Raw genomic sequence first — 111,980 nt, 5'->3', positions numbered from 1 at the left:
GGTGCCTGGCACGCGTCGCTTGTGGGCCACCGCCACCAGTGGCATCGACCTTCCAGCGAGGCTGTTTGCAGACCTTTTCAGGGGCTTTGGATTGGTGTGGACTAAACTCCAGACAAATCAACTACTTACAGCGTATCGCTAGTGAAACACATTATAGGGGCAGCTTCCGGCAAGGCAAAACGCCCGGCAAAAGCGCCATTTCGCCCCATTCCTGCAACTGCTCCGCCTGTGATCCACACGCCGCCAGTACCCGCAAACCCTGAATCAGCCGCCACCGTGCCGCAAGCAACCCTGGTCACGGTTGATGAGGACTACGCCGGCCAGCGGCTCGACAATTTCCTGATCCGCCAGCTTAAGGGCGTTCCCAAGACCCATGTTTACCGCATCATCCGCAGCGGCGAAGTACGGGTCAACAAGGGCAGGGCGCATGCCGACACCCGCGTGGAAGCCGGCGACATCGTGCGATTGCCGCCGGTGCGAACTTCCGAGCGCGCCGAGCAAAAAGCACAGGCCATGCAAAGCGTGATGCTAGAGGTGGCGCGCCACGGCGCCAGCTCCACCGTCGGCGGCTACGCGCCTGCCGCCGAATTTCCGATCCTGTTCGAGGACGACTTCCTGCTGGCCATCGACAAGCCGGCCGGCGTGGCCGTGCATGGCGGCAGCGGCGTGAGCTTTGGCATCATCGAGCAACTGCGCATGGCCCGGCCCGAGGCTGATTTTCTGGAACTGGTGCACCGGCTGGATCGCGAAACCAGCGGCATCTTGCTGATCGCCAAGCGCCGTATGGCGTTAAAGCTGCTGCAGGAGCAGTTCCGCGAGCGCGAGACCGACAAGGTTTACCTGGCGCTGGTCAGCGGCAACTGGCCCGCCAGGCTGCGCGTGATTGACAAGGCGCTGCACAAGTACCTGCTGCCCAATGGCGAGCGGCGCGTGAAAATCGTCGCCAACGACCATCCCGACGCCATGCGCTCCGTCACGCTGGTCAAGGTGAAGGCCGAAATTGCTGCCAATCCGCTGGCGCCCGGCATCCCGTTCAGCCTGCTCGAAGTCACCATCAAGACCGGGCGCACGCACCAGATCCGTGTCCACCTGGCCGGCGAAGGGCATCCGATTGCCGGCGACGACAAGTACGGCGATTTCGAGCTGAACAAGGCGCTGCAGAAAAGCAGCGCCAGTTCGCCTTCGCTGAAGCGCATGTTCCTGCACGCCTGGAGCCTGAAGTTCAACCACCCCAAGACCCGCAAGGCGGTCCAGCTGCACGCGGCCTTGCCGGCCGAACTGCAGCAGTTCATGCCCTTGCGTACCGCCGAGCCTTCCGCTGAAACCGGCAATTCCTGAGAAGTTGCGGGGCAGGCCACACACCGGTCATGCCGCGCAGCGACAATCCAGACCATGCACACTCGAAATTTTGACCTGATTGCCTTCGACTGGGACGGCACACTGTTCGACTCCACCCAGATCATCGTGCGCTGCATCCAGGCCGCCGTTTGCGATGTGGGCGGCAGGCAGCCGACCCAGCAAGCCGCCGCCTATGTCATCGGCCTGGGCTTGATGCAGGCGCTGGCCCATGCCGCGCCCGATGTGCCGCCCGAGAAATACCCGGAACTCGGCGCGCGCTACCGCCACCATTACGCCACCCATTTCAATGACCTGAGTCTGTTTGACGGTGTCTTGCCGCTGCTTGACGCGCTCAAGGCGCGTGGCCATTTGCTGGCGGTGGCGACCGGCAAGTCACGGCGCGGGCTTGACGATGCGCTGAAAAGCGTTGAACTCAGGGGCGTTTTTGACGGTTCGCGGACCGCCGACGAGACGGCCGGCAAGCCCGACCCGCTGATGCTGCAGGAGCTGATGGCGCAGTTCGACCTGCCGGCCAGCAGGATATTAATGATTGGCGACACCACGCACGACCTGCAGATGGCGCTGAACGCCGGCTGCGCCAGCGTTGGCGTGAGCTACGGCGCGCATGAACCGGCCACCTTCACCGTTTTGAATCCACTGCATGTCGCGCATTCCGTGCAGGACCTGCACCAGTGGCTGCTGGCCAACGGCTGAGGCGGCCTGAGCTCATGGACGCGTTGCTGCCGCTTTGCAAAAGCCGCGAGCTGGCAGACGGCGGCCTGGCCGTTGCGTTCGACGTGGTCTATGCCGGCCAGACCTGCCGCGCCTTCGCCGTGCGTTTCGAGGGTATGCCGCAGGCCTACCTGAACCGCTGCACGCATGTGGCGATGGAACTGGACTGGCAGCCGGGCCGGGTGTTTGACGACAGCGGCCAGTGGCTGCTGTGCGCCAGCCACGGCGCGGCCTACCGACCCGATACCGGGGAGTGCGCCGGCGGTCCATGTCGCGGAGGGCTGGTCAAGATCATGCTTTCCGAGCGTGACGGGGTCGTCTATTGGCATGCAGCCTACAACCTCAAGCCCTTGGTGTTTTGAATACTTCTCTAAACTAGCCCCATGAACGATACCAACCGACCCGGTAACTCCGACCCCTCTTTCGATCCGTCCCGGGAGCCGGGATTTTCGCCAGACCAGCCTAAATTTCCTGCCCCACAGTCCAAAGAGGGCGCCGAATTGGCGGGAAAGCACGTCGCGCCGGACGCATCCGGCGTTCCTGGCTGGGAACGTGCCACCCTGGAGAAGCTGGTCTTTGCCACGCTCAACGAGCAAAGGGCCACGCGGCGCTGGAAAACCTTCGTGCGCCTGTCCTGGCTGCTGTTTTTTGTCATCCTGCTGTGGATGGCGCTGCAGCGCGGCACCCCGGTCACCGACGCCAGCGTTCCGCATACCGCCGTGATCGAGATCAAGGGTGAAATTGCCCAGGGCGCCGACGCCAGCGCCGAGTTTGTCAATGCCGCCTTGCGCTCGGCCTTTGAGGACGAGGGCTCCAAGGCCATCGTGCTGCTGATCAATTCGCCAGGCGGCAGCCCGGTGCAGGCCGGCATGATGAATGACGAAATCCTGCGCCTGAAGGCCAAGCACAAGAAACCGGTCTATGCCGTGGTGGAGGAAAGCTGCGCCTCGGCGGCCTATTACATCGCCGTGTCCGCCGACCAGATTTTCGTGGACAAGGCCAGCATCGTCGGCAGCATCGGCGTGCTGATGGACAGCTTTGGCTTTACCGGCCTGATGGACAAACTCGGCGTCGAACGCCGTTTGCTGACCGCCGGCGAAAACAAGGGCTTTCTGGACCCGTTCAGCGCGCAAAGCGACAAGCAGCGCGCTTTCGCCCAGAGCATGCTGGACCAGATTCACCAGCAGTTCATTGCGGTGGTCAAGAAGGGTCGCGGCAGCCGCCTGAAGGAAACGCCCGAGATGTTCACCGGCCTGTTCTGGAACGGCCAGCAGGCGGTGGAACTTGGCCTGGCCGACCATTTGGGCAACCTCGACTACGTTGCCCGCGAAGTCATCAAGGTGGAGGAAATCATCGACTACACGCGCCGCGACAACGTCGCCGAGCGCTTGGCCAAGAAGTTTGGCGCCGCCCTGGGCGAAGGCGCCATGAAGGCCTTCCAGGCGATTCCCGCGCTTCGCTAAAAAACGAGCATCAAAAAAAGCCCGCGCAGATCGCGGGCTTTTTTTTATGGTGCTGTCGGAAACAGCGGTTACCGGCCAATGCAGAACACGGTGGGCAGATCAAGCGGCAGCACCGGCTTGTCGCGTTTCCACTGGCTTGCCAATGCGCTGCGCGACACACCGCTGCCCAGCGTGATGCCGCAACTCAGGGCCAGCCGGGTATTGCCCTGCAGGGTTTGCAGCAGCCCCTGCAGCAAGGCGGCATTGCGGTAGGGCGTTTCAATGAAAATTTGCGTCTGGCCGGTCTTCAGCGCCAGCGATTCGAGTTCGCGGATGCGTTGGGCGCGGCCGGAAGGGTCTTGCGGCAGGTAGCCGACAAACGCGAAATTCTGTCCATTCAGTCCGCTTGACGCCAGCGCCAGCATCAGCGACATCGGGCCTGTCAGCGGCACCACCTGAATCCCGAGGTCATGCGCGGCGCGCACCACCGACGAGCCAGGATCGGCAATGGCGGGCATTCCGGCTTCGCTGACCAGGCCGATGTCGCGGCCTTCAAGGGCGGCTGCCAGCAGCGGCCGGGCGTCGAAGTGTCCGCTGTGGTCGCCCTTTTTATGCACTTCGCGCGGCAACTCCTGAATCTGCAGCGCCTGGACCGGCGTGGACAAGGGATGCAACTCGTTGATGCGCTTGAGGTAGGCGCGCGTGCTTTTTGCGTTTTCGCAGATCCAGCAGCACAGCCGGGCCGCAACCTGCAGCGTACCGGCTGGCATCACGTCCTGCAACGGAGCCTGGCTGTCGCAGCCAAAATCCAGCGGTGCCGGCACCAAATAAAGGTTTCCCTTGGCGATGCTCATGGGGCGGTCCTGCGGTTTGCCAGCACGGCAATGCCGGCGGCCTGGATCATTTTGCAGGTGCGGATCAAGGGCAGGCCGACCAGCGCGGTCGGGTCGTCGCTGTCAATCGATTCGAGCAGCGCAATGCCCAGTCCTTCGCTTTTGGCGCTGCCGGCGCAGTCGTAGGGCTGCTCGGCGCGCAGGTAGTTTTCAATTTCGGCATCATCCAGTTTGCGAAACTTCACCCGGACGGCCGCCAGGGCGGTTTGCTCGAAACCGCTTTCCAGGCAAACCACCGCCACCGCCGTTTGAAAAATCACCGTCTGGCCGCGCATCTGGCGCAACTGGGTGACCGCCCGTTCATGGTTGCCCGGCTTGCCCAGCGCAAGCCCGTTCAGGTCGGCCACCTGATCGGAACCAATCACCACCGATTGCGGGAAATCCCTGGCCACGGTGCGCGCCTTGGCCAGCGCCAGGCGCCTGGCCAGCGCATCCGGCGTTTCATGCGGCAGCGGCGTTTCATCTACTTCGGGCGCGGCCACCTCGAAGGGAATTTGCAGGCGCTGGAGCAACTCGCGCCGGTAGGGAGAGGTGGAGCCCAGCACCAATAACCGGCCTGCCGGCTGGCGGGTCGTGGGCAGATCGGGTTTTTCGGGGATTGCAGGGGAAGGAAGGGTCGCGGAGTTCATGCACTGATTCTCTTACACTGCACGCATGTCCAAATCTCACCACGCCACCCGGCTGAACATGCAAGCCTTTGCCCGCGAAGGCGTTGCGCTCATCGAAACCATCCCGCTACAAAATATGGAGCGCCTGGCGCAGGAGGCGCAAGCGCTGGACCCTGATTTGATGCTTAACTGGGAAGCCCGCGCCGAGTTGCGTCCGGGTTCGGGCGCAGAAGAAGATGTCTGGCTACATCTGGTAGCCACCGCATCGGTCCCGCTGACCTGCCAGCGCTGCATGGGCACGGTCGCCACGCCGCTAGAGGTTGACCAGTGGTACCGCTTCGTGGCCACCGAAGAAATTGCCATGGCCGAGGACGACGAGTCCGACGAGGACCTGCTGGTCATGGAGTCGCATTTTGACCTGCTCGCGGTGCTGGAGGACGAACTGCTGATGGCGCTGCCACTGGTGCCCATGCATGACGAATGCCCGGTAACGCCTGTCATGCAGGTCGGCGAGGAGGCACTGGGCGATGGGGCTGGCCAGAACGGTGAAGACGTGCCGTCGGGCGAAAAGCCCAATCCTTTTGCCGTCCTGGCCCAGCTGAAAAAGAAAAGCGACTAGCCGGATGGCTCTTTTTTCAGGGTGTACCGCTTGTGCTGGCAGGGTGGCCGTCTGAACGCCCCAATCGACCGGCACCGGACGCTGTCCGGTATCGGGCTATAATCCGAGGCTTCGCGTACCAAGGTAGTGATGCTGGCTTCTCTGGCTTATATAGAGCATGCAGTTCACCAGACTTCGAAATTTGGTGCGAAATTTACCAACACTATCACCCTGTCAGGAGCGAATCATGGCTGTCCAGCAAAACAAAAAGTCCCCTTCCAAGCGCGGTATGCACCGCTCGCACAACGCACTGAACGTGCCGGGCATTGCCGTGGAGCCGACCACCGGCGAAATCCACCTGCGCCACCACATCAGCCCCACCGGTTTTTACCGTGGCCGCAAGGTGCTGAAAACAAAAGCTGAAGCGTAATTTCACGTTCCAAGCCATGGCCCGCACTCATCCTGCGGGCCTTTCTTTTGCCTGAATTTTTATTCTTGACTGAACCGGTCCACGCATGATCAGGATAGCTGTCGATGCCATGGGAGGCGATGTCGGTCCCGATGTCACCCTCGCTGCCAGTCTGGCATTTTTGCGGGCGCATCCGGACGCCGAAATGTTGCTGGTGGGCCAGCCCGAGGTGCTTGCAGCCCATCCCCTGCATGCCCAGTTGCTGGCGCAAGCCCGATGTGAGATCGTTGCCGCCAGCGAGGTGGTCACGATGGACGATTCGATTGAAATCGCCCTGCGCCGCAAGAAGAATTCCTCAATGCGCGTGGCCATCAACCAGGTCAAGGAGGGGCGCGCCCAGGTGGCCGTCTCGGGCGGCAACACCGGCGCGCTGATGGCGATTGCCCGTTATGTGCTCAAGACCCTGGAAGGCATTGACCGCCCCGCCATAGCGTCACAGTTGCCCAATGCGGCGGGCAAGGCTACCACCATGCTCGACTTGGGCGCCAATGTGGACTGCACCGAAGAGCATTTGCTGCAGTTCGCGGTGATGGGCTCGGCGCTGGTCGCCGCCATTGCCGACATTCCCTCGCCGACGGTGGGTTTGCTCAACATAGGCGAAGAAGCCATCAAGGGTGGCGACATGATCAAAAAGGCCGGCAAGCTGCTCAGGGCGGCTTCCGATTCCGGTGATATCAATTTTTATGGAAATGTCGAAGGCAACGACATTTTCAAGGGAACGACCGATCTGGTCGTGTGCGACGGCTTTGTCGGCAATGTGGCGCTCAAGAGCAGCGAAGGCCTGGCGCACATGATCGGCGACTACATCAAGGCCGAGTTTTCCCGCAACCTGCTGACCAAGATGGCGGCTCTGGTGGCCTATCCAGTGCTGTCCGCCTTTAAAAAGCGGTTTGACCACAGGCGCTACAACGGCGCGGCCTTGCTTGGGCTGCGCGGCCTGGTCTTTAAAAGCCATGGCTCGGCGGACGTTTTTGCATTCGAGCAGGCCTTGGGTCGGGCTTATGATGCAGCCAGGAACAACTTGCTGGAAAGGGTGCGCGAACGCATTGCCCATGCAGCCCCCCTGCTGGTAGCCGCCACAGCGGCAGTGTCCACCGACGACGCGCAGGCAGCCCACCGCCTGCCTGCCGAATCCCCTGTTTCAACCCCGGCACCCTAATCCAATGACCCGCTATTCACGCATTACCGGCACCGGCAGCTACCTGCCGCCGAACCGTTTGACCAATGCCCAGCTGGCTGCCGATCTGGCCGCCAGGGGTGTCGAAACCTCTGACGAATGGATTGTCGAACGCACCGGCATCAGCGCGCGCCACTTTGCCGCGCCTGACGTGACCAGCAGCGACCTCGGACTTGAGGCGGCCAAACGCGCCATCGAAGCCGCCGGATTGCAAGCCGCTGACATTGACCTGATCATCGTGGCCACCTCGACGCCTGACATGGTGTTTCCGTCGGTCGCCTGCATCCTGCAGCACAAGCTGGGAATCGCCGGTTGCCCGGCCTTTGATATGCAGGCGGTCTGCAGCGGTTTCGTCTACGCCTTGACTGTGGCAGACGCCATGATCAAGAGCGGCGCGGCGAGCAAGGCGCTGGTCGTCGGCGCGGAGGTGTTTTCACGCATCCTCGATTTTTCCGACCGCACGACCTGCGTGCTGTTCGGCGATGGCGCGGGCGCCGTGGTGCTCGAAGCTTCGCAAACCCCCGGAATCCTGGCCAGTGACCTGCATGCCGACGGCAAGCATGTCGGTATCCTATGCGTTCCCGGCCATGTATCGGGCGGTCAGGTGCTCGGCAGCCCGCTCCTGACCATGGATGGCAAAGCGGTCTTCAAACTGGCCGTCGCAGTGCTCGAAAGCGCCGCCCGGGCCACGCTGGCGAAGGCGGAACTCACCGAAGCCGATATCGATTGGCTGATTCCGCACCAGGCCAACCTGCGCATCATGCACAGCACGGCCAAAAAACTGAAACTTCCGCTGGAAAAACTGATTGTCACGGTTGACCAGCACGGCAACACCTCGGCGGCGTCGATTCCACTGGCATTGGACGAAGCGGTGCGCAGCGGCAAGGTCAAAAAGGGAGACACCGTCATGCTTGAAGGCGTCGGCGGCGGTTTCACCTGGGGTGCCGTGCTTCTCAAGTACTGACATGGTGGTCTGCTGTCTTCACGGGTGCGCGCCTTTCTGGCTGGGGGCTGCTTGAGCGTCCACAGGCCAGGTTTTGCACGCCGCACGGATTTATTGGCGGTGCTGGCGCTGATAGTGATTTTTCTTTTGGCCAGCTGGAAAATTGCCAGCCGCCCGCCCGCGCCGGATTTTATGCCGCTTCCCCGGCAGGCGGCGTCTGCGGCAAGTGCTTTGCCAGCGACCCAAGCCACTGGCCCCGCAGCGATCGTGCCCGTCCGGCAGCGCTCTCCCGATGGCCGTTTCGAGTTCGATGCCCGTTTTGTCTCTTCCGCTCCAGGGCAGGCCGTGCATGCCGCGTCGCTGGTCGAACTGCGTGACGGCCGCCTGCGCGCTGTATGGTTCTCGGGTTCGCGCGAAGGGGGAAGGGATGTGGCGGTCAAAACCTCGGTCATGGATGCTGCAACCCTGCGCTGGGGCGAGGAAGCCACGCTTTTCAACCGCACGCAACTTCAACAGGACTTGTGGCGCTATGTCAAAAAAATAGGCAATCCGGTGATTGCCCGCATGCCCGACGGCTCGCTGGTGCTCTGGATGGTCAATGTGTCGGTGGGCGGATGGGCCGGAAGCTCCATCAGCTGGGCCCGTTCCACGGACGATGGCGACACCTGGAGCCCCGCGCGGCGGCTGGTCACCTCGCCATTCATCAATATCAGCACGCTGGTCAAGGGCGCCCCGGTTTTTTACCAGAGTGGCCAGATTGGCCTGCCGGTGTACCACGAGTTCGTCACCAAGTTCGCCGAGATTGTGCGCCTAGGGCCGCAGGGGCAGGTGATCGACAAAGTCCGGATCCCGGGCAGCCAGAACAGCCTTCAGCCCGTCTTGCTGGTCAGCAGTGCAAGGCAGGCGCAGGCCTACATGCGTTCGGGCAGCAGCACCGCCGTGATGGCCTCTTCTACAGGCGATGCCGGCGCCACCTGGGCAACGGTGCATGCGACCGCCTGGCCTAATCCGGATTCAGCGCTGGCCGGCGTCGTGACAGCCACGGGCCAGCAGTGGCTGGCCCTCAATCCCCAGCCCAAAAATCGTGAAACGCTGGCCTTACTGCAAACAGCGCCTGGAAGTTCTTTTGATGGCGCCCGCCAATGGACCGTGGAGTCGTCGCCTTCTCCCGGAACGCGCTTGCCGGTCAGCGAATATGAGCGCCTGCTGGGCGCCGAACTTCGGGCGCGTGGTGCCAGCAATTCACAGGCCCAGGCCGATGTAGATAGTGCCAAACGCCAGTTGTGCGGCGCCGCTGCCTGTTTACAAGAGTTCTCTTATCCCTACCTGCTGCAAAGCCGCGATGGCTATTTGCATCTGGTTTATACCTGGCACCGCAGCCGCATCAAGCATGTCCGGCTCAATCCCCGGCAAGTCCTTCTACCTGATGCTGCCTCGCCAGCCGCACGCCATGCTGCTTCCGCCGCTCACTGATCTGCTGGCCCTCGTGGGGATTGACCTGGTGCTGTGCGCCGCCATCCTGCGTTTGCTGGACCGCCAGCGTGACATCACACAGCCGACCCGGTGGGTCGTGTTGCTGGCTGTTTTTTCAGTGTTTTGGATTCCGATGGGCGCCGCCCAGCTGCCGGTTCTGGCTTTTGTCCGGGGCGTCAGTTCGGATCTGAGCACGACGCTGGTGGCGCTGGCCTGTCTCAGCATGGGGCGGCGCCTGTCCGGCTGGCCAGCCATGGCCCGGCGTGAAGGTCTGGCTTTATCCGTGGCCCTTGCCGTGGCTGCGGCCGTGCTGTATCCGACAGCTTTGGGATGGGGCGACTGGGACGCCTATCGGCCAGGATGGGGCTCGTTTTACATGCTCGGCACGTTGCTGGCGTTGTCGACAGTGTTCTGGGTCAAGGGACTGCGGCTTTTGCCGGCGCTGATCGGCCTGGCGCTGCTGGCCTGGACTCTGGGGCTGATGGAGTCAGGCAACCTTTGGGATTACCTGATGGACCCCTGGCTGGCTATCTGGGCCGTGATTCATTGCACGAAGGCTGGGGCGACAGGTGTGTGGCACAGCTACAGGCCCAACTCCCGGGCTACTCGTCCCTTGCCACCTTGATGCAGTGCAAAAACAACCCACGCTGCAAGCCATTCACCTTTCTACAATGAGCGCAATTCTCACCCTGCGATTGATAACCGGAGTCATCATTTGAAATCGTTTGCCTTTATTTTTCCCGGTCAGGGCTCCCAGTCCGTGAGCATGCTGGATGCCTGGGGCGACCACCCCGTTGTGATCCAGACCCTGGCTGAAGCTTCCGAGGCGCTGGCTGAAGATATCGGCCAGCTCATCAAGAGCGGCCCCAAGGAAGCGCTGGCGCTGACCACCAATACCCAGCCGGTCATGCTGGTAGCCGGCGTGGCCGCTTACCGCGTGTGGATGGCCGAAATCGGTATCGCTCCTGCCGTGGTGGCGGGTCACTCGCTGGGCGAATACTCGGCACTGGTCGCCTCAGGCGTGCTGAGCCTGTCGCAGGCCGCTCCCCTGGTCCGTTTTCGGGCGCAGGCCATGCAGGACGCCGTGCCTGTCGGCGTGGGCGCAATGGCCGCCATCCTGGGCATGGACGCTGCCAGGGTCATCGAGGGCTGCGCCGAAGCAACGCGAAGCTTCGGTGTGGATACAACTGAAATTGTCGAAGCCGTCAACTTCAATGACCCGATGCAGACCGTGATTGCCGGCAGCAAGGCGGCCGTCGACAAGGCCTGTGAAACTCTCAAGGCGAACGGCGCCAAGCGCGCCTTGCCCCTGCCGGTGTCGGCGCCTTTCCATTCCCCCCTGATGAAGCCGGCGGCCGACAGGCTCAAGGAGCAGCTTGCCGGCATCGAGTTTGCCGCCCCCAGCATTCCCGTCATCAACAATGTCGATGTCACTGTCGAAACCGATGCCGACCGCATCCGTGATGCGCTCTACCGGCAGGCCTTTGGCCCGGTGCGCTGGGTCGAATGCGTGCAGGCCATCAAGGCGCAGGGCTTGACAACGCTGGTCGAGTGCGGGCCGGGCAAGGTTCTGGCGGGCATGGTGAAACGTATTGACCCGGAACTGACCGGTGCGCCGCTGTTTGACCCCGCTTCATTGGTCGCAGTGAAGGAGATGCTGGCATGAGCGACATCAAATTTGAAGGGCAGGCCGCCCTGGTGACCGGCGCGTCGCGCGGGATAGGCGCGGCCATCGCACTGGAACTTGCCAAGAGGGGTCTGAAGGTCACCGGCACCGCCACCAGCGATGAAGGCGCCGCAAAAATCAGCCGTACGCTGGCGGCTTACCCCGGCTGCTCCGGACAGGTTCTCGATGTGAACGACGCAGTCGCCGGCGAGGCGCTGGTCAGCCGCATCGTGACCGAATTTGGCGGCTTGCAGGTGCTGGTGAACAATGCCGGCATCACCCGCGACATGCTGGCCATGCGCCTGAAGGACGACGACTGGGACGCGGTGCTTGACACCAACCTGAAGGCAGTGTTTCGCATGAGCCGGGCCGTGATGCGCTGCATGATGAAGCAGCGCTACGGCCGCATCATCAGCATCACGTCGGTGGTGGGCGCCTCGGGTAATGCCGGACAGGCCAATTACGCAGCGGCCAAGGCCGGCGTTGCCGGCATGACGCGCGCGCTGGCGCGAGAACTTGGGTCGCGCAGCATCACCGTCAATTGCGTGGCGCCAGGCTTTATCGAAACCGACATGACGGCCCGCTTGCCCGAGGAGCAGCAAAAAGCGCTCCTCGGACAAATTCCGCTCGGACACTTGGGCAAGCCGCAGGACATCGCGCATGCGGTGGCTTTTCTGGCCAGTCCGCAAGCTGCCTACATCACGGGACAGGAACTTCATGTCAATGGCGGCATGTATATGTAACAGCGGCAGAGGTTGAGCGACAGGTTCGGCAAGCCGGCCTGCCAGGCCTCTGCTTGAGAGTGGTAAAACACAGGAAATCGAAGCCGGTTTTTATCCGTCCGGCCCGGTGCTTGGGAAGACAATCCCAACGCGGTAAAATCACGGATTAATTTACAACCCTCAGAGGGATTTATGAGCGATATCGAAGCACGTGTTAAGAAAATCATTGCCGAACAACTCGGCGTTGAAGAAGGCCAAGTCACCAGCGAAAAGTCCTTTGTGGCCGACCTGGGCGCTGATTCCCTTGACACCGTAGAGCTGGTCATGGCACTCGAAGACGAGTTTGGCATTGAAATCCCCGACGAAGACGCCGAGAAGATCACCACCGTCCAGAACGCGATTGACTACGCAAACACCCATCACAAGGCCTGAGGCGCTCGCGCCTTTGCCGTCATCAACCTGAAAAGCCTGATCGCAGTTTTTTCAGGTTTTTTTATCCAGGATTACTGAATGAGCCGTCGTCGTGTCGTCGTGACAGGTCTGGGTTGTGTCAGCCCGGTAGGAAATACCGTGGCCGATTCCTGGGCCAATGTGCTTGCCGGAACGCCCGGCATTGACCAGATCACCCATTTTGATGCCAGCAACCTTGCGTGCAAGTTCGCCGGCGAAGTCAAGGGCTTCAACATCGCGGATTACATTCCCGAAAAAGAAGCCCGGCATATGGACCGCTTCATCCACCTGGGCCTGGCAGCCGCCTGCCAGGCCGTGGCTGACAGCGGTTTGCCGACCGGCGACGCCCTGGGCGACGATTTGGCAACCCGCATCGGCTGCAACATCGGCTCGGGCATTGGCGGCTTGCCGCTGATCGAGCGCATGCACGGCGAACTGGTGGAGCGCGGCCCGCGCCGCATTTCACCATTCTTCGTGCCGGCCACCATCATCAACATGATCTCCGGGCATGTGTCGATCAAATTTGGCTTCAAGGGCCCCAACATTGCCGTCGTTACCGCATGCACGACGGGTCTGCATGCCATCGGGCTGTCGGCACGCATGATCGAGTACGGCGACTGCGATGTCATGGTCGCTGGTGGGGCGGAAGCCACGGTCTCGGCGCTGGGCGTGGGCGGCTTTGCTGCGGCCCGGGCCCTGTCAACCCGCAACGAAGACCCGAAAACAGCGTCGCGACCCTGGGACAGGGACCGAGACGGCTTCGTGCTCGGCGAGGGCAGCGGTGTGGTCGTGCTCGAAGAATACGAACACGCCAAGGCGCGCGGCGCCAAGATTTACGCCGAAGTGCTGGGCTTTGGCATGAGCGCCGATGCCTACCACATGACGGCGCCCGACATCGACGGCCCGCGCCGCTCCATGGCCATGGCCCTGAAGAATGCCGGCGTCAATGCGGACCAGGTTCAATACCTCAATGCGCATGGCACGTCCACGCCGCTGGGCGACCTGAATGAAACCAACGCGATCAAGGCGGCCTTTGGCGCACATGCCAAGGACAAGCTGGTGGTCAGTTCGACCAAGTCCATGACCGGCCATTTGCTGGGCGGCGCTGGCGGCATCGAGTCGGTGTTCACCGTGCTTGCGCTGCATCACCAGAAAATTCCGCCAACCATCAATATCTTCAACCAGGATCCCGAGTGTGACCTGGATTTCTGCGCCAACACCGCGCGTGATGCCACCATCGACATTGCTGTCAAAAACAATTTCGGCTTTGGCGGAACCAACGGCACGCTGGTATTCAAGCGCGTCTGAGCGTAACGGGTCATTTTCAGCAGCGCCGACCCCAAGCACGCACTGCCTTGAATCGCCACAATGCCCCGCCGGTGGTTTACCCGCTCGGGCGTTCGCCTTTTCTGGGCGGCTTGTTGCTGGTCCTCTGGCTTGCCGGCCTTGTTTCAGTGCTGCTGTGGTGCAACGTCACGCGTCAGTTCGACTGGCGCATGCTGCCGGCGGGATTTTCAGTGCTGCTTGCAGGCCTTGCCGCGCGAATCACCTGGGACAACCTTCCCGGCGGCCAACTGGCGTGGGACGGTGATGTCTGGCGCTGGGAAAGTCCGAGCTTCCAGACCGGCGTGGGCGAGCATGCGCTGTCGGTGATTGCTGATTTTCAGCAGCGCCTTCTGCTCCGGCTCGAAAACCAGGCTGGTGCCAGCCTGTGGCTGTGGGCCGAGCAAAACGCCATGCCCGAGCGCTGGCTGGATTTTCGCCGCGCCGTGTATTCGCCGCACAGGTCGCATGCATCCCTGCCTGCGCACGATTTTGTGCCTGTGGAGCCTTGCGGTTCGCCTTCTCCTGCTGTGGCACCATCGAAGGCTATGCAATCCCAACATGTTCCGCAGGCCAAACCATGAGCGATGACCTGCTCCCGCCTGCCGCAGAGAAAGTCGACGACAGCGACGCGCTGCTGGTCGAACGCACGGTCGCGGGCGACCAGAAGGCGTTTGAGCTGCTGGTCATCAAATACCAGAGGCGCATTCAGCGACTGATCGGGCGCATGGTCCGCGATGTCGACCTGGTGGAAGACATTGCGCAGGAAACCTTTATACGGGCTTACCGCGCCTTGGGGCAGTTCAGGGGCGAAGCGCAGTTCTACACCTGGCTTTACCGGATTGCCGTCAACACGGCCAAGAAAGCCCTGATGGACCTGAAGCGAAATCCAACCGTTTCTGAAAATGCCTACAAATCCGACGATGACGATGAAACTTCCCGGGTCGAAAATGAACTAACCAGTCCTGAAACGCCTGAAGCGCTGCTGGCAAGCAAGGAAATTGCCAGCATCATCAACCAGGCGATGCAGGACTTGCCGGAGGAATTGCGTGAAGCGATCACCCTGCGGGAGATTGAAGGATTGAGCTATGAGGAGATATCCGAGGCCATGAATTGTCCAATTGGGACGGTACGGTCACGCATTTTCAGAGCCCGAGAGGCGATTTCTGCAAAGGTCAGGCCCTTGCTGGAAAACCAGACAGGCAAACGCTGGTAGGTTTGCTGTCTACCGCCAGTCATTCGCCAGCCCAGGCAGTCAGTGAACAAAAACCGGCAGACCCGCTGCCCATAAACATCATGAATCCACACATGACCACCCCCGAACTTCTTTCCGCGCTGGCGGACGGCCAGCTAGGCGAGCAGGATTTTTCCGCCGCCCTAGAGGCTTGCGGCCGGGACGCCGCCGCGCTCGAATGCTGGAATACCTACCACCTGATTGGCGACTTGCTGCGTTCGCCTGCCGACCTGCGTGCATCGTCCCTGGCGGTGGGGGGCGAAATCGGGTTTGCCAGCCGGCTCAGCGCGCGGCTTGCGCAAGAGACGGTCGCCACCGCAGTAGCGGTCCCAAGCGCACGGTTGCCTGCCTCCGCCGGCATTGTTCATCACCGTGGACCGGCGTCGAACGACGGCAATTTCCGCTGGAAACTGGTGGCGGGCGTGGCGTCCCTGGCCGCTGTCTCCGCCATTGCCTGGAATGCGTCCGGGCTGATGGCGCCGGCCTCAATGCCGCAGCTGGCACAGGCTTCCCCGCCGCAAATCGTGGTCACTTCACCGCAAGGGCCGGTGGTGCGCGATGCCCGGCTGGAGGAACTGCTCGCGGCGCACCGTCAGTTTGGAACGGCTTCGGCCTTGCAGGAGTCCTCGGGCTTCTTGCGCAATGCGACGTTTGAAACGCCCGGCAATGGACAAGCTGCCAGCGCGCGCTGAGTGCCAGAAAACCTCCTGAAATCCATGATTTTCAAGCATTTAAGGCTTCTTCCGCTTGCCCTGTATGCACTCGTAGCTATGAATAACGTAGCGGCGCAAGTGCCGGCGGTTTCCGTACCGCCAACGGCATCGCCTGCGGAGGTGCGCAGCCTGAATGACTGGCTGATGCGAATGCACCAGGCTTCCGTCAACCGGTCCTATGTCGGAACCTTCGTGGTGTCGGCCGGCGGCAGCATGTCCAGCGCCAAGATATGGCACGTCTGCGAAGGCGCGCAGCAGGTCGAGCGGGTCGAAACCCTGACGGGTGCGCCGCGCTCCATCTTCCGGCACAACGACCAGGTCACGACCTTCATGCCGGAGCACAAGGTGGCGCGCAGTGAAAAGCGTGAGTCGCTCGGTCTGTTTCCCCAGTTGTTCCAGTCGGCCGACAGCCGCATTGCCGACTTCTACAAGTTTCGCCAGGAAGGCCTGGAACGGGTGGCGGGCGTCGATGCCGACATCATCATGCTCGTTCCCAGGGACCGGCTGCGTTTTGGTTACCGGGTCTGGAGCGAGCGCAAAAATGGCTTGATCGTGAAGCTCCAGACGCTCGATACCGACGGGAAGGTGATTGAAGAAGCGGCATTTTCAGAACTTCAGCTGGATGCACCCGTCAGCATGAGCCAGCTCATCCAGATGATGGGCAAGGTGCAAGGGTACCGTCTCGACAAGCCCGCGCTGGTCAAGACAACGGCCGCCGCCGAAGGCTGGGCACTGAAAACGCCCGTGGCAGGTTTTAATCCCATGAGCTGTTACAAGCGGCCGGCTTCGGCGGCGGGCAGTGGAGGAAAGGGCGCTAACGGCAACGGGCCGCTGCAGTGGATTTTTTCAGACGGCCTGGCGTCGGTGTCGATTTTCGTGGAACCGTTCGACCGGCAGCGCCATGTGCGGGAATCCGCGCTTTCCCTGGGCGCCACCCATACCCTGACGCGTCAGCTTGATGCCCACTGGATCACCCTGGTGGGTGAAGTCCCTGTTCCGACGCTGCAGCTGTTTGCCAGCGCGCTGGAGCATAAAAGGTAAGAATCTGGCGCTGTGGCCGAAAATTTCGGGAATTGGCGGCGCAGGCTCTTGCCTTGCCCCTGCCGGTTTCCACTTACCTGTTGGTTTTGAAAAATTGCTGGTTTGCTTGATACAACTCTATTGATGACAAGGCTGAAAATGCGTGAATTGAACCTTAAACCGCTGCGTCCCTACCTGGCCGCAGGCCTGATGGCCATCGCCGCGACCGCGTCCGTGTTGCCGGTAACGACCGTATGGGCGCAGACCCGCACATTGCCGGACTTCACCGACCTGGTTGACCAGGTGGGGCCGTCGGTGGTCAACATCCGCACCCTGGAAAAAGCCAAGGCGTCGTCGGCTACCAGTGGTATCGACGAGCAGATGCTGGAATTTTTCAAGCGCTTCGGCATCCCCGTGCCGCCCAACATGCCGCGCGGGCCGCGCGCCGAGCCCGGCCAGCCGGATGAAGACCAGCCGCGCGGCGTCGGTTCCGGCTTCATCCTGACGGCCGACGGCTTTGTCATGACCAACGCGCATGTGGTCGACGGTGCGGACGAGGTCATCGTCACCCTGACGGACAAGCGCGAATTCAAGGCCAAAATCATTGGCGCCGACAAACGCAGCGACGTGGCCGTGGTGAAGATCGAAGCCACCGGTCTGCCTGCCGTCAAGATTGGCGACATCAGCCGCCTGCGGGTGGGTGAATGGGTGATGGCCATCGGTTCGCCATTCGGGCTTGAAAACACGGTGACGGCGGGCATCGTCAGCGCCAAGCAGCGCGATACGGGCGACTACCTGCCTTTCATCCAGACCGACGTGGCCATCAATCCCGGCAACTCGGGCGGCCCCCTGATCAACATGCGCGGCGAAGTCGTCGGCATCAACAGCCAGATCTACTCGCGTTCGGGCGGCTTCCAGGGCATTTCGTTTTCAATCCCCATCGACGAGGCAACGCGCGTGTCGGAGCAGCTGCGCATCAGCGGCAAGGTGACGCGCGGCCGGATCGGCGTGCAGATCGACCAGGTCACCAAGGACGTGGCCGAGTCCATCGGACTGGGCAAGGTGCAGGGCGCGCTGGTGCGGGGCGTCGAAAGCGGCGCACCTGCCGAAAAGGCGGGCATCGAGGCCGGCGACATCATCACGAAGTTCGAGGGCACGCCGATCGACAAGGCCAGCGACCTTCCGCGCATGGTGGGCAATGTGAAACCGGGCACCAAGGTCACGGTCACCGTGTTCCGGCGCGGTGCGAGCAAGGACCTGTCCGTCACGATTGCCGAGGTCGAGGCCGATAAGCCTGCGCGTGCTGCTGCCAAGCCGGAGTCCAAGCCGCCGGTGGCCGGCCCCGCACAGGCTCTGGGACTGTCGGTCAGCGAGATCACCGAAGCGCAGAAAAAGGAACTCAATGTCAAGGGCGGCGTCAAGGTCGATGCGGCCGATGGCGCGGCGGCCAGAGCCGGGCTGCGCGAAGGCGACGTGATCGTCTCGATCGCCAATGCCGAAGTGACCGGCGTCAAGGGTTTTGAAGCGGCGCTGGCGAAAATTGACAAGACCAAAAACATCACCGTGCTGGTCCGGCGCGGCGAGCTGGCGCAATTCGTCATCATCCGGCCGGCGCGCTGACGGCCTGCCGTCGAGCCTTGATACCGGTTGGGCGGTGGGGCTCGTTACAATGCAGCAGCATTTCAGCAGCTTTTCACACCGGCGTTCGCGCAGTTTTCTTGCCAGTTGGCCCAGCCGACGTAAAACCTGCACCCCGTCAAGGTCGGCAGCAGCAGATGTTGAAACGGGTCGCTCCCGGCTTTTTGCCTACAATGAAGCTCCAACTTTCGCAGTTGCCATAGATTGTTGGTTCAGGGCGCGTCATTGCAAGACGCGCCTTTTTTTATGCTCCTGGCCGTGGTCTGTTGGTTTTTCTGCAATATTTTCAAGTAATTAGGCGTTTTTGTTGATGAATCACATCCGAAATTTTTCGATCATTGCGCACATTGATCATGGCAAGTCCACGCTGGCTGACCGGCTGATCCAGCGCTGCGGCGGCCTGCAGGACCGCGAAATGAGCGCCCAGGTGCTCGACTCGATGGACATCGAGAAAGAGCGCGGCATCACCATCAAGGCGCAGACCGCCTCGCTCAACTACAAGGCAAAGGACGGCCAGGTTTACAACCTCAACCTGATCGACACGCCCGGCCATGTGGACTTTTCCTATGAAGTCAGCCGCTCGCTGTCGGCCTGCGAGGGCGCGCTGCTGGTGGTCGATGCCAGCCAGGGCGTCGAAGCGCAGACCGTGGCCAACTGCTACACCGCGCTCGACCTGGGCGTGACGGTGGTGCCGGTGCTCAACAAGATGGACCTGCCGCAGGCCGACCCCGAAAACGCCAAGCAGGAAATCGAGGAAGTCATTGGCATCGACGCCACTGACGCGATTCCCTGCAGCGCCAAGACCGGCATGGGCATTGACGAGATTCTGGAAGCTGTCGTGGCGCTCATCCCCGCGCCCAAAGGCAACCCGGATGCCGCCCTGCGCGCCATGATCATTGACAGCTGGTACGACGCCTATGTGGGCGTGGTCATGCTGGTGCGCGTGGTCGATGGCCGCCTGGCCAAGGGCGACCGCATCAAGCTGATGGCCAGCGAAGCGACCTACAACGCCGAGCAGCTCGGCGTCTTCACGCCGCACACCGAGCCGCGCCAGGCGCTCGAAGCCGGCGAAGTGGGTTTCGTGATTGCCGGCATCAAGGAATTGCAGGCGGCCCGCGTCGGCGACACCGTGACGCAGATCAAGGCTGGATCAGGCGGCGCGGCCTTCACCGCGACCGAAGCGCTGCCGGGTTTCAAGGAAATCCAGCCGCAGGTGTTTGCCGGCCTGTATCCGTCGGAAGCCAGCGAATACGAGTCGCTGCGCGATGCGCTGGAAAAGCTCAAGCTCAACGATGCGTCACTGCATTACGAGCCCGAGGTCAGCGAAGCGCTGGGCTTTGGCTTTCGCTGCGGCTTTCTGGGCCTGCTGCACATGGAAATCGTCCAGGAGCGTCTGGAGCGCGAGTTCGACCAGGACCTGATCACCACCGCGCCCAGCGTGGTGTATGAAGTGCTCAAGTCCGATGGCGAGACCATCAGGGTTGAAAACCCGTCGAAAATTCCCGATGGCGGGCGCGTCAACGAGATTCGCGAACCCATCGTCACCGTGCATCTGTACATGCCGCAGGACTACGTCGGCGCCGTCATGACGCTGGCCAACCAGAAGCGCGGCGTGCAGCTGAACATGGCCTACCACGGCAAGCAGGTCATGCTGACCTATGAAATGCCGCTGGGCGAGATCGTTCTGGACTTTTTCGACAAGCTCAAATCGGTGTCGCGTGGATATGCGTCGATGGACTACGAGTTCAAGGAATTCCGCGCCTCCGACGTGGTCAAGGTCGATATCTTGCTCAACGGCGAGAAGGTCGATGCGCTGTCGATCATCGTCCACCGCAGCCAGTCGGCCTACCGGGGCAGGGCGGTGGTGGCCAAGATGCGCGAGATCATTTCGCGCCAGCAGTTCGACGTCGCCATCCAGGCGGCCATCGGCGCCAACATCATTGCCCGCGAGACCATCAAGGCCTTGCGCAAGAACGTGATTGCCAAGTGCTATGGCGGCGACATTTCCCGGAAGAAAAAGTTGCTTGAAAAGCAGAAGGCAGGCAAGAAGCGCATGAAACAAATTGGTTCGGTGGAAGTGCCTCAAGAGGCATTCCTGGCTATCTTGCAGGTGGAAGACTGATGCGCGGCGTCATGAGTTCCATCACCGCCGTGGTGCTGGCCGGGTTTGTCGGCTATGGCGCCGCCTGGTACTTCGGCATGGTCGAAGGAAATTTTTCTGCCCTGCTGTTCCTGGCCGCCGTGGTGACCGGCATCTACTGGGTGGCCGAGCGGCTTTATTTCTTGCCGCAGCGCCGCAAGGCCGTGGCTGCCCTGGATGCAAACGCCGCCAGCCGCCAGGCCGAGCTGGCCAAGATGGGCATCAACCAGGTCGATGACAACACCCAGGAGGCCAGGAGCCGGCTGATCATGCAGCCGTGGTGGCTGGACTGGACCGCCGGCCTGTTCCCGGTGATCATCATCGTTTTCCTGCTGCGCTCGTTCCTGTTCGAGCCGTTCAAGATACCGTCGGGCTCGATGATCCCGACGCTGCTGGTCAACGACCTGATTTTGGTGAACAAATTCCATTACGGCGTGCGCCTTCCGGTCATCAACCTCAAGGTGCTGGACAACCACAGCCCCGAGCGTGGCGATGTCATGGTGTTTCGCTATCCGCCCAAGCCCAGCCTGGACTACATCAAGCGCGTGGTCGGCATTCCCGGCGACGAGGTGGCCTACCTGAACAAGAAGCTCACCATCAATGGCAAGCCGCTGCCCAAGACGGCCTTGCCCGATTTTTTCGATGCCGACTCCATGCGTTATGCCAAGCAGTTCGAGGAAATCAACGGCGAGCGCAAATACCGCCTGCTCAATGACGATGACCGTCCGTCATTCATTGCCGGCGCCGACAATTTCCCCTACCGGGACAATTGCCGCTACAGCACCGAAGGCGTGGTCTGCAAGGTGCCTGAAGGGCAGTATTTCATGATGGGCGACAACCGCGACAATTCGCTCGATTCGCGCTACTGGGGCTTTGTGCCCGAGCAGAACATCGTTGGCAAGGCATTTTTTGTCTGGATGAACTTTGGCAATCTCAAGCGCATCGGTTCCTTTGATTAAGCGGGAACACCCTGGCGCTTGAATGGCCAGAAATTTTTTTCATGAATTTTCCCTGGGACCTGTATCAATGAAACACAAGCAACGTGGTATTTCCTTCATCGGTATCCTTTTTGTCGGCGTCGTCGTGGCCTGCGCCTTTGTACTGGGCGCGCAGGTGCTGCCAACGCTGATCGAATTCCAGGCCATCACCAAGGCCGCGACCAAGGCCACGGCCGGCACCACCGTGCCCGAAGTCAGGGCGATCTTCGATAAGGCCGGGCAGATCGATGACATTCATTCGATTTCCGGCAAGGACCTGGACGTGACGAAAGAGGGCGACAAGACGGTGGTGGCTTTTGCCTATACGCGTGAAATCCACATGGCCGGACCCGCCTACCTGCTGCTGAAGTACAACGGGCGATCCAAATAAAGTGCGCACTGCTTCCCTCTCCAGTCCTGCCCTGCAGGCCCTGCAAAAGCGCCTGCAGCATGAATTCGCCAATCCCAAGCTGCTTGCGCAGGCGCTGACGCACCGCAGCTTTTCTTCCGATCACAACGAACGTGTCGAATTTTTGGGCGATTCCGTCCTGAACCTGGCCGTGGCCGGACTGCTCTACGAGCAGTTGAGCGATCTGCCCGAGGGCGATCTGTCGCGCGTTCGCGCCAACCTCGTCAAGCAGGACACGCTGCACCAGCTGGCCGTGGTGCTGGGCTTGCCCGACCTGCTGCGGCTGGGCGAGGGCGAAGCCCGTTCCGGCGGCAAGAACCGCCCATCCATGCTGGCCGATGCGCTGGAAGCGGTGATCGGCGCGGTGTACCTGGATGCCGGCTATGACAAGGCCGACCAGCTGGTGCGCCGCCTGTTCAAGGACGTCGAGGTGAACCCGCAGATGAAAGCCATCGGCAAGGACCCGAAAACCGAATTGCAGGAGTGGCTTCAGGGGCGCAAAATGCGACTTCCCGCCTACAAGGTGGTCGGCACGATGGGTGCGGCGCACCAGCAGACCTTTGAAGTCGAATGCGAAATCACCGAATTTGGCCGCGCCGAACGCGGCATTGGCCATTCGCGCCGGGCCGGCGAACAGGCCGCTGCCACCGCCATGCTGCTTTACGTCAAGACGCTGGCCGCCTGACGGCCTTTTTGCCAATGCCGCCTCTGGCTTGCCACCCAACACGATTGAACTGATTATGAGTACCGGAAAAAAAGAACCCAGCCAACCTGTCAACCCCTTGCCCCAGGCTGGGGAAACAGGCTCATCCCCTGAGTCGCTGGAGCCGGCGCAGAGCCAGGACGCGATCGACGCGATGCTCGCCCAGGCGACGGCCTTCCGTGGTGCGGCTGTGCCTGCAGCAGACGACAGCACTTCCAGCCTTCCGCCCGTGGGCGAGCAGCGCTGCGGCCTGATCGCCATCGTCGGCAAGCCCAACGTGGGCAAGTCCACCCTGCTCAATGCGCTGGTCGGCCAGAAGGTCAGCATCACCTCGCGCAAGGCGCAAACCACGCGCCACCGCATCACCGGCATGCGCACGCGCGCCGCGACGCAGTTTGTGTTTGTCGATACGCCGGGTTTTCAGACGCGGCACGGCAATGCGCTGAACCGGTCGCTGAACCGCACGGTGGTCGGCGCCGTCAATGACGTGGACCTGATCGTTTTCGTGGTGGAAGCCGGCCAGTTCAACCTGGCCGATGCCAAGGTGCTGGCGCTGCTGCCCGAGAAAACCCCGGCCATCCTGCTGGCCAACAAGTTCGACCTGATCCACCGCCGCGCCGAAATCGCACCCTGGCTGCGGTCCATGCAGGAGCGCCACAACTTTGCCGAATTCGTGCCGATGTCGGCCAACAATGCCAAGGATGTCGAGCGCCTGTTCGGCATTTGCGAAAAATACCTGCCGGTGCAGCCGTGGATGTACGGCGCCGACGAACTGACCGACCGCAGCGACCGCTTCATGGCCGCCGAGATCATCCGCGAAAAGCTGTTCCGCCTGACCGGCGACGAGTTGCCCTACACCTCGACCGTCATCATCGACCAGTACGAGGAAGAGGGCAACCTGCGCAAGATTGCCGCGACCATCGTCGTCGAGCGCGACGGTCACAAGGGCATGATCATTGGCGAGAAGGGCGAAAAGCTCAAGCGCATCGGCACCGAGGCGCGGCATGAACTCGAAGCGCTGACCGGCGGCAAGGTGTTCCTGGAGATCTGGGTCAAGGTCCGCTCCGGCTGGGCTGACGATGAGGCCAGAGTCAAAACTTTTGGGTATGAATGACCCCCACGCTTGTCGCTTCGCGTACTGCGCTGCCCCCCGAGGGGGCCGCTGCGCCTGCGGCCCGGCAAAGCCGGTTCCGCGGCCCCTGCTTGGGAATGCGCAGAATCACGCCTTTTTTACACCTCGTGCCGACCTGAACTAGGCGGCACGTGGCTACCCAACGCATCAGCAACGAGCCCGCCTATGTGCTGCACCGTTACGACTGGAGCGAATCCAGCCTGATCCTCGATGTGTTCACCCGCCACTATGGGCGGGTGGCGCTTGTGGCGCGCGGGGCCAAGAAACCCAGTTCCAGCTTCCGGCCCATCCTGCTGCCGCTCCAGCCCCTGCATGTCGCGTTTGGCGGCGATGCGGAAATCCGCAACCTCAAGAGCGCCGAATGGCAGGGCGGCCATGTCATGCCCAGCGGCGATGCGCTGCTGTCGGGTTATTACCTCAATGAACTGCTGATGCGCCTGCTGGCCCGCGACGACCCGCATCCGTTGCTGTTTGATGCCTATGCCGCCACGGTCCAGCTGCTCGCCAGCCAGAATGCCGACACGCTGCAACTGGCGCTGCGCGCCTTCGAGCTACGCCTGCTGCAGGGCATTGGCCTGCTGCCCCTGCTGGACGTGGAAACCGCGACGCTGGCGCCCCTGGCCGCGCAGGAGCGCTATGTGCTGGTGGCCGAAGCCGGCCTGCGGCAGGCGAATGACGATGACCGCATCAGCTTGAGCGGCGAACACTGGCGGGCGCTGCAGCAGTCGCTGGGCGACAAGGCGCTGTTTTCCGACACGCTTCTAGCCTGCGTGCCGGCTGCCAATGAACTGAAAATCCAGCTGCGCGCCTTGCTGCACTACCATTGCGGCGTCAGGGTTTTGAAAACCCGGCAAATGATGATGGACCTGCAAGCCCTCTAACGCTGTATTTACGATTAATTTCGACGGATTTCGCCATGATTGCCTTATTCCACCATTCCGATCATCGTTCGCACCCGCCCCATCCGCCGGGCACCCGGAAAACGGCGCTGTCGGTCAACGTCAACAAGGTGGCGCTCCTTCGAAATAGCCGGCATCTGGACATTCCAAGCGTGCTGCGCGCCGCCGAGCTGTGCCTGCAGGCCGGCGCGCACGGCATCACGGTGCATCCCCGGCCTGACGAGCGCCATATCCGCGCCGACGACGTGTATGAAATCGCCGCGCTGATGAAGGACTGGCCGCACTGCGAGTTCAACATCGAAGGCAATCCGCTGCACAACCTGATGCATTTCGTTCGCGACCTGTCGGCCCGGGGCCTGCCGCTGCACCAGTGCACCTTTGTGCCCGACAGCGAAGACCAGTTCACCAGCGACCATGGCTGGCGTTTTCCGCAGGATGCCGAAACCCTGCGGCCGCACATCGAATACGCCCATGCGCGCGGCGTCCGCGTCAGCCTGTTCATGGACCCGGTGCCCGAGGCCATGGCGGCCGCCAGGGGCATCGGCGCCGACCGGGTCGAGCTGTACACCGAAAGCTACGCGCTGGCCTGGTCCGGCCCGGAAAAAAACAAGGCTTTGGAGCACTTTGCGCAGACTGCGCGGGCAGCGGCAGCTATCAATCTGGGAGTGAATGCCGGACACGACCTGAACCGTGACAATCTGGCCGAATTCCTGCGCGCCGTTCCCGGCGTGCTCGAAGTGTCCATCGGCCACGCGCTGATCGCCGACGCGCTGGAACTGGGTTACGAGGCCACGGTGAAAGACTACCTGCGCTGCGTCGACCAGGCCTTCGCGCCCGCCGCCGCTGCCTGATGATCTACGGCATCGGCACCGACATCTGCGACATCCGCCGCATCCGCGCCAGCCTGGCGCGCCATGGCGAGCGCTTCGCCCAGCGAATCCTCAGCGACGGCGAACTGGCAACCTGGACCGAGCGCAGCGCGCGCTGGCCCGACCGGGGCGTCAGCTACCTGGCAACCCGCTTTTCCGCCAAGGAGGCCTTCAGCAAGGCGATTGGCCTGGGAATGCGCATGCCGATGACCTGGCGGCATTGCGAAATCGCCAAGGCGCCCAGCGGCAAGCCCGAGATCGTGCTGCATGCCGCGCTGAAGGACTGGTTTGACGCGCGGGAGCTGACGGCCCATATCACCGTGACCGACGAAACCGACTATGCCGCGAGTTTTTGCGTTGTAGAGAAAAAATAGCCATTGCGCACGCCACGACTTCGCAAGCAGCTATGAATTTAATAGTGACCCTGAAATGATTCCCATGACCCAGCACGCCCCCCTCATCATCGACATTGCCGGCCTCAGCCTGGCCAAGGCTGACCGCCGCCGCCTCCGGCATCCGCTGACCGGCGGCATCATCCTGTTTGCCCGCAACTGGAAAGACCGCCAGCAGCTCGGCAAGCTGTGCGCCGAGATCAAGGACATTCGCGACGACCTGCTGATCTGCGTCGATCATGAAGGCGGCCGGGTGCAGCGCTTTTGCACCGACGGCCTGACCCACCTGCCGGCAATGCGCGCACTGGGCGAGCAGTGGATGCGTGACCAGCTGGCCGCCACCAATTCTGCGACGGCCTGCGGCTACGTGCTGGGCGCCGAGTTGCGCGCCTGCGGCGTGGACTTCAGCTTTACGCCGGTGCTGGACCTCGATTACGGCGAAAGCGGCGTCATCGGCGACCGCGCCTTCGGCCGCGACCCGCGCGTCGTCAGCCTGCTGGCCAAGAGCCTGATGCACGGCCTGCTGCAAAGCGGCATGGCCAACTGCGGCAAGCATTTTCCCGGTCATGGCTTCGTCAAGGCCGATTCGCACACCGATATTCCAGTGGACACGCGCACGCTCAAAGCCATCCTGAAGGACGACGCCGCGCCCTACGAATGGCTCAACACCACGCTGTCGAGCGTGATGCCGGCGCATGTGATCTACCCCAAGGTCGATGCCCGGCCGGCCGGTTTTTCCAGCAAATGGCTGAACTTCATTTTGCGCAGCCAGCTCGGCTTTGGCGGCGCGATTTTCAGCGACGACCTGAGCATGGCCGGCGCCCGGCTGATCGATGGCGTGGAAGTGAGCTACACCGAGGCCGCCCTGGCCGCGCTGAACGCCGGCTGCGACATGGTGCTGCTGTGCAACCAGTCGGTGGAGGGCGGCAAGCCGGTCGATGACTTGCTCGATGGCATGGCCGAGGCGCTGCTCAAGGGGAGGTGGGAAGCGCTGGAAGCCAGCGAACTGCGCCGCCTGGCCCTGCTGCCGCAGATGCCGGCGCTGGAGTGGGATGAACTCATGGTGCATCCGGCCTACATGCATGCCCTTAGCCTGATTCCCTGATTCCATTTCCAGATCAAACCGATATGTCGTTGCTTCGCCTTGTCGTGCTACAGCACTGCCTGCGGATTCGCGCCTAATCTCGGATTGATCTGGAAACGGAATAACGCCCACGGGCCTGGTTGGTTCAGGCCATGACCGGCCATTCGAGCTTGCCCGCTGCATCGATGTGCGTCAGGTACACGCGCAGGTCGAACTCGTACTGGTGGTACTGCGGCTCCATGTAGGTGCAGAGCTGGTAGAAGGCCTTGTCATGGCCTTTTTCCTTGATGTGCGCCAGTTCATGCACGGCGATCATCCGTAAAAACTCCACCGGCACTTCCTTGAAAAGCGACGCCACGCGGATTTCGCGCTTGGACTTGAGCTTGCTGCCCTGAACCCGCGAAATCGTCGTGTGCGTGCCCAGCGCGTGGGTGATGATCTGCAGCTTGCTGTCGAACGCCACCTTCGACAGCGGTTCCGAATTGCGCAAAAACTCGCTTTTGAGCGCCATCACATAGTCATACAGAGCCTTGTCGGTTCTGACGGTGTGGGCATGGCTGTATTTGGCGAGCAGCGACTTCCCCAGGCTGCCCTTGGCCAGCAACTGCTGAACCTGCGCTTTAAGGTGCTCCGGATAGCCGGCCAGGTATTTCATGACGTTTTACTATTATTTTTGTAGCTGGTTAAGCATGCGGGTAAAGCGCAAAAGCCTGTTTTTATAAAAAAATTGACAGTTGCGCGACGGTGCCGGATGGTAGCGCAATCGGGCAGGGCTGCTGATCAGTTTGCGACCAGGCCGGTGTGAAGAGAACCGCAACGCCTGCTTAGTCCGTGCGCGTTGCGGGTGTATAGAAAAGTAATTTTCATGGCAGTAGATGCGGCAGGCGAGAAGAATCGCAAGCCGGTTCGCAGTCAAGGACGGCCTTCGTCTCAAAGCCCGGCGAACTGAAAGGCGCCTGCAAGCGCAAGCACTTGCAGTTCGACAATTTAGTTTGAAGGGAAGCATGATGGCAAAAAACGTATTGCGATTCACCCAGACCCTGGCCGCCGCCAGCGAAGAGGTCACGCGATGGGGCGGCCGGATCGTCCAGCAGTTCAGCCCGACAGTCTTCGTCGCCGAACTTCCGGATGGCGCCGACGAAACGGCGATGACCGCATCGACGGACCAGCCGACCCAGCCGCTCGACGAGGCCTCCCAACTGGCCGTTGATGCGTGGAACAACGGCGTCCAGGCGCGAAGCGCCCGCGCCGGCCAGGCGCGGTCGGCCACCGAGGGCTTGAGCTGGGACACACCGGGCTACGAACCGCCGCGCGAACTGGAAACCCTTGAAATCAGGACGCGCGCAGCAGGCGCCCCCGAAGCACCGTCCGAATCGACCGGCACGCCCACCAGCCGCTACCTGATCGGTTCGGTGGCGGTTGGCGTCGTGCTGGTGTCACGCAACACCGGCGCGGAAGTCCTGAGCAGTGCCGAACGCACCAAGATCATCCAGGAAGTGCAGGAGGGGCTGGGCTGGCTGGCCGGCGTCGAGCCGCGCGCGCGGGTGTCCTTTGTGTACGACATCCGCACGGTCACGGTGTCTTCCGCCCCGGGTCCGTATGCCGGCGTCGCCGATGCCTACGAGCGCTACGAGCGCGACTGGCGCGATGCCGCGCTGGCCAGCATGGGCTATGCAGCCGGGCGGCCCGGCTACCAGAAGTACGCCAGCGACCTGCGCGCCAGCCGGCACACGGACTGGGCCTACGTCGCCTTTTTCACCAAATACCCGCTGAACCATTTTGCCTACGCCATCGTCGAGAAGGTGGTGATGAACTATGCCAACGACGGCTGGGGAGCCGACAACATCAACCGGGTGTTCGCCCATGAGTCGTGCCACATTTTCGGCGCCGCCGACGAGTACGGCTCGTGCGTCTGCAGCGCCACCAGCGGCCACCTGGCGGTGCCCAACAGCAACTGCGTCAACTGCTTCCCGCCCGGCGCCCAGCTGTCCTGCCTCATGAACGCCAACACCCTGGACATGTGTACCTTCAGCCGAAAGCAGATCGGCTGGGACGATCGGCTGTTTCCACGCCAGGTCGGCTGGTCAGGCTGGGTGGCGCTCGGCGCGCCCGCGGTGGGCTTCGCCGGCGCGCCGGCGGTCATCTCGCGCAACGGCACGGTCTGCAACATCTACGTTCGCGGCGCCGACAACGCGCTCTGGCAAAAGGCGTGGTTCAACAATGCCTGGCACGATTGGGGGCGGCACAACGACGGCGGCGTGCTGGCCTCCGAACCGGCGCTGGGCACCATGGGGCCGGACCATGAGCATGTGTTCGTTCGCGGCACCGACAACCAGGTCTGGCAGAAGTTCTGGAAAGCCGCCAGCGGCTGGTCGGGCTGGTTCGCGCTCGGCGCACCGCCGGTCGGTTTCACCGGCGCGCCGGCGGTCATCTCGCGCAACGGAACGGTCTGCAACATCTATGTGCGCGGTAACGACAACGCGCTCTGGCAGAAGGCCTACTGGAACAACGCCTGGCACGACTGGGGCCGCCACAACGACGGCGGCGTGCTGGCGTCCGAGCCGGCGCTGGGCACCATGGGGCCGGACCATGAGCATGTGTTCGTTCGCGGCACCGACAGCCAGGTCTGGCAGAAATGGTGGACGGGCGGCGGCGGCTGGTCGGGCTGGGTGGCGCTGGGCGCGCCTCCGGGCGGCTTCATCGGCGCGCCAACCGTCATTTCGCGCAACAACTCGGTCTGCAACATCTATGTGCGCGGCACCGACAACGCGCTCTGGCAGCGGGCCTACTGGAACAACGCCTGGCACGACTGGGGCCGGCACAACGACGGCGGCGTGCTGGCGTCCGAGCCGGCGCTGGGCTCGATGGGGCCGAACCACGAGCATGTGTTCGTTCGCGGCACCGACAACCAGGTCTGGCAGAAGTGGTGGCAGGGCTGAACCAGGTTTTTGGCATCGAATAAGCCTTTTGCGCACGCCCAGTATGCGCAAAAAGCTATGAATACAGGAGCAAAAACACCCAAGATACGTGTGCGTCGGGACCGAAGCCCGGGGTGATTTCGCCTCAGGCTTCGCGGCGCAGCGCCGGGAACAAAATCACGTCGCGAATGCTCGGGCTGTCGGTCAGCAGCATCATCAGCCGGTCGATGCCGATGCCGCAGCCGCCGGTGGGCGGCATGCCGTATTCGAGGGCACGGATGAAGTCGTGGTCGTAGAACATGGCTTCGTCGTCGCCGCTGTCCTTGGCATCGACCTGCGCATTGAAGCGCGCGGCCTGCTCCTCGGCATCGTTCAGTTCGCTGAAGCCGTTGCCGAATTCGCGGCCGGTGATGTACAGCTCGAAACGCTCGGTGACCTCGGGGCGCTCGTCGTTGGCTCTGGCCAGCGGCGAGATTTCGGTCGGGTGCTCCATGATGAAGGTCGGCTGCCAGAGCTTTTCCTCGACCATTTCCTCGAAATACATCACCTGCAGGCTGGCCAGAGAGCGGCCGGCCAGCCGGTTCTTGGCTTCGCTGAGGCCGAGTTTTTTCAGGGCGCTGGTCAGCCATTCGGCGTTGTCCACGTGGTCGCCTGCATCGGTGTGCTTGAGGATGGCTTCGCGGATCGTCAGGCGTTCGAACGGCTGGCTCAAGTCCACCGGCTTGCCGGCATAGCTCAGTTGCAGCGAGCCGCAGACCTTTTGCGCCGCGTCGCGGATCAGCGCTTCGGTGAAGGTCATCAGGTCAAGGTAGTTCCACCAGGCCGCGTAGAACTCCATCATGGTGAACTCGGGGTTGTGGCGAACGCTGATGCCTTCGTTTCGGTAGCTGCGGTTGATCTCGAACACGCGCTCGAAACCGCCGACGATCAGGCGCTTGAGGTACAGCTCGGGCGCGATGCGCAGGAACATTTCCTGGTCCAGCGCGTTGTGATGCGTCTTGAAGGGCTTGGCATTCGCGCCGCCCGGAATCGGGTGCAGCATCGGCGTCTCGACTTCCAGGAAGCTATTGGCCACCATGAACTCGCGAAGGCCGCTGACGGCCTTGCTGCGCGCCATGAAACGCTTGCGCGCGGCCTCGTCCATGATCAGGTCCACATAGCGCTGGCGGTATTTGACTTCCTGGTCGGACATGCCGTGGAACTTGTCGGGCAGCGGGCGCAGGCTCTTGGTGACCAGCCGGATGCTGTCGGCATGGATCGACAACTCGCCGGTCTTGGTGCGGAACAGCGTTCCGGCGGCGGACACGATGTCGCCCAGGTCCCAGTGCTTGAAGGCGGCATGCACTTCCTCGCCCACATCGTCGTTCTTGATGTAAATCTGGATACGCCCGCCGGTGGGGCCGAAGGATGCATCCTGCAGGGTCGCAAAGCTGGCCTTGCCCATGACGCGCTTGAGCATCATGCGGCCGGCCACCGTGACCTTGACCGCCAGGGGTTTGAGTTCTTCATTGCTCAGGTGGCTGTACTGCGCAAACAGCGCTTCGGCGCGGTGTTCGGGCTTGATGTCGTTGGGGAAGGCCACGCCCTTGCCGTCCGCCTGCTGCTGGCGCAGGACGGCGAGCTTTTCCCGGCGCTCGACCATGAGCTGGTTTTCGTCGTGATGAACTGGGGCAACGCTGGCGGTGGCGGGAGGAGTCGGGAGGCTGGACATAGATCGGTGTTCCGGAAAAGAAAGGATGCTGAAAACGTCGGGCGCCGTGCCGCCCGCGAAGAGGGCGCAAAACGCCGAACCGCTGATTTTAGTTTTTTAAGCAGGCGTTTTGACGTTCCAACCGCGCTTGATCCATCTTTGCCCGTAATCCCGGGCCGCGAAGGCGGCGAATCAGCGTGAAATGCCGTGGCGTTCCAGGATGTCGCAGACCAGTTCCAGCCGGAGCAGCGGATTGTCCAGTTCCATGAGTTGCTGCTTGACGGTCAGCGGGATCGGCAGCAACTCGCACCAGCGGTTGGCCACCCAGCCGCAGTCGTCAAGGTGGTAGGGCGCGAGCATCGGCATTTTTTCGGTCGGCGTGTCGCTGTTGAGCAGTCCCTTGATCAGCTTGCCCAGCGCATCGGCGGCTTTTTGCAGGTCGTGGGGAATCCTGACAGTCAGGTCGTCTTCCATCCGGACCACATCGGCAATCCACAGACCGTGCTTGAGCTTTTCCCGCCGGGTGATGGCGAAGCGGTGGACTCCCTGGCACTGCACCACCATCAGCCCCGGCTGCGGCACCGAGAATTCGATGATCCTGGCCAGCGTGCCGACCGTGTTGAACGCCTCGCGGGCAAAACCGCCGCCGCCGGGCGGGGTGCCCCGGGCGGCCGCATTCACCGGCCTGCGAACTTCCGACCCTTCGGTCAGCGAAACCACGCCAAATGGCGCGCCTGTCTTGTGGCATTTGCCAATCATGTCGAGGTAGCGCACCTCGAAAATCTGCAGCGGCAGCAAGCCGCCAGGGTAGAGCACGGTGCCCAGCGGGAACAGGGGAAGGGAAGTGAGGGTCAGGGCTTCGGGCATGGTGGCGTGCGGTGGATGGCGACAGGCTACATCATCCCACGCCGGTTTTGATCGTGCTTGCCGGGAATGCCGATGGGGGTAACCTGCTTATAGGTGCTGCTTTTGCCCAGGGGCTTGTACACGCGCAGCGTCGATGCCGGTTAGTGTTCCAGCTTGCCGGCCGGACGCCTGGGCCTGGGCAGCAATTCACCGCCGCAGTTCGGGCATTGGCCCTGCAGCACGCCCTCGGCGCAGGCTGCGCAAAAGGTGCATTCGAACGAACAGATGCGCGCCTCGACCGAGTCGGGTGGAAGGGACTTGTCGCAGCATTCGCAAGAGGGACGAAGTTCAAGCATGGCGTTTTTCTTTTGAAAATTACGGTGCCGCCACAGTGGGCGGCAGCGCCAGGGAGTTGAGTGAGCCGATCGGTTCGTCCGAGAAAAATACCTTGATGGCATAACCCGTTCCCGCGTTCCAGCGCGGCTGGCCGACCAGCCACTTCGCGACGAATTCCCTGACGGTTTCGCGGGCCGGCTCGCGCTGGAAATCGATATAGCCCGGCCTGGACGCCCGCACGGCCAGCGTCTGCGTGATCGATTTTTGCAATTTTTCACGTTCCGAAGGCCCGGTGAACAACGACCAAGTGCCTGCTGAAAACGATTCGAGCCGGGCCGTGTCGATGGCCACCGGCAGCGTGGGCTGGACGCGTGGTGCAATCACGAGGAAGGTCTTGTCCCTGAGCGTGACCTGCCACTCGGGCGCGAGTTCGATATGGTAGTGGTAGACCGCCGGCACCCTGATCTGCGTCGTGGTGCTGCCCAGGCTGAAAAAGGCGAAGATTTTGTGGTCGGTCGTCGCCTGGAAGGTTTCTGTCGCCTGCAGGCTGCTGACCTGCAATAGCCCGCCCTTGGTGCGAATGACGTGCAGCTGGTCGGGCGCGGCAAGCGACCCGCTGGCGTTTCCCCGATCGGCCAGGAATTTCCAGGTGAATCCGGCATTTATGCAGAGGCTGGCGGCAAGCGCCACGGCCGCGGCTGTTCTGGCGGGCGTCATGGCCTGGATGTTGTCACTGCGGCCGCTTTTTCCAGGTGCAGGTCTTTTTCGATTCCGAAAAAACCTCAGCTCACCGCGTCGGCCGGCTGCTTGAGCAGCATGGCCAGCGAACTGGCGACGGTCTTGCGCAACTCCCGGCGGTCGCAGATGAAGTCGATGGCACCCTTGGTTTGCAGGAACTCGGAGCGCTGAAAGCCCTGGGGCAGCGTGACACGTACGGTCGATTCGATGACGCGCGGGCCGGCAAAGCCGATCAGCGCCTTGGGCTCGGCAATCACGATGTCGCCGAGAAAGGCAAAGCCCGCGCTCACGCCGCCCATGGTCGGGTCGGTCAGCACACTGACGTACGGCAGGCCTTTCTTGGCCAGCCGGGTCAGCGCTGCGTTGGTCTTGGCCATCTGCATCAGGCTCAGCAGGCCTTCCTGCATGCGCGCGCCGCCGGTGGCGGTGAAGCAGATGAAGGGCACCTTTTGCTCGATGGCGGTATGCACGCCGCGCACAAAGCGCTCGCCGACGACACTGCCCATGCTGCCGCCCATGAAGTCGAATTCAAAGCAGGCCGCGACCACGCCAATGCTGTGCAGCGCGCCGCCCATGACCACCAGCGCATCGGTTTCGCCGGTGTTTTCCAGCGCTTCCTTGAGCCGCTCGGGGTACTTGCGGCTGTCCTTGAACTTCAGCGCATCGACCGGCAGCACTTCCTGGCCGATTTCGTAGCGGCCTTCGGCATCCAGAAAGGCATCGAGCCGCTCGCGCGCGCCGATGCGGTGGTGGTGGCTGCACTGCGGGCAGACGTTCTGGTTTTTTTCCAGGTCGGTTTTGTACAGCACGGCTTCGCAGCTCGGGCACTTGATCCACAAGCCTTCGGGCACGCTGCGGCGCTCGGTCGGGTTGGTGGGGCTGATTTTGGGCGGGAGGAGTTTTTCTAGCCAAGACATGGGGTCAATCCTTGTTGGGTGGCGACTGCCGCTGCTTTTTTTCAGCCAGCGACCGTCATGCGATTGTCAAAGGTTCAGTCCAGCGCCGTGCGGATTTCTTTCAGAAAATCGTGGGCCACCGCCGCCACGCGGTTGCGCGGCTCATTTTCGATCAGCTGGATGATCTTGCTGCCAATGACCACCGCGTCGGCCACCTTGCCAATCGCCTTGGCCGTGGCCGCGTCGCGAATGCCAAAACCCACGCCGACGGGCACCTGCACATGCTGGCGGATGCGCGGCAGCATGGCTTCGACCGCCTCCACGTCGAGCGTTCCAGCACCCGTCACGCCCTTGAGCGAGACGTAGTAGACATAGCCACTGGCGACCTCGGCCACCTGCGCCATGCGCGCGTCGGTGCTGGTGGGCGCCAGCAGAAAGATCAGGTCCATGCCGTGGGTCTTCAGCCGCGCGGCAAACTCCACGCATTCCTCGGGCGGATAGTCCACGATCAGCATGCCGTCAACACCGGCTTCGGCTGCGTCCCGGATGAAGGCGCTGTCAGGCGAGCCTGCGCCGTGCCGGATGTCATAGCGCTCGACCGGATTGGCATAACCCATCAGCACCACCGGCGTGGCCTGGTCACGGGAGCGGAAAACGCGCACCATTTCCAGCACCTGGAGCACGCCGACACCGAAACCCAGCGCCTTTTCGCCGGCTTTCTGAATCACCGGGCCGTCGGCGCTGGGGTCCGAAAACGGCACGCCGAGTTCGATCACGTCAGCGCCGCCGGCGACCATGGCGTGCATCAGTTCGGGCGTGATGTCGGCATACGGAAAGCCCGCCGTGACGTAGGGGATCAGGGCAGTGCGGCCTTGGGCAAGCAGCGCGGTCATGGTGGCCTGAATGCGACTCATGCTTTGAATTCCATTACTTGTGTTGCGCCTTTGATGCTTTGTCCCTTGCAGGACGGACGGCAATAAAAATCGGCGTGTGACAGGTCGGCCACGGTGCCGATGTCCTTGTCGCCCCGTCCCGACAGGTTGACCAGGATGCTCTGGTCGCTGCGCATGGTCTTGGCCAGCTTCATCGCATGGGCGATGGCATGGGCTGATTCGAGCGCGGGGATGATGCCTTCGGTGCGGCACAGATAGTGAAACGCGGCCAGCGCCTCGGTGTCGGTGATGCCGACGTATTCGGCCCGGCCGATGTCCTTCAAAAAGGCATGCTCGGGACCGACGCCGGGGTAGTCCAGACCGGCGCTGATGCTGTGCGTTTCGGTCACCTGACCGTCTTCGTTTTGCAGCACATAGGTGCGGTTGCCGTGCAGCACGCCGGGCAGGCCGCGTTGCAGCGAAGCCGAGTGCTTGCCGCTGTCCATGCCTTCACCGGCGGCTTCGATACCGATCAGCCGGGTGTTTTCATGCGCAATATAGGGATGGAAGATTCCCATGGCATTGCTGCCGCCGCCGACGCAGGCCACCACGGCATCGGGCTGCCTGCCGCCGTTCATCTCGGGCATCTGCGCCAGGCATTCGGTGCCGATCACGCTCTGGAAGTCGCGCACCATCATCGGGTAGGGATGCGGGCCGGCCACGGTGCCGATGATGTAAAAAGTGTTGTCAACGTTAGCCACCCAGTCGCGCATGGCTTCGTTGAGCGCATCCTTCAGCGTCTTGCTGCCGCTTTCGACTGGCACCACGGTGGCGCCCAGCAGCTTCATGCGGTAGACATTGGGGCTTTGGCGCTTGACGTCCTCGCTGCCCATGTAGACCACGCACTCCAGGCCATAGCGTGCGCAAATCGTCGCGGTGGCCACGCCGTGCTGGCCGGCGCCGGTTTCGGCGATGATGCGCGGCTTGCCCATGCGGCGGGCCAGCATGGCCTGACCGATGGTGTTGTTGATCTTGTGGGCGCCGGTGTGGTTGAGGTCTTCGCGCTTGAGGAAAATCTGCGCACCGCCCTGTTCGCGGCTCATGCGGGCTGCATGGTAGATGGGTGAAGGGCGGCCCACGAAGTGCTTGAGCTCGTAATGAAATTCGGCCAGGAATTCCGGGTCGTTCTGGTACCGGGCGTAAGCCTCTTTCAGCTCGGTCAGCGCGTGGGTCAGGGTTTCAGAAACAAAACTGCCGCCGTAAATGCCGAAGTGGCCTGAAAGGTCAGGTTGGTGATAGTCGTACATGGTCTTCTTGATCAGTTGGGGAAAGCGCAGCGCTTTCGCTTCGCGCCTGTAGCGCTGGTCTATCCCGCAAGGTTTTTGAATTGCTCGTCGGCAGCACGAACGGCTGCGACGAACTGCTTGATTTTGTCGGCGCTCTTGATGCCCTTGGACACCTCGACGCCTGAACTGACGTCAACGGCCAGGGTGGTGCAGCGCGGCCTGACCTGCAAGATGCCATCGGTCACGTTTGCAGGCGTCAACCCACCAGACAAAACGAGGTGAGCGTTGACGCTTGGAGGAAGCAGTGACCAATTGAATGTTTTTCCGCCGCCGCCGTAACCTTCGACATGGGCGTCGAGCAAGATGGCCTGGGCTGATGAGTAATCTTGCGCGTATTTTAAGAGATCAAAGCGCGCTGTGCCTGGCTCGGGGTTTTCGTCCAGCGGGATGCGCGCCGCGCGCAGGAAGGTCCTGCCGGCCTTGCGGCACTCTTCAGGCGTCTCATCACCATGAAACTGGACGATTGCGCAGGGAATACGGGCGCATGCAGCTATTATTTTTGTAGTGTCCGCGTTGACGAAAAGCAGCACCGGTGTGACAAACGGCGGCAGTCGGCTGGCCAGTTCGGCGGCGCGCTCCAGCGAGACATGGCGTGCGCTGTGTTCGTACATCACCAGGCCGATGGCGTCAATGCCAGCAGCGACGGCGGCATCAACGTCTTCCTCGCGGGTCAGGCCGCAGATCTTGATGCGGGTACGGGTTGATAGTGCCATGTGATATCCCTAGACAAGGGCAATTGCCGATCGATCATACGAAGTGGGTGAGCGCAGAGGCCACACTCGCCAGCAGGGGGCGCGGAACCGACTTTGCCGGGCCGCAGGCTGAAGGCTGCGGCTCCAAGTCCGCCTGCGCGCGCTTGGACAGCCTTCAGATGCGCCGGCTCTGGCGGCGTGGCGCCCTGCAAGGGCACCGGCCCCCTTGGGGGGCAGCGCATTACACGAAGTGAAAAGCGTGGGGGCAATCATGGCAACCAATCATAAGCGGCCGTGCGGGACGGCAGGCCATGGCGTTCCTCATACACCGGACCCAGAAAATACAGGCCGTCAGGGGAAAAGGTTGGGGCGGCGGCATCGCGGCGGCGTGCAGCCACCACGCCGGCCAGCCAATCCGGCGGCTGGCTGCCCTGGCCCACCGCCAGCAGGCAGCCCATGATGTTGCGGATCATGTGGTGCAAAAAGGCATTCGCCTCGAACTCGAAGTGCCAATAGCGCGACCCGGCGCCGGCGCGCTGCGAAATCTCGATGCGGTTCATGGTCTTGACCGGCGACTTCGCCTGGCACTGCGCAGCCCGGAACGAACTGAAGTCATGCTGGCCCATCAGGTGCAGGGCGGCTTGGCGCATGGCGTCGCCATCCAGCGGCCGGTAGACCCAGCCGACGCGCCCGGCTTCCACGCTGGGGCGCACGGGCGATTCAAGCACCACGTAGGCGTAGCGGCGGGCAATGGCGCTGGCGCGCGAATGGAATTCATCCGGGACCGGCTGCGCCCACTGCACCGCAATGTCGCGGGGCAAAAAGGCATTGGTGCCTCGCACCCACGAGGCGGTTTCGCGCTGCAGCGGGGTGTCGAAGTGCGCGACCTGCATCAGTGCGTGAACGCCGGCATCGGTGCGTCCAGCGCACATGACGCGAACCGGCTGCACGGCAAACTTGCTCAAGGCCAGTTCCAGCTGGTCCTGCACCGTCTTGCCGGAAAGCTGGCTTTGCCAGCCTTCGTAAGCGCTGCCGCTGTAGCTGATGCCGAGCGCAATCCTCACCGATGCTGTCCCGTTGATAAGCGCAGGCGTTTCAAGCGTTGTTCATACCAGGGTGTTGAGAAATGCCTGGGCCTTGAATTTCAAGGGGCCTTGGGCATGGGCCACGACCTCGTCGGCCAGCGACTTGGCACCTTCCGAATCGCCCAGGATGCGAAATTCCTCGGCCAGCAGGAACTTGATTTCAAGCGGGTCTTTTTCCGTTCCGGCCAAGGCTGTGGCGGGAGGCTTGGTGGCAGGGGGAAGATCCAGCGAAAGCGAATCCAGGTCGAATTCCAGCATGCCGCTGTGCGCCACGGGCGCCGTTGGGGCAAGGGCTGCCTTGGGCGCCATGAAGGGCTCGGGCGTGAAATCCATGCCATTGGCAACAAGATCAAACTTCGGTGAAGGCTCTACCGACAGGTTCCGAGGGTTCTGCGCCACTGGCGCAGTGTCCAGGTTCAAATCCAGGTCCAGAAAGGCTGATGGAATTGCAATGTCAGGCATTGGTTCGGCTTTTGAGCCGGGATAGGCGAGGGCGCCCGTTGTCATCGGCGCGGGCTGCATCGGCGTGGAAGATGGCTCGCCTGTCGGAGAATCGAGATCCAGGTCCAGGTCCAAATCGACGGCCTGTGGCATTCTGACAACCGGCGCCAGACCAGCCAGGGCCTGCGGGACAGTGCTGCTCAGGGGCATCAGTCCGGAGTTGCGTTTTCCGGGCAGGCTGACCGAAAAGCCGGCGTCAGACTGGTACATGGAATTGTTTGGCTCAAGTTCCTGGCCCAGCTGACTGATATAAGACCACTCCGCGCCATGGCCTCCCGTCAGCTTGAACACTGCCAGGGCCGCATTTTCGAAAGCCTTGTTGTCGCGTCGCTTGGCATGGATCTCAAGCAGCTTGATGTGAACGGCCAGACGCGTCGGGTGGGTCCGCAATGCCTCCTTGAGGATTTCTTCAGCCTGCTGATCGCGGCCATAGGCAAGGTAGACATCGGCTTCGGCCACGGGGTCTACATCGCCGGCAGCATCGAGCTGGCTGGGCGAGTAAGCCATCGAAGACGACCTGGCCGCATTGCTGGCGCCCGTATCGACACGCTGCCCGCCGCTGGCGCCAAAGAACGAATCGGTCTGCAGGCGGCTGTCCAGGAATGAACTGTCCACCTGGCTGGCCACTGAGGTTTTCCGGTAGCGCGCAAAGCCCAGACCTGCCAGCAATGCCAGCAGGACACCGCCGCCCAGCAGCAATGAATTGTCGATGATCCAGGTGACCAGGCCGGGCTCGGGCGGTGCGACGGGCGGGGCTGTCAGCGCGGCCTGCCCGCTTGTGGCGGCAGGTACGGGCGATGCCGGCGCGCTGGCCGACGGCGTTGGCTCCGGGGCAGGCGCATCGGGCACGGCTTGGGGAGCGGCCGAAGGCGCCGAAGCGCCGGCTTGCGCGGCACTGGAGGAAATCAGCGCTGGCGTTGCCGCGACTGCAGGTGCGCCACCGGCCGCTGGAGGGGCGCTGGAGCCTGCAACCGGCAGTCCTGGCGCCGTGCTGCCGGTACCGGGAATGGTGGCCTGGGGATTCAGTGCACTGCTAATTTTTGACGGATCTGTTGTTTTGCTTGCGGCATCCCTGGCGGACTGTTCGTCGGACTGCATGCCCTGAACGGCGCCTTTTGAAAGTGTCAGCCGGTCGGGCGAGTTGCTGGCTGGCGCACGGTCATCGATCCGGGTCTGGACCTTGCCACCGGCCTGGCGGTCTGCACTGTCAAGCTGCGTCGCCGGCACGCCGCCAGCCAGTTTTCGGCGGAAGGTGTTGAAGTCCTTGCTTTGGGCAATGAGGGTCCGTCTGGCATCGCCTGGCGAAAGCGCGTTGGCTGCCTGTGCATCCGGAATATCCACCACAGCGCCGGATTTGATCAGGTTGATGTTGCCATCAACGAATGCGTCGGGATTGCCCGTGAGCAAGGCCACCAGCATCTGGTCCAGCGACACGCTGGCAGGCTTGTTCCGGGCTGCAATCCTGCTGGCATTGTCGCCAGGCCTGACCGTAACCTGGCGGGTGCCGGACGGGCTTGGAGCAGGAAGTGCCCTGACGGCTTGCGGCCTGGGTGCTGCCGGCACGGCGCGGGCAGCAGGTTGGGCGTAGGGAACTGACGTGTCCTGCCTGGCGGGCAGGGCGGACGCGGCCACCGGTTCGCGCGGCAGTACAGGCGTCGACGACACCAGGGGAGGGCTGCCAGTTCGCAGGTTGGGCGGGTCAAACAGCATCGTGTAATCGCGGGTGACACGCCCGGAAGCCCATCGTGCTTCAAGCACCAGGTCCACGAAGGGCTCGCCGATGGCCCGGTTGCTGGTCAGGCGCAAATAAGGCCTGCCGTCCGGGCGTCGCTGGAGCCGAACATCCAGACCCGAGGCGGCGGCGGAGTATTCCAGTCCTGCGGCCCTGAAAACGTCAGCCCCCGCCACGCCGACCCTGAGGCTGGAGGCTTCGTCGGCGCTGAGATCGGAAATGTCGATTTCCGCCCTCAGGGATTCGCCCAGGGCGGACTGAACCGTGATGCGGCCTAGCGCCACCGCATGCGCTTCGAGGCTTGCCAGGCAACCGAGCAATGCGATTGCACTTGCCATGGCACCAATACGCCAGCGACCGGGATGATTCATGAAGTTTTGAGCTTCTGGAGCTCGGTCTGATTGAAACGTTTTAGGGCTTGAGCGCACAGGGGCCTTGAGGCTAATTTTTGAAAAACAACCTTAGTATCAAGGCTTGATACTGACAAGTTGTGACAATACTTAAGTTTCAACACTTTAATTCAACGGCAATACTGTGACTTTATTCGTTGCCTGAAGACAACGAATAAAGTCTGCTTGCCGCATTTCAGGATTGTAGGTGCTCAGTCGCCCTGTAAAGCGGATTCAAGCCTCGATCAAGATGCGCAGCATGCGGCGCAGCGGCTCTGCGGCGCCCCAGAGCAACTGGTCGCCCACGGTAAACGCGCCCAGGTATTCCGGTCCCATGGCCAGCTTGCGCAGGCGCCCAACCGGGATCTGCATGGTCCCCGTCACGGCCACCGGGGTCAGGTCCTTGATCGAAGCTTCCCGCGTATTGGGTACCACTTTTACCCAGGCATTGTCGGCGGCGATCATGGCTTCGATGTCGGCCAGCGGAACGTCCTTCTTGAGCTTGAAGGTCAGCGCCTGGCTATGGCAGCGCATGGCGCCGATGCGCACGCAAAAGCCATCCACCGGCACTGCGGCCGTGCCGAAGCCCGCGCCCTGGCCCAAAATCTTGTTGGTTTCGGCGCCGCCCTTCCACTCTTCCTTGCTCATGCCGTCGCCCAGGTCCTTGTCGATCCAGGGAATCAGGCTGCCGCCCAGCGGAACGCCGAAGTTGGCGGTTTCCGAGGCGGTCAGTGATTGCTGCCTGGCCAGGATGCGGCGGTCGATCTCCAAAATAGCCGATTTCGGATCGTCCAGTAGCGCCTTGACTTCAGCATTGAGCGTGCCGTACTGGTTGAGCAACTCGCGCATGTGCTGCGCGCCGCCGCCTGACGCCGCCTGGTAGGTCATGCTGGTCATCCATTCGACCAGGCCGGCCTTGTACAGTGCGCCAACGCCCATCAGCATGCAGCTGACGGTGCAGTTGCCGCCCACCCAGTTGTTGCCGCCCTTGGCCAGCGCGTTCTGGATGACCGGCAGATTCACCGGGTCGAGCACGATGACGGCGTCATCGTTCATGCGCAGCGTCGAGGCGGCGTCGATCCAGTGGCCGGTCCAGCCGGCGGCGCGCAGCTTGGGGAACACTTCGGCGGTGTAGTCGCCGCCCTGGGCGGTGATGATGATGTCGCACTTCTTGAGCGCCTCGATGTCGAAGGCGTCCTTCAGGGTGGTTTCGTTCTTCGCCTGCGCCGGGGCCTTGCCGCCGGCGTTCGAGGTCGAGAAGAAAACCGGCTCGATCAGCTCGAAGTCGCCTTCGGCCTGCATGCGGTCGATCAGCACCGAGCCGACCATGCCGCGCCAGCCGACGAGTCCTGTGAGATTGCCTTTGAGTTTCATGATTGCCCTTGAAAAGTACGAAAAAATCGGCTTTTTGGCCCGGCTCATCGGGCCGGAGGGCACGACGAACCGGGCTTGTCAGCCTTTAATGGTGGTCGTTGGGGTAGTCTGGGCAAAAGCCCGCTCGCCATGCCTGGTCCGCAAGGCGGTTGCAAGGGCGACTGGCATCAGGCTTTTACACATTCTCATATTGTAACGATGCCTGCCTTTTGCCTGGCTGACAAGCTGGGCAGGCAACGAAACAGCTGATGCGGCTTCAGCCCAGTGCTTTCACGACCGCATCGCCCATTTCCACGGTGCCGACCCGGGTGGTGCCTTCGCTGTGGATGTCAGGGGTGCGCAGACCCTGCGTTAACACCTTGTCTACGGCTTGCTCGATGCGGGCGGCAGCGTCTGGCTGGTTCAGGCTGAAGCGCAGCATCATCGCGGCGCTCAAAATGGTCGCCAGCGGATTGGCCACGCCCTTGCCGGCAATGTCGGGTGCGCTGCCGTGGCTGGGCTCATACAGGCCTTGACCTTTGTCGTTCAGGCTGGCCGAGGGCAGCATGCCGATGGAGCCGGTCAGCATGGCCGCCGCGTCCGACAGGATGTCGCCGAACATGTTGCCGGTCACCACCACGTCGAATTTCTTCGGCGCCTTGACCAGTTGCATGGCGGCGTTGTCCACGTACATGTGGTCCAGCGCCACGTCGGGGTACTGCTGGCCGATTTCGGTGACCACGTCTTTCCAGAGCTGGAAGGTTTCCAGCACGTTGGCCTTGTCCACGCTGGTCACGCGCCCTTCACCGCCCGCAGCTTTGCGCTTGCGCGCTGCCTGGAAAGCGACATGGGCGATGCGCTCGATCTCGGGGCGCGAGTAGCGCATGGTGTCGAAAGCCTCTTCGGCGCCGGGAAAGTGCCCGTCGGTGGCAATGCGCCGGCCGCGCGGCTGGCCGAAGTAGATGTCGCCGGTCAGTTCGCGGATGATGAGGATGTCCAGGCCGGACACCAGTTCGCGCTTCAGGCTCGACGCATCCACGAGTTGCGGGTAACAGATGGCCGGGCGGAAATTGGCGAACAGGCCGAGGTTCTTGCGCAGGCCCAAAATGGCTTGCTCCGGGCGCAGGGGGCGGTCCAGCGTGTCGTATTTCCAGTCACCGACCGCGCCAAACAGCACGGCGTCCGAATCCTTGGCCAGCTTTAACGTGGCCTCGGGCAGCGGATGACCAAAAGCCTCGTAGGCCGCACCGCCGACCAGTGCGGTTTCCAGCTCAAGGTTCAGGTCCAGAACCTTCAGGACCTTGACCGCCTCGGCGACGATTTCGGTGCCAATGCCATCACCCGGGAGAATTGCGATTTTCATGATTACTATCTTTTTTATAGCTGCTTGCGCACGTCCGTATTGCGAAAAAGCACTATTTTGTTATTAACAAGGGTCAACCAGCGACCGTGTGATTCAGCCAGGGCTTGGCGGCCAGACGTTCGGCTTCAAATGCCTTGATCTTGTCGCTTTGCAGCAAGGTCAGGCCGATGTCGTCAAAGCCATTCAACAAGCAGTATTTGCGGAACGCCTGCACGTCGAAAGGCAACTCTTCGCCTTGCGCCTTGACGATGACCTGGCGCTTCAGGTCAATGGTCAGCGTGTAGCCGGGAAATGCCAGCACTTCGTCAAACAGCCGGGCCACCTGCGCCTCGGGTAGCACGATGGGCAGCAGGCCGTTCTTGAAGCTGTTGTTGAAGAAGATGTCGGCGTAGCTGGGCGCAATGATGGCGCGAAAGCCGAACTGGTCCAGCGCCCACGGCGCATGCTCGCGCGACGAGCCGCAGCCGAAATTCTTGCGCGCCAGCAGGATCGAGGCGCCGGCGTAGCGCGGCTGGTTCAGCACAAACTCCGGATTGGGCTTGCGGCTTAGCGGGTCCTGGCCCGGAAAACCCGCGTCCAGGTAGCGCCATTCGTCAAACAGGTTCGGGCCAAAACCGGTCTTGCGGATCGACTTGAGGAACTGCTTGGGGATGATGGCGTCGGTATCGACGTTCTCGCGGTCCATCGGCGCCACGAGGCCTTGGTGTACGGTGAATTTTTGCATGCGGTTCTCGCCTATCTGGCAGCGTTTGAAACAGCGGAGCCTGCGCGTTGCACGTCCTGGCCAATGCCGTGGATGGTGTTGCAGCCAGACAGCGCAAAGGTGGAGACGAGCAGGGCACATGTCGCCAGCAGCAGGGAAATTGATCTTTTCATGGCATTTTTCCGGTTGCGTCAGACAAATTTACGGATGTCGACAAAGTGGCCATGCACCGCCGCCGCCGCCGCCATGGCCGGGCTGACCAGGTGGGTTCGGCCGCCGGCGCCTTGCCGGCCTTCAAAGTTGCGGTTGCTGGTGGACGCGCAGCGCTCGCCCGGCTCCAGCCGGTCGGCATTCATTGCCAGGCACATCGAGCAACCGGGCTCGCGCCATTCAAAGCCCGCAGCGATGAAAATCTTGTCCAGGCCTTCGCGTTCGGCCTGTTCCTTGACCAGTCCCGACCCCGGAACCACCAGGGCGAGCTTGACGTTTTTGGCGACTTTCTGGCCGATTTTTTTCACCACGGCGGCGGCTTCGCGCATGTCCTCGATGCGGCTGTTGGTGCAGGAGCCGATGAATACCTTGTCGATGTACAAATCGTTCAGCGCCTTGCCGGGCTCCAGGCCCATGTAGGCCAGGGCGCGTTCGATGGCGCCGCGCTTGTTGGCGTCTTTTTCCTTCTCCGGGTCCGGCACGCGGCCGTCAATCGACAGCACCATTTCGGGCGATGTTCCCCAGCTGACCTGCGGCAGGATCTGGCTGGCATCGAGTTCGACCACGGCGTCAAACTGCGCATCGGCGTCTGAATGCAGCGTGGCCCAGTAGCGCGCGGCCATGTCCCATTCAGGGCCGCCGACGAACTGGCCGGTCCTGGGATCGGTTCCGGGCGCGAGCAGGCGGCCCTTCACGTACTCGATGGTCTTGGCATCGACCGCCACCAGGCCGGCGCGCGCGCCGCCTTCAATCGCCATGTTGCACACCGTCATGCGGCCTTCCATGCTGAGCGCGCGAATCGCCGAGCCGGCGAATTCAATCGTGTAGCCGGTGCCGCCCGCCGTGCCGATCTTGCCGATGATGGCCAGCACGATGTCCTTGGCGGTCACGCCTTTGGCCACGGCGCCCTCGACCTTGATGAGCATGTTCCTGGCCTTCTTGGCCAGCAGGGTTTGCGTGGCCATGACGTGTTCGACCTCGCTGGTGCCGATGCCGTGCGCCAGTGCGCCGAAAGCGCCGTGGGTGGAGGTGTGCGAATCGCCGCAAACCACGGTCATGCCGGGCAGGGTGGCGCCGTTTTCGGGGCCGATCACATGCACGATGCCCTGGCGTTTGGACATGAAGGGAAAGAAGGCGGCGGCGCCGAATTCCTTGATGTTGGCGTCCAGCGTGGTGATCTGTTCCTTGCTGACCAGGTCGGTGATGCCGTCGTAGCCGAGTTCCCAGCCGGTGGTCGGCGTGTTGTGGTCGGCTGTCGCCACGATGGAGCTGATGCGCCAGACCTTGCGGCCGGCTTCGCGCAGGCCTTCGAAGGCTTGCGGGCTGGTCACTTCATGGACCAGGTGTCGGTCGATGTAGAGAATCGAGGTGCCGTCTTCTTCGGTATGAACGACGTGTTCGTCCCAGATTTTGTCGTAGAGGGTGCGTCCCATGGGTGTTCCTTCGTGGTCTTCGGGTGATTTTATGAGGTGAGTGCCTGTTGGGCCAGATGGTCAACCAGCAGTCGCGCGGTCAGGGGCAAGGTGGAGAAATCGCGCGCCACCAGGTCGATCCGGCGTTCCGCCCAGCCATCGAGCAGTGCGATGGATTCCAGTTCGCCCACGCCATGCATGAGCCCAAAGGCACGCTGGGGCATCACCCCAACCCCCAGGCCGTTGTGGATCATGCGGCACATGGCGTCCAGCCCGGTGACATGGATGCGCAGCTTGATGGTGCGCCCGACGGTGGCGGCCGCCTGGCGCATGGCCAGGTAAATCGAGCTGTTGGAATGCAGGCCAACGTGGTCATGGTCCAGCGTATCTTCAAAATGAATAGCGCCTTGCGCAAGCAGGGCATGCCCTTTGGGGACAATCAGCACCAGCTTGTCCTGGCGGTAGGGCAATGTCTGCAACTCGCCCGTGCCGTTGGCGGTATTGCACACGCCCAGATCCGCCGTGCCTTCCTGCACGGCGCGGACCACTTCGGTGCTCAGGTGTTCTTCCAGGTCGATCTTGATCTCGCTGTGCCGGCGGATGAAGTCGCCCAGATCTTCGGGCAGGAACTGCACGATGGCCGAAATGCTGGCGTGTACCCGCACATGGCCGCGCACGCCATCGGCATATTCGCTCAGCTCGCCCTGCATCTTTTCAAGGCTGAACAGCACCGAGCGCGCATGGTGCAGCAGGCTTTGACCGGCCGGCGTCAGGTCGACGCCCCGCGTATGGCGGTAGAGCAGCGGCGTGTCCAGCGTGGCTTCGAGGTCGCTCAGCCGCTTGCTGACGGCGGAGGCCGCGATGAATTCGCGCTCGGCCGCCTTGCCGATGCTGCCCAGTTCGCACACGGCCACGAAGAGCTGAAGCGAGGTCAGGTCGATGCGTCGGGCGAAATTGCGTTCAGAGCTTTTGATGGACATGGTTTGGTGGCATCGTCTCAGGCGATGGACTGCGATTTTGCAGCATGACTTGCAACTCCGCCATCGCAGTTTACGATGTCTGGCGTAACGAAGCTGAAAGCGTGAGAAATTTATGCGGATGATGCAAGAATAATAGCCTTTTTAGGTATTTCCGCTTGTCCTGTATGCGTAGATAGCTATAGAAATAATAGCGATCAACAAAAAAGCCCGCCGATGTTTCCATCTGGCGGGCTTTGGCAAAAGCGCCTAAAGACGGGCGGCTTAGCGCTGTGCCATCGGCTTGACTTCACGCTGGGTGGAGCCGACGAAGAGCTGGCGCGGACGGCCAATCTTGTACTCGGGGTCGCCAATCATTTCGTTCAGCTGGGCCATCCAGCCGACGTTGCGGGCCAGTGCAAAGATGGCGGTGAACAGCGGCACGGGGATGCCAATGGCGCGCTGCACGATGCCGGAGTAGAAGTCCACGTTGGGGTAGAGCTTGCGCGAGACAAAATAATCGTCTTCCAGTGCAATCTTTTCCAGCGCCATGGCCAGCTTGAACAGCGGGTCGTTTTCCAGGCCCATTTCCTGCAGCACTTCCTTGCAGGTTTCCTGCATCAGCTTGGCGCGCGGGTCGTAGTTCTTGTAGACACGGTGACCAAAACCCATCAGCTTGACGGTGGAATTCTTGTCCTTGACCTGCTTGATGAATTCGCCGATGTTTTCGATGCCGCCGTTTTTCTGGATGTCGCCCAGCATGTTCAGCGCCGCTTCGTTGGCGCCGCCGTGGGCCGGGCCCCAGAGGCAGGCCACGCCGGCTGCAATGGCAGCGAACGGGTTGGTGCCCGACGAGCCGCACAGGCGAACCGTGGAAGTTGATGCGTTCTGCTCGTGGTCCGCATGCAGGATGAAGATGCGGTCCAGCGCGCGTTCGAGCACCGGGTTCACCTTGTACTCCTCGCATGGCGTGGCAAACATCATGTGCAGGAAATTGCCGGCGTAGCTCAGGTCGTTGCGCGGGTACATGTAGGGCTGGCCCACGGTGTACTTGTACGCCATGGCGACCAGCGTCGGCATCTTGGCGATCAGGCGGATCGCGGCAATGTCGCGGTGCTCCGGATTGTTGATGTCGGTGCTGTCATGGTAGAACGCCGACAGGGCGCCGACCAGGCCGGTCATGATAGCCATCGGGTGCGCGTCGCGGCGGAAACCACGCAGGAAAAACTGCATCTGCTCGTTGACCATGGTGTGGTTGGTCACGCGGCCGACAAAGGTCTTCTTTTGCGCAGCGTCCGGCAGTTCCCCGTAGAGCAGCAGGTGGCAGGTTTCCAGGTAGTCGCAGTTGGTGGCCAGCTGCTCGATCGGGTAGCCGCGGTAGAGCAGTTCGCCCTTGTCGCCGTCGATGTAGGTGATGGCCGACTGGCAGGCTGCGGTGGACAGGAAACCCGGGTCATAGGTGAACATGCCGGTCTGGGCATAGAGCTTGCGAATGTCCACAACATCAGGGCCTACGGTGCCCTGGTAAACAGGAAGGTCCACGTTGGGGCTACCATTGCTGAAGGACAGGGTGGCTTTGTTGTCAGCTAACTTCATGTTGTGTTCTTTCTCTCTTGTCAGAGGGGTGAATTAGGAAACCAGGGAACCCGGCCGCAGCATGCTCAAAACTTCAAGTGCTTCGGGAGTTGAGGCGCTTGCCTTTGCAGGCAGTTCGGAAAGCTGGTCAGGTTCTTTGCGTCTGAGCAGGAGGTCCAGCAGGTCATTGTCAGACAGATCCATTAAATCATTCAAGCCTTTAGCCTGCCTGACATTGAGCGTGGATTCAAAGCGCAGAAAGAATTTTTCGATCAGCAGGTCGTTCTCCAGCAGACCCCGCCGGCAGCGCCAGCGCAGCTTGCTCAGGCTTCGCTCATCGAGCAAATCGTCGGTCATTTCCATGGACTTGTGATCTTGCGCAAGGTCAGACCGTGCGCAAGACCATCATTTCCTTGATCTTGCCGATGGCCTTGGCCGGATTCAGGCCCTTGGGGCAGACATCGACGCAGTTCATGATGGTGTGGCAGCGGAACAGCCGGTACGGGTCTTCTAGGTTGTCGAGCCGTTCGGCGGTGGCTTCGTCGCGGCTGTCAGCCAGGAAACGGTAGGCTTGCAGCAGACCGGCGGGACCGACGAACTTGTCGGGATTCCACCAGAAGCTCGGGCACGCCGTCGAGCAGCTCGCGCACAAGATGCACTCGTACAGGCCGTTGAGCTCATCGCGCTCTTCCGGGCTTTGCAGGCGCTCGGTCTGCGGCGGCACGTTGTTGTTGATCAGGTAGGGCTTGATCGAGTTGTACTGCTTGAAGAACTGCGTCATGTCGACAAACAGGTCGCGCACCACGGGCAGGCCGGGCAGCGGCTTGAGGACAATGGTGCCCTTGAGCGTGTTCATGTTGGTCAGGCAGGCCAGGCCGTTCTTGCCGTTGATGTTCATCGCGTCCGAGCCGCACACGCCTTCGCGGCACGAGCGGCGAAAGCTGATGGTGGGGTCCTGCGCCTTGAGCTTCATCAGCGCGTCGAGCAGCATGCGCTCGTGACCGTCGAGTTCGACCTCGATGGTCTGCATGTAGGGCTTGGCGTCGGTATCGGGGTTGTAGCGGTAAATCTGGAACGTACGTTTGGTCATGTGGGTTCTCGCTTCTTTCGATATTGGGGTCGGGCCGTCGCTTAGAACGTGCGCGTTTTCAGTTCCACGGACGCCACCGTCAGCGGCTTCATCTGCACCGGCTTGTAGGCCAGCGAATTGGTTTCGCTGTACCAGAGCGTGTGCTTGTGCCAGTCGGTGTCGTTGCGGCCGTTCGGATGTTCCGGCGTGTCGCCGAAGTCATCGACCGAGTGCGCGCCACGGCTTTCCTTGCGGGCGGCGGCGGAGACGATGGTGGCCTGGGCGGCCTCGATCAGGTTTTCGACTTCCAGCGCCTCGATGCGCGCAGTGTTGAAAATCTTTGACTTGTCTTTCAGGCCGATCTTGTTCACGCGATCCCGCAGGGCGGCAATCTTGGTCACGCCTTCGTTCATGACGGCCTGGGTGCGGAACACGCCGGCATGCTGCTGCATGGCAGCGCGCAGGTCGTTGGCCACGTCCTGGGCGTACTCGCCATCGGTTGCATTGTCCAGGCGCGCGATGCGGGCCAGGGTCTTGTCTGCAGCATCTGCAGGCAGTTCCTTATGGGTCGTGCTGTTGTTGAACTCAACAATGTGGTTGCCGGCAGCGCGCCCGAACACCAGCAGGTCGAGCAGCGAGTTCGTGCCGAGGCGGTTGGCGCCATGCACGCTCACACAGGAGCATTCGCCCACGGCATACAGGCCGTTGACGACTTCGCTCTTGTTCTCGGTGTTTTGCGTGACCACCTGGCCATGGATGTTGGTCGGAATGCCACCCATCTGGTAGTGGATGGTGGGCACCACGGGAATCGCTTCCTTGGTGATGTCCACGTTGGCAAAGTTGTGGCCGATTTCAAACACCGAAGGCAGGCGCTTCATGATGGCGTCCACGCCCAGGTGTGTCATGTCGAGCAGGATGTAGTCCTTGTTCGGGCCGCAGCCGCGACCTTCCTTGATTTCCTGGTCCATCGACCGGGAAACGAAGTCGCGCGGCGCCAGGTCCTTGAGCGTTGGCGCATAGCGCTCCATGAAACGCTCGCCGTTGCAGTTGCGCAAAATCGCGCCTTCGCCACGGCAGCCTTCGGTCAGCAGCACGCCGGCACCGGCCACGCCGGTGGGGTGGAACTGCCAGAATTCCATGTCTTCCAGCGGAATGCCGGCGCGCGCAGCCATGCCCAGGCCGTCGCCGGTGTTGATGAAGGCGTTGGTCGATGCCGCAAAGATGCGGCCTGCGCCACCGGTGGCCAGCAGGGTGGTCTTGGCTTCGAAGATGTGGACGTCGCCGGTTTCCATTTCGAGGGCGGTCACGCCAACCACGTCGCCAGCGGCATCGCGGATCAGGTCCAGGGCCATCCATTCGACGAAGAAACTGGTCTTTTCCTTGACGTTTTGCTGGTACAGCGTGTGCAGCATGGCGTGGCCGGTGCGGTCGGCTGCGGCGCAGGCGCGCTGGACCGGCTTTTCGCCATAGTTGGCGGTGTGGCCTCCGAAGGGACGCTGGTAGATCGTGCCGTCGGGGTTGCGGTCGAACGGCATGCCCATGTGCTCCAGGTCATACACGACCTTGGGGGCTTCGCGGCACATGTATTCAATGGCATCCTGGTCGCCGAGCCAGTCGGAACCCTTGACCGTGTCATAAAAATGATAGTGCCAGTTGTCTTCGGACATGTTGCCCAGCGACGCGCCAATGCCGCCTTGTGCTGCCACGGTGTGCGAGCGGGTCGGGAACACTTTGGACAGCACGGCGACATTCAGGCCTGCACGGGCCAGTTGCAGCGATGCGCGCATGCCGGAGCCGCCGGCACCCACGATGACGACGTCAAATTTGCGCTTGGGAAGTTTGGAGGTAGCAGTCATGTTTTTATAAATCTTGGAAGCTGGAAAATGCCAGCATTGACTTTAGGGAAGAACTGTCGGATCAAAGGCGCCACAGCACCTGGATACCCCAGCCTGCGCAGGCAACCAGCCAGATGATGGTGAACACCTGCAGCAGCAGGCGCAGACCCACCGGCTTGATGTAATCCATCCAGATATCGCGCATGCCCACCCAGACATGCTGGAGCAGGGCGATGATGACGGCAAAGGTCAGCACCTTCATCCATTGGGGCGAAAAGATACCGGCCCATTGGTCATAGCCGATGGGGCCTTTGCTGAAAATGACCTGAGCCAGCAGCAGCACGGTGAAAATGGCCATCAGGGCCGCCGTGATGCGCTGGCTCAGCCAGTCGCGTGTACCGTAGTGGGCGCCGACAACGATGCGCTTTGATCCGTAATTGACAGACATGGTTTTCTTTCCTTGATCAGTTGGGGGCAATGCTTGCCGTGTTTGCGCAGCAGTTGCCCTGCGAACTTTTTGTTTTTAGTAGAGGCCGAACAGCTTGGCGCCCAGCACCAGCGTGAGGCCGATGCTCACGACCAGCGTGAAAGCGGCTGACTGGCGGCCGAAGTTCTTGCTGACGGCCTCATGGCTGCTGTCCATCCACAAATGGCGAAGGCCTGCCAGGAAATGGTGCAGGTAGGCCCAGATCAGGGCCAGCGCCACCAGTTTCCACAGCACGCCTGGCAAGCCCAGCATGCCTGCGTTGAAGGCGGACTTGAATCGGTCGAAAGAGATGTCTGAAGAAATCGACGTGTCAAACATCCAGATGATGAAGGGCATCAGCATGAACATGATGGCCCCGCTGACACGGTGCAGGATGGAAACGATGCCCGCCAGCGGCAATCGGTAGCTCGGCAGGTCGGTAAAGGCATTGATATTTCGGAACTCTGGCCGCTTGGGGCGTGGAGTGGATGCCAGCTCTGTCATTTTTATGGGCTTTCGTGGTGGTAACCGGTTGGTAACTCAGCGGGACATGACTATCAGTCAAACATTTTAATTCTATTGCAATGCAGCAAATTTATTTACAAAGCTTTGCCGTTTTGGGGCAATGCCGTTAACTGAGCACGTTTTTGTAGTGGTGGGTGTCGGTCCGGTACAAGCCCCGGCGCAGTTCCATCGGGACGTCGTTGTAGGTGTAGGCAATGCGTTCGACGCTCAGGAGCGGCTCGCCCTGCTTCACGTCCAGCAGCCTGGCCGCCACCGCATCGGCTGCAACGGCGCGGATTTTTTCTTCGGCGCGCACCATGTGGACGCCAAACTCTGTTTCGAACAGGGCATACATGGGGCCGCCGTAGGCCGCCAGGCGGCTGGCGGTCAGCCCCTTGAACGGTCCGCCCGGCAGCCAGACGTCTTCGACAATCGTGGGCGTTCCCTGGAATGCCAGCACCCGGCGCAATTGCAGTACGGCGTCGCCGGTCCGCAGGGCCAGGGGGCGGGCGATGTCGGCGGTGGCCTTCAGCCGCTTGCAGTCGACGATCTGCCGTTCCGCCGGACCTTCGCTGCTGATGTCGCCGCTGTCGGGCATCAGCCGAAGGAAGCGGTATTGCACCTGCTGCTCGGCGTGAGTCGCCACGAAGGTTCCCTTGCCCTGGCGACGGATCACCAGGTTTTCGGCGGCAAGTTCGTCAATGGCCTTGCGAACGGTTCCCTGGCTGACGCGAAAGCGCGCGGCAAGGTCCATCTCGCTGGGAATCAGTTCGCCCGGTTTCCATTCAGCCGCCTGAAGGCCCTTGAGGATCAGCACCTTGATCTGCTGGTACAGCGGGCTGAAGGCCGGCGTTTGTCCGGCAGGCGCGGCTGCCTCCTGCTCGCCGGCTGCCAGTGAGGTATCGGGTATCAAAGAGTTGGTATTTGTCATACAGCAGATTTGCGCAGCGGCCTGGGATAATGTTGCGCCGTGCTTGACCCGGACGTGAAATCAGCCTGGATCATATCTTATATAAGACATAAGACAAGTTGACCTGCCGCAATTTTCAAGCGTAAAATCCTGCGCTGGGCATCGCGCGGAGTCTGTTGGTGTTGTTCGAGAAATGCTGCTTTTACAGTCCGGCAAAGCCTGAAATACTGACGCAAACCTTATTTCACATCGTGTTCCAATAATTTTTTAACCTTCCTGGAGTTGTCAATCATGAGCAAAACACCCGTCCGAGTTGCAGTCACTGGCGCCGCTGGTCAAATCGGTTACGCATTGCTGTTTCGCATTGCCTCGGGCGAAATGCTCGGCAAGGACCAGCCGGTCATTTTGCAATTGCTTGAAGTTCCGGTCGAAGGCCCGCAAAAAGCGCTCAAGGGCGTGATGATGGAACTTGACGACTGCGCGTTCCCCTTGCTGGTCGAGATGACCGCTCACAGCGACCCGATGACGGCCTTCAAGGATGCCGACTACGCGCTGTTGGTCGGCTCGCGTCCACGCGGCCCCGGCATGGAGCGTGCCGAATTGCTGGCCGTCAATGGCGCGATTTTCACGGCGCAGGGCAAGGCCCTCGACGCCGTCGCCAGCCGCGACGTCCGCGTGCTGGTGGTCGGCAACCCGGCCAACACCAATGCCTACATCGCCATGAAGAGCGCACCGAGCCTGCCGCGCAAGAACTTCACCGCCATGCTGCGCCTGGACCACAACCGCGCTGCTTCGCAAATCGCTGCCAAGACCGGCAAGGCCGTCGCCGACATTGAAAAGCTCACGGTCTGGGGCAACCACTCGCCCACGATGTACGCCGACTACCGCTTCGCCACCATCAACGGCGAGAGCGTTGCCAGCATGATCAACGACCAGGAATGGAACGCCAATGTGTTCCTGCCCACCGTCGGCAAACGCGGCGCCGCCATCATTGAAGCACGTGGTCTGTCGTCGGCCGCTTCGGCTGCCAATGCCGCCATCGACCACATGCGCGATTGGGCACTGGGCACAAACGGCAAGTGGGTCACGATGGGCATTCCATCGGACGGCCAGTACGGCATTCCTGCCGACACGATGTTCGGCTTCCCCGTGACCTGCGAAAACGGCGAATACAAGCTCGTCGAAGGCCTGGAAATTGATGCGTTCTCGCAAGAGCGCATCAACAAGACTCTGGAAGAACTGCAGGGCGAACAAGCCGGCGTTGCTCACCTTCTGTAATAGCCTGCAGGCGAATCGGGGGACGCGGGCGGCAACTTTTAGATGCTCGCCTGGTTCCCGAGCCACTCGCGACAGATCCCAGGAACGAGCTTATTCAATGAAACATCCGCGCGAAGTTCTCCTCGGCGCCCAGGCCGCAACGGTTTCCTTGCCGGTTTGCGACCATTACAGCGGCGTGGAAGCGCGGATGCGCAAAAGTCTGCAGTTGCAGGCTGAAATGATCCAGGAGTTTGGCGCCTGCGTGTTTGACGTGACACTGGACTGCGAAGACGGCGCGCCCGTCGGCGGCGAAGCCGACCATGCCGCCATGGTCGTGGCGCTCGCCGCATTGGCCAGCGACAGGGCACGCGTTGCCGTTCGCGTGCATGCGGTCGATCACCCGGCATTCGAATCCGACATGGCCGTCATCGCCGGCAAACTGGGGCGCCATCTTTCACACATCATGATTCCCAAGGTCGAGTCCATCGGCGACGTGATCCGGGCCGAGCAGGCGTTGCTGGCCGCATCAGCCGGGGATTTACCCCTTCACGTGCTGATCGAATCGCCGTTTGCCGTTCGCAGCGCCTTTGAAATTGCCGCGCATCCCCGTGTGCAGTCGCTCAGCTTTGGCCTGATGGACTTTGTTTCCAGCCATGGCGGCGCCATTCCCGCCGATGGCATGAGCAGCCAGGGCCAGTTCACCCATCCGCTGGTGGTGCGCGCCAAGCTCGAAATTGCTTCGGCCTGCCATGCCTATGGCAAGGTGCCTTCGCATTGCGTGGTGACCGAGTTCAGCGATGCCGCCGCCATGACGCTCGCCGCGCGGCGTGCGTCGCGTGAGCTGGGCTATACCCGCATGTGGAGCATTCATCCAAATCAGATACGCTCTATCCTGGCGGCTTTTGCACCGAGCGAGGCCGAAATTGAAGATGCTACAACAATAATAGCTGCTGGTGCCCGTGCAGATTGGGCACCGACCAGTTTTGACGGTAAATTGCACGACCGCGCGAGTTATCGCTATTTCTGGCAGGTGCTGGAACGCGCGCACCAGACCGGCCGCACGCTGCCGCCTGATGCCCAAACTTACTTTATGGACGCTCCTGGATGAGCGCCAATCCACCGACGAGGACTTCTATGAAAACCCAACCCATCGCCACCCTTGCAGCCGCGCTGGCTGCCGCTTTCCTGCTGGCTGCCGCGCCCATGGCGCAGGCCGAGACCGCCAAGAAGGCCGACAAGGCAACAGCTGACAAAGCAAAAGCCACCAAGCCGGCCGGCAGCAAGACCGCAGCGGCCAAAGCCGACAAGGCCGACAAGGCCGACAAGCCTGCTGCCAAAAAGAAGGCTGAAAAGCCGGCGGTTTCCGCCAGCCGCACCAACCTCAAGAGCGCCGCCGTCAACGTGGCGGCAGGTATCCAGGCTGCCGAAGCCGCCATGACGCCGGCCGAACTGGCGATTGCCGAGCGGGTTCAGGTCGGCAAGATGCCGTGCGAACTCGGCGCTTCGGTCACGCTGACCGCCGACGCCAAAAATCCCGGCTACTTCGATATGCAGGGCAAGAACTTCAGCTACCGCATGTTCCCGGTCGCCACGTCCACCGGCGCCATTCGCCTGGAGGACCAGAAGGCCGGCGCCGTCTGGCTGCAGCTGGCGAACAAATCGATGCTGATGAGCCAGAAGCATGGCATTCGCCTGGCCGATGAATGCACCAGCCCGGCACAACTCGAAGTCGCCCAGAACCTCAAGTTGAATCCGCCGGTCAGCATCCTTGAAGCGCTGCCCCCAGCGGCTGTCAAGTAAATCCCGTTTTTTTCAGCCCACCATTCCCATAACTTGAATCAGAGGAGTAGCGATGTCATCCGGATTTTTGCAAACTTACCGCAGCCATGTTGCTGAACGTGCCATTCTGGGCATTCCACCGCTGCCTCTGTCCGCCCAGCAGACCGGCGAGGTGATTGAACTGCTGAAGAATCCGCCCGAGGGCGAAGAAGCCTTCCTGCTCGACCTGATCACCCACCGCGTTCCTGCCGGCGTCGATGCTGCCGCCAAGGTCAAGGCCAGCTACCTGGCTGCCGTGGCCCACGGCAGCGAACAATGCAGCCTGATCTCGCGTGAAAAAGCCACGCAGCTGCTGGGCACCATGCTGGGCGGCTACAACATCAGCCCGATGATTGCATTGCTCGATGACGCTGAAGTCAGCGTGGCCACGCAGGCGGCCAGCGGCCTGAAGAACACCTTGCTGATGTTCGACCAGTTCCATGACGTGCAGGAAAAAGCCGAAAAAGGCAACCAATACGCCAAGGCCGTGCTGCAAAGCTGGGCCGATGCCGAATGGTTCACCAGCCGCCCCGAAGTGCCGGAGTCGATCCAGCTGACCGTGTTCAAGGTGGCCGGCGAGATCAACACCGATGACCTGTCGCCCGCGCCCGATGCCTGGAGCCGCCCCGACATTCCGCTGCATGCGCTGGCGATGCACAAGAATGCGCGCCCTGGTGTGACGCCGGAAGAAGACGGCAAGCGCGGCCCGGTGAAGTTCATCGAGGAACTCAAGGCCAAGGGCAACCTGGTGGCGTATGTCGGCGACGTGGTCGGAACCGGCTCCTCGCGCAAGTCCGCCACCAACTCGGTGCTGTGGTTCACTGGCGAAGACATTCCCTTCGTGCCGAACAAGCGCTTTGGCGGCGTCTGCCTGGGCAGCAAGATCGCCCCGATCTTCTACAACACCATGGAAGACTCGGGCGCGCTGCCGATCGAGCTTGACGTGTCGCAAATGAACATGGGCGACGTGATCGAACTGCGCCCCTACGAAGGCAAGGCGCTGAAAGGCGGCGAAGTGATCGCCGAGTTCAAGCTCAAGAGCGATGTGCTGTTCGATGAAGTGCGCGCCGGCGGCCGCATTCCGCTGATCGTCGGCCGTGGCCTGACCGCCAAGGCGCGCTTTGCGCTGGGCCTGCCGGTCTCGACGCTGTTTCGCCTGCCGCAAAACCCCGAAGCGACCGAGCGTGGCTTCACGCTGGCGCAAAAGATGGTCGGTCGCGCGGTCGGCCTGCCGGAAGGCCAGGGCGTTCGTCCCGGCACGTATTGCGAACCCAAGATGACCTCGGTCGGCTCGCAGGACACCACCGGCCCGATGACCCGCGACGAGCTGAAAGACCTGGCCTGCCTGGGCTTTTCCGCAGATCTGGTGATGCAGTCGTTCTGCCACACCGCCGCCTACCCCAAGCCGGTCGATGTGAAGATGCACCACGAGTTGCCTGATTTCATGAGCGACCGGGGCGGCATTCCGCTGCGTCCGGGCGACGGCATCATCCACAGCTGGCTCAACCGCATGCTGCTGCCCGACACCGTCGGCACCGGCGGCGACAGCCACACGCGTTTCCCCATCGGCATCAGCTTTCCGGCCGGCTCCGGCCTGGTGGCTTTTGGCGCGGCCACCGGCGTGATGCCGCTGGACATGCCCGAAAGCGTTCTGGTCCGCTTCAAGGGAGAACTGCAACCCGGCATCACCCTACGTGATCTGGTCAACGCGATTCCGCTGTACGCCATCAAGGCCGGCTTGCTGACCGTGGCCAAGCAGGGCAAGGTCAACATTTTCTCGGGCCGCATCCTGGAAATCGAAGGCTTGCCGGACCTGAAGGTCGAGCAGGCGTTTGAATTGAGCGATGCGTCGGCCGAGCGCTCTGCCGGCGGCTGCACGGTGCACCTGAACAAGGAGCCGATCATCGAGTACATCACCAGCAACATCACGATGCTCAAGTGGATGATTGCCACCGGTTACTCGGACGTGCGCACCATCAAGCGCCGCATTGCCGCGATGGAAAAATGGCTGGCCGACCCGCAGCTGCTCAAGGGCGATTCCGACGCCGAATACGCCGCCGTCATCGAGATTGACCTGGCCGACATCCACGAGCCCATTGTGGCCTGCCCGAACGATCCGGACGATGTGAAAACCCTGAGCGATGTCGCAGGAAGCGTCATCGACGAGGTGTTTATCGGCAGCTGCATGACCAACATTGGCCATTTCCGCGCCGCATCCAAGCTGCTCGAAGGCAAGCGCGACATTCCGGTCAAGCTCTGGATGGCGCCTCCCACCAAGATGGATGCCAAGCAGCTGAGCGAGGAAGGCCACTACGGCGTGCTCGGTTCCGCCGGCGCGCGCATGGAAATGCCGGGCTGCAGCCTGTGCATGGGCAACCAGGCGCAGGTGAAGGAGGGCGCCACCGTGTTTTCGACCTCGACGCGCAACTTCCCGAACCGCCTGGGCAAGAACTCCAACGTGTACCTGGGTTCCGCCGAACTGGCCGCGATCTGCTCCAAGCTGGGCCGGATTCCGACCAAGGCCGAATACATGGCCGACATGCAGGTGCTGACCGCTGCCAGCGACAAGGTGTACCAGTACCTGAACTTCGACCAGGTCAAGGATTACACCGACATGGCCGACACGGTCAAGGACGCGCTTCCAGCCTGATCCGATTACCCGGAAAGCCGGCTTGACAGCCGGCCGTGGCCATTAAAAAAGCCCCGCTGTTTCCAGCGGGGCTTTTTTGTGGGCCTTGCCGGCCGTTCCGGGCAAACCCCGGAATTACATCCGCAATTCCTTGTGCTCGCCCATCTTTTCAGGCGGCTTGCCGGTGACGGCTGCGGTCAGCATCTTGGCCACCTGGACCATCTTGCTTTCCTTCACGTCCCAGTACTCGGCGTGGCTGATGAGGACTTCCAGAAGCGCGACATCCGGGTCGGTCGGGCCGCCCGGAAACCAGGCCTTGGCCATCGGCGTCCACAGCGCTTCCTTCTTGCCCATGTCCTCGACGATCAGCGCCTTGCCCGACACCGAGACATAGCTGTCATCGCCGGTATCGGCATAGGCCACATTCACGTTGTCATCCTCAATGATGTGCCTGGCAACTTCGCTGCTGCGCGAGACAAAGAAGTAAAGCTTGTTTCCTTCATCCATGTTCTTGTTCTGGGTCGTCAGCGGCTGGCTGTGCATCATGCCGTTGGCATGGCGATGGGTGAACATGCCGAACTTGATGTCCTTGATCAGGTCCCAAAGTTTTTTGTGCTCGGTTGCCGTGGTGCTTTGCGTGTTGCTCATGAAGTCTCCGTGAGGTGAGTGAATTGTTAATTCACTTTAGGCCGGAGTATGCAAAACACGAATCAGCCGCTGGCTTGCCTGGCTGTCGGTACTTGCCGACAGCCAGGCTGAACTTTTAGTCAAAACAGGCTTTTGCGCACGTCCCATGTGCATCTGCTGCTATTAAAAAAATTGCAGCCTAAACACAGGCTGGCGGCGCCAGTTCGCTGACGGGGTCGATCAGGCGGGCCAGCAGCGCCCCATGGGCTGGCGCTTCCAGCGGAATCCACACCCGCATCGGGCTGCCCGACGCCACGGTGATGGTGTCGCCGTCCGCATTTTTCATGTGCGTGACTGGCACAAGACGGTTGCCGTCCGGGTGGATCACTTCGAGCGTGTCGCCGACCTGGAAGCGGTTTTTCGTCTCCACCTCGGCCCACCCGTCGTGCACCGATTTGACCTCGCCGGCAAACTGGCTGCGGCGCATCTCGGAACTGCCGGTGTCGTAGTTCTGCGTGTCCTGCGCCGGTCTGCGCTCCAGAAAGCCGCTGGTGTAGCCGCGATTGGCCAGACCTTCGAGTTCGGTGATCAAGGCCGGGTTGAACGGCCTTCCGGCGACGGCGTCGTCAATCGCGCGGCGGTATACCTGCGCGGTGCGCGAGACGTAATAGCCGCTCTTGGTCCGGCCCTCGATCTTCAAAGAATCGACGCCGATGCTCACCAGCCGGGCCACATGCTCGACGGCGCGCAGGTCCTTGCTGTTCATGATGTAGGTGCCATGCTCGTCTTCCATGATGGGCATCAGCTGGCCGGGCCGCTCTTTTTCTTCGAGCAGATAGACGCCATCGGCCAGCGGGTGGCGCGCGCCGCCGCCGCAGGCTGAAAACGACTGCTCGGCGTCTTGCTGCGCCTCGGCGAAATTGAAGTCGCCCTCCAGCTTGAGCGCCAGCACCTCGCCCGAATCGGTCTGGTCGGTGCCTGCGCTCGGCGTGTAGTTCCAGCGGCAGGCGTTGGTGCAGGTGCCCTGGTTGGAGTCGCGCCGGTTGAAATAGCCCGACAGCAGGCAGCGGCCCGAATACGCCATGCACAGCGCGCCATGCACGAACACTTCGAGTTCGATGTCGGGGCATTCCTGGCGGATTTTCTCGATCTCGTCCAGGCTCAGCTCGCGCGACAGGATGATGCGCGCCACGCCGACCTTCTGCCAGAACTTCACCGCCGCCCAGTTCATGGTGTTGGCCTGCACCGACAGGTGAATCGCCATGTCCGGCCATCGTTCGCGCACCATCATGATCAGGCCGGGGTCGGCCATGATCAGCGCGTCGGGCTGCATCGCAATGACCGGTTCGATGTCGCGCAGGTAGGTGCGCACCTTGTCGTTGTGCGGCAGCAGGTTGCTGGTGACAAAAAACTTCTTGCCGCGGGCATTCGCTTCCTGAATGCCTGTCTGGATTTGTTCCAGACGAAACTCATTGTTGCGCGCCCGCAGCGAGTAGCGCGGCTGGCCGGCGTACACCGCATCGGCGCCAAAGTCGTAGGCCGCGCGCATCTTGTCGAGCGAGCCGGCGGGCAGGAGTAATTCGGGAGTCTTGAACGTCATCGGTCAATTGTCGAGGCCGCTGGCTGAAAAGCGCTTGCGCTGCATCAGGTCGTTGTGCTTTGCTGTTCCTGATTGGCTCGCTGCCTGCCAGAATGCGGGTTGATGATTCACCCCAAAGGAGACTGCCATGGCCGATACGCCCACACAAGCTCACGCTGATTCCAGCACTTCCATTACTTCCAGCGCACCGCACGCCTTTGCCTCCACCCTCCAGACCTTCCGGACGGCTTCCGGCAAGGCCGGAAAGTTCTACTCCCTGCCGGCGCTGGCTGAACAGTTTCCCATGGTCAAGCGCCTGCCGGTGTCGGTGCGCATCGTGCTGGAATCGGTGCTGCGCAATTGCGACGGCAAGAAGGTCACGGCCGAGCATGTCGAGCAACTCGCCAACTGGGCGCCGCAGGCCGAGCGCAGCGCCGAGATTCCGTTTGTCGTGTCGCGCGTGGTGCTGCAGGACTTCACCGGCGTTCCGCTGCTGGCCGACCTGGCCGCCATGCGCAGCGTCGCCGTCAAGCTGGGCAAGGACCCGAAGGCCATCGAGCCTTTGGTACCGGTTGACCTGGTCGTGGACCATTCGATCATGGTCGATTATTTCGGCACCAAGGACGCGCTGGACCTGAACATGAAGCTCGAATTCCAGCGCAACCGCGAGCGCTACGAGTTCATGAAATGGGGCATGCAGGCCTTTGACACCTTCGGCGTCGTGCCGCCGGGCTTTGGCATCGTGCACCAGGTCAACCTCGAATTCCTGGCGCGCGGCGTGCATAAAAGCAGCGACGACGTCTATTACCCCGACACACTGGTGGGCACCGACAGCCACACCACCATGATCAACGGCATCGGCGTGGTCGGCTGGGGCGTGGGCGGCATCGAGGCCGAAGCCGCCATGCTCGGCCAGCCGGTGTACTTCCTGACGCCCGACGTGGTCGGCATGGAGCTGACCGGCTGTCTGCGCGAAGGCGTGACCGCCACCGACCTGGTGCTGCGCGTGACCGAAACCTTGCGCCGCGAAAAGGTCGTCGGCAAGTTTGTCGAATTCTTTGGCGAAGGCACGCGCAGCCTGGCCTTGCCCGATCGCGCCACCATCGGCAACATGGCGCCCGAATACGGCGCCACCATGGGTTTTTTCCCGGTCGATGAAAAAACCATTGACTACTTCCGGGGCACCGGCCGCCTTGATTCGGAAATCGAAGCCTTCGAGGCCTACTTCCGGGCGCAAGGCCTGTTCGGCGTGGCCGCCGCCGGCGAGATTGACTATTCGCAGGTGGTCAGGCTGAACCTTGATGAGGTCACGCCCAGCCTGGCCGGCCCGAAACGGCCGCAGGACCGGATCGAACTGGGCCAGGTTGCCAGCCAGTTCTGCTCGCTCTTCAGCAAGTCAAATGCCGACAACGGCTTCAACCAGCCGGCAGGCCTGCTCAACACCCGCCACCTGGTGCGGCACAGCGACGAAGGTCGGCCCGACGCCTTGCCCGCCGCGCCGCCCATCCCGGCGGGCGCCGAGCGCTCGGTGGTCGAAATGGAGGCGAACCGGCCGACGCTGGCCATGGCGCATGAGCAAGGCGGTGAAGCCGCCAGTGCCAGCGTTCCGGCTGCGAATGCTGCGCAGGGCGGGCTGACCGTCGGCAACGGCGACGTGCTGATCGCCGCCATCACCAGCTGCACCAACACCTCCAACCCCAGCGTACTGCTGGCCGCCGGACTGCTGGCCAAAAAGGCGGTGGAGGCCGGCCTGCGCGTGCAGCCGCACATCAAGACCTCGCTGGCGCCGGGTTCGCGCATCGTCACCGAGTACCTGACCGAATCGGGCCTGATGCCCTACCTGCAGCAGCTCGGCTTTGACCTGGTCGGCTATGGCTGCACCACCTGCATCGGCAACTCGGGCGACCTGACGCCTGAACTCAACGACGCGATCAACCAGAGCGACCTGGTCTGCGCCGCCGTGCTGTCGGGCAACCGCAACTTCGAGGCGCGTATCCATCCGAACATCAAGGCCAACTTCCTCGCCAGCCCGCCGCTGGTCGTCGCCTATGCGCTGGCCGGCAGCGTGATGCGCGACCTGACGACCGAGCCGCTTGGCAAGGGCACGGGCGGCAAGGATGTTTACTTGCGCGACATCTGGCCGAGCAGCGATGAAATCCATGCGCTGATGAAGTTCGCGATGAACGGCGAGGCCTTCCGCGCCAATTACGCCAAAGTCAAGACGGAACCGGGTGATCTTTGGGAAAACATCCACGGCGTGACCGGCAACAGCTACAACTGGCCGGCCAGCACCTACATTGCCGAGCCGCCGTTCTTCAGCGATTTTGCTATGAAAATGAAAGCGCCTGATGCAGGCGGGTCCGGCGAAAATGGCCAAAACAATGCGTTTTCAGTGACGGGCGCGCGCATCATGGCGCTGTTTGGCGACTCGATCACCACCGACCACATTTCGCCGGCCGGCTCGATCAAGGGCAGTTCGCCCGCCGGCCTGTGGCTGCAGGCACACGGCGTGCAGAAGGCCGACTTCAACAGCTATGGTTCGCGCCGGGGCAACCACGACGTGATGATGCGCGGCACCTTCGCCAATGTCCGCATCAAGAACCTGATGATCCCGGCCGACGCGCAAGGCTCGCGGGAAGAGGGAGGGGTGACGCTGTTCCAGCCCGGCGGTGAAAAGATGTTCATCTACGACGCCGCCATGAAGTACATGGAAGAAGGCACGCCGACGGTGATTTTCGCCGGCGAGGAATATGGCACCGGCTCGTCGCGCGACTGGGCGGCCAAGGGCACGCAGCTGCTGGGCATCAAGGCCGTGGTGGCGCGCAGTTTCGAGCGCATCCACCGCAGCAACCTGGTCGGCATGGGCGTGCTGCCGCTGCAGTTCCTGCCGGGCGAGTCATGGCAGACGCTCAAGCTCACCGGCTCGGAGGTGGTCGATGTGATTCCCCATCCCGAACTCAAGCCGCAGAGCGAGGCCAAACTGGTCATCACCCGGGCCGATGGCACACGCCAGGAAGTCACGGTGATCCTGCGCGTCGATACGCCGATCGAGGTGGACTACTACCGCAACGGCGGCATCCTGCCGTATGTGCTGCGCCAGCTGCTCGCGGCATGAGGACCGGCGCTGAACCTTTGCGCAGCCTTGGCGCTGGTGCTGAAACCGTCACCTTTGCAGCGTGCCGCGCATGACGCGCCAGGCCTTGATTGCCGGCGGCGGCATCGGCGGGCTGGCGGCGGCGCTGGCGGCTTCACGGGCCGGCTGGGATGTGCGGCTGTACGAGCGGGCGAGTGCCTTCAGCGAAGTCGGCGCGGGCGTCCAGCTCGGGCCGAACGTGGTCAGGCTGCTGCACGGCTGGGGATTGCAGGGCGCATTGGGACGGGTGGCGGCCTTTCCCGACCGTCTGGTGGTGCGTGACGCCGTGTCGGGCCATGAACTGGGCGCGTTGCCGCTGGGCTCACGGGCGCTGGAAAAATACGGCGCGCCTTACCTGACGCTTCACCGCGCCGACCTGCATGCGCTGCTGCTCCAGGCCGTGCAGGCGCGGGACCACGTGTGGCTCACTCTGAACAGTCCCGTGGCCGGGTATGCCGACAACGGGCGCGAAGTCACCCTGCGCACGCAGCCTGCAGCGGCGGCCACCCTGGGCCTTGATCCGGCGCAAGCAGAGCCCCTGCTGGAAATCGAGGGCGATGCGCTGATTGGCGCCGACGGGCTTTGGAGCCGCGTGCGCCAGCTGATGCTCGGCGATGCGCCGCCGCGCGTCACCGGCCACCTGGCCTACCGGGCCCTGCTGCCGCAAACCAGCCTGCCGGCGCGGCTGCGCAGCCAGCAGGTCTCGGTCTGGCTGGGCCCCCGGCTGCATGTGGTGCATTACCCGGTGCGCGGCGGCGAATGGCTCAATGTGGTGGCCATCGTGCAGGGCCAGGTGGCCGGCGACCTGCAGGACTGGGACCACCATGCCAATGGGGCCGAACTGCAGCAGGCCATGGGCGGGACGTCCCGGCTGCTGCGCGACCTGGTGCAGGCCGTGACCGACGGCGGCAACCGGGGCGGTCCCAGCTGGCGCCTGTGGCCGCTGAGCGACCGACCGCCCATGACCGGTGCCGCACAGCAGGCCCGGGGCCGTGTGGCCCTGCTGGGCGATGCAGCGCATCCGATGCGACCCTACCTGGCGCAGGGCGCCGGCATGGCCATCGAGGATGCGGCTGCGCTGGGCACTGCGCTGGCCCAGGCGCTGGACCCGGCGCTGGACGTGCAGCTGATGCTGCAGCGCTATGCCCTGAACCGCTGGCAGCGCAATGCCCGGGTGCAGGCCCGCTCGATCCGCAACGGACAGATCTTTCACGCCCGGGGACCGCTGCGCTGGGCGCGCGATGCGTCGATGAAGGTGTTGGGAGACAAGCTGCTTGACATGCCCTGGTTGTATGGATCGGTGCCTCGTGGGGTTTAGTTTGCTATCGAAAATGTAGCTGCCTGCGCACGTGTGCATTGCGCAAAAGCCATAAATCATCGATATTTTCATATGAATCGCAAGTAGCCGACACAAATCCGGTTTTCAGGCGAGCGCCCTCAAATTTTCACCACGCGATCTGAAGCGGCGATACCCTGCACAGCCGTAGTGTCAGTGATGCCGTGACGATTGGCATGTTCTATGTGCCCGCATCTTCTGCCCGCCTGGTTTCAGATTGGGAGGGGAAATGTCGCGCCTGGACCCGCGGCCCCGGACTGCCGGATGTGCTGGCCGACAGCAGCGTTGCCCTGATAGCCAGTCGGGGCACCAATGTCCACCACGACGGCGGGGCCTATGGCGCAGCCGCATTTTTGGGCTGCTTGGCATGTGATGACTTTGGCAGCTATGCTGTCTTTGACAGGGGCTACCCGCAGGGGCCGGCGCGACGCGCTGCGATCGCCTGCCTGATCTTGTCCTCGACTTCCTCGCTGTGGTAAGGCTTGGTGACGAAGGCAGCACCCGCCAGATGCGCCGGCAGCATTGTCTTGATGTCGTAGCCCGTACTGAAGACGAAAGGAACGCCGCGCTCTGCCAGAACGCGCGCCACTTCCCACGACATTTCACCGTTGATGTTGACGTCCAGCAGGGCAGCATCGAAAACGCCGCTCCTTGCCAGTAGCAGCGCATCGGCCAGGCGCGTGGCCGGGCCGACGGTCTGCCATCCCAGGTCTTTAAAAAGCTCTTCAAGCAAGGTGACGACGAGGAACGAGTCTTCCACTACCAGGATACGGTAGGACTTCTTATCGCTGTCATGCTGGGGTGCCGACAACGACCGGGACGTTGAAGCAGACGGCAGGCTGTTGCGACCGAGCACCGAGGAACTGGGCAGAAACACATCGCACACGACACCGCCCGGCAAGTAGCGCAGCGTGGCGCGGCCTTCGGTCTCCATGGCCAGGGCACGTTCGATCAGGGTCGAGCCGAAACCGCGCCGCGTGGGTGGTCGCACGGGCGGGCCGCCGGCTTCGGCCCAGGACAGGCTGACACTGCTGTCGCCGGCCAGTGTCCAGCGCACGGCCACGCTGCCCCCAGGGGCAGAGAAGGCACCGTACTTGGCGGCGTTGGTCACCAGCTCGTGGATGGCCAGGGAGAGCGAGAGTGCCGACTTGGGCGTCAACACCAGATCCGTGCCTTCGATCGTGAAGGCGTGGTCGCGCCGGCCGAAAGGCGCGAGCTCTTCGCTCAAAAGACGGCTGATGGACACCCCCTCCCAGCGGCTTTCCGACAGCAGGCTGTGCGCCTTGGCCATGGACTGGATGCGGCCGTCCAGGCCTTCGACAAAGCCTGTCAGCGTGTCCGCGCTGCGGCTGGTCTGCACCACCAGTGCCTGGATGTTGGCCAGCGTGTTCTTGACGCGGTGGTCCAGCTCGGCCATCAGCAGGCGGTCGCGCTCGCCCGCCTTCTTGCGCTCAAACGCGGCTTCGTTGATGCGGCGCAGCACCACATGCAGCAACGACAGCCTCAGGTCGAAGGCTGCCTGGGTGTCGGCCAATGCCCAGGGTATGCTGCGGCCAACGATGGTTTCGCGCCAGACCTCGAAGGACTTGCGCGGCGTCAGCCGGTCGCCAAACGGTCCCGAAACCACCTCCTTGCCAGCATGCCCTGCCCAGTTGAAGCGGGAGACGATTTCTGGCCGGAACCACATGATGTAGTCCGACAGGTCGGGTGACACTGAAATGACCAGCAGGCCAGAGGCCGCGGTGGCAAAGGCCCGCGCCGGTGCCCAGACTTCACCCAGCCTGTCGGTGTCGTAGATGCCTGTGGACTGCGGCTTCTGCGAGTCCAGCCAGCCCACCAGCTGCTCGATCTGCGCCTTGTTTGGCGTATTGCCCAAAAAAGTGAGGTGGCCTTTGACACAGACGGCCACACCGCCCTGGCTGTAGCCGCCCGCGCCACTGACGCCGTCGCCGATGTAGTCCAGCAGGTTGGGCGACTCCTGCGTCAGGCCGGCCGCGTAGTCATCAGCGCCGGCGAGGTTGAGCATCAGGTTTTGCAGGACCGTGCGGCTGGCCAGTCGCAACTCGAACAGCTCGGCCTTCTCGCGCACTTCGAGCTGCATGGAAAACATCGCGCCGAAGAGCTCGCACACCGCGCGCAGGTGGCGTGCAAGCCGTCGCGGGCTGTAATGGTGGCAGGCGATCAGGCCCCACAGCTTGCCCTGGTGGATGATGGAAATCGACATCGACGCGTCGATGCCCATGTTGCGCAGATACTCTCGGTGGATGGGCGAGACATCACGCAGGATGGCGTGGCTCATGTCCAGCGGCAGGCCTGTGCGCGGGTGAAGCGCCGGCGTCAGAGGCGCGGGGTCGTAGTTGACCTCGGTGATGAGCCGCAGCCAGTTCTTCAGGTACAGCGCGCGCGCTTGCTGCGGGATGTCAGCCGCCGGGTAGTGCAGGTCGAGAAAAGGCGCCAGATGCGGCTCGCAACTTTCGGCAATCACCCAGCCCGAGCCGTCCTGCATGAATTGATACACCAGCACACGGTCATAAACGGCCACCTGACGCACCCGCTCGGCCGCCAGCTGGCACAACGCCTTCAGCGAAGGTGCGGCTTCAAAGCCCGAGACCATGTCCTGCACGGCGGCCAGCGGGTCAGCGGCAAAGCGGTCGCCGATGTCGGCGGCCTCGAACTCCAGCACCAGGGTGTTGCCGCAGCGGTGCAGGCTGGCGTCCAGCGGCCTGTCGGTTTGTACACGCAGCGCTGGGTCCAGCAGATGGCGCGGTGTGCTCAAAGCCTGATCCTCGTTCAAGCGGCGTATGAACGCTGTTTGGGCCGGGCTCAGAACCGTGTCGACCGTGTTGCCCAGCAAGTCGTGAAGCGTCGTGCCCAGCAAGCCAGGCACATCGCCGGCGGCTTGCAGCACTTCCAGCGTTTCGCTGTCCAGAACCAGCAGCACGCCATGCGGCAGGATGGCGCCGGGGATGTGTATGGGCTCACGGTCGCAGTTGGTAATGTCGGGGGTGGCGGGGGTGTCGTTGCGGGTTGGGCTGGGCAAGGTGTTGGGGTCAAACATGGAGGCCTTTTAGTGTGCGCTGCCGCCGGGCGGTGGCGCGGCGGGCAGCAGGCGCTGGATGTGCGACATCTCGACGGTATAACACGCGCAAGCCCGTGCCCTTCAGCTCCCCCGGGTCAGGAAAAAAAAGGTGGCGGCGACGCTAGCGCATGTCGCCGCCGTCCCGCAGCTTGCTGGCAGCATGGCTGATGCGGTCATGGCGCATGCCCAGCAGGCCGGACACCGACTCTTGCATCATCACCAGCTCGGCTGGCGGCAGGCGGTCGGCGCTGGACAGCAGCCAGCGGCCAAGCTGGGTATCCACGGTGTAAAGGGGGTGGCAGACCGCCGTTTGGCCGATCTTCAAGATCACCGCGTGCGTGTTGCGCAGCCACCCGGAGCGGGCAACGCCATGAGCCAGCGGCTCGCGTGCCAACCGGTAAACATGGCCACCGCTCTTCACCACGGCCGATCTGGGGTAGCGCCAACGCCCAGGAGCAACGTGATACCGCCCATCCCCTCACGCCCCATGGCCGCTGTTTCGGCCAGCGCGCCCGAGTTGGCCACGTCGTGCAGCAAGACCAGGCTTGGCGTGAATTCAGCTCCAGTGCCGTCGCAACCGGCGAAGCGGCACAGGAGGTGAAACCTTCGCCGTGTGCGGTATTGAGGAGATGATGACCCGCTGCTGGACTTCGCGCATCCGGACCACGTCGCTGCACAGGTTGTTGCTGCGGCGCTTTATGGCACCGTGCCGCGAATACTGGGCAGACCACGCGACAGCGTCAGCGCACGCACCATCGAGCAGGCCATGCGTGCGCTCAACGGCAAGCGGTTTCGTACGCTGCTCGCCCGCAACATCTGCTTGCTCAGGTTGCTGATTCGCATTGCGAAGTTTTTGCCTTGCATCGGGCCGACAGTTCCAATGGGCTCAGGCAGATCATCGGCAGGCCCATGGACCGTTTCGAACTCGCTGTTAATAAAATAGCGAAATAAGCAGTCAATACATAGGCTAGAGCCTAATTTCATTCACAAATCCGTCCGCAGTTTCCAGATTTCCGGAAACAGTACCACGTCCAGCATCTTGCGCAGATAGCTCACGCCGCCGGTTCCGCCGGTGCCGCGCTTGAAGCCGATGACGCGCTCGACTGTGGTGACGTGGCGAAAGCGCCAGAGCCGGAAGGCGTCTTCCAGGTCGGTCAGTTCTTCGCCCAACTGGTACAGGTCCCAGTACTGCTTCGGGTCGCGGTACACGGCGAGCCAGGCGGCTTCGACGGCATCGTTTTCGACATAGCCCTGGGTCCAGTCGCGGTCGGTGTGGCTGGCGGGGACCGGCAGGCCGCGCCGGGCCAGCAGGCGCAGCGCTTCGTCGTACAGCGACGGGGCAACATAGGCGGCCTGCACCATGGCCAGCAGGTCGGGCCGGTGGGCGTGGGGCTGGAGCATGGCGGCGTTCTTGTTGCCCAGGGCGAATTCGATGCAGCGGTATTGCGCGCTCTGGAATCCGCTGGAGTTGGCCAGATAGGGCCGGATGGCACTGTATTCCGGCGGCGTCATGGTGGCCAGCACGTCCCAGGCGTGGACCAGCTGCTCCATGATCTTGCTGACCCGTGCCAGCTTCTTGAAGGCGCCGTCGAGCTGGTCCTGCGCGACATTGGCGATGGCGGCGTGCAGCTCGTGCAGCATCAGCTTCATCCACAGCTCGCTGGTCTGGTGCTGGACGATGAACAGCAGCTCGTCATGCGCGGGCGACAGCGGCTGCTGCGCGCCCAGGATGGCGTCCAGGTGCAGGTAGTCGCCGTAGCTCATGGACCGGCTGAAGTCGAGCTGCGCTTTCTCATTGCGCACGATGTCGGCGGGTTTGAAGGCATCGTTCATGTCAGGTCACCGCCTGTTTCTGGCTGAATTGGGCTTGCTGCCATTCGCCGCTGTCGAGCACCTGTTTGAGGTGTTCCACCGCCTGCCAGACGTCCTCAAAGCCGATGTACAGCGGCGTGAAGCCAAAGCGCAGGATGTCCAGGTGCGTGCCGCCGTCGCCCGCGCGGAAGTCGCCGATCACGCCCCGCGCAATCAGCGCCTGCACGATGGCGTAGGCGCCTTCGCTGCGCGTCAGGCAGACCTGCGAGCCGCGTTTTTCATGCGCTCGCGGCGTCGCCAGCCCGAGGCCGTGGCCGGCGCAGCGCGCTTCGACCAGCTCGATGAACAAATCCGTCAGCGCCAGCGACTTGGCGCGCAGGGCCGCCATGCCGCCCATCGGTTCGGCAGCCAGTACGGTGTCCAGCCCGCATTCGAGCGCCGTCATGCCCAATACCGGCTGCGTGCCGCACAAAAAACGGCCAATGCCGGGAGCCGGGCGGTAATCCGGCGAGAACTCGAACGGCGCGGCATGGCCCCACCAGCCGGCCAGCGGCTGCCAGAAGCGGCTGGCGTGCTTCGGGTGCGCCCAGACAAAGGCCGGCGCGCCGGGGCCGCCGTTCAGGTATTTGTAGCCGCAACCGACGGCGAAGTCGGCCTGCGCACCGTTCAGGTCCACCGGTACGGCGCCGGCGCTGTGCGCCAGGTCCCAGACGGTGAGGATGCCGGCGTCATGCGCGGCTTGTGTCACCGCATCCATGTCGTGCATCGCGCCGGTGCGGTAGTTGATCTGCGTCAGCATCAGCACGGCGACATCGGCCGTCAGCGCTTCTGCAATCTCCCCGGGTTCGACCAGCAGCAAGCGCAGGCCGCGCTCCTTGCACAGCGCCTCGGCGATGTAGAGGTCAGTGGGGAAGTTGCTGCGCTCGCTGACCAGCACTGTGCGGCCGGGCGCATCCTCCCGGGCGATGTTGAGCGCCGCGCTCAACGCCTTGTAGAGGTTGACCGAGGTGCTGTCGGTGGCGACTACCTCGCCTGGCGCGGCGCCTACCAGTCTGGCAATCCTGTCGCCCAGCCGCTGCGGCGCGTCGAACCAGCCGGCGCTGTTCCACGATCGGATCAGGCCCTGGCCCCATTCCTCGTTCACCGCCTTGGCCACGCGGGCGGCGGTGGCGACGGGAAGCACGCCAAGCGAATTGCCGTCAAGGTAGATCACGCCTTCGGGCAGCGTGAACTGTTCGCGCAGGGCGCGCAGCGGGTCTTGCGCGTCGAGCGCGCGGCAGTCTTGCAGGGTGGTTGTCATGTCAGAAAGGTTTTCAAAGGTTCAGGGGAGTTCGCGCAGGATGGCGCGCACCGGCGAGGCGTCGACGCGCATCAGCTTGAGCGGCAGCGCGATGAGTTCGTAGTCGCCTTCGGGCACGTCGTTGAGCACCAGGTTTTCCAGCACCCGCAGGCCGTGTCGCAACAACAGATGGTGGCAGGGCAGGTCCTGGCTGTTGGCCGCATCGACACTGGGCGTGTCGATGCCGACCAGTACTATGTTTTTAGTAGCTAGAAGCGCAAGCGTGCCGGGCGAAATGGCACTAAATGATGCCCAGGACTGGCTCGCAACACGGGCCGTGCGCAGCAGCACGCGGGCGGGCAGCAGGTCCAGCGCGTGGGCGATGTGCGCCGGTTCCACCAGCGGGCCGCCGTCGAGGCAATGGATGACGCGGCACGGCCCGAGGTAGGGCAGCAGATCGACCGCGCCAATTGCCGGCTCGCCGCTGGCGTAGTGCAGCGGCGCATCGGCATGCGCGCCGGTATGCGGCGACAGCGTGATGCGGTTGACGTTGACCGGGCAATCGGGCGAAAGCGAAAAATGCAGCTGTTGCGAATACGCGGTGTCGCCGGGGAACACCTCGGAATGCTCGTCCACCGCAGGCGAGATGTCCCAGATTTTCAGGGGCCGGTCGCGCCCGGGCAGGGCGGCTAAAGCGGGGGCTGGATCAGTCATGGCGCAAAGGTAGCACCGCCGAAAAAACCATGGTGTCGGTAATTTCCAACAAGGCCTGAAATAGTTGAAGCTTGAAGTAATCGTCGCAGCTTGCGCCTGGCGATGCGCAAGCGGGAGCGGTGCGCCTGGGGCAGAATCGCGGCCTGTGCGGCAAAACCGCTGCCCTGCTTTTTTATTGACCTACCCAGACAAAGGTTCCCCCCATGATTTCAAACGACAAAGTGGCTCTCGTGACCGGCGCCGGCACGGGCATCGGCAAGGCGGTGGCGCTGGCGCTGCTGAACGCGGGCTACCGCGTGGTGCTGGCTGGCCGCCGCATCGAGCCGCTCATGGAGGCTGCCGCCGCGTCGGGCAGCGACCGCGCATTGCCGGTGGCCACCGATGTCAGCCGGCCCGAGTCGGTCGATGCGTTGTTCGCCACCATCAGGGAAAAGTTCGGCCGCCTCGATGTGCTGTTCAACAATGCCGGCGTCAATTCGCCACGCGCCAGCTTTGAAGACCTGACTTACGACCAGTGGCAAAACGTCGTGAACATCAACCTGACCGGTTCATTCCTGTGCGCGCAGGGCGCCTTCCGGCTGATGAGGGACCAACTGCCGCAGGGCGGCCGCATTATCAACAACGGCTCGATCTCGGCCCACGCGCCGCGCCCCAATTCGGCGCCCTACACGGCAACCAAACATGCCATCACCGGCCTGACCAAGACGATTTCGCTCGACGGCCGAAAGTACAACATCGCCTGCGGCCAGATCGACATCGGCAATGCGCTGACCGAACTGTCGGCGCGCATGGCGACGGGCGTGCCGCAGGCCAACGGCGAGATCGCCATCGAGCCGATGATGGATGCGAAGGAAGTGGCCGATGCGGTGGTTCACATGGCGGCGCTGCCGCTGTCCACCAACATCCCCTTCATGACCATCATGGCCACAAAAATGCCTTTCGTCGGGCGCGGCTGAAGCCGGCTTGCGCGCTTTTGTCCTGGTGCGCAAAAGCACTGCAAAACGATGACCTGGATCAAATGATTCAAAGGCCCTGAACCGTCAACGAGGCTTTTGTGGACTCTATAATGAGAATCATTTTCATTTAAGGCGGCAGGCATTCAATGACGCAGTCCCATGACATTGGCGGCAAGGCAACTATCGGACTTCACGAGTTGCCGCAACGGCTTTCAGGCTGGGTGGTCGGGCTGATGCCCGCTGGCGACGCCGAAGAACGCGAAGTGCTGCTGCGGCTGCTGGAAATCGGCTTTTTGCCCGGCGAGCCGGTGCGGGTGATGGCGCGGGGTTTTCCCGGCAACGATCCGCTGGCGGTGCGCGTGGGGCACACGACGTTTGCCCTGCGCAGCCGCGAGGCTGCGCTGATCCGCGTCAGCCTTTCGCAAGCCTGCCCGGCATGACGGCCGCCGCCATTCCCGTGGCCGGGCCGCTGCGCGTGGCGCTGCTGGGCAATCCCAACTGCGGCAAGACTGCGCTGTTCAACCTGCTGACCGGCAGCCGCCAGAAGGTCGCCAACTATGCCGGTGTGACCGTCGAGCGCAAGGAAGGCCAGGTGCTGACCGCCTCGGGCCAGCGCGTGATGGTGCTGGACCTGCCCGGCGCCTACAGCCTGAACGCGCTGAGCGCCGACGAGGCCGTGACGCGCGACATCGTCATCGGCCGGCGCCCCGGCGAGCCTTTGCCCGACCGGCTGGTCTGCGTGGCCGATGCGACCAACCTGCAGCTCAACCTGCGCCTGGTGTTGGAGGCGCGGGCGCTGGGCCTGCCGATGGTGCTGGCGCTGAACATGAGCGATGCCGCCCGGCGCGCCGGCATCGTGATCGACCGCGAAGCGCTGTCGCGCGAGCTGGGCATGCCGGTGCTGGAAACCGTCGGCGTTCGCCACGATGGCGCGCGCGAGTTGCTGCATTTCCTGGACGACTGGCCTGCACCCGGCACCAACGCCGCCAGCGCCGCCGCCTGGCAGGCGCCGACCTTCGAGCAGGTCATGGACACCCAGCTTGAAGTGCGCCGCATCATGCGGCTGGCGGTTCAGGCGCCGCCCGACAGCCTGCATTCGGACGACCTGATCGACCGGGTGGTGCTGCATCCGCTGTGGGGCATGATTTTGCTGGCCGTCATCTTGTTCCTGATGTTCCAGGCGGTGTTCAGCTGGGCCACGCTGCCGATGGAGGCAATCAAGTCGGCCGTCGAGTGGCTCTCAAGCCTGCTGCGCAGCCACATGCCCGAAGGCGTGCTGCAAAGCCTGCTGGCCGACGGCATCCTGGCGGGCGCGGGCGGCGTGCTGGTGTTTTTGCCGCAAATCCTGATCCTGTTCCTGTTCATCCTGGCGCTGGAGGATTCGGGCTATCTGCCACGCGCGGCCTTTCTGCTCGACCGGATGATGGGCAGCGTCGGCCTGTCGGGCCGCTCCTTCATTCCGCTGCTGTCGAGCTTTGCCTGCGCGATTCCGGGCGTCATGGCAACGCGCACCATCACCCACTGGCGCGACCGGCTGGTGACCATCATGATCGCGCCGCTCATGACCTGCTCGGCACGGCTGCCGGTGTATGCGCTCCTGATCGGCGCCTTCATTCCCGAACGCACGGTGGCCGGCATCTTCAACCTGCAGGGGCTGGTGATGTTCGCGCTCTACGCCGGCGGCATTGTCAGCGCCATGGCGGTGGCGGCGGTGTTCAAGCTCTGGCGCGGCCATGCGCGGCCCACGCCGCTGATCATGGAACTGCCCGCCTACCGCGTGCCCAGCCTGCGCCAGCTGGCGATGGGCCTGCATGAGCGGGCGGTGATTTTCCTCAAGCGCGTCGGCGGCATCATCCTGGCGCTGACGGTCATCTTGTGGTTTTTGTCCACCTTTCCGGCGCCGCCCGAGGGCGCTGTCGGCCCGGCCATCGAGTACAGCCTGGCCGGCCGGCTGGGGCATGCGCTGCAGGTGGTTTTTGCGCCCATCGGCTTTAACTGGCAGATCGCGATTGCGCTGGTGCCGGGCCTGGCGGCGCGCGAAGTGGCGGTCGGCGCGCTGGGAACGGTGTATGCGCTGTCGGCCACCGGCGCGGACGTGGCCTCGGCCCTCGGGCCGGTGATTGCGCAAAGCTGGTCAATGGCGACGGCGCTGTCGCTGCTGGTCTGGTACGTGTTTGCGCCGCAGTGCATTTCCACGCTGGTCACGGTTCGGCGCGAGACCAACAGCTGGCGCTACGCTTTTTTCATGGCCGGCTACATGTTCGCGCTGGCCTATGGGGCGAGCTGGATCACCTACCGGCTGGCCTTGGTATGGGGAGGCGCCTGAACATGCTGCAGCAATGGATTGCCGGGATCATGGTGGCGTTTGCCGCTCTTTATGCGCTGTGGTACTGGATGCCCGCCGGGCTGCGCCGCCGGCTCGGACGGGTGCAGAAAAAGCTCGGTGAAAAACCGGCTTGCGGCGCCTGCAGCAGTTGCGGCGGCTGCGCGACGGCTGGAAAAGCGCCTGTGGCGGATGGCGCTGAAGGGCAGCGCCAGCCGCTGTGGATGCAGCCCCGGCGCTAGCGAAGTCAAGCTGGCGGTCAACCACGGCTTAGAAAGCGGCGGAAAGGTTTTGCTACAGGATTAATAGCTGCTTGCGCATGCTGCACCTGCGCAAACGGCCTGTTTGATGCTGAAAAGTTGTTGGCTGGTCAAAGCCAATGCGCTCTGGCCAGCGGCAATGCGTTTACAGGCGGCCCAGCAGCAGGAACTCCATCAGCGCCTTTTGCACATGCATCCGGTTCTCGGCCTCGTCCCAGACGACGGATTGCGGACCGTCGATCACCTCGGCCTCGACTTCCTCGCCCCGGTGCGCCGGCAGGCAGTGCATGAACAGTGCATCGGGTTTGGCCACGCGCATCATCTCGCTGTCCACGCACCAGTCGGCAAAGGCCTTCTTGCGCGCTTCGTTCTCGGCCTCGTAGCCCATGCTGGTCCAGACGTCGGTGGTCACCAGGTCGGCACCAAGGCAGGCCTGCATGGGATCCTTGAAGACCTGGTAGCTTTCGGTCGAGCGGATGCCGGCAATCGACTGGTCCACCTCGTAGCCGCCGGGCGTGCTCAGATGGACCTTGAAGCCCAGGATTTCGCTGGCCTGCAGCCAGGTGTTGGCCATGTTGTTGCCGTCGCCGACCCAGGCCACGGTCTTGCCCTTGATGGAGCCACGATGCTCGATGTAGGTGAAGATGTCGGCCAGGATCTGGCAGGGGTGGAATTCGTTGGTCAGGCCGTTGATGACCGGCACCCGCGAATGCTCGGCAAAGCGGTTGATCTTGGTCTGCTCGAAGGTGCGGATCATCACCAGGTCGACCATGCGGCTGATCACCTTGGCGCTGTCCTCGATCGGCTCGGCGCGGCCCAACTGGCTGCCTTCGGTGGTCAGGTTCACCACCGTGCCGCCCAACTGATACATGCCGGCCTCGAAGCTGACCCGGGTGCGGGTCGAGGCTTTCTCGAAAATCATCACCAGCGTGCGGTCGATCAGCGGCTGGTGGCGCTCATAGGCCTTGAATTTTTTCTTGATCAGCGCGGCGCGCTCGAACAGGTAGGCGTAGTCATCGGCGCTCAGGTCGCTGAACTGCAGGTAATGCTTGAGCGAGGTGGGGGGGCTGGACATGCTCATGGTTCACGCGCCTTCCTGCAGCAGTTGCTTGATTAGCGGCGCCAGGATCGCCACGACTTCATCGGCCTCGGCCATGGTCATGATGAGCGAAGGCACCATGCGGATCACGGTGTCAGCCGTCACGCTGATCAGGAGGCCATTTTCGGCGGCGCGGCCGACCAGCGCGCCACAGGGCCTGGCCAGTTCAATGCCCAGCATCAGGCCGCGACCGCGAATTTCCTTGAAGCCCGGCAGGCCGCCGAGTTCCCGGGTCAGCGCGGTGCGTAGATGGTCGCCCACCATGACCGCGTTGGCCAGCAAGCCTTCTTCTTCCATGATGCGGATGGTTTCCACGCCGGCCCGCATCGCCAGCGGATTGCCGCCAAAGGTCGTGCCGTGGTTGCCCGGCGCAAAGATGTGCGCGGCCCGGGGGCCGGCGACCACTGCGCCGATGGGCACGCCCGAGCCGAGGCCCTTGGCCAGCGGCATGACATCGGGCTTGATGCCGGCCCACTGGTGCGCAAACCATTTTCCGGTGCGTCCCATGCCGCATTGGACTTCGTCGATCATCAAAAGCCAGTCGCGTTCGTCGCACAACGCGCGCACCTGTTGCAGGTAGTCGCTGTCCATCGGGTAAACGCCGCCTTCGCCCTGGATGGCTTCAAAAAACACCGCCACCACGTTCGGGTTGCCTTCGGTGGCCGCCTTCAGTTCGCCGATGTTGTTGATCGGCACGCGAATGAAGCCTTCGACCAGCGGGCCAAAACCGGCCTGCACCTTGGGGTTGCCGGTGGCGCTCAGGGTGGCGATGCTGCGGCCATGGAAGGCTTTTTCATACACCACGATTTCGGGGCGCTCGATGCCCTTGTCGTGGCCGAACTTGCGCGCCAGCTTGAGCGCTGCTTCATTCGCTTCCAGCCCGGTCGAGCAGAAAAACACGTTTTCAAGTCCCGACAACTCGACCAGCTTGGCCGCCAGCGTTTCCTGCAGCGGCACATGGTAGTAGTTCGAGCTGTGGATGATCTTGCCCACCTGGTCGCGCAGCGCGGCCACCAGTTGGGGATGGTTGTGGCCGACCGTGTTGACCGCAATGCCGCCCAGTGCATCCAGGTAGGACTTGCCGTTGACATCCCAGACACGGCAGCCCTGGCCATGCGAGAGGGCGATCGGCAGGCGGCCGTAGGTGTTCATCACATGCGGGGAGGCGGCTTCGATGTGATCGGGGAGGGCAGCGGTCATGGAAAACTCCGGGAAATGGGCAAACGACAAGGTGGCAGCGACAAAAGATCAGCGCGCTTGAATTGATTTTAGGCGCACTCTGCAGGGGCTTTGTTGACGATGCCGCATCACAGCCATGCGCCGTCCGGAAATCGTCGGCGAGTGCCCGTACCGGTTCTGAGTCTTATATAAGATAGAATTCTTTTGCGACGCAGCATGGGGTTTATCCTTACCCTTGGCCCGCAAAAACCCCTCCATCCGATGGTCTTTAATTCCTCCAAAGAAGTCTTCATTCAGGGCATCACGCATGACGGCAAGACCTTCAGGCCCAGCGACTGGGCCGACAGGCTGTGCGGCGTGATGAGCCAGTTCCGGCCCGGCGGCCCGCAGCGCGGCAGCCACCTGACGTATTCACCCTGGTGCGTTCCCACGGTGGTCAACGGCGTCAAGTGCGTCGTGGTCAATGCCGAGTTGCGCGATGCCGAACCCATGGCCTGGGACTTCGCGCTCAATTTCGCCAAGGACAACAACCTGCAGATGGCCGAGGCCTGCCTGATTCCCGACATGCCCAAACGCTGACCTTTTTTCCGGCCACCGATGGGTACCGACATGAAAAAACCGCCCGATAGGGCGGTTTTTTCACTTTTGCTGCAGCGCACCCGACAAAACGGCAGACTGGCTTGTTGAAAAGTCAGTCCGGGCGATTTGCCTGAATGATCAGGCGGTTGCGGTTTCTGGGGCGGGTTTCAGGGCCAGGGCTTTCACCTTGGCGGACAGGCGGCTCTTGTCGCGCGCTGCCTTGTTCTTGTGGAAGATGCCCTTGTCGGAAATCGTGTCCACAATGCTTTGTGCCTTGGCGAACAGGTCTTTTGCCTTGTCCTTGTCGCCGGCCAGCACGGCCTTTTCGACGTTCTTGACAGCGGTGCGGTATTTGGAACGCAGCGAGGTGTTCGCGGCATTGAGTTTGACGTCCTGGCGGACGCGCTTGCGGCCGGAGGCGAGACGGGGGTTCTTTTTCTTGGGTTTGGCGGTTGCCATAATAAATTTCCTTTAATCCTGGGAGGAGTCTGTGGATGATGCAGCAAAGCCCGCGATTATACGATAGCGGGCTTTTTGCCTGAAGCCCGCGCAGCGCGGTGAACCTGGCCCAGCCTATTTGATGACGACGCCCCAGGGCAGCGTGCCCACGGCAATGTCGCGCAGACGGACGTTGCGCACGGTGTCGATGACCGAGATGCTGTTGGAGCGGCCGTTGGCAACGTAAAGTTTTTTGCCATCGGGCGTGAGGGCCATGTTCCAGGGGCGCTGGCCCACCGCGATGGTGGCAACGATGCGGTTGTCCCGCGTGTCGATCACCGACACGCTGGCTTCGCCGCCGTTGGAAACATAGACGCGGCTGCCGTCGGGATGCACGCTGATGCCGTTCGAGCGCTGGCCCGCCTTGATGTGCGTGAGCAGCTTGCTGGTGGCGGTGTCGATCACATAGACCTCGTTGCTGTTCTCGGTGGCCACGTAGGCGCGGCTGCCATCGGGCAGAAACCCGATGCCGCGCGGTCGCGCGCCCACGGCCACCTGGGCCACCTGCTCGCGCGTTGCCAGGTCGATGATGTCCACCGCTTCGCCTTCCTCGGCGCTGACGAACAGCTTGGTGCCGTCGGGGCTGAAGACCGCGTGCTCCGGATTGCGCCCCTTGACCTGGAGCGTGAACGCCACCTTGTTGGTCCGCGTGTCGGTGATGGCCACGGCATTGCTTTCCTCGATGGCGGCGGCAATCCAGTGGCCATCGGGCGACGCATAGACCCCTTCGGGCGACTCGCCGAGCGCAATGGTTCCGGCGGCGGCGCGCATTTTCAGGTCGATGATCTGCAGCCGGTTGTTGGGCTGGTCGCTGACGTAGAGCCAGTCGCCGCTGATGGCCAAGCCGCGCGGCTTTTTGCCGGCCGGGATGGTCGCGACCACTTCGTCGCTGGCGGTGTCGATGACTGATACCGTGCCCGACCCTTCATTTGCTACATAGGCGAAGGGCGCGGCGCTGATCGCGGCTGACCAGACGAGCAGCCCCGCTGTGGCCAGTCCTGCCAAATGCTGGCGAATATTCATGAGCGGCTCCGGTGCGTGAAGGGTTGAAGGGTTGAAGGAATCCGCGCTTTATCGCCGAACCGGCAAGCGCTGCGGCAGCATGCGGGAAAACACGGAATCGTGGTCCACCAGCTGGTGTTTCAGCGCGGCCAGCACATGCACGATCACCAGCGCCAGCAGCAGCCACGAACTGACGACGTGGATCTGGTTGAAGATGCCATACACCAGCTTGCTGTCGATGCCCCACGGTTTCAACGGGACCGCGTTGAAAAAGTGGATGCCAAACCGGCTGAAATTGGAGGCGATGTAGCCTGACAGCGGCATCACCAGCATCAGCACATACAGCAGGTAATGGCTGGCGGCCGCAGCCTGCTGCTGCCAGCGCGGGACCGAGTCCGGGAGCGGCGGCGGCGCATGCGTCAGGCGCCAGCCAAGCCGCAGCAGGATCACCAGCCCGATCAGCAGCCCGGTGCTTTTGTGCAGGTTGACAAAGTAGCCGCGCGCCGGAACGCCGCGCGCAATGGTTTCCAGGTACCAGCCGAAAGCAAACTGGCCGAGCAGCGAAACGGCCACAAGCCAGTGCAGCAGCATGGCGGTGCGGGTATAGCGTGCTTGCATGTCCGGGTCCGGCGCTGCCCGCCTAGCGCAGGCTGGTGATGTAGTGCGCCAGGTTTTCGATGTCGGCTTCGCTCAGGGTCTGCGCCACGCTGGTCATGTTGCCCGCATCGTTGGTGCGGTTCCTGGCCTTGAAATCCTTCAGCTGCTTGACGACGTAATCGTATTGCTGGCCCGCGACGCGTGGAATCTCGTTCTGGCCCGAGAAGCCACCGAGGTGGCACATGGCGCACAGGGTTTCGTCGGCCTTGGCCTTGCCCAGCCTGACTTTCCCGTCGTCCGCATTGAAGCTGGACGGCCTGGCGGTTTGCGCGGCGAAGTAGTTGGCGATGTTGATCATGTCGTCGCGGCTGAGCGGCGCTGCCATCGGGCTCATCACCGGATCATTGCGCCGGCCTTCCTTGAAGTCCTTGAGCTGGATGTAGAGGTAGCGCCAGGTCTGGCCGGCCAGGTTGGGGTAATTTCCGGTGCTTGAATTGCCATCGGCGCCATGGCAGGCTGCGCACGCCTGCGCCTTGGCGCGGCCGGCTTCAATGTCCTGCGCGGCAGCCGGCAGCCAGGCCAGCCCTGCCAAAAGGCTGAAAAGGCCGGCCATGGCAATCGCTGAAAGCCTGGGCAATTTCAAGCTGACTCCATTCAGACGTTTAAACCGTCGCTGCATGGCTGGGTCTAGCGCTGGCTTGCGGCGGTCTGGCCTGCAGCCGCAACGTTTTTAGGCAGCGCATAGACAAACATGGTGTTGCCACGCTTGAAGTCGAGCTGGGTATTGCCGCCGCAACCCATGGCCACGTACTGACGGTCCCTGACCGTGTAAGACACCGGCATTGCGTTGGCGCCCGCGCCGCACTGGTATTCCCACAGCAGCTTGCCGTTGCGCGCATCGAGCGCGCGGAACAGCCCATTGCCTTCGCCATAGAACAGCAGGTTGCCCGCCGTGGCCAGCGCGCCGCCGATCAGCGGCTGCGCGGAATCGAACTTCCAGGCCATCTTGCCGGTATCGACGTTGACAGCCGCGACGCGGCCCCATTGCTCCTCGCCCTCGATGGTCTTGAAGGCGCCGCCCAGCCACAGCTTTCCGCCCGGATAGGGCGCCTTTTCGACGTGGTAGGTCATGGGCTGGTGCAGGTTGAGCGCATATGCCATGCGAAGCTTCTCGTTGACCGCCATCGGCGACCATTCCACGCCGCCGTTGGCGCCGGGCAGCATGCGCGCGCCGGTTTCCGTGGGCAACACCCACATGTTTTCCTGCGGAATCATGGCATCTGAAAAACGGATCAGTTTGCCGTCTTTGCGGTCGTGTACGTAGATATGACCCGTTTTGCCACCATGAATGACGGCAGGAATCATCTTTCCAGTGCCGTCCTTCACATTGGTCAGGATAGGAGGGCTGACCGCGTCGAGGTCCCACACGTCATGGGCGATGTACTGGGAATGCCATTTGTATTGACCACTGTCCAGATCGACGGCCACCAGTGAATTGGTGTAGAGGTTGTCGCCGGGGCGTTCGGCGCCATACAGGTCGGGCGAAGGGTTGCCGACGACAAAGAAGATCGTCCGGGTCTTCAGGTCAACGGCCGGGTTCATCCACACGCCGCCGCCCAGCGTCTGGTAGAAGCTGCTGTCGCGCGCGAGTTGCTCTTTTTCGGCCTTGATGTCGCGGTGCATGTTGCGGCCGGTGGCATCGTTTTCGGCCCACACGCCTTCATGGCCCTTCTCAGGGATGGAGTGGAAGGTCCAGAGCAGCTTGCCGTCCTTGGCGTCAAAGGCCTTGACGAAGCCGCGAATGCCGTATTCGCCGCCATTGGTGCCGATCAGCACCTTGCCCTCGACCACGGTCGGCGACATCGTTTCGCTGTAGCCTTTTTCCGGATCGGCAATCTCGGTTTCCCACAGCAGCTTGCCGCTTTGCGCGTCGAGCGCCACCAGCTTGGCGTCGAGCGTGCCCATGAACAGCTTGCCGCCCTCGATGGCAACGCCACGGTTGTTCGGTCCACAGCAGAAGGTGGTGAACGGCCCCATCTTGTGCTTGTAGTGCCAGAACTCCTGGCCCGTCGTGGCGTCCAGCGCATAGACGTGGTTGAACGAAGTTGTCATGAACATCACGCCATCGACCACGATGGGCGCGGTTTCCATCGACTCGCGCACCTCGGTCTGGAAGCTGAATTCCGGCCTGAGGTTCTTGACGTTGCCGGTATTGATCTGCTGTCCGGGGTAATAACGGGTTTGCGCGTAGGAGCCGTTGGTTTGCAGCCAGTCCTTGGCCTGCTGGCCTGAGTTGTTGAGCTGCGCCTGCGAGACGCTGACGGCCTTGATGGCCGCTGGCGCGGCGGCCTTGCCTTTTTGCTGCTGTATTTCCTGCGCCTGCGCGGCACCCGCCACGCACAAGGCAAGCAGGGCGGCCAGCCCTGCGGGATGTTGGAGTCGAATCATGTTGTCTCCTCAAGCGTGGCCCCCGCCGCCAATCACACAGCGAACCATGCTTCAGCGGGTGGCCAGCACATGCAGCAGAACGACGCTGCCCCGGTTTGTTAATTCTTCAGATGCATGGATCGACTGAAAATTATGTGCCTGCGATGTTTTTTGAGGGGCTGGAGCCGACTTCCTTTCAATTGTTGCAATTGAGTACGCAACGCCCGCCGTGCGCCCGGCGACACCGCTTCAGCTGTTTTCCAGCAGCCTGGCGGCGGCGCTGAAATTGCCTTCGCGCGCCATGTCAGCAGCGGTTTTTCCACGGTTGTCCTTCAGGCTGCGGTCGGCGCCCTGGTCGAGCAGAAAGCGCACGGTTTGCACGTGGCCGTAGCCGGCGGCCCACATCAGCAGCGTCTCGTCATTGTCCAGGCGGGCATTGACCGGGGCGCCGGCGCGCAGGAATTCGGCCAGGCATTCGCTGCAGCCCACGCCGGCCGCATAGATGGCGGCATTTTTCCTGACGCGGTCCAGCGGCTCGATTCTGGCGCCAGCCGCCATGAGCTTGCGGACCATCGATGCATTGCCCTTGAAGGCCGCGCCCATCAGCGGAGTGACGCCCGAGATATTGGCCAGGTTGACATCGGCGCCAACGCGCAGCAGCACATCCACCAGCGCCTCGTTGCCCTTGCTGGCCGCCATGTTGAGCGGCGAGTCGCCGTTGCGGTCGCGCGAATTGACGGCCGCGCCATCGGCGAGCAGGGCCGCCACGCGTTCGGTTCGTCCCGCCCTGGCCGCCAAAACGAGTTCACCATTGATGTTGATCTTGTCCGCGCCCTTCTGGGCGAAAGCGGGCATCAGGGCCGCGCTTGAGAGCAGCAAGGCCAGGCATACCTTCACGGTCGAAACGGTTTTCATGACATCTCCTCCTTGTAAAAGTGGCGACATTGAAAGGACTGGAAAGTCCAGCCCATGGCAGCTTAAAACAGGCTGCGGACACCGACAAACAGCCGCCGCCCCGGCGCCGCCTCGAAATAGCGGCCGTTGTTGTCATTGACGATCAAGGACCCGGCATAGGTCTTGTCCAGCAGGTTGTCGATGCGGCCGTACAGCAGCATTTTTGCGCCGTTGAAGCTAAATTCCCGGCTCAGCCGCGCATTGAAGACCGCGTAGCCTGGCGCGGCATCGCTGTTGAGGTCGTTCACGTAGGTCTTGCTCTCCAGGCGCGTTTCCAGCCCGGCCTTGACCGACTCGGTGACGCTGGCCTGTACATCGGCGAACAGGCTGTGCCGTGGCGCGCCCGGCAGGCGGTTGCCGGCGGAAACCAATCCTTGCGCGCCAACGTAGGACGACCTGAATCGGGCATCGAGCAGGGTGTAGGCCAGGCGTGTTTCCAGGCCACCGGCCCAGCGGGCCGACCATGACGCTTCCAGGCCGCGCCGGGTGGTGCGGTCGGCATTCTGGAAAATCGCGCGGCCGCCGCTCGACTGCGACGAGACGATTTCGTCCCGGCTGCGGGCTTCGAACAGCGCCGCGTCAACACTGTGCGGGCCGCTGCGCAGCTTGACACCAATTTCGCCCTGCGTGCTTTTGGAGGCTTTCAGCGCAAAGTTGGGTCCGGGCGCGCCGCCCGGGCGGTAGGCGCTTTCGGCCAGCGTCGGCGTTTCGAATCCGGTGCCCAGGTTGGCGTATACATTGAGCGTGTCAGCGGCATGCCAGACCAGGCCGACGACCGGGCTGGTGTTGCGGTATTCGACGCTGCCGCTGGTGCTGCTGGCCCCCGGGTTGAAGCGGTCATCGACGCTGAAGCGCACCCGGCTGGCGCGAACGCCGGCAATGGCCTGCCAGTCGGGCGTGAAGGTCCAGTCAAGCTGGCCGAACACATCGGTATTGCGCGCCGTGTCGTCCTCGTTGCGGCGCAGCGCCCCGTTGTTGCCGGCAAGGTTGTCAAAGCCCTTGCGCGTTTCACGCAACTGGTCGGCCTCGACGCCCACGGTCCAGCGCACCGGCAGCTGGTTGACCTGCATCGCATGCGTCCAGCTGGCGCCGACGCCGCCGTAGCTGCGGTCGAGGTTGACCACGCCGTTGGCCTGGAACGCCAGTTTCTGGTCCACCTGGCGTGTGCCGCCATAGATGCGCGCATTGAGCGTGTCGCTGGCCGACAGTTTGTGTTCGGCCACCAGGCCGGCCTGGTTCTGTTCAATGGTCTTGCGGGTGTTGAAGGTGATGGCGCCCGGCACCACCTGGCGCGGGTTCTGCTGGAACTGCGAACGCGTCAGCCCGAGCGGGTCTTCGGCCAGCGGCTGGCGGAACAGGTTGACGATGCCGGTCAGCGTGGTGTCCGCCGACGGCCGGGCGACGACCTTGGCATTGAGCTGCTCGCGCCGGGCCGCGCTGTGGTCGCGAAAACCGTCGGTCGCGTAGCGCGACACGTCGAGCAGCCCGCCCAGCGTGTCGCTGCCGCCCGCAATGCCTGCGGCCAGTTGGCGCTGGCCGTCGGAGCCTGCGCCGGCCGAGAGGCTGTATTCAGGTTTCTCAAGCGTGACCGGCGGGTCCTTGCTGAACACCTGGAGCACGCCGCCGGCCGAATTGCCGTAGAGCTGGGCCAGCGGGCCGCGCAGCAGTTCGATGCGCCTGGCCGAGCTCAGGCTGGCGGTGGCGGCCTGGCCCTGGCCATCGGGCATGGTTGCCGGAATGCCGTCGATCAAAATGCGCACGCCGCGCACGCCAAAGGTCGAGCGCGTGCCAAAGCCGCGCACCGACACCTGCAAATCCTGCGCGAAGTTCTGCCGGTCGCGAATCTGCAGGCCGGGCACGCTGCCCATCAGCTCGGACAGGTTGACCAGCGGGGAAGCGGTGCGAAACGGATCGACCTGCACCGCGTCAATGGCGCCGGGCGCATCGAAGCGCCGCTGCTCGGCCCGGCTGGCGCTGATGACTACCTCCTGCAGCGCGGGGTTCGCGCCTACCTGCGCCCGGGTCGCCGGTGCCGCCAGGGCGATGGCAAGAAAGGCCGCGCAGGCCCGCCCGACGCCGTGGCGCGCAGGCATGCAAGGGGAAAGGACTGCGCCAGGCAGCAACGGGCGCGCTGTGCGAAAAAGGAGCAGTTGTGCAGTTGCTGGGCATGGCGTGGCTAATGAATGCATGGGTGAATGGGTGAATGGGTGAATCGATAGGCGAAGTGAACTCCGTTCCGGCCTGGCGCGCCATAGGGAAAACCTTTTTTTGATGTGGTGTTCACCGGGCTGGTGCCTGCACAAGCCGAACTCGACAAATTGGTTGCCGGACGTTGCTACTGTAAGCAGCGCATAAACTCCTGCGGTGTCACTTTTCAAATCCGCCTCCACCGTTTCCCTGTTCACATTGCTCTCCCGCATCACCGGCTTGGTGCGCGAACTGCTGATTGCCTCGTCGTTTGGCGCCAGCGCCATGACCGATGCCTTCAATGTGGCCTTTCGCATTCCCAACCTGTTTCGCCGCCTGTTCGCCGAGGGCGCCTTCAGCCAGGCCTTCGTGCCGGTGCTCGCGGCCAACAAGGCGCAGCACGGCGATGCCGCCACCAAGCTGCTCATCGACCGCGTCGCCACGCTGCTGACCTGGGTGCTGCTGCTGACCTGCATCGTGGGCGTGGCGGCCGCGCCGCTGCTGGTCTGGGCCATGGCCAGCGGGCTGCAGCAGGAGCCGCGCGGCTATGCGGCGGCCGTGGTCATGACGCGCTGGATGTTTCCTTACATCGCCTTCATGTCGCTGGTGGCGCTGTCGTCGGGCGTGCTCAACACCTGGCGGCGTTTTGCCGTGCCGGCCGCCACGCCGGTGCTGCTCAATGTGTCGATGATCGGCGCGGCCTGGCTGGGCGCGCCCTGGTTCAGGTCGCTGGGCATCGAGCCGGTGTATGCGCTGGGCGTCGGCGTGATGCTGGGCGGCGTGCTGCAGCTGGGCGTGCAGGTGCCGGCGCTGCTCAGGCTGGGCCTGATGCCGAACATCGGCTTCAGCGTGTCGGCGTTGCGGGCGGCATGGGCCGAGCCCGGCAGCAAGAACATTGCCAAGCTGATGGTGCCGGCCCTGCTGGGCGTCAGCGTCGCGCAAATCTCGCTGCTCATCAACACCCAGATCGCTTCGCACCTGGCGCCGGGCAGCGTCAGCTGGCTGACCTACGCCGACCGGCTGATGGAATTTCCCACCGCCATGCTGGGCGTGGCCATCGGCGTCGTGCTGACGCCGCAGCTGGCAGCCGCCAAGGGCGCGGGCGACGCCGCCAAATACTCGGCCATGCTCGACTGGGGGCTGCGCATCGTCGTGCTGCTGGCCGTTCCCTGCGCGGTGGCGCTGCTGACGTTCTCGGAGCCGCTGGTGGCCACGCTCTACCACTACGGCGCGTTTACTGATCGCGACGTGCAGCAGACCACCACCGCGCTGATGGGCTACGGCGCAGGCTTGCTCGGGCTGGTCGCCATCAAGGTGCTGGCGCCGGGTTTTTATGCCAGCCAGAACATCAAGACGCCGGTGAAAATCGCCGTGGTCGTGCTGGTGATCACACAACTGCTCAACCTGGCGCTGGTGCCGTATTTCCAGCATGCCGGACTGGCGCTGGCGATTGGCATCGGCGCGCTGATCAATGCGCTGAGCCTGCTGGTCGGGCTGATCCGGCGCGGCAGCTACACGCCGGCGCCGGGCTGGGTGCTGTTTGGCCTGCAGGTCTTTTCGGCCAGCGCGCTGCTGGCGGTGTTTTTGCTCTGGGCCGCCGATGGCGTGGACTGGATCGGCCTGAAGCACCAGTATTTTCAACGAATCGGGCTGCTTGCGCTTGTCCTGACTGCTTCTGCTGCTATCTATTTCATAGTTCTCCGGGTGTCCGGCCTGAAGCTGCGCAAGCTGCTGAAGCGCTGACGCGGCCGGGTGGACACGGTCACGCTTGACCAATCGCAAGCAGCGGTGTATTTACTGATACCCATTGGGGTTCGGTTTGTGAGAAAGTAGCGCCATGCCATTAAATTTTGCCGTCCCGTCGCCGCTTCAATACTTTTCCAGCCTGGTGCAAAGCGATGCGCATTTTCCCTTGCTGGAAGCCGCCGTCAGCCTGGCGCAGGACGAATACCCCGACCTGGACGTCGAGCAGGTGCTGGGCGATGTGGACCAGCTGCTGGCCCGCCTCAAGCGCCGGCTGCCCCTTGATGCGCCCGAACTGCAGCGCCTGCGCGCGCTGAACCAGTTCTTTTTCCGCGACCTGGGCTTTGGCGGCAACATCAACGACTACTACGACCCCGACAACAGCTACCTGAACACCGTGTTGCGCACGCGCCGGGGCATCCCGATCACGCTGGCCGTGCTGTGGCTGGAACTGGCCGTCGGCCTGGGCCTGAATGCGCGCGGCGTGGCCTTTCCGGGGCATTTCATGGTCAAGGTCAACCTGCCCAAGGGCCAGGTGGTGATCGACCCGTTCAACGGCCAGTCGCTGAGCCGCGAGGAACTGGCCGAGCGGCTGGAGCCTTTCCGGCAGCGCAGCCCCATCAGCGACGAGTTCGAGGTGCCGATGGGCCTGTACCTGCAGTCGGCGCCGCCGCGCGAGATCATTGCCCGCATGCTGCGCAACCTCCAGGACATCCACAAAACCCAGGAAGACTGGCCGCGCCTGATCGCCGTGCAGGACCGGCTGATCGTGCTGCAGCCCGACGCCTGGGCCGAATACCGCGACCGGGGGCTGGCCTGGGCGGCGCAGGGCGACGTGGGTTCCGCCGTTGCCGACCTCGAAATTTACCTGGCGCATGCCGACGATGCGCTGGACACCGACGCGATTGCCGCGCGCGTCAGCCAGTTGCGCCGCGCCGGCCACTGAAAATACAAGCAAAATAGCCCTTTTGCGCAGGCGGGTAGGGCGCAAGCAGCTACCTTTAAAGTAGCGTTATTGCGTCAATCCGCGCCAGCGCCACAGCAGCCCCAGCGCCGCCAGGCTGAACAAGGCGCCTGCCGCGAACGTAGCCGGCGCGCCCAGCTGGTCCCACAGCACACCGGCCACGGTGCTGGCCAGCAGCATCGCCAGTCCGCTGACCAGGTTGAAAAAACCAAAGGCCGTGCCGCGCAGGTCGGCTGGCGCCGTGTCGGCCACCATGGTGGCCAGCAGTCCCTGCGTCATCGCCATGTGCAGCCCCCACAGCACGATGCCGGCCGAGACCCAGGCCAGGCTGCTGCCGGACGCCAGCACGGCATCGGCAGCGATCAGCACCACCAGCCCCCAGGCCAGCAGCACGCGGTGGCTGACGGCGTCCGACAGTTTGCCAAACGGATAGGCGCCCAAGGCATAGACGATGTTCATGCCGATCAGCACCAGCGGCGTGTACGCCACCGGCAGGCCGCCCTGCAGCGCGCGCAGCAGTAAAAACGCCTCGCTGAAGCGGGCGAGCGTGAACACCGCGCCAATGGCGACCACGCGCCAGTAGGGCGCGCTCAGCCGGCGCAGGTTGGCTTTGCTGATCGGGTTGACGCGCGGCGCCTCGCCGGTCACGCGCACGCGCTCGGGCTCCTGCACGCCGAACAGCAGCAGCGCCACCGCCATGAAGCCCGGCACCATCGCCACCCAGAAAATTGCCCGGAAGTCATTCGCCCAGAGCAGCATCAGGCCCATGGCGATCAGCGGGCCGACGAAGGCGCCCACGGTGTCGAGCGATTGGCGCAGGCCAAACGCCGCGCCGCGCATGCCCGGCGGCGCCAGGTCGGCCACCAGCGCATCGCGCGGCGCGCCGCGAATGCCCTTGCCGACGCGGTCGATGAGCCGCGCGGCCAGCACCAGGCCGGTGGTGGATGCCAGCGCGAACAGTGGCTTGGAGGCCGCGCCCAGGCCGTAGCCCAGCACCGCCAGCGGCTTGCGCTTGCCCCAGTAGTCGCTGAGCACGCCCGAGAACACCTTGACGATCAGCGCCGTGGCCTCGGCAGCGCCTTCGATCAGCCCGACAGCCCACATGCTGGTGCCCAGCACCGTGACCATGAAGACCGGCAGCAGGCTGTGGATCATTTCCGAAGAAATGTCCATCAAGAGGCTGACAAAGCCCAGCGCCCAGATGGCGGCGGGGAGGCGGGGAGGGGGGCTGGCGGGTTGGGTCATTGGGGAGACAGAAATGGTTCAAGCCTTGTCGTGAATGGCCCGCAGCATCGCCTCGCGCAGGATGGCGTTGATCCGCGTTTGGTAGCCTTTACCCTGGCCCTTGAGCCACAGCAAAACATCGGAATCAACCCGTACGGTCGTTACCTGCTTGGTTGGCTTGTAGAACGGATTGCGAACGGCGTTCTTCCAGAAATCATCGCCCAGCGGCGGAATGTCGCTGTAGTCGATGTCGCTGTCCGGCATCTTGGCCAGCACGCTCAGTCTGGCCCGTTGCTCTTCGCTGAGCGGTGATGGGCTCTGCAAGTCAATTTCTCGTTTAACCAGCTTGGTTTTCATAGCGTTTTCTCTCCTTGCGGTCAGCGGCTCGTGCCGAAATGATCCGGATGATCTCGATTCCTTCGCCATCCTCGCCAACGGTATGCGCCACCAGCAGCAACCAATAGCCGCCGACGCTGCCCAATGTTTGCCAGCTCAACTCGCCGCCTTCGATCCGGTCCTGGCTCATCATGGCGAACGGGTCTGCGAACACGGCGATGGCGTCATCGAAGGCGACGCCATGCTTGTGCAAGTTGCTTTGTGCCTTGGCGATATCCCATTCGAATTTGGTTGTCATCCGATATTGTTAATACATTTTTATAAGTTTTCAAAAGAATAGCAAGTTAAGTCCACAACTGGCAGTCAACATCACTCTGCGTGCTTCACGCCGTGTTTGACTGATGGTGGCATTGCCCTATTTTTCACGCCGCAATTCTGCATAACCAGGATTTTCATGCCAGCCCTACGCGCCTCCTATTCCATCGCAGCTGAGGTTTTGCAACGCTTCAATGCGCTGGTGCCCTCCAGTGAGCGCAGCAAAACAGTGCAATCCCTGATGGAAAGTTTTCTTGAACCCCACGAGCAAAGCCTTGAATCCGTGGCCAGCGAGTTCGCCACCCACCCCGATTTCGCCGAAGCCAGAGCCGATGCGTTGCTGTGGGATGCGACGTCGCTTGACGGCTTGTCCGAGCCGACCCCATGAATATTGAGCGCGGCAGCATCTATCGCGTCAATCTTGACCCCACCATCGGCAGCGAACAACAGTGCAACGCCCGGCCTTGCGCGGTGTTGACCCTGACGGCCTACAACCGGCAGCTACGCACCGTGGGCGTGGTGCCGCTGACCTCATCCCCACGGGCGCTTGCCCCGTTAATCGTTCCGGTGCCCTCTGCGGGCAAGGCAAGCTCCATGGCCCTGTGCCATCAGATTCGCACCATTGATAAAACCCGCATTGGCAAACTGCTGGGCGCGCTTCGCGCGGAGGACATGGCGGTTGTGGAGGATGGCGTGCGCAGGGTGCATGGCTTGTGAATGGTGGCATATTGCAATGCAAGACCTGACCCTATCAATGCCGGGGCTGGCGGGTCGGGTCATGGGGGATTTCCTTGACTACTTTGCTCGCTGTTGAACAGTGCAGTTTCAATACGCCGCGACCCGTCAGGCCTGCAGCGTGTTCAAGCGCAGCATCAATGTCATCGGGTGCTGCGGCGATTCCTGGAAACCATAGTGCTCGTAGAACTGTTTGGCCCGGTCGTGAAGGGCGTGAACGAGCAATGCCCGGACCCCGGCGTTGTGTGACACGGCCACAGCCCGATTGACGGCGTCTTGCAGCAAGGCGGCTCCGAGCTTGATACCCTGCGCCCGATGGTCAACCGCCAAGCGAGCCAGCACCATTACCGGGACAGGGTCGGGCATGTTCCGTCGCACGCCACTCGTGGCCATCAGGTGAGAAACAGCCCCGGCTGCCATCGCGTAATAGCCGAAAACGCGACCGTCCTGATCCGTGACGACGAACGTGCGGCTGGCCCCGCTGAACTGATTGGCCAGCGCCCGGCGCGTGAGCCATTCATTGAGACTGGTTTCCCCGCAGGTGAATCCGTCCAGGAGATGGGTCGCCGCGAGTGCTTGCGGTGCGCTCAGCAGCAAGTTCATGCCGTGCCGGTATTCCAGGGCGACTTTACGGCCATCAGGCGTTCGAGCCCAGGATTGGGGCCGGGGGGCGCGTCCAGCATGGCGGTGAATTGCTTGAACCTGTCGGCGTCCAGGCTGAAAAAGACCTGATCCAGCACGACCGTCCGCGCACGGTCGCAGGCGGCTTCGAGCATGAAATCCGAACGGTTCTTGCCCAGCAGGCTGGCAGCGTGATCGATCAGGTCACGCTGCTCGGGCAAGGCTCGCAGGTTGATGGCGGCGTCACGCATGGGTTGCTCCTTGGATGTAGATGGATTAGATACACAAATTGTATTATGGTGTGTATCTGTTGTCAATACGATTGGGGTGAGCGGCGAAGCAGAGTTGGATATCCAGAAAGGGAGGCAAACGGGGTGCATGGCTCGTGAACGCTGCATGATGGTGGTGCAGCTGGCATCGTTGCAATAGAGACTGCGTTGACTTACCGCAAGCTCAACCGTCAAAGATAATCTGTGGCAACACTATATTTTCAGGAGGCTTGATGGCACTATCGTTTTTGATTGGGGTTCTTGGCAAAGAAATTGGTCTCCCACTCGCAAGAAAGCTTGTTTCTGGACTTGTTTCCGGCCAGGATCCAGCAAGTAGGGTCGAAAAAATCACGGCTTTGGTAAAAAACGGGTCCACGGCAATGGCCGCGTTTCAGAATACGTTTGGCGTTGTTGATTTTGACAAAGCATTGACGACAGCGATTGGCAACGGTGCCAAAGGGTGGACTTACGAGGCGGGTCGAGAGGAATATGTCCAGATTGAGCAAATTGAAGGATCACCTCGGTTGCCTACGAGTCTGTTGCGCGAGGAACTAAATCTTAATTTGGATCGAATTATTCGGACTCGTGGCAGCAAAGACGCTGATATCAACAATTATTTCATTGGCCTCTTTCGTCAATGGCAAGAGAGGTATGTGGAGTTGATTGGTGATAGTGAGGATTCCAGAATCACTTTCAAGACTGTCGAAAGCTTGCTGGATGGGCGAAAGAAAAGTTTCGCTGATGTTTTTCGCATGTTGCAAAAAACTGGCTTAGGCATGGCTGGTGCCGCGTTGGTTATACAAGCTGCACTCATCGCAACAAGCACGGGCGTCGGAATTATGGTGTGGATAACGACTGCATTTGTGGGTATCCCGATGGTGCAAGTCGGAGCATTAGCCGTAGCAGGTGGGTTGTTGTTTGGTCTATCCAGAATGGATTTTGCGTCGTCAAACGCCAAATCTGCCACTATTGCTGTAGCTTATAAATTGTTGGATCGTTGTTCCAACACCAAACTTCGTTGAGTGTAAAAGCATGGGGTCAAGTCTTGCATTGCAACATTTCCCTTCCCCCATTCTGGCCTTGCGGTCACATGCCCCAGCCTGAAATTTTTCAGCCCACAGTAACGCTAGCCCCCTCACCCCGAGCCGCAATCACCCCAATCTCATAAACCGTCTCACCCGCGTCACGCAGCATGTCGGCGCAGGCGGCGGCGCTGGCCGCGTCGATCACCACGACCATGCCGATGCCGTTGTTAAACGTGCGGTTCATTTCAAAATCCGAAATCGCGGCAGTCGCCTGCAGCCAGGCAAACAGCTCGGTCTGCGGCCAGCTGCCCTTGACCAGGTGCGCCGCCGTGCCTTCGGGCAGCACGCGGGGAATGTTTTCCAGCAGGCCGCCGCCGGTGATGTGGGCCAGCGCCTTGATCGGGTGCGCGGCCAGCGCGGCCAGCACGTTCTTCACGTACAGGCGGGTCGGCTGCATCAGCGCCTCTTTGAACGGCTTGCCGTCCAGCGTGGCGGGCAGGTCGCTGCCAGCGCGCTCGATGCATTTGCGCACCAGGCTGAAACCATTGGAATGCACGCCGCTGCTGGCCAGGCCGAGCACCACGTCGCCCGGTATCACGTCCTTGCCAGTCAGGATTTTGGATTTTTCTACCGCGCCGACGGCAAAACCGGCCAGGTCGTATTCGCCCGACGGGTACATGCCGGGCATCTCGGCGGTTTCGCCGCCGATCAGCGCGCAGCCGCTCAGCTCGCAGCCCCTGGCGATGCCGCCGACCACGGCGGCGGCGGTGTCCACGTCGAGCTTGCCGCAGGCGAAATAGTCCAGGAAAAACAGCGGCTCGGCGCCTTGCACCAGCACGTCGTTGACGCTCATGGCGACCAGGTCGATGCCGACGGTGTCGTGCATGTTCCATTCAAAGGCCAGCTTGAGCTTGGTGCCCACGCCGTCGGTGCCGCTGACCAGCACAGGCTCCTTGTAGCGCTTGGGCACTTCAAACAGGGCGCCAAAGCCGCCGATGCCGGCCAGCACGCCTTCGCGCATGGTTTTCTTGGCCAGCGGCTTGATGCGTTCAACCAGGGCGTCGCCCGCGTCGATGTCAACGCCGGCGTCTTTGTAGGAAAGGGGGGTAGTGGTCATGGTGTCGGGGGTAATGCGGTGGGAGCCGGGAAAGCTCGAAGGGGCAGGGCGGTGGTCGGGAGCCGGCTGGCCAAGCCCGATAGAATCCAGCCTGAGATTCTAAAGGCTATCCCCCTAGCTTCTGCCGGCCCTTTGCGGGCCAGCGCATTCCAAGGCTTCATGCAACCTACCCTGATCCCCCAACGCACCGCGACCTGGTGCCCGACCCGCGCACCGGCCGCCAGGCGCCTTTCGCGTGTCCTCTGAAGCCGGGATGCGAACCGCCAAGCCAGCCATGAAACAACTTGCCCTGGACATCGGACTCGCATCCGACCCCGCGTTTGCCAATTTTTTCGTCGGACCGAATGAAGCGGCGGTACGGCAGCTGGCGTCATGGGCGCAAAGTCCGCCGGAGTCGCCTGTGCCGACCTACCTCTGGGGCGACGAAGCCAGCGGCAAGACGCATCTGCTCAAGGCGGTCAGCCAAGCCTTGCGCGACCAGGGCGCTTCGAGCGGCTGGATGGATGCGTCGATGCTGGAGCCGCCGGAGTTCAACGAATCGTGGTCGGCCGTCATCATGGACGACTGCCACCTTTATTCCGCAGCGCAGCAGCGAACCGCCTTCAACTGGTTCGTCAATGCGTTGAGCACCGACGACGGCCACCCGCGCTGGGTGGTGGCCGCCGGCAATGTGCCGCCGGCCGATCTGCCGCTGCGCGAGGACCTGCGCACCCGCCTGGGCTGGGGCCATGTGTTTGCCCTGCAGGCGCTGAGCGACGACGAGCGGCGCGCCGTGATCAAGCAGGAAGCCGACGCGCGCGGCTTTTTGCTCGGCGGCGAGGTGATGGATTTCATGCTGACGCGCTTTTCGCGCGACCTGGGCAGCCTGATGCAACTGCTCGACAAGCTCGACAGCTACGCGCTGCAAACCAAGCGGGCCATCACGATCCCGCTGATCAAAACCATGCTGGAGACGGAATGACGGTTGAGGTGAATGCTGACAAAGCAGGCAAGGAGCAAGACGTGCGCCGCGCCAGGCCGCCCCAAGCAAGCACAGCCCCCCCGGGGGGCAGCGAGCCACACGCAGTGAGCGAGCGTGGGGGTGAAGTTCACCGCGCCAGGCCGCCCCAAGCAAGCACAGCCCCCCCGGGGGGCAGCGAGCCACACGCAGTGAGCGAGCGTGGGGGTGAAGTTCACCGCGCCGGGCCGCCCCAAGCAAGCACAGCCCCCCCGGGGGGCAGCGCATTACACGAAGTGAAAAGCGTGGGGGCACGTGTGAAACTGGCGTTATTTGATCTGGACCACACCCTGATCCCGATTGATTCCGACTACGAATGGGGCGAGTTCACGATTGCGCTGGGCTGGTGCGACGCGACCGAATTCAAGCGCCGCAATGCCGAGTTCTTTGAGCAATACCGCGCCGGAACGCTCGACATCCATGACTATGTGCGTTTTGCCACCCAGGCCATCCGCAAACAAGGCGCTATAAATTCAATAGCTGCTCACGCCCGCTTCATGAGCGAGATCGTGCATAAAGCCATAAAAAGCCAGGCGCTGGAACTGGTCGGGTGGCACCGCGCGGCCGGCGACGAGCTGGTCATCGTGACGGCCACCAACGAATTCGTGACCCGTCCGATTGCCGATGCCTTTGGCGTATCGGAACTGATCGCGGTTGAGCTGGAGCGCGACGCCCGGGGCCAGCTGACCGGCGAAATCCGGGGCACGCCGTCGGCCAGGGAAGGCAAGGTCACGCGCATGGAACAATGGCTGACCGCCCGGAATCTGGGCTGGGACGATGTGCACACGACGTTTTACACCGATTCGATGAACGATCTGGCGCTGCTGGAAAAGGTCACCGATCCGGTCGCCACCAACCCCGACCCGCGCCTGCGGGCACTGGCCACTGAACGCGGATGGCGCATACTTGACCTGTTTTAAGCGCCAAGGATGGCGCTTGCCGCCGGGCAGCGGCGGCCGCCTCCGGCCTGAAGCGCGTAGGGACAACGCTTGCTGCCAAGGGGCGGCATCTCCCTCAAATTTTTAAATTTCATGATCAAAAAATTCATCGACAAGCTGTTCGGCAAAGCCGACGGCACCGAATCCCCTTCCAAACGGATTCCAAAGTCCCCCTTCGGCAAACGCCACGACATCGAGTTCAAGGACCACGGCATCAACGTCAAGCTGGTGGACGAACGCGCCATGGACGTGGTGCATGTTCTGAAGCAGGCGGGTTTCGAGGCATACATCGTCGGCGGCGCGGTGCGCGACCTGCTGGTGGGCCTGCGGCCGAAGGACTTCGACGTGGCCACCGACGCCACGCCCGAGCAGGTCAAGTCGCTGTTTCGCCGCGCCTTCATCATCGGCCGGCGCTTTCGCATCGTCCACGTCATCTACGGCCGGGGCCGCGAGCATGAGGTGATAGAGGTCTCGACCTTTCGCGCCCACATGGACAATGCCCTGGCCGAGCAGGTCGGCGGCAACGAGCGCACCAGCAAGAGTGAACTCGCCGGCATGAAGCATGCCGTGCATGCGTCGGGCCGCGTGCTGCGCGACAACGTCTGGGGGCCGATGGAGGAAGACGCCGCGCGGCGCGACTTCACCATCAACGCCATGTACTACGACCCGGAAACGCAAGTCGTCGTCGATTACCACAACGGCATTGGCGACGCGAAGAAAAAGATCGTCCGCATGATCGGCAACCCGGCGCTGCGCTACCGCGAAGACCCGGTGCGCATCATCCGTGCCGTGCGTTTTGGCGCCAAGCTCAATGCGCTGGGCTTCAAGTTCGAGGAAAAAACGGCGGCGCCGCTGAAGGAAATGTGCGGCCTGCTGGCCGACGTTCCGCAGTCGCGGCTGTTCGACGAAATGCTGAAGTTGCTGCAGACCGGCCATTCGCTGGCCAGCATCGCCCAGCTCAAGGAGCTCGGCATGGGCACCGGCATTTACCCGCTGCTCGACGTGGTGGTTGAAATGTCCGACGACCCGTTCCTGAAACTGGCGCTGCAGGACACCGACCGCCGCGTCGGCGAAGGCAAGCCGGTCGCGCCCAGCTTTTTGCTGTCATGCGTGCTCTGGTCCGATGTGCGCAGCGGCTGGGACCGGCGCCTCAAGCGCAATGAACCCCCGATGCCGGCGCTGCAGGACGCGATTGACGAGGCGTTCAACAGCAAGATCGGCGATGTGTCGGGACGCGGCAAGCTGGGCATCGACATGCGCGAAATCTGGACCATGCAGCCGCGTTTTGAAAAGCGCGTGGGCAATGCGCCGTATTCGCTTCTGGAGCAGCCGCGCTTTCGGGCGGGCTTTGACTTTTTGCGCCTGCGAGGCCAGATCGGCGAGATCGACCCGGCGCTGGGCGAATGGTGGGAAAAGTTCAGCACCGCCTATGACGACGAGCGCCACGACATGATCGAGGCGATTCGCGAGACGCAGCAGAAAAAGCCGCAGGCGCGCACACGCGTTAAGCGGGCCGTTGCCGACGAGGGCGCTCGGCCCGTTGACACGGCGCCAGCGCTATCGTCCGGCAGCAGCCCGGGTGACGGTGACGGGCTGGAACTGCCCTTGCAGGAAGGCGATGCCGCCCCGGCCAAGAAACGCCGGCGCCGCCGTAAGTCCGCCAGCCGTGCGGCCGAGGGCCAGGAGGGCAGCGGCGACACGCCCCAGTCCACCGGCGCTTCGCCAACAGCCGACCACTAAGGGAAGCGGAAATTGCAAAAGTGCAGGTTCCAAGTGGCTGTCATTGCGGCCCCGGATCAGGTCCGGGGTTTCAGCACCCGCAATCCATGGCCCCGAATTCATGGATGCCGGGTCAAGCCCGGCATGACATGGGTACATCGGAAATTTCTGCTTCCCTAAGCGCGAAAAGTCCTGCCATGCGTTTGGGCGAACCGCAGGAAAAAGAAACCGCTGGGCGCGAGCCGGTGACCGCCTGTATTGCCTTGGGTGCCAACCTCGGCGATGCCGTGGCGGCGCTGCACCAGGCGGTCCACGCGCTCAAGGCGCTGCCTCTCACGCAGGTTCGCCGGGTGTCCAGTTTTTATAAAACCGCGCCGCTGGACACCGATTCCGGCAGCGAAGCGCCCGCACCTGGGAACGATTACATCAATGCGGTCGTGGCGCTGCAAACCGGTTTGACTGCACCCGCGCTGCTCGATGCGTTGCAAGCGCTCGAATTGCAGGCCGGGCGCGAAAGGCCGTACCGCAATGCGCCCCGCACGCTGGACCTGGACTTGCTGCTGTATGGCAGCGCCCGCATCGACTCGGCCCGGTTGACCGTGCCGCATCCGCGCATGACGCAGCGGGCCTTCGTGCTGGTGCCGCTGGCTGAAATCGCACCTGATCAGGTCAAGGCTGAACAGCTGTCTGCCGTGGCGCACCAGGCCATAGCGCGGCTGGACGGTTTGCCGGACAGCCCCTGACGACGGTTTAACGGTTCAGGGCGCCAGGCGTTCGCGCAGCCAGCGGGCATCGTCCTGCAGCGTGTAGCGCAGGCGGTCGTGCAGGCGGCTTTTTCGGCCTTGCCAGAATTGCCAGTTGTCGGGCTTGAGGCGGTAGCCGCCCCAGTGTGGCGGGCGCGGAGGCTGCAGCATGAATTTGGCGCCGAATTTGGCGGCATTGGCGATCAGCACGCCACGGCCGGAAATCACCTCGCTTTGAGGGCTCGCCCAGGCGCCGATGCGCGAGTCCAGCGGCCGGCTGTGGAAGTAAGCGTCGCTTTCTTCATCCAATACCTTTTCCACCACGCCTTCGATGCGCACCACGCGTTCCAGCTCGACCCAGTGGAACTGCAGCGCCGCATACGGGTTGCCGGCCAGTTCAAGCCCTTTGCGGCTGGCGTAGTTGGTGTACCAGACAATGCCTTGCGCATCGAAGCCCTTGATCAACACCACGCGGGTGGACGGCCGTAAATTGCTGCCCACAGTGGCCAGCGTCATCGCATTGGGTTCGGGCACCTGGGCCGAGATGGCTTCGCCGAGCCACTGGTCGAATTGTTTGAGCGGGTCGGCATGCGAGGCGTCTTCATTGAGTTCGGCGCGCTCGTAGCTTTTGCGAAGGTCGGCAATGGAGGTGTGGTCAAGCATGGCCCGGAGTATAAAGTCCGGTGCCAGATTCGTGCCGGTAAAGATTCAGCTTGGGGTCACCACGGCGCAGGCCAGACGCGGCCCGGAGTTGCCGGTGGGTTGGGTGGTGTAGTCGTCGGGATCGCGGTGAACGATCAGCCCCCGTCCGACGATGTTGCCTGCGCCGCTGCCGACGGAAATGCCCCTGGACTCGAAGCTGAATCGGGCGACACCGCTGGCATCGGCCTTCAGGCTGGGCAGGTCGCCTGCGTGATGGGCCATGGCGGCATGCTGGCCGTGGGGCTGGCCGGTTGGATTGAAGTGGCCGCCCGCGCTCATGCCGTCGCCGCTGGAGCAGTCGCCTTTTTCATGCAGGTGAAAGCCGTGTTCGGCATTGGGCTTGAGCCCGCTGACCATGCCGGAAACCAGCACCTTGTCGCCGCTCTGGGTGAAGGTGACCGAGCCGCTGGCGGTATTGCCGGTGGTATTTTGCAGCTGGGCCACGGCGCGCGGACCCGTGGTGGTGCTGGCGCAGGCGCCAAGTGCCAGCACGCTGGCCAGCAGGATGAAGGTGCGTGTCATGAAGTCTCCCTGGGGTTGTTGTTCAAGCTGGAAGGCCGGCCGGTGTGACGATTCACGCCAGAGCGGTTGAATGTGCGCTGCCTGTCAGTGCCCGGCCAGCTGCAGCAGCCTGCCCAGCGCCTGGTCGTCAATGCCGAGCATGCGAAGCTTGTCATAGGTCAGCTGCGCATAGTCGCGCGTCGTGCCGTAACGGCCGCAGGCACTGGAAAATATCTGCCGGTAGTGGTCTTCGCTCAGCACGCCGGTGTGGTTGGGGCTGCGCCGGGACAGCGTGAAGGCCAGCGCCCTGACGTCGCCCTGCGCGGTGCGGCAGCGCAGCCACTTCGGGTCGTAGACGCCGTTGGGCATTTCGCGCGCCCACAGGGCGGGCAGGACATCGGGAACATGGTCCCTGGGCAGCCGATAGGCCATTCCCTTGCAGCTGCCGCCCGACAGCAGGCCAAACACCAGGCCTGGCAGCGCAGGCGTTCCGCGGTTGATGCGGCTCCACATTTTCAGCGCGCGGTGGTAGCCGTGCAGGGTGGCAAAACGCTCTTCGGCCGATTCGAATTCGGGCCGCCAGATCAGCGATGCATAGCCAAAGACCCACAAGTCGGTCTGGCCGCCCCATTCCCGGATTGCGGCGTCGAGCATGGTGGCGGGATCACGGGCTTTGTAAGCCAATTCGCAAGAGGTGTTTGCTAGAGTGGTCACAGCCTCACTTTACAATATTGGCAGTTTTTTTAAAAAGGAAGTTTCTTATGGTTTCTCAGAATGACGACAGCGCGCAACGCGTAGCGCTGTTTCTGGTGTTCGGATTGATTGCCATCGTCGTGGCGTCGGTGCTGGTGTTTGGCGTGAGGCATCGCGGCGTTTCGGCCGACGCTGCAGGCGCCCCGGCTGCCCAGACAGCCGCTGCGCCGGCCGTGGCAGCCGTTCCCGCATCCTCCACTGCAACGGCGCAGGCGGCTTCCGACGCGGCCAGCGTCAAGGTCGAGCAGGGCATCGTCAAGTTCTACTTTGCTTCCGGCAAGGCCGACCTGGCCGCCGGTGCCGGCGAAGCGCTGCTGGACGTGGTCAAGGGTGCGCAGGCGGGCCGCAAGGTCACGATTTCGGGCTTCCACGACGCCACCGGCAACGCGGAGCAAAACGCCGAGCTGGCCAAGCAGCGCGCGCTGGCCGTGCGCAACGCCCTGACGGCAGCGGGCGTGCCCGAGAGCCAGATTGAACTCAAAAAGCCCGAGCAGATTGCCGGCAATGGCGTGGGTAGCGACGCCGAAGCCCGCCGCGTCGAAATCAGCCTGCAGTAACTCGCGCCATGCCGGCCTTCGCGGCTGGCGGCATGACTCCGCAGCGGTTTGCGCCCTGCGGATTTTTTTTGCCTGTGCCTCGTTTGGTAACCGCAAAGTAACCATTCAGGGTGAAAACTGGTGCGATATTAGTTACCATAGACGCCGTAATAAAGTTACATCCCCATGTCCGGGATGGCTTGATTGAAAGGTTTCATCATGGCGCTTCATTCCGCCGTTTCAGACATCACCGTCCGCATCACCGAGCGCAGCCGGCCGACGCGCAGCGCCTATCTGGCGCAAATTCAGGCCGACGGCAGCCGCAAGCCGAGCATGGACCGCATGGGCTGCGCCAACATCGCGCATGCCGTGGCGGGCATGCCGCTGGATGACCGCTTCAAGGTCGTGACCGAGCGCCGGCCCAACATCGGCATCGTCACTGCCTACAACGACATGCTGTCGGCGCACACGCCGCTCCTTAGCTACCCGGCGCTGATCAAGGACGAGGCGCGCAGGCACGGCGCCACGGCGCAGGTGGCCGGCGGCGTGCCGGCCATGTGCGACGGCGTGACGCAGGGAACCAGCGGCATGGAGCTGAGCCTGTTCAGCCGCGACGTGATCGCCATGGGAACGGCCGTCGCGCTGTCGCATGACATGTTCGATGCCGCGCTGCTGCTCGGCGTGTGCGACAAGATCGTTCCCGGCCTGCTGATTGGCGCGCTGCAGTTCGGCCATTTGCCGATGGTGTTCGTGCCGGCAGGTCCGATGCCGTCGGGCCTGCCGAACAAGGAAAAAGCCCGCATCCGCGAACAGGCCGCGCAGGGGCTGGTGGGGCGCGACGCGCTGTTAGAGGGCGAACTCAAGTCCTACCACAGCCCCGGCACCTGCACTTTCTACGGCACGGCCAACAGCAACCAGATGCTGATGGAAGCCATGGGCCTGCATGTGCCGGGCACGGCGTTTGTCCAGCCCGGTGACGCGCTGCGCGACGAACTCACGCGTGAGGCGGCGCGCACCGTGCTCGGCATCACCAAGGCCAAGCGCTTTGCGCCCATCGGCCATGTCGTCGATGAACGCGCCATCGTCAATGCCATGGTCGCGCTGCTGGCCACCGGAGGCTCGACCAATCACCTGATCCACTGGGTGGCGGTGGCGCAGTCGGCCGGCATCATGATCGACTGGAATGACTTTTCGGCGCTGTCCGATGTCGTGCCGCTCCTGACGCATGTCTATCCCAACGGCAGCGCCGATGTGAACGACTTTCAGGCCGCCGGCGGGCCGGGGCTGGTGATTCGCGAGCTGCTGGACGCCGGTTTCATGCACGAGGACGTGCTGACGGTGCGCGCTGGCGGCATCCGCGAATATGCGCGCATCCCCGTGATGGACGGCGCGGCGCTGGCCTGGCGGGAAACCGGCGACTCGAAGGACGAGTCGATCATTCGTCCCGCCGGCCGGCCGTTCAGCGCCACCGGCGGGCTCAAGCTGCTGACGGGCAACCTGGGCCGCAGCGTGATCAAGGTGTCGGCCGTGCCCGATGACCGGCACGTGATCGAGGCGCCGGCCCGGGTGTTCGATTCGCAGGAGGATTTGCTGCAGGCCTTCAATGCCGGTGAGCTGGAATGCGACGTGGTCTGCGTGGTGCGCTGGCAGGGGCCGCAGGCCAACGGCATGCCCGAACTGCACAAGCTCACGCCGCCCCTGGCGGTGCTGCAGGGCAAGGGCTTCATGGTGGCGCTGGTCACCGATGGCCGAATGAGCGGCGCGTCGGGCAAGGTGCCGGCGGCGATTCATGTGTCGCCCGAAGCGGCGGCCGGCGGCCCGCTGGCCAAAGTGATGGACGGCGACGTGATTCGCGTCGATGCGCTCACCGGCGAGTTGCGGGTGCTGGGGGACGAGGCCGAATGGGCCGCGCGGCCCGTCAGCGTGATGCCCGCTGAATTGCGCCAGCGCAATAGCGTCGGTATGGGCCGGGGATTGTTTTCAAGCATGCGCGCCAGAGCATTGACAGCAGAAGAAGGAGCCATGTCATGGATGTAACGATGGATATCAGCACCAAACTGAGTGCCCTGCAGGTCATGCGCGATGCGCCCGTGATTCCGGTCATTGTGCTGAACGATGTCGGCCAGGCCGTGCTGCTGGCCCGCGCCCTGGTCGCCGGCGGTATTCGCATGCTCGAAGTCACCCTGCGCACGCCGCAGGCGCTGGCCTGCATCGAGGCGATTGCCCGCGACGTGCCCGAGGCCGTGGTCGGCGCCGGCACGGTGCGCAGCGCCGCCGATGCCCAGGCCTGCGCCATGGCTGGCGCGCGCTTTGTCGTCAGCCCCGGCTACACCCATGCGGTCGGCCAGGCTTGCCGCGATGCCGGCCTGCCGCTGCTGCCTGGCGTGGCGACCGGCAGCGAAATCATGATGGCGCAGGAAGACGGCTTGACCGAACTCAAGTTCTTCCCTGCGCTGCAGGCGGGCGGCAGCGCCATGCTCAAGGCCTGGGGCGGACCGTTTGGCGATGTGAAGTTCTGCCCGACCGGCGGCATCACCATGGCGAACGCGGCGGAGTTTCTGGCGCTGCCCAACGTCGTCTGCGTCGGCGGTTCGTGGCTGACGCCGCTTGACGCGGTGGCGCGCGGCGACTGGGCGCAGGTCACAACGCTTGCGGTGCAGGCTTGCGAGCTGGCGCGCACGAACGCTTGAAACCAAAAATCCGGGAAATGTCCCGGACTTTTAATGAAATATGCCGTTTGCGCACGCTGGGTATGCGCAAGCAGCTATCTAAATAATAGCAAGTGTTGCGACAATTTCAGCGCAGGCCTGCGCCGCCGGCCTCATTGGGCCGCTGGATCAGCTCGATCTTGTAGCCGTCCGGGTCGGTCACGAACGCAATCACCGTGCTGCCGCCCTTGACCGGCCCCGCTTCGCGGGTGACGTTGCCGCCGGAGGCCTTGATCTTTTCGCAGGCGGCGTAGGTGTCGGGAACGCTAAGGGCGATGTGGCCGTAGGCCGTGCCCATCTCGTAGCTGTCGGTGCCCCAGTTGTAGGTCAGCTCGATCTCGGCCTGTGCCGGATTGCCTTCATAGCCGACGAAGGCCAGGCTGTATTTGTAGTCAGGGTTTTCAGACCGGCGCAGCAGCTGCATGCCCAGAACGTGGGTGTAAAAGTCGATGGAGCGCTGAAGATTGCCAACGCGGAGCATGGTGTGGAGTAGTCGCATCGCCTGATTATGGAATGGGCGCAAGAAGTTTGCAGCAGTTTGCCGCCGCGCGGGCATGGCTTCAGCGGCCGGGGTTCAGCACCTTGGCGACCGGATGGTGGCGCAGCCTGAACGCATCGGGCATGCCCGAGCCGAGCAGCGGGCGCAAATACATCCTGAAGGCGTCGGTCACGTCGGTGCCGTTGGATGCAATGAACTCATCCTCCATCACCCGCGTCTTGCCGGCCACGGCGCTGAGCGGCAGCAGTTCGTAATCGACCGAATAAAACCCGGTGCGTTTGATGGCCACCGAGCCGTCCTGCGCGCCCCACATCGCGAACTGCACGGCTTTTTCGCCGACCTCGCGTGCTTCGCGCTGGTCCACGTCGGACACGCAGCCGATGAAGGAGCGCTGCAAATAGCCAAAGGTGTCGCCGCGCACCCGCTTGATGCCGAGCTTGGCCTTGATCTCCTCGCACAGCAGGTCGGCCAGCGCGCCGTTGCCCGACAACTGCACATTACCATGGTCGTCATGCTCCAGGTCTTTGGCCAGCAGGGTGGCAATCGGCGCGCCCGACGCATCGTGGATGCCCTCGGACACGGCAATCACGCAGCGGCCATAACGCGCATAGGTTTCCTTCACATCCGCCAGAAAGTTCTCCAGCACAAACGTGCGCTCGGGCAGGTAGATCAGGTGCGGGCCGTCGTCGGGGAACTTCTTGCCCAGCGCCGACGCCGCCGTCAGGAATCCGGCATGGCGGCCCATCACCACGCCCACATACACGCCGGGCAGCGCCGCGTTGTCCAGGTTGGCGCCGGCAAAGGCCTGCGCGACGAAGCGTGCGGCCGACGGAAAACCGGGCGTGTGGTCGTTGCCCACCAGGTCGTTGTCGATGGTCTTGGGAATGTGGATGGAGCGCAGCGGGTAGCCGGCCTTTTGCGCCTCCAGGCTGACGATGCGCACCGTGTCCGACGAGTCGTTGCCGCCGATGTAGAAAAAGTGCTCGATCTGGTGCGCCTGCAAGACCTTGAAAATCTCCTGGCAGTAGCGTTCGTCGGGCTTGTCGCGGGTCGAGCCGAGCGCCGATGACGGCGTGCTGGCGACGAGTTCGAGGTTGTGGCTGGTCTCCTGCGTCAGGTCCACGAAGTCTTCATTGACGATGCCGCGCACGCCGTGGCGCGCGCCGTAGATGCGCTTGACCTCGCCAAAGCGCCGCGCCTCCAGCGCCACGCCGACCAGCGACTGGTTGATCACCGCCGTCGGGCCGCCGCCCTGGGCGACGAGTATTTTTCCGGATGCCATGGGGTTTTCCTTTGGTTGCGATGTTGAAGCGCTCGGCGTCATCGTACACATCGCAGTGTGCCGGGCAAAATTGGCGGCTGGTTTTTGCGGCGGAGAAGTCGCTGGTGGAAAAATTTTGCTATTGAAAATATAGCTGCTTGCGCATACTCGTATCGCGCCAGAGGCTGATTCGATGCCTGATATGGTTAAAACAACCAGCTAACTTCGACCAGCAGCGATGACAGGATTTGGCGCGGTTTTCCGGGAAAGTGCTGCGATATTGGCGCAGTTCGATCAACTGCGCCACTGGTATGGCGTGATTCGCAAAATGCTCGGCGTTGGTGATGGGAAAGCGAATTTGCACGAGGCGCTTGCGATAGTGATTCACGAATATTGAAAGCCAACTGAGGTGGCAGTGCCGTTACCGTCTCCTTTAGACTGGCAAGAGTCCTTCAGGTTTTTGGAGTGACGGGCAGTTCCCGACGACAAAGCCGAAGTTCGCAGTCCGCGATTACTGACCGCAAAGCAGACAGTCATCGGGTTTGAAGTCAATGCTGCCGGGCAATGCTGGACTCGATGGGAGCAGCGAACTCGCCAACCTGCTGGGTCGACTTGGTCAGGGTGCGAGTGTGGGCGGCACTAGGTCGAGGTTTGCCAGCATTCCTCATCAAGTGCACCACGGCTGATCTGATGCGCCAGTTGCAGGCGGTTTCATCGGGGCGCGCTGAGGACATTGTGCGTTTGCGGGCGCTACAGCGAAGGACAAGACCCGCGCCTTTTACGCCCCAACATCACCACGGCCACCGCGAGCCACAGCGCAGCGGTAAATCCGGTTTGCCAGACGAGGCCTTGCTCCAATGATGTGGCCGGGTACAGCACGAACAGCCAGCCCGTGTAGCTGGCGTGCATCAGAACGGCCAACAGCAGACTCTGCGTGTTCGCATAGACCCAAGTCATCAACAGGCGATAGGCCGTCAAGGCCCCGACATAGAAGACCGCGAACTCCAGCAACCAGAGGGAACCCATCGCAGCAGAGTTCTGGCGAAAGTCGACCAGCACATGCCAGAGTGCCCACAGGAGACCGAGCCACAAGCCGGCAACGAACAACCGCTGCCGATACAGCAACCGTGGTGTCGCAAAGCCTGTCCAGCCGACCTCCTCGAAGCTGCCGGCAACAAGGCCGATCGCGAACAGCGGCCACTGAAATCGCGGCGAGAACGCCGGATCCAAGAAGATGCTCAAGGGCCACAGCGTCGCGAGCAAGAGCAGGGGCATCGTCATCAACGCGACCAGGTACCAGAGAAGACCGACTCGCCAACGTGCTGCGCGCACCCGCAGCCGATGAAACCCGGCCCGACCATCGAGTAGAGCCGTCAACGCCAGCCCAGCAACGCTCGGACCCAGGAGCATGAGCACGAAGATGAGGCCCGTGTCTAGCGGCCTTAGGTCGAGCAGATTGAAGTCCGTGGCACTCAGGACGACCAGGATGCCGCCCCAGCTGATGCCGAATGCCAGGGCGAAGAAGCTGCACACGGGGTAGCGCCGCAGCAATGTCTCGAACCTCATGGCCTGACCGTCGGATCGAGCAGCATCACGATTTCAGCCATGACGTCGTCGTCATGCCCGACCCAGGTGTGACCACCTTCATCGAAGCCGACGAATTTTGCCCCGGCGATCTGGCTCGCGGTGTACTGCGCGCTGGCATAGGTGCCGTAGCGATCGTCGCGTGCACTGACGATGAGGGTTGGCAGTTGGATGGAGCCCAGCGGCGCGGGCACAAGGTGCTTGCCAACCGCCGTATCGCTGCGCAGTCCCTCGGCACGGGCGGATACCGGGAGGATGTTTTCGAGCATCATTTTCACTCGCGCCCGCTCCTGCGGGGTGGTCGTCGCCAGCAACTCCGGCGGTGTGGCCAGCACCACCTTGATCACCTGATCACGCGCGACGTGCAGCGCCGCCCAGAAGAGGAAGTCCGAACCGATCAGCCGCATCATCGTGGCCTCGATCCATGCGGGCATCGGGGGCGCGGAGTCGGCCTGCGACGGCGGTTTGTAGGCCAGCGGTACGAGCAGGATCAGCGCACTGACCCGATCGGGGTGGCGGATGGCCATCTGCAGCGCCGACGGCGCGCCGGCAGAGCCGCCCATCACGGCAGCACGCCGAATGCCCAGTGCGTCGAGCAGGCACACATGCGCATCGGCCTGCGCAACTGCCGATGAGTCTGCGGGCATCGGCGTGCGCAGGTAGCCGAAGCGCGACATCGCGATCACGCGGATCCCGTGCCGCGCCAGCGCCCCCGCGAAGGCCATGCCCTGGTCGTGTCCACCGCCACTGCCGTGCACCACCAGCAGCGGCACACCGGTGCCTGCCTCCTGAACCTCAATGGGGCCGCAGCGCGTCTGCAGCAGCACGGCGCCTTGTGCCGCGTGCGCCCGGGCTTGTGCCATGTCGCTGTTGAATTGCCAGCCGACCAGGACCAGCGCGCCCACCAGTACCAGGGCCAGCAGAGCAAGCACATACCATTGCATGCTCGGCTTCATGGCGATCCGATGCGGTCGTCGCGCTCGGGAAAGTGGCCGCTGAACATGATCGGCAAAGGGTCACCGCCGTTGGGCAGGGGCATCGCGGTCAATGCAAGGTCTCGCTCAGGCCGTCGGCCCAGCGTCGTATGCGATCCCAATCCCGCTTGTCGCCCACGGGCGACCTGACAAGCTTCACGGCCATGCGCTCAAAAAAGCTCAGCGTCGTCGGGTCGACCTTGCCAGCGAAGAACACTTCGTCTCGCGGGTTCACCACGGCGCGCACGGCTTTCGTGTAGCCGGCGCGTGCGGCCTGGCTGGCGGTGTCGTCGCCCAGCGCTTGCATATGCAAGGTGAAGATTGCCAAGGGCAGCTGCGACAAGGCGCTTTGCTGAAACGCGATGAACTTCGTCATTTCCGGTAGCCAGGCACCGTAGCGAACGGCGCTGCCCAGCACCACTGCCTGATAGCCGGAAACGCTACTGACTGAATCGACGGGTTGGACCTCGGCGTCGAAGCCCATCGCACACAGGCGCTCGGAGATGACTCGCGCAACCTCGCCGGTTGAACCCGCTCGGGTGGCGTACACAACCAAGGCTTTCTTTTTCACTGGGGCACCTCCGTAACAGCGGCCTTTAGCGAACAACACATCGGGACGGTGCACCGCCCAGGTCACGAAGCCTGCTGCCACGGCGACCGTGCCAGCCAAACCAGCGGCGATGCGGCGCAGTGCGGTGCGGCGAGGGGCTTCGATGGGCATTTGGCTTCGGCCGGCTACTTGGTTCGCACCGGCATCGGCTGCACGGGCTGATGTTGCAGTGCGGGCCCGTGAGCTGCACAGGACTGCGGACGAAGCCGGCCGTCTGCCGTCGCAACCCGCCGAAATACCCCGGCCAGCGCAAACGCCATCGTTGGAAACGTCACGATCCACAGTGCACCCACGTAGGTCATCCGCGGCCAGAAGATCGCAGCGATGACGACAGGCTCCATCGCACCGTGTGCCCACATGGCGCCGCGCACAAACCTTTGCGCGCGGCCAGGAAACGCGAAGGCAGCAAGGAACGCCGAAGCACTCATCAACGCATAGGCCACGGCGTTCAACGACAGCATGAAGGAGCGCGGCCCGAACGCGAGCACGCCTGCCGAGTCCCCGTTACCCTGAAAGACCAGCGGCGTGACCACGACCAATTGCACGACATACACGATGCTGTTCATCGTTGCGTAGAGCACCGTAAAACACAGACCCAGAAGCGCCCAGACCCGTTGTTCCGGCGGTGCGGCGTCCAGCACGCAGGCCATCAAAACCAGGTATGTCCAGGCCAACAGCAGCGATGGCGCAAAGCTCAAGGGGTTGACCCAGATGGCAGGTATCAACAACGTTGAATTCGCAGCCAGCGCCACGATGCTGAAACAAGCGGCGAAAAGCGCGGACAGCATCGCTGCCCAGATGCCGATTCTCGGGGTGAATGCGCTCATGTTCGCGTTCATGCAGGCCCCCTAGGTGCCCACTGATAGCTCAGTTTCTTAACGGTGCCGTGAAAGTACGCCTTGCGGCCTTCAGGCTGAACCCAGGCCGCTTCACCAGCCATCGGAATCAGCATGCCGTCCAGCGGCCGGTAGTCGGACAAGCCGCAGTCCCAGGGCAGCATCAGCATGTCCCCGTCTTTGCCCACCCCGGCACCCCGCGCCTCTGCGCGCACCGAGGCGATCAAGCCGGCATTGTTGAAGCGGAACAGCAAGGTCAAACTGATTGGGCCATCGACGATGGTGGCGTTGGCTGAGGCGTCGTCCACTGCTTCCCATCGCACGCCCTGGCTGGGCAGCAGCGCAGTGGGATACCACGGGCTTTCAGCAAAGTAGCGCATAAATTCGCCGCGCGCGATCTCGCCGTCGCCGTGTGAGTTGGCCACCGTGAAGAGTCCGAACAGCTTTGCATACAGACTGCCGTTGCCGGCGATGTAGCTGTCTTCCACGTGCGCGGGCACGCCGGGAAACATGTCCACCTGGGCATTCCACAAGAAACCTGGTCTACGGGTGACAACCCGCTGACGCGACGTGAACGGCTTCCATTGCTCGGCGGTGGCCGACATGTTGATGGTGCCAGTCATCTCGATAGTAGCCCCGGCAATGATAGGCTGTCCGTCCGTCAGCACCGTACGGAAGTAGCGTTGCACCGGCGCAGGAAGCCCTTCGAGTTCATGCGCGTCAAAGCGCGCGGGTGCCGGGAACCGACCCTGTGCCCCAACGTTGCCCGATTCGAGCAGGCTGGTGTGCGTGCGAACCAGCGCAGCCCATCGGGCAGTGCCGACTACGCGCAATCCGATGGCAACGACGACCAGCACCCCAAGCGCGATACCTAGCCACATCAGCACTGTCATTGCATTTCCTTTGGTTCGATGCCTGTTGCTCACACCAGAACGGCCTCGACCGGCCGCCGCAGTGAGCGTGGCAGCAATGGGCCGCGACCGAATCGCACGACGAGGTCCGGCCGTTGGCCGGTCAAGCCCAGTGCGGCGGCGAAGGGGGGACGAAGTGCCGCCACTTCAATCGGCTGGTTCAAGAAGGCATTGCGAATGCCCAGCGCCGTGGCCTGTAGTGCGAAGCGCTCGTAGCATCGCCCCACGTCCACCCAGTGCGCCTTTGCGTCGGTCTGGCCGACGAACACCGCGATACCGGCGGAGCTGCGCACCTGCCGCGCGTACTTGTCGTTTTCGCCCTTTGGCGTGAAGACCCAGCGAAACGCCAGATCGCCGATCCATGACGGAATGTTGGGGTTGCCAGAGGACGCGCTGTACAGGCCATCGCGGGTGCGAACGGCATCGGCACCATTGAACCGGATCCAGGTCAGCAACTCTTTGACGAAGGCTGCGTCGGCCATCTGCGCCGTGTTGCCTTGAACCACGTAGTCCAGTGTGTGCTCCATCGCCTCGCGCTCTGTCAACAACAGCAGGCGCACCTTATCCGAACTGCCGGCGCGCTGCAACAGCGTC

Annotated in this window: 114 protein-coding genes (1 of these 114 only partly in view); 52 read left to right on the top strand and 62 right to left on the bottom strand. The window is 62.8% G+C overall.

Going from position 1 to position 111,980, the window contains the following annotated elements:
* Positions 1-141: 141 nt before the first annotated feature.
* The 4 genes from EC86_RS0110285 to EC86_RS0110270 are packed head-to-tail and all read left to right on the top strand — an operon-like array spanning position 142 to position 3,533.
* On the top strand, positions 142-1,338 hold the full coding sequence (locus EC86_RS0110285) for an RluA family pseudouridine synthase (protein WP_029525555.1): 1,197 nt from the start codon (positions 142-144) through the stop codon (positions 1,336-1,338).
* A 54-nt stretch (positions 1,339-1,392) separates the two neighbouring features.
* Entirely contained in the window at positions 1,393-2,052 is a 660-nt protein-coding gene (locus EC86_RS0110280) for an HAD family hydrolase (RefSeq protein ID WP_029525554.1), read from the top strand.
* A gap of 14 nt (positions 2,053-2,066) precedes the next feature.
* A complete protein-coding gene (locus EC86_RS0110275) occupies positions 2,067-2,432 on the top strand; it encodes a Rieske (2Fe-2S) protein (protein ID WP_029525553.1) in 366 nt (121 codons plus the stop codon).
* Positions 2,433-2,453: 21 nt separating this feature from the next.
* Positions 2,454-3,533: a S49 family peptidase gene (locus EC86_RS0110270; RefSeq protein ID WP_029525552.1), complete on the top strand. Its 1,080-nt coding sequence runs from the start codon at positions 2,454-2,456 to the stop codon at positions 3,531-3,533.
* A gap of 68 nt (positions 3,534-3,601) precedes the next feature.
* On the opposite strand, the gene EC86_RS0110265 is transcribed toward EC86_RS0110270, so the two are convergent.
* Positions 3,602-4,366, bottom strand: a complete 765-nt coding sequence (locus EC86_RS0110265) for an SAM-dependent methyltransferase (protein WP_029525551.1) — start codon at positions 4,364-4,366, stop codon at positions 3,602-3,604.
* Positions 4,363-5,034, bottom strand: a complete 672-nt coding sequence (locus EC86_RS0110260; protein WP_084181269.1) for a Maf family protein — start codon at positions 5,032-5,034, stop codon at positions 4,363-4,365. The genes EC86_RS0110265 and EC86_RS0110260 overlap by 4 nt, the downstream gene beginning before the upstream one ends.
* A gap of 25 nt (positions 5,035-5,059) precedes the next feature.
* Here EC86_RS0110260 and EC86_RS0110255 point away from each other — a divergent pair, with 25 nt between their 5' ends.
* From EC86_RS0110255 to nagZ, 24 genes are all read left to right on the top strand, one after another.
* A complete protein-coding gene (locus tag EC86_RS0110255; protein WP_029525549.1) occupies positions 5,060-5,632 on the top strand; it encodes a YceD family protein in 573 nt (190 codons plus the stop codon).
* Positions 5,633-5,858: 226 nt separating this feature from the next.
* Complete coding sequence (gene rpmF / locus EC86_RS0110250; protein ID WP_029525548.1) at positions 5,859-6,041, top strand: 50S ribosomal protein L32; 183 nt, start codon at positions 5,859-5,861, stop codon at positions 6,039-6,041.
* 85 nt (positions 6,042-6,126) lie between these two features.
* The gene (gene plsX / locus EC86_RS0110245; protein ID WP_029525547.1) at positions 6,127-7,239 is read left to right on the top strand and encodes a phosphate acyltransferase PlsX; all 1,113 of its coding nucleotides are present in this window, start codon (positions 6,127-6,129) and stop codon (positions 7,237-7,239) included.
* A gap of 4 nt (positions 7,240-7,243) precedes the next feature.
* Entirely contained in the window at positions 7,244-8,221 is a 978-nt protein-coding gene (locus EC86_RS0110240) for a beta-ketoacyl-ACP synthase III (RefSeq protein WP_029525546.1), read from the top strand.
* A 210-nt stretch (positions 8,222-8,431) separates the two neighbouring features.
* The gene (locus EC86_RS26070) at positions 8,432-9,673 is read left to right on the top strand and encodes a sialidase family protein (protein WP_232229855.1); all 1,242 of its coding nucleotides are present in this window, start codon (positions 8,432-8,434) and stop codon (positions 9,671-9,673) included.
* Entirely contained in the window at positions 9,591-10,298 is a 708-nt protein-coding gene (locus EC86_RS0110230) for a hypothetical protein (RefSeq protein ID WP_232229854.1), read from the top strand. The genes EC86_RS26070 and EC86_RS0110230 overlap by 83 nt, the downstream gene beginning before the upstream one ends.
* Before the next feature lie 90 nt (positions 10,299-10,388).
* A complete protein-coding gene (gene fabD / locus EC86_RS0110225) occupies positions 10,389-11,339 on the top strand; it encodes an ACP S-malonyltransferase (protein WP_029525543.1) in 951 nt (316 codons plus the stop codon).
* Positions 11,336-12,082, top strand: a complete 747-nt coding sequence (gene fabG / locus EC86_RS0110220) for a 3-oxoacyl-ACP reductase FabG (RefSeq protein ID WP_029525542.1) — start codon at positions 11,336-11,338, stop codon at positions 12,080-12,082. Before fabD ends, fabG begins: the two co-directional genes overlap by 4 nt.
* 171 nt (positions 12,083-12,253) lie before the next feature.
* Complete coding sequence (gene acpP, locus EC86_RS0110215) at positions 12,254-12,493, top strand: acyl carrier protein (RefSeq protein WP_011802442.1); 240 nt, start codon at positions 12,254-12,256, stop codon at positions 12,491-12,493.
* 78 nt (positions 12,494-12,571) lie between these two features.
* Positions 12,572-13,819 carry a beta-ketoacyl-ACP synthase II gene (gene fabF, locus EC86_RS0110210; RefSeq protein ID WP_029525541.1) on the top strand — a complete coding sequence of 416 codons (1,248 nt, stop codon included), beginning with the start codon at positions 12,572-12,574 and terminating at the stop codon, positions 13,817-13,819.
* Between the two features lie 47 nt (positions 13,820-13,866).
* Positions 13,867-14,418, top strand: coding sequence for a hypothetical protein (locus EC86_RS0110205; RefSeq protein ID WP_029525540.1), 552 nt, complete (start codon positions 13,867-13,869; stop codon positions 14,416-14,418).
* Positions 14,415-15,050 (top strand): RNA polymerase sigma factor RpoE, encoded by a 636-nt coding sequence (gene rpoE / locus EC86_RS0110200; protein WP_029525539.1) that lies wholly within the window; start codon positions 14,415-14,417, stop codon positions 15,048-15,050. The genes EC86_RS0110205 and rpoE overlap by 4 nt, the downstream gene beginning before the upstream one ends.
* A gap of 92 nt (positions 15,051-15,142) precedes the next feature.
* Positions 15,143-15,760: a sigma-E factor negative regulatory protein gene (locus EC86_RS0110195; protein WP_232229853.1), complete on the top strand. Its 618-nt coding sequence runs from the start codon at positions 15,143-15,145 to the stop codon at positions 15,758-15,760.
* Positions 15,761-15,838: 78 nt separating this feature from the next.
* The gene (locus EC86_RS0110190; protein WP_232229852.1) at positions 15,839-16,822 is read left to right on the top strand and encodes a MucB/RseB C-terminal domain-containing protein; all 984 of its coding nucleotides are present in this window, start codon (positions 15,839-15,841) and stop codon (positions 16,820-16,822) included.
* Positions 16,823-16,960: 138 nt separating this feature from the next.
* Complete coding sequence (locus tag EC86_RS0110185) at positions 16,961-18,421, top strand: DegQ family serine endoprotease (protein WP_029525536.1); 1,461 nt, start codon at positions 16,961-16,963, stop codon at positions 18,419-18,421.
* A gap of 328 nt (positions 18,422-18,749) precedes the next feature.
* Positions 18,750-20,561 (top strand): translation elongation factor 4, encoded by a 1,812-nt coding sequence (gene lepA, locus EC86_RS0110180; RefSeq protein WP_029525535.1) that lies wholly within the window; start codon positions 18,750-18,752, stop codon positions 20,559-20,561.
* Positions 20,562-20,572: 11 nt separating this feature from the next.
* The gene (lepB, locus tag EC86_RS0110175) at positions 20,573-21,538 is read left to right on the top strand and encodes a signal peptidase I (RefSeq protein ID WP_156955287.1); all 966 of its coding nucleotides are present in this window, start codon (positions 20,573-20,575) and stop codon (positions 21,536-21,538) included.
* 67 nt (positions 21,539-21,605) lie between these two features.
* Complete coding sequence (locus tag EC86_RS0110170) at positions 21,606-21,947, top strand: DUF4845 domain-containing protein (RefSeq protein WP_029525533.1); 342 nt, start codon at positions 21,606-21,608, stop codon at positions 21,945-21,947.
* A 1-nt stretch (position 21,948) separates the two neighbouring features.
* The gene (gene rnc / locus EC86_RS0110165; RefSeq protein ID WP_029525532.1) at positions 21,949-22,650 is read left to right on the top strand and encodes a ribonuclease III; all 702 of its coding nucleotides are present in this window, start codon (positions 21,949-21,951) and stop codon (positions 22,648-22,650) included.
* 55 nt (positions 22,651-22,705) lie between these two features.
* Positions 22,706-23,782 (top strand): GTPase Era, encoded by a 1,077-nt coding sequence (era, locus tag EC86_RS0110160; RefSeq protein WP_408633886.1) that lies wholly within the window; start codon positions 22,706-22,708, stop codon positions 23,780-23,782.
* Positions 23,783-23,931: 149 nt separating this feature from the next.
* Complete coding sequence (gene recO, locus EC86_RS0110155) at positions 23,932-24,681, top strand: DNA repair protein RecO (RefSeq protein WP_029525530.1); 750 nt, start codon at positions 23,932-23,934, stop codon at positions 24,679-24,681.
* Between the two features lie 35 nt (positions 24,682-24,716).
* Positions 24,717-25,550, top strand: a complete 834-nt coding sequence (locus EC86_RS0110150) for a pyridoxine 5'-phosphate synthase (protein WP_232229851.1) — start codon at positions 24,717-24,719, stop codon at positions 25,548-25,550.
* Positions 25,550-25,942, top strand: a complete 393-nt coding sequence (acpS, locus tag EC86_RS0110145) for a holo-ACP synthase (RefSeq protein WP_029525528.1) — start codon at positions 25,550-25,552, stop codon at positions 25,940-25,942. The genes EC86_RS0110150 and acpS overlap by 1 nt, the downstream gene beginning before the upstream one ends.
* Positions 25,943-26,006: 64 nt before the next feature.
* Complete coding sequence (gene nagZ, locus EC86_RS0110140) at positions 26,007-27,065, top strand: beta-N-acetylhexosaminidase (RefSeq protein ID WP_029525527.1); 1,059 nt, start codon at positions 26,007-26,009, stop codon at positions 27,063-27,065.
* A 124-nt stretch (positions 27,066-27,189) separates the two neighbouring features.
* Here nagZ and EC86_RS0110135 read toward each other — a convergent pair whose 3' ends face one another.
* Positions 27,190-27,699 carry a YgjP-like metallopeptidase domain-containing protein gene (locus EC86_RS0110135; RefSeq protein WP_029525526.1) on the bottom strand — a complete coding sequence of 170 codons (510 nt, stop codon included), beginning with the start codon at positions 27,697-27,699 and terminating at the stop codon, positions 27,190-27,192.
* A 352-nt stretch (positions 27,700-28,051) separates the two neighbouring features.
* Between EC86_RS0110135 and EC86_RS27010 the strand changes: the two genes are divergently transcribed.
* Positions 28,052-29,983 carry a DUF8189 domain-containing protein gene (locus tag EC86_RS27010; RefSeq protein WP_156955286.1) on the top strand — a complete coding sequence of 644 codons (1,932 nt, stop codon included), beginning with the start codon at positions 28,052-28,054 and terminating at the stop codon, positions 29,981-29,983.
* Between the two features lie 124 nt (positions 29,984-30,107).
* Here EC86_RS27010 and lysS read toward each other — a convergent pair whose 3' ends face one another.
* The 23 genes from lysS to EC86_RS0110010 all read right to left on the bottom strand — a co-directional run bounded on the left by lysS (position 30,108) and on the right by EC86_RS0110010 (position 53,462).
* A complete protein-coding gene (lysS, locus tag EC86_RS0110120; RefSeq protein ID WP_029525525.1) occupies positions 30,108-31,673 on the bottom strand; it encodes a lysine--tRNA ligase in 1,566 nt (521 codons plus the stop codon).
* A gap of 171 nt (positions 31,674-31,844) precedes the next feature.
* Complete coding sequence (locus EC86_RS0110115) at positions 31,845-32,519, bottom strand: LON peptidase substrate-binding domain-containing protein (RefSeq protein ID WP_029525524.1); 675 nt, start codon at positions 32,517-32,519, stop codon at positions 31,845-31,847.
* Between the two features lie 140 nt (positions 32,520-32,659).
* The gene (locus EC86_RS26065) at positions 32,660-32,854 is read right to left on the bottom strand and encodes a DUF1272 domain-containing protein (protein ID WP_051675828.1); all 195 of its coding nucleotides are present in this window, start codon (positions 32,852-32,854) and stop codon (positions 32,660-32,662) included.
* A 19-nt stretch (positions 32,855-32,873) separates the two neighbouring features.
* The gene (locus tag EC86_RS0110105) at positions 32,874-33,551 is read right to left on the bottom strand and encodes a hypothetical protein (protein WP_029525523.1); all 678 of its coding nucleotides are present in this window, start codon (positions 33,549-33,551) and stop codon (positions 32,874-32,876) included.
* A gap of 65 nt (positions 33,552-33,616) precedes the next feature.
* Positions 33,617-34,489 carry an acetyl-CoA carboxylase, carboxyltransferase subunit beta gene (gene accD / locus EC86_RS0110100; protein ID WP_029525522.1) on the bottom strand — a complete coding sequence of 291 codons (873 nt, stop codon included), beginning with the start codon at positions 34,487-34,489 and terminating at the stop codon, positions 33,617-33,619.
* Positions 34,490-34,563: 74 nt separating this feature from the next.
* Positions 34,564-35,382, bottom strand: a complete 819-nt coding sequence (gene trpA / locus EC86_RS0110095; protein ID WP_029525521.1) for a tryptophan synthase subunit alpha — start codon at positions 35,380-35,382, stop codon at positions 34,564-34,566.
* Positions 35,379-36,647, bottom strand: coding sequence for a tryptophan synthase subunit beta (trpB, locus tag EC86_RS0110090; RefSeq protein ID WP_029525520.1), 1,269 nt, complete (start codon positions 36,645-36,647; stop codon positions 35,379-35,381). The genes trpA and trpB overlap by 4 nt, the downstream gene beginning before the upstream one ends.
* A gap of 59 nt (positions 36,648-36,706) precedes the next feature.
* Positions 36,707-37,399, bottom strand: a complete 693-nt coding sequence (locus EC86_RS0110085) for a phosphoribosylanthranilate isomerase (protein ID WP_029525519.1) — start codon at positions 37,397-37,399, stop codon at positions 36,707-36,709.
* Positions 37,400-37,647: 248 nt separating this feature from the next.
* A complete protein-coding gene (truA, locus tag EC86_RS0110080; protein WP_029525518.1) occupies positions 37,648-38,442 on the bottom strand; it encodes a tRNA pseudouridine(38-40) synthase TruA in 795 nt (264 codons plus the stop codon).
* Positions 38,443-38,484: 42 nt separating this feature from the next.
* Positions 38,485-41,034: a FimV/HubP family polar landmark protein gene (locus tag EC86_RS0110075; RefSeq protein WP_232229850.1), complete on the bottom strand. Its 2,550-nt coding sequence runs from the start codon at positions 41,032-41,034 to the stop codon at positions 38,485-38,487.
* Positions 41,035-41,319: 285 nt separating this feature from the next.
* Positions 41,320-42,459, bottom strand: a complete 1,140-nt coding sequence (asd, locus tag EC86_RS0110070) for an aspartate-semialdehyde dehydrogenase (protein WP_029525516.1) — start codon at positions 42,457-42,459, stop codon at positions 41,320-41,322.
* A 256-nt stretch (positions 42,460-42,715) separates the two neighbouring features.
* A complete protein-coding gene (gene leuB / locus EC86_RS0110060) occupies positions 42,716-43,801 on the bottom strand; it encodes a 3-isopropylmalate dehydrogenase (protein WP_029525514.1) in 1,086 nt (361 codons plus the stop codon).
* A gap of 73 nt (positions 43,802-43,874) precedes the next feature.
* A complete protein-coding gene (leuD, locus tag EC86_RS0110055) occupies positions 43,875-44,525 on the bottom strand; it encodes a 3-isopropylmalate dehydratase small subunit (RefSeq protein ID WP_029525513.1) in 651 nt (216 codons plus the stop codon).
* Positions 44,526-44,536: 11 nt separating this feature from the next.
* On the bottom strand, positions 44,537-44,677 hold the full coding sequence (locus tag EC86_RS27710; RefSeq protein ID WP_084181267.1) for an entericidin A/B family lipoprotein: 141 nt from the start codon (positions 44,675-44,677) through the stop codon (positions 44,537-44,539).
* 18 nt (positions 44,678-44,695) lie between these two features.
* Positions 44,696-46,147 carry a 3-isopropylmalate dehydratase large subunit gene (gene leuC / locus EC86_RS0110050; RefSeq protein WP_029525512.1) on the bottom strand — a complete coding sequence of 484 codons (1,452 nt, stop codon included), beginning with the start codon at positions 46,145-46,147 and terminating at the stop codon, positions 44,696-44,698.
* Positions 46,148-46,176: 29 nt separating this feature from the next.
* Positions 46,177-47,100, bottom strand: a complete 924-nt coding sequence (locus EC86_RS0110045) for a LysR family transcriptional regulator (RefSeq protein ID WP_029525511.1) — start codon at positions 47,098-47,100, stop codon at positions 46,177-46,179.
* Positions 47,101-47,367: 267 nt separating this feature from the next.
* Complete coding sequence (gene gltA, locus EC86_RS0110040; RefSeq protein WP_029525510.1) at positions 47,368-48,678, bottom strand: citrate synthase; 1,311 nt, start codon at positions 48,676-48,678, stop codon at positions 47,368-47,370.
* Between the two features lie 33 nt (positions 48,679-48,711).
* Positions 48,712-49,020 carry an FAD assembly factor SdhE gene (locus tag EC86_RS0110035; RefSeq protein WP_029525509.1) on the bottom strand — a complete coding sequence of 103 codons (309 nt, stop codon included), beginning with the start codon at positions 49,018-49,020 and terminating at the stop codon, positions 48,712-48,714.
* A 22-nt stretch (positions 49,021-49,042) separates the two neighbouring features.
* Positions 49,043-49,747 (bottom strand): succinate dehydrogenase iron-sulfur subunit, encoded by a 705-nt coding sequence (locus EC86_RS0110030; protein WP_029525508.1) that lies wholly within the window; start codon positions 49,745-49,747, stop codon positions 49,043-49,045.
* Positions 49,748-49,788: 41 nt separating this feature from the next.
* Positions 49,789-51,582 carry a succinate dehydrogenase flavoprotein subunit gene (sdhA, locus tag EC86_RS0110025; protein WP_029525507.1) on the bottom strand — a complete coding sequence of 598 codons (1,794 nt, stop codon included), beginning with the start codon at positions 51,580-51,582 and terminating at the stop codon, positions 49,789-49,791.
* A gap of 61 nt (positions 51,583-51,643) precedes the next feature.
* Positions 51,644-52,009, bottom strand: coding sequence for a succinate dehydrogenase, hydrophobic membrane anchor protein (gene sdhD, locus EC86_RS0110020; RefSeq protein ID WP_029525506.1), 366 nt, complete (start codon positions 52,007-52,009; stop codon positions 51,644-51,646).
* 75 nt (positions 52,010-52,084) lie between these two features.
* On the bottom strand, positions 52,085-52,531 hold the full coding sequence (gene sdhC, locus EC86_RS0110015; protein ID WP_029525505.1) for a succinate dehydrogenase, cytochrome b556 subunit: 447 nt from the start codon (positions 52,529-52,531) through the stop codon (positions 52,085-52,087).
* A 127-nt stretch (positions 52,532-52,658) separates the two neighbouring features.
* Positions 52,659-53,462: a GntR family transcriptional regulator gene (locus tag EC86_RS0110010; protein WP_029525504.1), complete on the bottom strand. Its 804-nt coding sequence runs from the start codon at positions 53,460-53,462 to the stop codon at positions 52,659-52,661.
* Positions 53,463-53,732: 270 nt separating this feature from the next.
* Between EC86_RS0110010 and EC86_RS0110005 the strand changes: the two genes are divergently transcribed.
* The 4 genes from EC86_RS0110005 to acnB all read left to right on the top strand — a co-directional run bounded on the left by EC86_RS0110005 (position 53,733) and on the right by acnB (position 59,166).
* The gene (locus EC86_RS0110005; RefSeq protein WP_029525503.1) at positions 53,733-54,719 is read left to right on the top strand and encodes a malate dehydrogenase; all 987 of its coding nucleotides are present in this window, start codon (positions 53,733-53,735) and stop codon (positions 54,717-54,719) included.
* A 97-nt stretch (positions 54,720-54,816) separates the two neighbouring features.
* Positions 54,817-55,806, top strand: a complete 990-nt coding sequence (locus tag EC86_RS0110000) for an HpcH/HpaI aldolase/citrate lyase family protein (RefSeq protein WP_029525502.1) — start codon at positions 54,817-54,819, stop codon at positions 55,804-55,806.
* 26 nt (positions 55,807-55,832) lie between these two features.
* A complete protein-coding gene (locus EC86_RS0109995) occupies positions 55,833-56,498 on the top strand; it encodes a hypothetical protein (RefSeq protein WP_036772066.1) in 666 nt (221 codons plus the stop codon).
* Positions 56,499-56,550: 52 nt separating this feature from the next.
* Positions 56,551-59,166 carry a bifunctional aconitate hydratase 2/2-methylisocitrate dehydratase gene (acnB, locus tag EC86_RS0109990; protein WP_029525500.1) on the top strand — a complete coding sequence of 872 codons (2,616 nt, stop codon included), beginning with the start codon at positions 56,551-56,553 and terminating at the stop codon, positions 59,164-59,166.
* A gap of 114 nt (positions 59,167-59,280) precedes the next feature.
* Here acnB and EC86_RS0109985 read toward each other — a convergent pair whose 3' ends face one another.
* The 3 genes from EC86_RS0109985 to EC86_RS30385 form a co-directional block, all read right to left on the bottom strand.
* Positions 59,281-59,793 (bottom strand): pyridoxamine 5'-phosphate oxidase family protein, encoded by a 513-nt coding sequence (locus tag EC86_RS0109985; RefSeq protein ID WP_029525499.1) that lies wholly within the window; start codon positions 59,791-59,793, stop codon positions 59,281-59,283.
* A gap of 178 nt (positions 59,794-59,971) precedes the next feature.
* Positions 59,972-61,372 (bottom strand): prephenate-dependent tRNA uridine(34) hydroxylase TrhP, encoded by a 1,401-nt coding sequence (gene trhP, locus EC86_RS0109980; protein ID WP_029525498.1) that lies wholly within the window; start codon positions 61,370-61,372, stop codon positions 59,972-59,974.
* Between the two features lie 3 nt (positions 61,373-61,375).
* Positions 61,376-61,501 (bottom strand): hypothetical protein, encoded by a 126-nt coding sequence (locus tag EC86_RS30385; RefSeq protein WP_269635700.1) that lies wholly within the window; start codon positions 61,499-61,501, stop codon positions 61,376-61,378.
* Between EC86_RS30385 and EC86_RS0109970 the strand changes: the two genes are divergently transcribed.
* Together EC86_RS0109970 and EC86_RS0109965 are read left to right on the top strand one after the other, a co-directional pair.
* Positions 61,500-64,466 (top strand): aconitate hydratase, encoded by a 2,967-nt coding sequence (locus EC86_RS0109970; RefSeq protein ID WP_051675824.1) that lies wholly within the window; start codon positions 61,500-61,502, stop codon positions 64,464-64,466. The two genes, EC86_RS30385 and EC86_RS0109970, sit on opposite strands and share 2 nt — an antisense overlap.
* A 70-nt stretch (positions 64,467-64,536) precedes the next feature.
* The gene (locus EC86_RS0109965; protein ID WP_029525496.1) at positions 64,537-65,802 is read left to right on the top strand and encodes an FAD-dependent monooxygenase; all 1,266 of its coding nucleotides are present in this window, start codon (positions 64,537-64,539) and stop codon (positions 65,800-65,802) included.
* 424 nt (positions 65,803-66,226) lie between these two features.
* On the opposite strand, the gene EC86_RS0109960 is transcribed toward EC86_RS0109965, so the two are convergent.
* From EC86_RS0109960 to kynB, 6 genes are all read right to left on the bottom strand, one after another.
* On the bottom strand, positions 66,227-68,878 hold the full coding sequence (locus EC86_RS0109960; RefSeq protein ID WP_051675822.1) for an HWE histidine kinase domain-containing protein: 2,652 nt from the start codon (positions 68,876-68,878) through the stop codon (positions 66,227-66,229).
* 142 nt (positions 68,879-69,020) lie between these two features.
* A complete protein-coding gene (locus EC86_RS26060) occupies positions 69,021-69,323 on the bottom strand; it encodes a hypothetical protein (RefSeq protein WP_051675819.1) in 303 nt (100 codons plus the stop codon).
* A gap of 272 nt (positions 69,324-69,595) precedes the next feature.
* Positions 69,596-69,883 (bottom strand): hypothetical protein, encoded by a 288-nt coding sequence (locus EC86_RS28760; RefSeq protein ID WP_156955285.1) that lies wholly within the window; start codon positions 69,881-69,883, stop codon positions 69,596-69,598.
* Positions 69,884-70,732 carry a tryptophan 2,3-dioxygenase gene (gene kynA, locus EC86_RS0109945; protein WP_029525494.1) on the bottom strand — a complete coding sequence of 283 codons (849 nt, stop codon included), beginning with the start codon at positions 70,730-70,732 and terminating at the stop codon, positions 69,884-69,886.
* Between the two features lies 1 nt (position 70,733).
* The gene (gene kynU, locus EC86_RS0109940) at positions 70,734-72,011 is read right to left on the bottom strand and encodes a kynureninase (protein ID WP_029525493.1); all 1,278 of its coding nucleotides are present in this window, start codon (positions 72,009-72,011) and stop codon (positions 70,734-70,736) included.
* Between the two features lie 21 nt (positions 72,012-72,032).
* A complete protein-coding gene (gene kynB / locus EC86_RS0109935; RefSeq protein ID WP_051675814.1) occupies positions 72,033-72,704 on the bottom strand; it encodes an arylformamidase in 672 nt (223 codons plus the stop codon).
* A gap of 203 nt (positions 72,705-72,907) precedes the next feature.
* Here kynB and EC86_RS0109930 point away from each other — a divergent pair, with 203 nt between their 5' ends.
* The 4 genes from EC86_RS0109930 (at position 72,908) to EC86_RS0109915 (ending at position 76,225) form a co-directional block, all read left to right on the top strand.
* Entirely contained in the window at positions 72,908-73,660 is a 753-nt protein-coding gene (locus EC86_RS0109930; protein ID WP_029525491.1) for an SDR family oxidoreductase, read from the top strand.
* Between the two features lie 146 nt (positions 73,661-73,806).
* Positions 73,807-74,100, top strand: coding sequence for a FeoA family protein (locus EC86_RS0109925; protein WP_029525490.1), 294 nt, complete (start codon positions 73,807-73,809; stop codon positions 74,098-74,100).
* Positions 74,097-75,986: a ferrous iron transporter B gene (gene feoB / locus EC86_RS0109920; protein WP_029525489.1), complete on the top strand. Its 1,890-nt coding sequence runs from the start codon at positions 74,097-74,099 to the stop codon at positions 75,984-75,986. Before EC86_RS0109925 ends, feoB begins: the two co-directional genes overlap by 4 nt.
* Positions 75,987-75,988: 2 nt before the next feature.
* Positions 75,989-76,225, top strand: a complete 237-nt coding sequence (locus EC86_RS0109915) for a hypothetical protein (RefSeq protein WP_036772061.1) — start codon at positions 75,989-75,991, stop codon at positions 76,223-76,225.
* A gap of 163 nt (positions 76,226-76,388) precedes the next feature.
* On the opposite strand, the gene argF is transcribed toward EC86_RS0109915, so the two are convergent.
* On the bottom strand, positions 76,389-77,318 hold the full coding sequence (gene argF, locus EC86_RS0109910) for an ornithine carbamoyltransferase (RefSeq protein ID WP_408633918.1): 930 nt from the start codon (positions 77,316-77,318) through the stop codon (positions 76,389-76,391).
* Between the two features lie 9 nt (positions 77,319-77,327).
* Positions 77,328-78,542 carry an aspartate aminotransferase family protein gene (locus tag EC86_RS0109905; RefSeq protein ID WP_029525486.1) on the bottom strand — a complete coding sequence of 405 codons (1,215 nt, stop codon included), beginning with the start codon at positions 78,540-78,542 and terminating at the stop codon, positions 77,328-77,330.
* A gap of 240 nt (positions 78,543-78,782) precedes the next feature.
* Between EC86_RS0109905 and EC86_RS0109900 the strand changes: the two genes are divergently transcribed.
* Positions 78,783-79,100, top strand: coding sequence for a DUF3579 domain-containing protein (locus EC86_RS0109900; RefSeq protein WP_029525485.1), 318 nt, complete (start codon positions 78,783-78,785; stop codon positions 79,098-79,100).
* A gap of 138 nt (positions 79,101-79,238) precedes the next feature.
* Here EC86_RS0109900 and rpsT read toward each other — a convergent pair whose 3' ends face one another.
* From rpsT to EC86_RS0109865, 7 genes are all read right to left on the bottom strand, one after another.
* A complete protein-coding gene (gene rpsT, locus EC86_RS0109895; protein WP_029525484.1) occupies positions 79,239-79,559 on the bottom strand; it encodes a 30S ribosomal protein S20 in 321 nt (106 codons plus the stop codon).
* Positions 79,560-79,673: 114 nt separating this feature from the next.
* On the bottom strand, positions 79,674-80,621 hold the full coding sequence (locus EC86_RS0109890) for a beta-propeller fold lactonase family protein (RefSeq protein WP_029525483.1): 948 nt from the start codon (positions 80,619-80,621) through the stop codon (positions 79,674-79,676).
* A gap of 48 nt (positions 80,622-80,669) precedes the next feature.
* Positions 80,670-81,218, bottom strand: a complete 549-nt coding sequence (locus tag EC86_RS0109885; protein ID WP_036772057.1) for a cytochrome b — start codon at positions 81,216-81,218, stop codon at positions 80,670-80,672.
* A gap of 22 nt (positions 81,219-81,240) precedes the next feature.
* Entirely contained in the window at positions 81,241-81,810 is a 570-nt protein-coding gene (locus EC86_RS0109880; protein ID WP_051675811.1) for a cytochrome c4, read from the bottom strand.
* Positions 81,811-81,884: 74 nt separating this feature from the next.
* A complete protein-coding gene (locus EC86_RS0109875) occupies positions 81,885-83,645 on the bottom strand; it encodes a pyrroloquinoline quinone-dependent dehydrogenase (RefSeq protein WP_051675810.1) in 1,761 nt (586 codons plus the stop codon).
* Between the two features lie 228 nt (positions 83,646-83,873).
* Entirely contained in the window at positions 83,874-84,539 is a 666-nt protein-coding gene (locus EC86_RS0109870; RefSeq protein ID WP_036772054.1) for an ankyrin repeat domain-containing protein, read from the bottom strand.
* Between the two features lie 62 nt (positions 84,540-84,601).
* Positions 84,602-86,671 carry a TonB-dependent receptor family protein gene (locus tag EC86_RS0109865; RefSeq protein ID WP_051675809.1) on the bottom strand — a complete coding sequence of 690 codons (2,070 nt, stop codon included), beginning with the start codon at positions 86,669-86,671 and terminating at the stop codon, positions 84,602-84,604.
* 271 nt (positions 86,672-86,942) lie between these two features.
* Here EC86_RS0109865 and murJ point away from each other — a divergent pair, with 271 nt between their 5' ends.
* Positions 86,943-88,508, top strand: a complete 1,566-nt coding sequence (gene murJ, locus EC86_RS0109860; protein ID WP_029525477.1) for a murein biosynthesis integral membrane protein MurJ — start codon at positions 86,943-86,945, stop codon at positions 88,506-88,508.
* Between the two features lie 94 nt (positions 88,509-88,602).
* Positions 88,603-89,454: a SirB1 family protein gene (locus tag EC86_RS0109855; protein ID WP_029525476.1), complete on the top strand. Its 852-nt coding sequence runs from the start codon at positions 88,603-88,605 to the stop codon at positions 89,452-89,454.
* A 66-nt stretch (positions 89,455-89,520) separates the two neighbouring features.
* Here EC86_RS0109855 and EC86_RS0109850 read toward each other — a convergent pair whose 3' ends face one another.
* From EC86_RS0109850 to EC86_RS0109840, 3 genes are read right to left on the bottom strand one after another with little or no spacing between them, the layout of a single operon-like run.
* Positions 89,521-90,717: an MFS transporter gene (locus tag EC86_RS0109850; protein WP_029525475.1), complete on the bottom strand. Its 1,197-nt coding sequence runs from the start codon at positions 90,715-90,717 to the stop codon at positions 89,521-89,523.
* An 18-nt stretch (positions 90,718-90,735) separates the two neighbouring features.
* Positions 90,736-91,053: a BrnA antitoxin family protein gene (locus EC86_RS0109845; RefSeq protein WP_029525474.1), complete on the bottom strand. Its 318-nt coding sequence runs from the start codon at positions 91,051-91,053 to the stop codon at positions 90,736-90,738.
* The gene (locus EC86_RS0109840) at positions 91,034-91,330 is read right to left on the bottom strand and encodes a BrnT family toxin (protein WP_029525473.1); all 297 of its coding nucleotides are present in this window, start codon (positions 91,328-91,330) and stop codon (positions 91,034-91,036) included. Before EC86_RS0109840 ends, EC86_RS0109845 begins: the two co-directional genes overlap by 20 nt.
* A gap of 156 nt (positions 91,331-91,486) precedes the next feature.
* Between EC86_RS0109840 and EC86_RS0109835 the strand changes: the two genes are divergently transcribed.
* Both EC86_RS0109835 and EC86_RS0109830 read left to right on the top strand, forming a co-directional pair.
* The gene (locus EC86_RS0109835; protein ID WP_029525472.1) at positions 91,487-91,735 is read left to right on the top strand and encodes a hypothetical protein; all 249 of its coding nucleotides are present in this window, start codon (positions 91,487-91,489) and stop codon (positions 91,733-91,735) included.
* Entirely contained in the window at positions 91,732-92,064 is a 333-nt protein-coding gene (locus EC86_RS0109830; RefSeq protein ID WP_051675808.1) for a type II toxin-antitoxin system PemK/MazF family toxin, read from the top strand. Before EC86_RS0109835 ends, EC86_RS0109830 begins: the two co-directional genes overlap by 4 nt.
* A gap of 126 nt (positions 92,065-92,190) precedes the next feature.
* On the opposite strand, the gene EC86_RS0109825 is transcribed toward EC86_RS0109830, so the two are convergent.
* A complete protein-coding gene (locus EC86_RS0109825; protein WP_029525470.1) occupies positions 92,191-92,685 on the bottom strand; it encodes a GNAT family N-acetyltransferase in 495 nt (164 codons plus the stop codon).
* Complete coding sequence (locus EC86_RS0109820; RefSeq protein WP_029525469.1) at positions 92,682-92,954, bottom strand: type II toxin-antitoxin system TacA family antitoxin; 273 nt, start codon at positions 92,952-92,954, stop codon at positions 92,682-92,684. Before EC86_RS0109820 ends, EC86_RS0109825 begins: the two co-directional genes overlap by 4 nt.
* A 251-nt stretch (positions 92,955-93,205) precedes the next feature.
* Between EC86_RS0109820 and EC86_RS0109815 the strand changes: the two genes are divergently transcribed.
* A complete protein-coding gene (locus EC86_RS0109815) occupies positions 93,206-93,994 on the top strand; it encodes a hypothetical protein (RefSeq protein ID WP_029525468.1) in 789 nt (262 codons plus the stop codon).
* Between the two features lie 88 nt (positions 93,995-94,082).
* Here EC86_RS0109815 and purM read toward each other — a convergent pair whose 3' ends face one another.
* Positions 94,083-95,114, bottom strand: a complete 1,032-nt coding sequence (gene purM, locus EC86_RS0109810) for a phosphoribosylformylglycinamidine cyclo-ligase (protein ID WP_029525467.1) — start codon at positions 95,112-95,114, stop codon at positions 94,083-94,085.
* Between the two features lie 274 nt (positions 95,115-95,388).
* On the opposite strand from purM, the gene hda reads away from it, so the two are divergent.
* The 4 genes from hda (at position 95,389) to folK (ending at position 99,511) form a co-directional block, all read left to right on the top strand.
* Entirely contained in the window at positions 95,389-96,075 is a 687-nt protein-coding gene (gene hda, locus EC86_RS0109805; RefSeq protein ID WP_029525466.1) for a DnaA regulatory inactivator Hda, read from the top strand.
* A gap of 293 nt (positions 96,076-96,368) precedes the next feature.
* Positions 96,369-97,031, top strand: a complete 663-nt coding sequence (locus EC86_RS0109800) for an HAD family hydrolase (RefSeq protein ID WP_084181261.1) — start codon at positions 96,369-96,371, stop codon at positions 97,029-97,031.
* A gap of 111 nt (positions 97,032-97,142) precedes the next feature.
* A complete protein-coding gene (gene pcnB / locus EC86_RS0109795; protein WP_029525464.1) occupies positions 97,143-98,789 on the top strand; it encodes a polynucleotide adenylyltransferase PcnB in 1,647 nt (548 codons plus the stop codon).
* 176 nt (positions 98,790-98,965) lie between these two features.
* Positions 98,966-99,511 (top strand): 2-amino-4-hydroxy-6-hydroxymethyldihydropteridine diphosphokinase, encoded by a 546-nt coding sequence (folK, locus tag EC86_RS0109790; protein WP_051675807.1) that lies wholly within the window; start codon positions 98,966-98,968, stop codon positions 99,509-99,511.
* Positions 99,512-99,526: 15 nt separating this feature from the next.
* Here the strand turns inward: folK and pdxH are convergent, their stop codons facing one another.
* The 3 genes from pdxH to EC86_RS0109775 all read right to left on the bottom strand — a co-directional run bounded on the left by pdxH (position 99,527) and on the right by EC86_RS0109775 (position 101,368).
* A complete protein-coding gene (gene pdxH, locus EC86_RS0109785; RefSeq protein WP_029525462.1) occupies positions 99,527-100,174 on the bottom strand; it encodes a pyridoxamine 5'-phosphate oxidase in 648 nt (215 codons plus the stop codon).
* A 45-nt stretch (positions 100,175-100,219) separates the two neighbouring features.
* A complete protein-coding gene (locus tag EC86_RS0109780; protein ID WP_029525461.1) occupies positions 100,220-100,735 on the bottom strand; it encodes a superoxide dismutase family protein in 516 nt (171 codons plus the stop codon).
* 84 nt (positions 100,736-100,819) lie between these two features.
* The gene (locus EC86_RS0109775; RefSeq protein WP_051676144.1) at positions 100,820-101,368 is read right to left on the bottom strand and encodes a gamma-glutamylcyclotransferase; all 549 of its coding nucleotides are present in this window, start codon (positions 101,366-101,368) and stop codon (positions 100,820-100,822) included.
* Between the two features lie 107 nt (positions 101,369-101,475).
* Between EC86_RS0109775 and EC86_RS0109770 the strand changes: the two genes are divergently transcribed.
* The 3 genes from EC86_RS0109770 to eda all read left to right on the top strand — a co-directional run bounded on the left by EC86_RS0109770 (position 101,476) and on the right by eda (position 104,693).
* Positions 101,476-102,024 (top strand): OmpA family protein, encoded by a 549-nt coding sequence (locus tag EC86_RS0109770; RefSeq protein ID WP_029525459.1) that lies wholly within the window; start codon positions 101,476-101,478, stop codon positions 102,022-102,024.
* A 198-nt stretch (positions 102,025-102,222) separates the two neighbouring features.
* Positions 102,223-104,040: a phosphogluconate dehydratase gene (gene edd / locus EC86_RS0109765; RefSeq protein ID WP_029525458.1), complete on the top strand. Its 1,818-nt coding sequence runs from the start codon at positions 102,223-102,225 to the stop codon at positions 104,038-104,040.
* Positions 104,031-104,693 carry a bifunctional 4-hydroxy-2-oxoglutarate aldolase/2-dehydro-3-deoxy-phosphogluconate aldolase gene (gene eda, locus EC86_RS0109760; RefSeq protein WP_029525457.1) on the top strand — a complete coding sequence of 221 codons (663 nt, stop codon included), beginning with the start codon at positions 104,031-104,033 and terminating at the stop codon, positions 104,691-104,693. Before edd ends, eda begins: the two co-directional genes overlap by 10 nt.
* A 106-nt stretch (positions 104,694-104,799) precedes the next feature.
* On the opposite strand, the gene gloA is transcribed toward eda, so the two are convergent.
* The 9 genes from gloA to EC86_RS0109705 all read right to left on the bottom strand — a co-directional run.
* Entirely contained in the window at positions 104,800-105,210 is a 411-nt protein-coding gene (gloA, locus tag EC86_RS0109755) for a lactoylglutathione lyase (protein WP_029525456.1), read from the bottom strand.
* Positions 105,211-105,271: 61 nt separating this feature from the next.
* The gene (locus EC86_RS0109750; RefSeq protein ID WP_029525455.1) at positions 105,272-106,492 is read right to left on the bottom strand and encodes a 6-phosphofructokinase; all 1,221 of its coding nucleotides are present in this window, start codon (positions 106,490-106,492) and stop codon (positions 105,272-105,274) included.
* 118 nt (positions 106,493-106,610) lie between these two features.
* Positions 106,611-106,835, bottom strand: a complete 225-nt coding sequence (locus tag EC86_RS28755; RefSeq protein ID WP_156955284.1) for a hypothetical protein — start codon at positions 106,833-106,835, stop codon at positions 106,611-106,613.
* 386 nt (positions 106,836-107,221) lie between these two features.
* Positions 107,222-108,037 carry a CPBP family glutamic-type intramembrane protease gene (locus tag EC86_RS0109735; protein WP_029525454.1) on the bottom strand — a complete coding sequence of 272 codons (816 nt, stop codon included), beginning with the start codon at positions 108,035-108,037 and terminating at the stop codon, positions 107,222-107,224.
* Positions 108,034-109,011, bottom strand: coding sequence for an alpha/beta hydrolase (locus tag EC86_RS0109730; protein ID WP_029525453.1), 978 nt, complete (start codon positions 109,009-109,011; stop codon positions 108,034-108,036). The genes EC86_RS0109735 and EC86_RS0109730 overlap by 4 nt, the downstream gene beginning before the upstream one ends.
* Positions 109,012-109,099: 88 nt before the next feature.
* Positions 109,100-109,750 carry a flavodoxin domain-containing protein gene (locus tag EC86_RS0109720; protein WP_051675806.1) on the bottom strand — a complete coding sequence of 217 codons (651 nt, stop codon included), beginning with the start codon at positions 109,748-109,750 and terminating at the stop codon, positions 109,100-109,102.
* A gap of 14 nt (positions 109,751-109,764) precedes the next feature.
* Positions 109,765-110,466 carry a hypothetical protein gene (locus tag EC86_RS0109715; protein ID WP_156955283.1) on the bottom strand — a complete coding sequence of 234 codons (702 nt, stop codon included), beginning with the start codon at positions 110,464-110,466 and terminating at the stop codon, positions 109,765-109,767.
* Between the two features lie 8 nt (positions 110,467-110,474).
* Positions 110,475-111,368, bottom strand: a complete 894-nt coding sequence (locus tag EC86_RS0109710) for a DUF6920 family protein (protein WP_029525450.1) — start codon at positions 111,366-111,368, stop codon at positions 110,475-110,477.
* 29 nt (positions 111,369-111,397) lie between these two features.
* A protein-coding gene (locus EC86_RS0109705) for an Acg family FMN-binding oxidoreductase (RefSeq protein WP_029525449.1) crosses the window boundary here: on the bottom strand, positions 111,398-111,980 show its 3' portion. The gene runs 527 nt beyond the window's last position; the window shows 583 of its 1,110 coding nt (coding positions 528-1,110); its start codon lies beyond the right edge, outside the window; its stop codon occupies positions 111,398-111,400.

This window comes from Polaromonas glacialis (genome assembly GCF_000709345.1).
Classification (GTDB): domain Bacteria; phylum Pseudomonadota; class Gammaproteobacteria; order Burkholderiales; family Burkholderiaceae_C; genus Polaromonas; species Polaromonas glacialis.
Note: the sequence above shows the minus strand (reverse complement) of the source record. Positions and strands in the feature narration are given on the sequence as shown.

Excerpts from the sequence above, each read along its gene's own strand:
- EC86_RS0109730 (WP_029525453.1), bottom strand. The coding sequence starts at position 109,011 with ATGAAGCCGAGCATGCAATGGTATGTGCTTGCTCTGCTGGCCCTGGTA.
- EC86_RS0110170 (WP_029525533.1), top strand. The coding sequence starts at position 21,606 with ATGAAACACAAGCAACGTGGTATTTCCTTCATCGGTATCCTTTTTGTC.
- kynA (WP_029525494.1), bottom strand. The coding sequence starts at position 70,732 with ATGAACGATGCCTTCAAACCCGCCGACATCGTGCGCAATGAGAAAGCG.
- EC86_RS0110190 (WP_232229852.1), top strand. The coding sequence starts at position 15,839 with ATGAATAACGTAGCGGCGCAAGTGCCGGCGGTTTCCGTACCGCCAACG.
- EC86_RS0109905 (WP_029525486.1), bottom strand. The coding sequence starts at position 78,542 with ATGACCGCTGCCCTCCCCGATCACATCGAAGCCGCCTCCCCGCATGTG.
- EC86_RS27710 (WP_084181267.1), bottom strand. The coding sequence starts at position 44,677 with ATGAAAAGATCAATTTCCCTGCTGCTGGCGACATGTGCCCTGCTCGTC.
- fabF (WP_029525541.1), top strand. The coding sequence starts at position 12,572 with ATGAGCCGTCGTCGTGTCGTCGTGACAGGTCTGGGTTGTGTCAGCCCG.
- EC86_RS0110255 (WP_029525549.1), top strand. The coding sequence starts at position 5,060 with ATGTCCAAATCTCACCACGCCACCCGGCTGAACATGCAAGCCTTTGCC.
- eda (WP_029525457.1), top strand. The coding sequence starts at position 104,031 with ATGGATGTAACGATGGATATCAGCACCAAACTGAGTGCCCTGCAGGTC.
- nagZ (WP_029525527.1), top strand. The coding sequence starts at position 26,007 with ATGACCCAGCACGCCCCCCTCATCATCGACATTGCCGGCCTCAGCCTG.
- EC86_RS0109710 (WP_029525450.1), bottom strand. The coding sequence starts at position 111,368 with ATGACAGTGCTGATGTGGCTAGGTATCGCGCTTGGGGTGCTGGTCGTC.
- EC86_RS0110105 (WP_029525523.1), bottom strand. The coding sequence starts at position 33,551 with ATGACGCCCGCCAGAACAGCCGCGGCCGTGGCGCTTGCCGCCAGCCTC.
- EC86_RS0109960 (WP_051675822.1), bottom strand. The coding sequence starts at position 68,878 with ATGTTTGACCCCAACACCTTGCCCAGCCCAACCCGCAACGACACCCCC.
- rpoE (WP_029525539.1), top strand. The coding sequence starts at position 14,415 with ATGAGCGATGACCTGCTCCCGCCTGCCGCAGAGAAAGTCGACGACAGC.
- folK (WP_051675807.1), top strand. The coding sequence starts at position 98,966 with ATGCGTTTGGGCGAACCGCAGGAAAAAGAAACCGCTGGGCGCGAGCCG.
- EC86_RS0109830 (WP_051675808.1), top strand. The coding sequence starts at position 91,732 with ATGAATATTGAGCGCGGCAGCATCTATCGCGTCAATCTTGACCCCACC.
- EC86_RS0110010 (WP_029525504.1), bottom strand. The coding sequence starts at position 53,462 with ATGACAAATACCAACTCTTTGATACCCGATACCTCACTGGCAGCCGGC.
- plsX (WP_029525547.1), top strand. The coding sequence starts at position 6,127 with ATGATCAGGATAGCTGTCGATGCCATGGGAGGCGATGTCGGTCCCGAT.
- EC86_RS0109825 (WP_029525470.1), bottom strand. The coding sequence starts at position 92,685 with ATGAACTTGCTGCTGAGCGCACCGCAAGCACTCGCGGCGACCCATCTC.
- EC86_RS0110230 (WP_232229854.1), top strand. The coding sequence starts at position 9,591 with ATGTCCGGCTCAATCCCCGGCAAGTCCTTCTACCTGATGCTGCCTCGC.
- EC86_RS0110260 (WP_084181269.1), bottom strand. The coding sequence starts at position 5,034 with ATGAACTCCGCGACCCTTCCTTCCCCTGCAATCCCCGAAAAACCCGAT.
- EC86_RS0110005 (WP_029525503.1), top strand. The coding sequence starts at position 53,733 with ATGAGCAAAACACCCGTCCGAGTTGCAGTCACTGGCGCCGCTGGTCAA.
- acpP (WP_011802442.1), top strand. The coding sequence starts at position 12,254 with ATGAGCGATATCGAAGCACGTGTTAAGAAAATCATTGCCGAACAACTC.
- sdhA (WP_029525507.1), bottom strand. The coding sequence starts at position 51,582 with ATGACTGCTACCTCCAAACTTCCCAAGCGCAAATTTGACGTCGTCATC.
- EC86_RS0110275 (WP_029525553.1), top strand. The coding sequence starts at position 2,067 with ATGGACGCGTTGCTGCCGCTTTGCAAAAGCCGCGAGCTGGCAGACGGC.
- EC86_RS0109750 (WP_029525455.1), bottom strand. The coding sequence starts at position 106,492 with ATGGCATCCGGAAAAATACTCGTCGCCCAGGGCGGCGGCCCGACGGCG.
- EC86_RS0110075 (WP_232229850.1), bottom strand. The coding sequence starts at position 41,034 with ATGGCAAGTGCAATCGCATTGCTCGGTTGCCTGGCAAGCCTCGAAGCG.
- lepB (WP_156955287.1), top strand. The coding sequence starts at position 20,573 with ATGAGTTCCATCACCGCCGTGGTGCTGGCCGGGTTTGTCGGCTATGGC.
- EC86_RS0110195 (WP_232229853.1), top strand. The coding sequence starts at position 15,143 with ATGACCACCCCCGAACTTCTTTCCGCGCTGGCGGACGGCCAGCTAGGC.
- edd (WP_029525458.1), top strand. The coding sequence starts at position 102,223 with ATGGCGCTTCATTCCGCCGTTTCAGACATCACCGTCCGCATCACCGAG.
- kynU (WP_029525493.1), bottom strand. The coding sequence starts at position 72,011 with ATGACAACCACCCTGCAAGACTGCCGCGCGCTCGACGCGCAAGACCCG.
- EC86_RS0110280 (WP_029525554.1), top strand. The coding sequence starts at position 1,393 with ATGCACACTCGAAATTTTGACCTGATTGCCTTCGACTGGGACGGCACA.
- lepA (WP_029525535.1), top strand. The coding sequence starts at position 18,750 with ATGAATCACATCCGAAATTTTTCGATCATTGCGCACATTGATCATGGC.
- EC86_RS0109835 (WP_029525472.1), top strand. The coding sequence starts at position 91,487 with ATGCCAGCCCTACGCGCCTCCTATTCCATCGCAGCTGAGGTTTTGCAA.
- EC86_RS0109965 (WP_029525496.1), top strand. The coding sequence starts at position 64,537 with ATGACGCGCCAGGCCTTGATTGCCGGCGGCGGCATCGGCGGGCTGGCG.
- lysS (WP_029525525.1), bottom strand. The coding sequence starts at position 31,673 with ATGTCCAGCCTCCCGACTCCTCCCGCCACCGCCAGCGTTGCCCCAGTT.
- EC86_RS0110265 (WP_029525551.1), bottom strand. The coding sequence starts at position 4,366 with ATGAGCATCGCCAAGGGAAACCTTTATTTGGTGCCGGCACCGCTGGAT.
- EC86_RS0109985 (WP_029525499.1), bottom strand. The coding sequence starts at position 59,793 with ATGAGCAACACGCAAAGCACCACGGCAACCGAGCACAAAAAACTTTGG.
- EC86_RS0109775 (WP_051676144.1), bottom strand. The coding sequence starts at position 101,368 with ATGCTCGACGCCGCAATCCGGGAATGGGGCGGCCAGACCGACTTGTGG.
- EC86_RS0109925 (WP_029525490.1), top strand. The coding sequence starts at position 73,807 with ATGACGCAGTCCCATGACATTGGCGGCAAGGCAACTATCGGACTTCAC.
- trpA (WP_029525521.1), bottom strand. The coding sequence starts at position 35,382 with ATGAGTCGCATTCAGGCCACCATGACCGCGCTGCTTGCCCAAGGCCGC.
- EC86_RS0109970 (WP_051675824.1), top strand. The coding sequence starts at position 61,500 with ATGGCCGATACGCCCACACAAGCTCACGCTGATTCCAGCACTTCCATT.
- EC86_RS0110240 (WP_029525546.1), top strand. The coding sequence starts at position 7,244 with ATGACCCGCTATTCACGCATTACCGGCACCGGCAGCTACCTGCCGCCG.
- leuB (WP_029525514.1), bottom strand. The coding sequence starts at position 43,801 with ATGAAAATCGCAATTCTCCCGGGTGATGGCATTGGCACCGAAATCGTC.
- EC86_RS0109900 (WP_029525485.1), top strand. The coding sequence starts at position 78,783 with ATGGTCTTTAATTCCTCCAAAGAAGTCTTCATTCAGGGCATCACGCAT.
- EC86_RS0110030 (WP_029525508.1), bottom strand. The coding sequence starts at position 49,747 with ATGACCAAACGTACGTTCCAGATTTACCGCTACAACCCCGATACCGAC.
- purM (WP_029525467.1), bottom strand. The coding sequence starts at position 95,114 with ATGACCACTACCCCCCTTTCCTACAAAGACGCCGGCGTTGACATCGAC.
- accD (WP_029525522.1), bottom strand. The coding sequence starts at position 34,489 with ATGTCTTGGCTAGAAAAACTCCTCCCGCCCAAAATCAGCCCCACCAAC.
- gloA (WP_029525456.1), bottom strand. The coding sequence starts at position 105,210 with ATGCGACTACTCCACACCATGCTCCGCGTTGGCAATCTTCAGCGCTCC.
- argF (WP_408633918.1), bottom strand. The coding sequence starts at position 77,318 with ATGTCCAGCCCCCCCACCTCGCTCAAGCATTACCTGCAGTTCAGCGAC.
- EC86_RS0110115 (WP_029525524.1), bottom strand. The coding sequence starts at position 32,519 with ATGCCCGAAGCCCTGACCCTCACTTCCCTTCCCCTGTTCCCGCTGGGC.
- EC86_RS0110000 (WP_029525502.1), top strand. The coding sequence starts at position 54,817 with ATGAAACATCCGCGCGAAGTTCTCCTCGGCGCCCAGGCCGCAACGGTT.
- rpmF (WP_029525548.1), top strand. The coding sequence starts at position 5,859 with ATGGCTGTCCAGCAAAACAAAAAGTCCCCTTCCAAGCGCGGTATGCAC.
- EC86_RS0110035 (WP_029525509.1), bottom strand. The coding sequence starts at position 49,020 with ATGGAAATGACCGACGATTTGCTCGATGAGCGAAGCCTGAGCAAGCTG.
- sdhD (WP_029525506.1), bottom strand. The coding sequence starts at position 52,009 with ATGTCTGTCAATTACGGATCAAAGCGCATCGTTGTCGGCGCCCACTAC.
- EC86_RS0110150 (WP_232229851.1), top strand. The coding sequence starts at position 24,717 with ATGATTGCCTTATTCCACCATTCCGATCATCGTTCGCACCCGCCCCAT.
- EC86_RS0109915 (WP_036772061.1), top strand. The coding sequence starts at position 75,989 with ATGCTGCAGCAATGGATTGCCGGGATCATGGTGGCGTTTGCCGCTCTT.
- EC86_RS0109880 (WP_051675811.1), bottom strand. The coding sequence starts at position 81,810 with ATGGCCGGCCTTTTCAGCCTTTTGGCAGGGCTGGCCTGGCTGCCGGCT.
- hda (WP_029525466.1), top strand. The coding sequence starts at position 95,389 with ATGAAACAACTTGCCCTGGACATCGGACTCGCATCCGACCCCGCGTTT.
- fabG (WP_029525542.1), top strand. The coding sequence starts at position 11,336 with ATGAGCGACATCAAATTTGAAGGGCAGGCCGCCCTGGTGACCGGCGCG.
- kynB (WP_051675814.1), bottom strand. The coding sequence starts at position 72,704 with ATGACTGATCCAGCCCCCGCTTTAGCCGCCCTGCCCGGGCGCGACCGG.
- EC86_RS0110185 (WP_029525536.1), top strand. The coding sequence starts at position 16,961 with ATGCGTGAATTGAACCTTAAACCGCTGCGTCCCTACCTGGCCGCAGGC.
- EC86_RS0109930 (WP_029525491.1), top strand. The coding sequence starts at position 72,908 with ATGATTTCAAACGACAAAGTGGCTCTCGTGACCGGCGCCGGCACGGGC.
- leuC (WP_029525512.1), bottom strand. The coding sequence starts at position 46,147 with ATGGGACGCACCCTCTACGACAAAATCTGGGACGAACACGTCGTTCAT.
- EC86_RS0110270 (WP_029525552.1), top strand. The coding sequence starts at position 2,454 with ATGAACGATACCAACCGACCCGGTAACTCCGACCCCTCTTTCGATCCG.
- EC86_RS0109780 (WP_029525461.1), bottom strand. The coding sequence starts at position 100,735 with ATGACACGCACCTTCATCCTGCTGGCCAGCGTGCTGGCACTTGGCGCC.
- EC86_RS0109870 (WP_036772054.1), bottom strand. The coding sequence starts at position 84,539 with ATGAAAACCGTTTCGACCGTGAAGGTATGCCTGGCCTTGCTGCTCTCA.
- EC86_RS27010 (WP_156955286.1), top strand. The coding sequence starts at position 28,052 with ATGGCAAAAAACGTATTGCGATTCACCCAGACCCTGGCCGCCGCCAGC.
- EC86_RS28760 (WP_156955285.1), bottom strand. The coding sequence starts at position 69,883 with ATGAAATTAGGCTCTAGCCTATGTATTGACTGCTTATTTCGCTATTTT.
- era (WP_408633886.1), top strand. The coding sequence starts at position 22,706 with ATGAGTACCGGAAAAAAAGAACCCAGCCAACCTGTCAACCCCTTGCCC.
- pdxH (WP_029525462.1), bottom strand. The coding sequence starts at position 100,174 with ATGCTTGACCACACCTCCATTGCCGACCTTCGCAAAAGCTACGAGCGC.
- EC86_RS0109720 (WP_051675806.1), bottom strand. The coding sequence starts at position 109,750 with ATGCCCATCGAAGCCCCTCGCCGCACCGCACTGCGCCGCATCGCCGCT.
- leuD (WP_029525513.1), bottom strand. The coding sequence starts at position 44,525 with ATGCAAAAATTCACCGTACACCAAGGCCTCGTGGCGCCGATGGACCGC.
- EC86_RS0109820 (WP_029525469.1), bottom strand. The coding sequence starts at position 92,954 with ATGCGTGACGCCGCCATCAACCTGCGAGCCTTGCCCGAGCAGCGTGAC.
- EC86_RS0109735 (WP_029525454.1), bottom strand. The coding sequence starts at position 108,037 with ATGAGGTTCGAGACATTGCTGCGGCGCTACCCCGTGTGCAGCTTCTTC.
- EC86_RS0109815 (WP_029525468.1), top strand. The coding sequence starts at position 93,206 with ATGGCACTATCGTTTTTGATTGGGGTTCTTGGCAAAGAAATTGGTCTC.
- EC86_RS0109995 (WP_036772066.1), top strand. The coding sequence starts at position 55,833 with ATGAAAACCCAACCCATCGCCACCCTTGCAGCCGCGCTGGCTGCCGCT.
- EC86_RS0110085 (WP_029525519.1), bottom strand. The coding sequence starts at position 37,399 with ATGGCACTATCAACCCGTACCCGCATCAAGATCTGCGGCCTGACCCGC.
- EC86_RS0109715 (WP_156955283.1), bottom strand. The coding sequence starts at position 110,466 with ATGAGCGCATTCACCCCGAGAATCGGCATCTGGGCAGCGATGCTGTCC.
- trpB (WP_029525520.1), bottom strand. The coding sequence starts at position 36,647 with ATGTACGACTATCACCAACCTGACCTTTCAGGCCACTTCGGCATTTAC.
- feoB (WP_029525489.1), top strand. The coding sequence starts at position 74,097 with ATGACGGCCGCCGCCATTCCCGTGGCCGGGCCGCTGCGCGTGGCGCTG.
- sdhC (WP_029525505.1), bottom strand. The coding sequence starts at position 52,531 with ATGACAGAGCTGGCATCCACTCCACGCCCCAAGCGGCCAGAGTTCCGA.
- EC86_RS0109855 (WP_029525476.1), top strand. The coding sequence starts at position 88,603 with ATGCCATTAAATTTTGCCGTCCCGTCGCCGCTTCAATACTTTTCCAGC.
- EC86_RS0110135 (WP_029525526.1), bottom strand. The coding sequence starts at position 27,699 with ATGAAATACCTGGCCGGCTATCCGGAGCACCTTAAAGCGCAGGTTCAG.
- pcnB (WP_029525464.1), top strand. The coding sequence starts at position 97,143 with ATGATCAAAAAATTCATCGACAAGCTGTTCGGCAAAGCCGACGGCACC.
- acnB (WP_029525500.1), top strand. The coding sequence starts at position 56,551 with ATGTCATCCGGATTTTTGCAAACTTACCGCAGCCATGTTGCTGAACGT.
- EC86_RS26065 (WP_051675828.1), bottom strand. The coding sequence starts at position 32,854 with ATGCTTGAACTTCGTCCCTCTTGCGAATGCTGCGACAAGTCCCTTCCA.
- EC86_RS30385 (WP_269635700.1), bottom strand. The coding sequence starts at position 61,501 with ATGGCAGTCTCCTTTGGGGTGAATCATCAACCCGCATTCTGGCAGGCA.
- EC86_RS0109885 (WP_036772057.1), bottom strand. The coding sequence starts at position 81,218 with ATGCAAGCACGCTATACCCGCACCGCCATGCTGCTGCACTGGCTTGTG.
- rpsT (WP_029525484.1), bottom strand. The coding sequence starts at position 79,559 with ATGGCAACCGCCAAACCCAAGAAAAAGAACCCCCGTCTCGCCTCCGGC.
- EC86_RS0109770 (WP_029525459.1), top strand. The coding sequence starts at position 101,476 with ATGGTTTCTCAGAATGACGACAGCGCGCAACGCGTAGCGCTGTTTCTG.
- EC86_RS0109865 (WP_051675809.1), bottom strand. The coding sequence starts at position 86,671 with ATGCCTGCGCGCCACGGCGTCGGGCGGGCCTGCGCGGCCTTTCTTGCC.
- EC86_RS0109840 (WP_029525473.1), bottom strand. The coding sequence starts at position 91,330 with ATGACAACCAAATTCGAATGGGATATCGCCAAGGCACAAAGCAACTTG.
- acpS (WP_029525528.1), top strand. The coding sequence starts at position 25,550 with ATGATCTACGGCATCGGCACCGACATCTGCGACATCCGCCGCATCCGC.
- EC86_RS0109845 (WP_029525474.1), bottom strand. The coding sequence starts at position 91,053 with ATGAAAACCAAGCTGGTTAAACGAGAAATTGACTTGCAGAGCCCATCA.
- gltA (WP_029525510.1), bottom strand. The coding sequence starts at position 48,678 with ATGAAGTTAGCTGACAACAAAGCCACCCTGTCCTTCAGCAATGGTAGC.
- asd (WP_029525516.1), bottom strand. The coding sequence starts at position 42,459 with ATGAAACTCAAAGGCAATCTCACAGGACTCGTCGGCTGGCGCGGCATG.
- EC86_RS0109875 (WP_051675810.1), bottom strand. The coding sequence starts at position 83,645 with ATGATTCGACTCCAACATCCCGCAGGGCTGGCCGCCCTGCTTGCCTTG.
- trhP (WP_029525498.1), bottom strand. The coding sequence starts at position 61,372 with ATGACGTTCAAGACTCCCGAATTACTCCTGCCCGCCGGCTCGCTCGAC.
- EC86_RS0109850 (WP_029525475.1), bottom strand. The coding sequence starts at position 90,717 with ATGACCCAACCCGCCAGCCCCCCTCCCCGCCTCCCCGCCGCCATCTGG.
- EC86_RS0109890 (WP_029525483.1), bottom strand. The coding sequence starts at position 80,621 with ATGAATATTCGCCAGCATTTGGCAGGACTGGCCACAGCGGGGCTGCTC.